The sequence below is a fragment of the Kosakonia sp. CCTCC M2018092 genome (assembly GCF_003864115.1).
GTDB classification, from domain to species: Bacteria; Pseudomonadota; Gammaproteobacteria; order Enterobacterales; family Enterobacteriaceae; genus Kosakonia; species Kosakonia cowanii.
The window spans coordinates 2,404,846-2,520,188 of the sequence record NZ_CP034225.1; the positions used below are offsets into that span (position 1 = coordinate 2,404,846).

The window sequence follows — 115,343 nt, forward strand, 5'->3', positions numbered from 1 at the left end:
GCCGCTGCTGCTGTCGGCAACGATTTCATTATCCGTATCGGTGCGGAACAGCGCCGCCGTCAGCAAACCATTGCCGATGCGAGTTTTGCTGCCGATCTCCAGCGTGTCGTTGGTGGCCGGTTTCAGCGCAAAGTTCAGCCCGCTCCGATCGCCGGAGCGGTAAGAGAGCTCGTTAATGGTCGGCGTTTCAAAACCGCGCCCGGCGGCGGTGTAGATATTCCACGCCGGGGTGACGGCATATTTCAGCGAGGCGGCCGGGAGCCACTTGTGGTAACTCGCATCACCGCTGTCATCGCCATTCTGCGCGGTGACATAGTGGTCGTTGGAGTCAAACCAGACCGAGCTATAGCGCACGCCCGCATCCAGGGAGAGTTTCTCAGTAAGCTGCCAGGCGGTTTGCAGATAGGGATCGACGTTCCACATCAGGTTGCGCTCGTTACGGCGCAGGTTGCCTTTCTGCCCGTACTCCGGCGTGGTGCCATTCATGATGAAGTTTTCGTAGCCTTTACGCTCTTCACTCATGTTTTCGTAGTTCAGCCCGGCGGTGAAGGTCATCGGCACGCCCAGCTCGCCTTTGTGCGTCCAGCGCGTATCAATGCCCTGGTAGTGACGGCTCAGATTGATTACTCCGCCAGCATGGGTCGGTTTGAGCTGCGGCGCGCGGGGAATCGACTGGTACTGCGTGGTTTCACGCTCACCGGCATACATCATCACGCTCAGATCGTCGCGCTCGGTCAGTTGACGCTCATAACGCAGGCCCGCCTGGGTCTGTTTGATGGTTTTGCGCGTGTGAAACGCATCGGCGCGCGGCGACTGGCGCGGATTGGCCCGCCACTCTTCGCGGCTCAGCCCGCCGGCATCGTCCGCTTTAATATCAACGCTGTTAAAGATGAGGTTCAGTTTGCTGGCCTCATCGATGCGCACGCCCAGTTTGGCGTTAGCCAGATTTTTGCGCGCGCCGCTGCGGTCGCGATAGCCGTGAGTTACAAAGCGGGTGGTCGAGGCGGTGTAATCCACATCGCCCGCGTGGGTGCCGTCGCCCATTGCGCCGGTGGCTTTCATGCCATAGCGCCAGCTGCCAAAGCTGCCGTAATAGCTGCTCGCTTCCACGGTGGCCGGTTCGCGCCCGGTCTGCGTCGTCACGTTCATTACGCCGCCAGAAGCATTGCCGTAGAGGGCAGAGAAGGGGCCGCGCAGCACATCAATATGCTCGACGCTGTTGAGATCGATATTCGAGGTCTGCCCCTGGCCATCCGGCATGGTGGCGGGAATACCATCGACATAGAGGCGAATACCGCGCACGCCATAGGTTGAGCGCGATCCAAACCCGCGAATGGAGAGTTGCAGATCCTGGGCGTAGTTCTGGCGGTTCTGCACCTGTAACCCCGGCACGCTGCCCATCGATTCAGAGAGATTGACGCGCGGCGCGGCCTGGCGAATATCGTCGCCCTGAACCACGCTGACGGCGGCGGGGCTATCCAGCTCCGAGACCGCCTGCGGCGCAGCGCTGACGATCATGGTTTGTTCACCAGAGGCCGCCCAGGCGGAGGTAGAGAGTGCAACAGGCAGCAGCAAAACGGGCAGCGTGATCTTTGTAACTGAAATGATTTTCATGACGGAACCGAGTTGAAAGAGGAGCAAAAAAAGAAAAATGCGGCAACATGTTAATGGATATGTAAATTTTTTGAAAATGTTGAACGCACGTTAGGTTAAGAATGAGCCTACTGGGCGACAGAAATTTTGCCACACCCGGCGATTAAGGCTCCACTTTATGAACATTAATGATTATTATTCTCACCTAAAACCATAAACGAAACCACAGTTTCGTGCACTGGACGCATGTGAAAACGTAATCATCATTTCAACAAAGGGAGTCGTTATGTCTTTAGCTCATTTTTCCCCGTCGCGCCTGCACCGCGCGCTGTTCCTCGGTTCGCTGCTGCTGGCAGGCTCATTCAGTGCCCACGCTGCCGAAGAGATGCTGCGTAAAGCGGTCGGTAAGGGTGCGTATGAGATGGCCGTCAGCCAGCAGGAGAACGCCTTATGGATTGCCACCTCGCAAAGCCGCAAAACCGACAAAGGCGGGGTGATCTATCGCCTCGATCCGGCCAACCTTGATATCACCCAGGCGATTCACAGCGATGTGAAACCTTTTGGCGCGGCAATCAATCAGAAAACGCAGACGCTCTGGTTCGGCAATACGGTGAATGGTTCAGTCACCGCCGTCGATGCAAAAACCGGTGATATTAAGGGCCACGTGGTGCTTGATGCGCGTAAACGCTCCGACACGGTGCGTCCGCTCAGCCCACGCGAACTGGTGGTAGATGACACCACCAATACCGTTTACGTTACCGGCGTGGGTAATGAGAGCGCCATCTGGGTAATTGACGGCGCGGCGATGACGCTGAAAAACACGATCGCCAACACCGGCACATACAGCACCGGTCTGGCGCTGGATGCAGCCGCGAAACGCCTTTACAGCACCAACGGCGATGGCGAATTGCTGACCATTGATACCGCGACTAACAAGATCATCGACCGCAAGAAGTTGCAGGATGACGGAAAAGAGCACTTCTACCTCAACCTGAGCCTTGATACCGCCGGACATCGCGCCTTTATTACCGACTCGAAAGCGGCGGAAGTACTGGTTGTCGATACCCGCTCCGGCAAGGTGCAGCAACGCATCGCCGCACCGGAATCGCTGGCGGTGCTGTTTAACCCGGCGCGCAACGAAGTCTATGTCACGCACCGCGAGGCGGGCAAAGTCAGCGTTATCGATGCGAAGAGCTACAAGGTCGTGAAGAGCTTCGACACGCCGATGCACCCGAACAGCCTGGCGCTGTCGCCGGACGGCAAGACACTCTACGTCAGCGTAAAACAGGCCTCGAGCCGCGAAAAAGAGGCCACCCAGCCGGACGATATCATTCGTATCGCGCTGTAACAGCCAGATGCAACAAAGCTCCCTGCGGGGAGCTTTTTTTTATCACCGATCCTCAACCGTTTCGACGCCGATAAAATGGCTGACCCGCCCCTGGGGGCCGATGTCGTGAAGCATCAGCGAAACCGGATCGGTTATAGGCGGAACGTTTTTCTCATCCAGCAGCAGCGGATTCGGCGGGCAGATGGAGCCGCAGCAGTAGGCAGCCACGCCAGCGAAGGTCGATGCCATCGCGCGGTGTACATGCCCGCAGCAAATCGCCAGCGGCGCGTGCGGCAGGCGGTGAATCAGCGCTGCCAGCGCCTTGTCACCTTCGCACATTGCACCATCCAGCGGCGCAATACCGCTCGGGAAGGGGTGCTGATGCAAAAAAAACATCGCCGGTTGCGCCGCTTCGCGCAAAGCCTGCTCCAGCCACGGCAGATGAGGCGTAATATCGCCGCCGCTCTTCCCGGCAACCGTTACATCGACGCCAATCAGCGAAACGCCTTCCAGCGTTTCATTAAAATGCAGCGGTTTATCGGCTGAATATTCCGCCAGCTGCGGCATCGTGGCGCACATCACCGCTTTATCATCGGCGTTACCCGCCAATAACAGAGCGCGGCAGGGCAACCGGCTGAGTTGTGCAGCAATATCGCGATACCCCTCAGCCCAGCCATCGTCCACAAGATCGCCGCTTACCACCACGATATCGGGCGGGAAGGCGAGAAGCCACGCAATGGCGGCACGCAGGCGGGCGAGGTTGTCATTATCCGCTGCGGCGTGAATATCGCTAAGTTGAGCAATGCGCATCGTGTCCCCGGAGGAGGTGAGTTATCAATCAGCAGTATGGCAGCGCTGCGCCATCAGGCATAATCCGGCAAATATAATATTCATTTCACGACAAGGATTATCGCTATGCATCTGCCTGCTAAATCATTTCTTGCACTGCTGCTGCTCGGCGCGTCAGCCGCCAACGCCGCCACCATTGATGCGGCAACGCTTACCGCCATAGCCCGTTTGCAGGAGGAGAAGCTGCACGCGCGCATCGGTATCGCGGTGATCGATACCGCCTCGGGTAAGAGCGTCAGCTACCGCGGTGATGAACGTTTTCCGCTGAACAGTACCCATAAAGCGCTGCTCTGCGGCGCGCTGCTCAGCAAGGTTGATCGGGGTGAGTTTGCCCTCAGCGACACCACGCAGTTCAGCAAAGAGACGCTGATGGACTATTCGCCGGTTACCAGCAAGTTTGTCGCGCCAAAAAGCATGAGCTGGCAGCAGGTGTGCAGCGCCGCGATTGAATACAGCGATAACACCGCCGCCAATCTGGTGGCACAGAAACTGGGCGGCCCGCAGAAGGTTACCGCCTGGTTTGCTGATTTAGGTGACAACGTCACGCGACTGGATCGTAAAGAGCCGGAGCTTAACAGCGCCGTGCCCGGCGATCTGCAGGACACCACTACGCCGCTCGCCGTCAGCCACACGCTTGAGAAACTGACGCTCGGCGACGCGCTCAAACCCGAAAGCCGTGCGCAGCTGGTGCAGTGGATGAAGGATGACAAAGTTGCCGATGCGTTGCTGCGCGCCTCTCTGCCGTCCGGCTGGGAAATCGGTGATAAGACCGGCGCAGGCGCCTACGGTTCGCGCTCAATTATCAGCGTGGTGTGGCCGAAAAAAGGGCAGCCAATAATTGTCTCTGTCTATATTACGCAAACAGAAGCGACGCTGGCGCAAAGTAACGATGCCATTGCACGCATCGGCAAAAGCATATTTGAGGCAACGCGCTAAATAAACGGGCAGAGATAAAACCGGCTTAAGTTAAATCTTATCTCTGCCACGTAATACCCTCACAATAACCATAAATGGATAATGGTTATTAGTGGGAATATCCTTATAATCTCCATCCCTTTTCATGTCTTAAGTTTAAGCTGGAGAAGTAATGGAGCTCAACCGGAGGCAGTTCTTTCGGATCTGCGCGGGCGGTATGGCAGGGACAACTGTCGCATCTCTCGGATTTCTATCCTCTTTTTCCGTTCATGCGGAAACCCGTCAATATAAACTGTTAAAAGCCAAAGAGACGCGCAATAACTGCACCTACTGTTCAGTGGGCTGCGGCATGTTGATGTACAGCCTCGGCGATAATGCCAAAAACGTTAATGAAGCCATTTACCATATTGAAGGCGATGCCGACCATCCGGTGAGCCGGGGATCGCTCTGTCCGAAAGGGGCAGGCGTGCTGGATTATATTCACAGCGAGAACCGTCTGCGCTATCCGCAATATCGCGCGCCCGGCTCAAATCAATGGCAGCGTATTTCCTGGGATGAAGCCATTGAGCGCATTGCGCGCTTAATGAAAAAAGATCGTGATGAAAACTTTATTGAGAAAAACGCCCAGGGCGTAACGGTCAACCGCTGGACCACCACCGGCATGCTCTGCTCGTCGGCGGCGAGTAATGAAACCGGCATTCTTGACGGCAAATTTACCCGCGCGCTTGGCATGGTGGCGATCGACTGCCAGGCGCGGCTCTGCCACGGCCCGACCGTCTCGGCACTCGCACCAACTTTCGGTCGCGGGGCGATGACCAACAACTGGGTCGACATCAAAAACGCCAACGTGGTGCTGATCATGGGCGGCAACGCCGCCGAAGCGCACCCGGTCGGCTTTAAGTGGGTGGTGGAAGCGCAAACCAAAAATGACGCCACGGTGTTAGTGGTCGACCCGCGCTTTAACCGCAGCGCCGCAGTGGCTGACTTTTATGCGCCGATCCGCGCTGGTTCTGATACCGCCTTTCTGCTCGGCATTATCCGTTACCTGATTGAGCAGGATCAGATCCAGCATGAGTATGTGCGCCACTACACCAACGCCGGAATGATTATCCGCGACGACTACGCCTTTAACGATGGCATCTTTAGCGGCTACGACAGCGAAAAACATCAATACGACAAATCGAGTTGGTTCTACCAACTGGATGCACAGGGTCACGCCGAGCGCGACGAAACCCTGAGCCACCCGCGCTGCGTCTGGAGCCTGCTGAAAGCCCACGTCGCGCGCTATACGCCAGAGATGGTGAGCCGCTTGTGCGGCACCAGCGTTAACGACTTCCTGCATATTTGCCGCGTGCTCGCCACTACCAGCGTGCCGGATCGCACCGCCACCATTCTCTATGCGCTGGGCTGGACCCATCACTCCGCCGGGGCGCAGATCATACGCGCGGCGGGCATGCTCCAGCTGCTGCTCGGCAATATCGGCATGGCGGGCGGCGGTGTGAATGCGCTGCGCGGCCACTCCAATATTCAGGGCTATACCGACTTAGGGCTGCTCTCAACCAATCTGCCCGGTTATATGCCGCTACCGTCGGAAAAACAGCCGGACTACCAGACCTATATTTCGCAGATCACGCCGCCTGAACTGGGTGTAAACGAAGTAAATTACTGGCAAAACACGCCGAAATTCTTTGTCAGCATGATGAAGAGCTTCTGGGGCGATCGCGCCACTGCGGAGAACAACTGGGGCTACGACTGGCTGCCGAAGTGGGATCGCCTCTACGACGTGATAACCCAAGCCGAGCTGATGCTGGCGGGCAAAATCAATGGCTACATAGTGCAGGGCTTTAACCCGCTGGCGGCCTTCCCGGACAAGAACAAGTCGGCAAAAGCGCTGGCGAAGCTGAAATATATGGTGGTTATCGATCCGCTGGCGACCGAGTCCTCCACCTTCTGGCAGAACCACGGCGAGATGAACGACGTCGACCCGGCGGCGATTCAGACCGAAGTGTTCCGCCTGCCATCCTCCTGCTTTGCTGAAGAGAATGGCTCAATTGCCAACTCCGGCCGCTGGTTGCAGTGGCACTGGGCGGCGGCCGAGCCGCCGGGCGAAGCGCTGCACGATGGCAAAATCCTCGGTCGGCTGTTTATGCGCCTGCGCGAGCTTTATCAGCAAGAGGGCGGTGCCAACCCGACGCCACTGCTCAATATGTCGTGGCAGTACAACGACCCGTACGATCCGCAGCCGGAGGAGATTGCCCGCGAAGCCAACGGCAAAGCGTTGCAGGATCTCTATGATGACAAAGGCCAGCTGATTGCCAAAAAAGGGCAGCAGCTGAGCAGTTTTGCCCAGTTGCGCGACGACGGCTCCACCAGCAGCTTCTGCTGGGTCTACTGCGGTAGCTGGACCGAGCGCGGCAACCAGATGGCAAACCGCGATAACAGCGACCCGCATGGCCTTGGCTGCACGCCGGGCTGGGCGTGGTCATGGCCGGCGAACCGCCGCATTCTCTACAACCGCGCCTCGGCAGATCCGGCCGGAAAAGCGTGGGATGCGAAAAGAGCACTGCTGCACTGGGATGGTCAGCGCTGGACAGGCATGGACGTGGCAGATTACAGCCAGGCCGCGCCGCAAAGCGGCGTCGGGCCATTTATCATGAACCCGGAAGGGGTGGCGCGGCTCTTCTCCCTCGACAAGATGAACGACGGCCCGTTCCCGGAACATTACGAACCCATCGAATCGCCGATTGGCACCAACCCGCTGCACCCGCAAGTGGTTTCCAGCCCGGTGGCAAGGATCTTTGCCAGTGACAGAAACAACATGGGCAATGCGGAAACATTTCCCTATGTCGCCACAACCTATTCCATCACCGAACTGTTCCGCCACTGGACCAAGCATGCGCGCCTGAACGCCATCGCCCAGCCGGATCAGTTTATTGAGATCGGCGAAGGGCTGGCGCAGCAGAAGGGGATTTTAGCGGGTGATACCGTCAAAGTGTCGTCGAAACGCGGCTATATCAAAGCCAAAGCGGTAGTTACCAAACGGTTGCAAACCCTGACCATCGATGGCCGTAAAGTCGATACCGTCGGCATCCCGTGCCACTGGGGTTTTGAAGGGGCGACGCGCAAAGGCTTTCTCGCCAATACGCTGACGCCGTCAGTGGGCGATGCCAACTCGCAAACGCCGGAGTACAAAGCGTTTTTAGTCAACATCGAGAAGGCGTAAGGAGGCGCGACGATGCAATCACAAGACATTATCAAACGCTCGGCGACCAGCGATCTGACCCCGCCGCCGCAGGCGCGGGACTTTCGCGCCGAAGTGGCGAAGCTTATCGACGTCACCACCTGCATTGGCTGCAAAGGGTGCCAGGTAGCCTGTTCCGAGTGGAACGATATTCGCGATGACGTGGGCCACTGCGCCGGGGTGTATGACAACCCGCTCGATCTGAGTGCCAAATCCTGGACGGTGATGCGCTTTAGCGAAACGACGCAAAACGCGCGGCTGGAGTGGCTGATCCGCAAAGATGGCTGCATGCACTGCACGGAGCCGGGCTGCCTGAAAGCCTGTCCCTCGGCGGGGGCTATCGTGCAGTACGCCAACGGCATTGTCGATTTCCAGTCTGAGCACTGTATCGGCTGCGGCTACTGCATTGCTGGCTGTCCATTCAACATTCCGCGCCTCAACCCGGACGACAACCGGGTCTACAAATGCACGCTCTGCGTCGATCGCGTCAGCGTCGGCCAGGAGCCAGCCTGCGTCAAAACCTGCCCGACCGGGGCGATCCAGTTCGGAACAAAAGCAGAGATGCTTGAGCATGGCGAGGCGCGCGTCGCGCAGCTAAAAAAACGCGGCTATCTGCAGGCGGGGCTCTATAACCCGGCGGGCGTTGGCGGCACGCATGTGATGTACGTTCTGCATCACGCCGACAAGCCTGAGCTGTACCACAATCTGCCCGCCGATCCGCAGGTGGCGACGCCGGTAAACCTGTGGAAAGGGATCCTTAAACCGCTCTCCGCCGCCGGGTTTATCGCCACCTTTGCCGGGCTGCTGTTCCACTACATCGGCGTCGGGCCGAACAGGGAAACGGACGATGACGAGGAGAATGGTCATGAGTAAGAGCACGACGATCCTGCGCACCAAATTTTTCGATCGCGCCTGCCACTGGACGATGGTGATCGCCTTTTTCCTCGTGGCGCTCTCGGGCATCGCGCTCTTTTTCCCGTCGCTGCAATGGCTGACGCAAACCTTCGGTACGCCGCAGATGGGGCGCATTTTGCACCCCTTTTTCGGCGTGAGCGTGTTCCTGCTGCTGATGGTGATGTTTGTGCGCTTTGTCCATCACAACATCCCGGATAAAAAAGATCTGCCGTGGCTGAAGGGCATTGTCGAGGTGTTAAAGGGCAATGAGCACAAGGTTGCCGACGTGGGCAAATACAACGCCGGGCAGAAGATGATGTTCTGGACCATCATGAGCATGATTTCGCTCTTGCTGGCAAGCGGAGTGGTTATCTGGCGGCCATGGTTCGCCCACTTTTTCCCCGTTGCGCTGGTGCGCTGGTGCCTGCTGCTTCACGCTACCTCAGCGATTATTCTGCTGCTCGCCATCCTCGTGCATATCTATATGGCCTTCTGGGTGAAAGGCTCGATCACCGGGATGATTGAGGGGAGAGTGAGCCGCCGCTGGGCTAAAAAGCACCATCCGCGCTGGTACCGCGAGGTCGAAGCGCAGGAGGACAAGCAGAGACAATAACCGCCATCGCCCGGTATACAGCGCTGTACCGGGCGACGTACACCTCCGACCTGCGCCCATCGGGTTGCCAATTATCGTCTATGATTGTTCATCGTGGCATCGTGGAGAGGTAATTGCATGGCGACCAAAACGTTTTCAAAAACATGGGGTGCAGAGCGACTGGCCGACGGCGCGGTTCGCTTCCGTTTGTGGGCCACCGGTCAGCAGAGCGTAACGCTGCGTCTTGACGGGCAGGAGAAGCCGATGACGCGCAGCGAAGAGGGGTGGTTTGAAACCACCGTCTCCCGCGTCAACGCAGGCGCGCAGTATCAATTTGTCCTCGCCGACGGTATGGCGATCCCCGATCCCGCTTCGCGCGGCCAGCTGGCTGAGGTTAACGGCCCGTCGCTGGTTGTCGATCCTGACAGCTATCAGTGGCAACACGCTGACTGGCAGGGCCGCCCGTGGGAAGAGGCGGTAGTTTACGAATTACACATCGGCACCTTTACGCCGCAGGGCACCTTTCAGGCAGCCATCGAAAAATTACCCTATCTCGCCGAGCTTGGCGTCACCATGGTTGAGGTGATGCCGGTCTCGCAATTTGGCGGCACCCGCGGCTGGGGCTATGACGGCGTGCTGCTCTATGCGCCGCACTCTGCTTACGGCACGCCGGATGATTTCAAAGCCTTTGTTGATGCTGCCCACGGCTACGGCCTGTCGGTGGTGCTTGATATCGTGCTTAACCACTTTGGGCCGGAGGGCAACTACCTGCCGCTGCTGTCGCCCGATTTCTTCCACAAAGAGCGCCAGACGCCGTGGGGCGCAGGCATCGCGTATGATGTCGACGCCGCGCGCGCCTATATTAGCGAAGCGCCGCTCTACTGGCTGCATGAGTACAATCTCGACGGCCTGCGCTTCGACGCTATCGACCAGATTGAGGACACCAACGAGCCGCATATCCTGGTCGAAATCGCCAAACGCATTCGCCAGGAGATCACCGACCGTCCGATCCATCTCACCACCGAAGACAGCCGCAATATCGTCTCGCTCCATCCGCGTGATGAGTCCGGCACCGCCACGCTCTTTACCGGCGAGTGGAACGATGATTTCCACAATGCGGTACACGTCTTCGCCACCGGCGAGACCCATGCCTATTACGAAGATTTTGCCGACAGCCCGGAAAAATGGGTGGCGCGCGTGCTGGCTGAAGGCTTTGCCTACCAGGGCGAAGTGTCGCAGCACGCGGGCGAATCGCGCGGCGTCGACAGCACCCAACAACCGCCGGTGGCGTTTGTTGACTTTATCCAGAACCATGACCAGGTGGGCAACCGCGCGCAGGGCGACCGCCTGATCTCATTAGCCGGAGCCGATCGCACCCGCGTGATGCTCGCGACGCTGCTGCTGTCGCCGCATATTCCGCTGCTGTTTATGGGCGAAGAGTATGGCGAAACCAACCCGTTCCTCTTCTTTACCGATTTCCACGGCGATCTGGCAAAAGCGGTGCGCGAAGGGCGCACGCGCGAATTTGAAGGCCATGCCGGGCATGAAGGGGAAGATGTGCCCGATCCGAACGATCCGGAAACCTTTACCCGCTCCCAGCTCGACTGGACGCGTCCGCACAGCGTGGAAGGACAGCGCTGGCTGGCGTTCAGCCGTGAACTGCTCGCCCTGCGCCAGCAGCACATCGTGCCGCTATTGCGCGGCGCAACCCGCCAGCAGGGCGAGATTATTGCCACCGCGCCCGGTTTTATCGCCGTGCGCTGGGCGCTGCCGCAGGGCACGCTCTCTATGGCGCTGAATATCGGTACGGCCAGCCAGCCGCTACCGGAACTGTCAGGCGAAACGCTTTTTGCCTGGCCTGAGGCGGGTGCCGAACTGGCGCAGAATGCCATTATTGTTCGTTTATCGCAGGGAGAAGCCGAGTGAGCACGCCAACCGCAACCTACCGCCTGCAGTTTCGTAACGGCATGACCTTTGAGCGCGCCGTGGCGCTGGTGCCCTATATCAAAAAGCTGGGCATCAGCCACCTTTATGCATCACCGATTTTTACCGCTACCTCCGGCTCCACGCACGGGTATGACGTCACCGACGCTAACGAGATCGACCCGACTCTTGGCGGTCGGGAAGGGTTCGACAAGCTGGCGCAGGCGCTGAAAGCCGCCGGGCTGGGGCTGATCATCGATATCGTGCCGAACCATATGGCCGCCTCGCTGGAGAACGCCTGGTGGCGGGATGTGATTGCTAAAGGCGAAAAGAGCCCGTGGGCGCGCCATTTTGATATCGACTGGTCACGGCGCCTGACGTTGCCATTCCTCGGCGACGATTTTGACGCCGTGGTGGAGAAGGGCGAGCTGAAAGTGGAAGCCGACCCGCAAACCGGTAAACCGGCTTTTGTCTATTACGAGAGCGTCTACCCGCTGGTGGAAGAGAGCTGGCAGGGGCGCGAACAGGAGATTATTGGCCTGACCGATGCGGCGAAAATCGCTGAACTGCACGCGCAGCAGCCCTGGCGGCTAATGAGCTGGCGCGATGCGGCAAGCGATCTCTCCTATCGCCGCTTCTTTGAGATCACCGGCCTGGTCGGGATGCGCGTAGAAGATGATCAGGTGTTTGATGACACTCACAAACTGATCCTCGAACTGGTGCACAGCGGCGCGGTGGATGGCCTGCGCGTCGATCACGTCGATGGCCTTGCCGACCCGCGTGGTTACCTGATGCGCCTGCGGCAGAAAGCGGGCGATGAGTGCCATATCACCGTTGAGAAGATCCTCGGTAAGGGCGAGCATCTGCCCGACGACTGGCCGGTTTCCGGCACCACCGGGTATGAGTTTATCGCCGCGCTCTCCGATGTGCTGGTTGATGACGAGAATCTTGATGGCCTGCGCGAGGCTTACGATCAGGTGGTCGGTAAACCAGTCGACATGAGAGCGGAGCTGCGTGCGGCGAAGCTGCTGATGGTCGATCGTAACTTTGCCGGTGAGTTCAGCGTGCTGCTGCGCCTCGCCGGTGAGATCGCCGGGCATGAAGCCTCTGCACCCGCTGAAGAGGCGTTGCGCCAGGCATTGCGCGAGCTGCTGATCGCTTTCCCGGTCTATCGCACCTACGGCACAGCGCAGGGTCTGCCGCCTGCCGACCTGTCACTGCTGCAAAAAGTAGTTTCGAAAGTGAAGGCCAGCAGCTTTGCCCCGGAGCCAACCGCGCTCGACTTTATCACCCGTATTCTGACCGGCGATCTGCCTGACAGCGCGCGTGAAGAGGCTGCCCGTTTCCGCACCCGCTTCCAGCAACTGACCGGGCCGCTGATGGCCAAATCGGTGGAAGATACGCTCTTCTTCCGCCAGAACATGGATCTCGCCCTCAATGAAGTGGGTGCCGAGCCGTTACGCCGTAACTTTTCTCTTGCCCGTTTCCATCAGGAGATGCAGACACGGCTTGAGAAGCAGCCCGACGCGCTCTCCGGTACCTCGACCCACGACACCAAGCGCGGGGAAGATGCGCGCGCCAGGCTTTACACCCTGACAGAAGCACCCGCACGCTGGGCCGAGTGCGTGACCCGCTGGCGTGAAATGAACAAAGAGAAAGTGAGCATGCTGGAGGATGGTCCTGCGCCGCGTCCGGCGGTGGCATGGATGATCTACCAGGCGCTGGCAGGCGTCTGGCCGGTAACCTTACAGCCGGACGATGCCGAAGGGCTGAAAGCGCTGGAGGGGCGTTTTGTCGAGTTTGTCGAGAAGGCGCTGCGCGAAGCGAAACAGCGTACCGACTGGGTCGACAGCAACGATGCCTATGAAAGCGCGGTGCTGGACTACGTTCGCCATCTGCTTTCACCGGACAATCAGCCATTTTTACAGGATTTCACCACATCTTTACTGCCATTTATCCGCGCCGGGCTGGTGAATAGCCTGACCCAGACGCTGATCAAACTGGCCGCGCCGGGTGTACCGGATATCTACCAGGGCAGCGAAGCGCTCAATTTCAGCCTCGTTGACCCGGACAACCGCCTGGAGCCGGACTACCCGGAACTGGAGCGTCTGCTCGATGCCCAGGAGCACGCCGACCCGCGTTTGCAGGAGGGATGGTCGAGCGGTCAGCTGAAGCAATCCTTTATCGCGCGCCTGCTGCACCTGCGTCAGGAGAAACCGGCGCTGTTCCGCCACGGTGAGTATTTGCCGCTGAACGCCGACGGCGAGCAGGCGGATAATGTCATCGCCTTCGCGCGTGTTGATGAGGATGACGCGCTGATTGTGCTGGCACCGCGCCTGCTGTTTGGCGCGCTGGATGGCAGCCTGAACGGAGCGGTGATCCCGTTACCGGAGCGGCTGGCGCATCGCCATTACCGGGATATGCTTAGCGGAGAGGATGTGTTGCTCAACGATCGCGTCAATTTGCGATCGATTGGCGGTTTTACGTTTGCAGTACTGGTCAGCGCATAAAACGACTTTATGCGTCTGGTTGGGTTAAGTCAGGTGACGCTCTAAATAAGAGAAAGAGGGATCATGTCTAACGGTAAGCCATATCACATCACGGCGGGGCACGGCCAGCAACTCGGTGCGAATTACGACGGTGAGGGCGTGAACTTTGCGCTCTTTTCAGCTCACGCTCATCGCGTGGAACTCTGCTTATACGATCCGAGCGGCAAACAGGAGATTGCCCGCCTGGAACTGCCGGAATATACCCATGAAATCTGGCACGGCTATGTGCCAGGCCTGAAACCCGGTGCCCTTTACGGCTACCGTGTGCATGGCCCGTACGACCCGGAAAACGGCCATCGCTTCAACCCCAACAAATTGTTGGTTGACCCGTACGCGCGTGAACTGGTTGGCGATATCGAGTGGAACGAAGCGCACTTCGCCTACGATCTGCTGCACGAAGATAAAGATTTAACCTTTGACGAGCGCGACAGTGCGCCGTTTACGCCGAAGTGCCGGGTTATCGATCCCAACGAGTTTGAGTGGCAGGATCAAAACCGGCCGGATATCGCCTGGCCGAGCGCTATCATTTATGAAACCCACGTTAAAGGCTTCACCCAACTCAATCAGGCTATCCCGCAGGATCTGCGCGGCACCTTTGAAGGGATGGGGCACAAGGCGACGGTCGACTATATCAAGAGTCTCGGTATCACCTCGGTAGAGCTGCTGCCGGTCCACTGGTTCCCGGACGATCAGCACCTGCTCGATAAAGGGCTGCACAACTTCTGGGGCTATAACACTCTCGGTTTCTTTGCGCCTGCCTCGCGTTACTACGGCCCGCGCGGCATTCAGGGGTTCCGCGACATGGTGCGCTCCTTCCACGATGCGGGTATCGAGGTGATCCTCGACGTGGTTTATAACCACACCGCCGAAGGCAACGAACTCGGCCCGACGCTCTCCTTTAAGGGCATCGACAACTTCTCTTACTACCGCACGCTGCCGGATCAGCATCGTTACTACATCAACGATACCGGTACCGGCAACACGGTGAACACCTCCCATCCGCGCGTGCTGCAAATGGTGACGGACTCCCTGCGCTACTGGTCGGAATCGATGCATATCGACGGTTTCCGCTTCGACCTCGGCACCATTCTTGGCCGCGAGCCGGAAGGGTTTGACCAGCGCGGCGGCTTCTTCGACGCCATCACCCAGGATCCGGTGCTCTCAAAGCTGAAACTGATTGGTGAACCGTGGGATATCGGCCCTGGCGGTTACCAGGTTGGCGGCTTCCCGCCGGGCTGGGCGGAGTGGAACGATAAATACCGCGATACGCTGCGTGAATACTGGAAGGGCGATAACGTCTCGACCGATTTCGCTGCCCGTCTGCTCGGCTCCGGCGATCTCTACGATCTGCGCGGGCGTCGTCCGTGGGCGAGCGTCAACTTCATCACCGCTCACGACGGTTTTACGCTTAACGACCTGGTGTCGTACAACGAAAAACATAACGAGGCGAACGGCGAAGATAACAACGACGGTCACAATGACAACCGCTCCTATAACTACGGCGCGGAAGGCCCGACCGACGATGAAGGCATCAACGCCGTGCGCGAGCGCCAGAAACGCAACTTCCTCGCCACGCTGCTCTTCTCCCACGGCACGCCGATGCTGCTGGCGGGCGACGAGTTTGGCCGCAGCCAGTCCGGGAATAACAACGGATACTGCCAGGATAGCGAGATCTCCTGGATTCACTGGGACACCTTAAACGGCGCGAACGAAGCGCTGCGCGAGTTTACCCGTCAGGTGATTGAACTGCGTGCCGCGCAGCCGCTGCTGCGCCGCGAAAACTGGCGCGACGGGATGGAGATCAAGTGGTACAACGCCGGCGGCGGCGAGCAGCTGCCGGAGCAGTGGGAAGAGGGAACCACGCTGGGCGTCTATATTGGCCGCGCCGATCTGCAAGAGGAAGAGGGCATCTGGCACGACGTGCTGATGCTGTTCAACCCGTTTGAAGGCAACGTCCCGTTCCGCATTCCGCAGTTTGGTGAAGGCGGCTGGGTGCTGGAACTGACCACCTCCGATACGGTGAAACGCGGGATCGTTATCACCAAAGAGAAGGATTTCGAGCTGGAAGGCCGCAGCATCGCGCTGTTCCGCCGCCCGTAATAGTTTCCTGTTACTCCGCACTTTTTCAGGCGCACTCGTTGCGCCTGTTTTTTTATTTCACTTTTTTAGCAATATTTCCCGCGCTCATTCGTCTACTTCATCACAGGCATTTATTCGCTAATCTGATGAGGAAGAAAAACAATGAGAGATTTTCATATGAATGAACGGCAGCACGGTTTTGGTCGCCATCGCGGCGCGAAGCCGCTGATCATTGGCGCAGCGCTGTTTGTGGTGCTCGGCCTGGTGGTGATGTCGCTGTGGAACGCGCTGTTGCCAGCGATCCTTGGGGTAAAGAGCATCGGCTTCTGGCAGGCGCTCGGGATCCTGGTGCTGTCGCGCATTCTCTTTGGCGGCCTCGGTTTTCGCCCCGGCATGTTCGGCATGGGCCGCGCCCACCGTCGTATGCATGAGCGCTGGATGGCGATGACGCCGGAGCAGCGCGAAGAGTTTGTCGAAAAACGCCGCGAAGGTTTTCGCCGCCACGGCCACTGCGGCTGGCACGAACGTCGCGGTGAGCCGGAGCAGCAGCGTCCGAACGCGGGTGAGCGCGATGACCCGCGTCATGACGACTGAGTCCGCACTTATCACGGCGCTGAACGCCTGCCGCTCAAAGCTGAAAGCCTTTATCCGTAGCCGCTCGCCGGTGAAAGAGGAGAGCGAAGATATCCTCCAGGAGATCAGCTGGCAGTTAATGAAGGTTGAGCAGCCGGTGGAGAATGTCGCCGCCTGGCTGTTTCGCGCCGCCCGCAATGAGATGACCGACCGGGCGCGTAAAAAGCGCGAAGTGCCATTATCGGGCCTGTTTGCTGACGGTGATGAGGAATCAGACTTCGTTGAGGATGAGGTAGCCGAAACGCTGTTTGGCATCGCCCAGACGCCGGAAGAGGAGTATCTGAAGGGGCTTTTGTGGGAGGAGTTGGGCCGGGCGCTGGCAGAGCTGCCGGAGGCGCAGCGCGAGGTGTTCGAAAAAACCGAGTTACAGGGTTACACTTGCAAAGCCCTGGCGCAGGAGTTGGGCGTCAGCGTGCAGACCCTGCTGTCGCGCAAGCATAAAGCGGTGCTCTATCTGCGCGCGCGGATGCAAACGCTCTATGACGCGCTGACCGGGGAGTAACTGACGGCCACTAATAAGGAGAAGGGCGTGACGGATGAGGAGCTAACTCGCCTCGTGCATGACAAGAGCGACTACCGCAAGCGGCTGGATCTGATTGCCCGCCTGCAACAGGAGCAGAGTGCGCGCAGCACACAAGCGCTGGTCACGCTGGCGAAAGAGGATTTTGTCTTCGCCGTGCGCCACGCGGCATGGGAAACGTTAAGCGAGCGGGGCGTAGCACTCAAGGAGCCGGTGCTACGCTCGCGCTATGCGGACTGGCTGGAGAGGGCTATCGGCAAAACAGCACGTGTAATACGCTTTCTTGGCGATTTTTACTGGAAATGGATCCCGTAATTACCGCCCCCAGCGCCCCTGTAAATAGTCCACCGCCTGGCGGGTCTGCGGCTGCGTCAGGTAACCTTCGCGGAACAGGATCGTCCCCGCAATACCCGGCAGGGTTTCATTCATCTCAATCTGCTTTCTCAGTTCCGGCACGCCGCCGTCGCGCGTCCACTCCGGCTCCATTCTGGACGGCTCACCCACTTTATAGAGCGCCACGCCAATATAGAGCTTAGTGTTTGTCGGTTTCACCACCTGCGCCCACCACTTCGCCAGCACATCGTAGCGCGCGGCATCGCGGGTAAAGGGCCAGTAGATCTGCGGCGCAATATAGTCGAGCAACCCCTGTTGCACCCAGCGGCGGGTATCGGCAAAGGATTCATCATAGGCTGCCGCTCCGCGCGTCTCTGAACCTGCCGGATCGAACGAGCGGTTACGCCAGACGCCCGCCGGGCTGACGCCAAACTGCACGTTAGGGTTAAGCTGCTTGATGGTGCGCGACACCTGCTCAATCAGCAATTGGGTGTTGTGCCGACGCCAGTCGGCTTTGGAGGCGAAACCTTGCCCGTACTGGCGGAACGTCTGGCTGTCATTCAGCGCCGAACTCGCCGTTTCGCTGTAGAAGTAGTCATCAAACTGCACGCCATCTACCGGGTAGCGCGCTACCACCTCGGCGACAATGCTGGTGATCCAGTCGCGCACCTCCGGAATACCGGGGTCGAGCACATAGCGGTCGCCCGCCGTGCGGATCCACTCCCGGTGCAGAACAAAAATCGACGCCGGGCGCAGCGAGAGGGTGCGGTTAAGCTCCGCGACCGTGGAGGGTTTGGTATTGGTCGAGACGCGGTAAGGGTTAAACCAGGCGTGCACCTTCATGCCGCGCTGGTGCGCCTCATCCAGGATAAATTGCAGCGGATCGTAACCGGGATCCTGACCAATCACCCCGGTGAGCGTATCTGACCACGGCAAAATTTTTGACGGCCACAGCGCGGTAGCGTCCGGTTTTACCTGGAAGAAGACGGTGTTAATGCCGAGGCGTTGCAGCTTATCGAGCTTTGCGATCAGCGCCGCCTTCTGCTGCTCAACGCGCAGCGCCGGGCTGAGGGTTACCGAGTTGATCGGCGGCCAGTCGAGACGGGAAACCGTCGCCAGCCAGATGCCGCGCATGGTTTGCGGCTGGCTCAGCCCGCCATCGGGCAGCGGCTGTTTGCTCACCGGCGGGTTCGGCGTCACAAGGGATTTCGGCGCTTTCGACGCGCAGCTGGCCAGCAGCAAAGCAGCCATCAGCACGGCCATCTTTTTCAGGCGGCCTGTCCGGGTAACACAACGCGGGTGTGTGGTCATAGGTTTCTGTTTTTTCAGCGAGATACGGGGCAAATACATTCTGGTCGGATTACCGGGTAAGTCAAACAATTCGGTGAGTGAATCTATCTAGCGAATGTTAAAGGTCTCGTGAACACGTTTCAGGCTGCCGTCCGGCCTCTCCTCGTAACTGGTTTCACCAAAGCTATAAACGGTTTTCTTGCCGGGATGGATGAAAATCAGCATCACCATCTCTTTATAGATGCAGTTTTCCGGCGCGCTGATATCGGTAAAGCAGTTGTAGTCATCAATACTGCCGTCGCGGGTGCCTGTCGGCAGGCGATCGTAGCGATCGAAATTCATGATCATCACCACGGCTTTACCGGGGCGCACCAGCAGCGGAAACTGCTTTTGTAGCGCCGCGCGGTTCACGCGCCACCAATTCACTTTGCCTTTCTCGCTGAACGGCAGGTTTTTCACGTAGAGCGCGCTGTCATCGGCTCGGATCGCCTGCGGCGTGCGCAGAAACAGCCACGCCAGCCAGACCACGCCGATAAGTAACAGCAGTGCCACCGTTTTCTTCACCATATCCTGACCCTCTCCCTGTGATGTGAAGTGGCATTCTCACCCGCACGCGCATGATGTCAATCGCGGCGGCACACTTCTTGCTTTAGTGAGGCTACGGTTTTCTGGAGAAGGGTGTGCGATGACGCTTTCAGCTCTCGATTTTGTGCTCGCCTCGCGGCGCAGCGAAATCACCGGCCTGCAGCAGCTGTTGCAGATGGGCAAGCTGGTCGGCGCGGTGAGCCAGCTTATTCATCTGCTGCAACGCGAGCGCGGCACGGCCAATATTTTTCTCTGCTCGCAGGGGAAAACCTGGGGCGGGCGGCTGCGCGAGCGGGCAGAGCAGGTGGAGCGCGCCGCGCAGGCGGTGCATCAGCAGCTGGCAACGCTCGATCAGGAGGGGCTGGCGCGGGGCAACGCTGCGCGGCTTTTTAGCCGCATCGCCAGCGTGCTGCACAGCCTGAGCACGCTGCCGCCGCTGCGCGAGCAGGTGCAGCAGCTTGCCATTGCCCAGCCGGAAGCGATGCAGCGCTACAACGAGGTGATCCGCTGTCATCTGGCGCTGATCGTCGAAACCGCCGACACCTCCGGCGATCCCAGCGTCTCACGCGCATTGCTGGCGCTGTTCAGCTTTATGCAGGGCAAAGAGCTGGCCGGGCAGGAGCGGGCGCTGGTGGCGGCAGGCTTTACCGTCGGATCGGTTGATGAGTCAGCAAGCCAGCAACTGGTGGAGTTGATTGATGCCCAGGAGCGCTGTTTTCACACCTTCAGCGAGTTTGCCGATGCCGCAAGCCTCGGGCTGTGGCAGCAACAGCAGCAGGAGGAGAGCCGCGAGCTGGAGCGCTTTCGCCGCCTCGCCTGTAGCCGCACGCTGCCGCCGGGCGAGCCAACGGAGGCCGCATTGCGCTGGTTTGAGATCACCACAATGCGTATCGATGCCATGAAACGCATTGAAGATGCACTTGAGAAGGTGGTGATGCAGTGCTGTCGCCAGCGTATTGCTACCGCGCAGCGCGACGCCGAGCAGCAGCGTCAGGAGATCGCCCAGTTGCCGCAGGCTGAGGATCACTTTACGGCGCTGATCCCGCCGCAACTGAGCCGCGCGGTGCTGGAGCTGGTTGAGCAGCAGTCCCGCCAGTTGCAGGCGCTGGATGCGGAACTCGCCGGGCTGCGCGCCACCCTTGCCGAGCGCAAGCTGGTGGAGCGGGCGAAAAGCCTGCTGATGCAGCACCACGCGATGAGCGAGCCGCAGGCGCACAAAACCCTGCGCGAGATGGCGATGCAGCAGAACAAAAAGCTGGCGGAGATCGCCGATGCGATGCTCTCCGTCGCCGCCGTCATGGGCAAAAAGCCCCTCTAACCCCAAAGGAGTAGCTGCACCGCAGGTGTGCATTTCACCGCCCGTTGCGGTGCAAATTGTGTGAGCCAACTCGCTAATCGCCTGTTTTTACAGGCATCAGAAACCTGGCACACATTCTGCTTACCTCATCTACGAAGGTGCTGGCTAATGGCGGCCAGCATCACTTCCCGGATAAAGGCGTCCGTTAGCGTTCAGGAGACTGAGCGCTAACCGGACGCTTTTTTTTTGCCCTTTTTAACTGACAGGATGCCGCAATGACGCAAGACGATGACAACACCGTGAGTAAACTTTCGCGCCGCCGCTTTCTGGCGGGCAGCGCGGCGCTGGGCGGCAGCCTGCTGATCCCGGGCCTGATGAACAGCGTATGGGCGGCAGGTTCGGACGCGCCGGAGAAGAAGACCCTGCGCGTTGGCTTTATCCCGCTCACCGACTGCGCCCCGGTGGTGATGGCGGCGGTGAAGAAGTTTGATGAGAAGTACGGCATCACCATTATCCCGAGTAAAGAGTCGAGCTGGGCCTCGGTGCGCGACAAGCTGCTCTCCGGCGAACTCGATGCCGCCCATGTGCTTTACGGCATGGTCTACGGCTTACAACTCGGCGTTTCTGGCCCGCAGCGCGATATGGCGGTGCTGATGACGCTTAACAACAACGGCCAGGCGATCACCTTGTCGAATCAGCTGAAAGAAGCGGGCGTTACCGATGGCGCATCGCTGAAAAAGGTGATTGCCGCTAGCCCGCAGGGGACTTACACCTTTGCGCAGACCTTCCCGAGCGGCACCCACGCCATGTGGCTCTACTACTGGCTGGCGAATGCCGGGATCGATCCTTTTTCTGATGTGCGCAATGTCGTGGTGCCGCCGCCGCAGATGGTGGTGAACATGAAGATTGGCAATATGAGCGGCTACTGCGTCGGCGAGCCGTGGAACCAGCGCGCCATTCTCGACGGCATCGGCTTTACCGCCGCCACCAGCCAGCAGATCTGGCCCGATCACCCGGAAAAAGTGCTCGGCACTACCTCGGCGTGGGTCTCGGCGAATGGCAATGCGGCGCGCGCGCTGACCGCCGCGGTGCTGGAGGCCTCGCGCTGGATCGACGCCTCCGATGAAAACCGCCGCGAAACGGCAAAAACCATCGCCGCGCGCGCCTATATCAACACCGCCGTTGAGACCATCGAAGGCCGGATGCTCGGCCACTATGAAGATGGATTAGGGAAGACGTGGCAGGACGCTCATGCGATGCGCTTCTTCAATGATGGCGCGGTGAGCTACCCGTGGCTCTCCGACGGCATCTGGTTTCTGACCCAGCAAAAACGCTGGGGCCTGCTGAAAAGCGATCCCGACTACCTCGCCGTCGCGCGCCAGATCAACCGCAGCGAACTCTACACACAGGCCGCGACGGCGGTGGGCGGCATCAGCGTGCCCACAAGCTCGATGCGCAGCAGCACCCTGATTGACGGAAAAGTGTGGGACGGCAGCGATCCTGCGGCCTACGCCAACAGTTTTGCCATCCACCGCTAAGTGAGGCCGAGAATGTCTGCGAACACCCAACCGAAAGTGATCCCGCTGGAGCCAACGCCGCAGAGCGCGGCGATTGTGCCGCTGAAAACCCCTGCGCCACAGGCCGCGCCTTTAGTGGCAAAACGCGCGCCGGTAAACCGCCTGCGCAGTATGCTGCAACGCTTTATTACCGCCGCAATTCCCGGCCTGCTCGGCGCAGTTGTGCTGATCGCCCTCTGGCAGGTGGCAGCCCTTAACAGCAAAGGCTTTCCGACACCGCTGCAAACCTGGGAAGCGGCAAAAACGATCTTCGCCGAGCCGTTTTATATCGACGGGCCAAATGATATGGGCATCGGCTGGAACGTGCTCGCCTCCCTTGAGCGCGTGGCGCTCGGCTTTGGTCTGGCGGCGCTGGTCGGCATTCCCGTTGGCTTTCTGATTGGCCGTTTCCGCTTTATCGCCCGCATGTTTGGCCCGCTGATCGCGCTGCTGCGCCCGGTCAGCCCGCTGGCCTGGCTGCCGATTGGCCTGCTGCTGTTTCAGCGCGCCGAACCGGCCTCGACGTGGACGATTTTTATCTGCTCCATCTGGCCGATGATCCTCAACACTGCCGAAGGAGTAATGCGTATTCCGCAGGATTACCTCAACGTCGCGCGCGTTTTGAAGCTCAGTGAGTTCACCGTGATGCGCAAAATCCTCTTTCCCGCCGTGCTGCCGCACATCCTTACCGGCGTGCGCTTATCGATCGGTATCGCCTGGCTGGTGATTGTCGCCGCCGAGATGCTGACCGGCGGTGTCGGCATCGGTTTCTGGATCTGGAATGAGTGGAACAACCTCAATGTGCAAAACATCATCATCGCCATTCTGCTGATTGGCGTGGTGGGGATGGCGCTGGAGCAGGGGCTGATGGCCATTGCCCGCCGTTTTAGCTACGACACTCGTCGGGAGTCATAAATGAAAAAGACGCACGCCATTATCCGGGTCGAAAACGTGACCCAAACCTTTGCCACCGCTAGCGGGCCGTTTGTCGCCCTTGATGATGTCAGCTTTACCATCGCCCAGGGGGAGACGGTCAGCCTGATTGGTCACTCCGGCTGCGGGAAATCAACGCTCTTAAACCTGATTGCCGGGCTGAGCCGCCCGACGCAGGGGGTGCTGCTGTGTGATAACCAGGAGATCGTCGGCCCCGGCCCTGAGCGCGGGGTGGTGTTTCAAAATCACTCCCTACTGCCGTGGCTGACGGCGGCGGAGAATGTCGCGCTGGCGGTACACCAGGTGTTTAAGGGCGAGATGAGCAAAAGCGAGATGCAGGCGTGGATCGCCCACAATCTCGAGCTGGTGCATATGGGGCATGCGATGAATAAACGCCCCGGCGAGATCTCCGGCGGCATGAAGCAGCGCGTTGGTATTGCCCGGGCGCTGGCGATGAAGCCGAAAGTGCTGCTGATGGATGAGCCTTTCGGCGCACTCGATGCCCTGACGCGTGCCCATTTGCAGGATGCGGTAATGGAGATCCAGACCCAGCTCAACACCACCATTGTGCTGATTACCCATGACGTCGACGAAGCGGTGCTGCTCTCAGACCGGGTAATGATGATGACCAACGGCCCGGCGGCGAAAGTGGGCGAGGTGCTGGAGGTGACGCTGCCGCGTCCGCGCTCGCGGCTGGCGCTGGCTAACGATGCGCAGTTTCATCACTACCGCCAGCAGGTGCTGCACTTCCTGCATGAAAAACATAAAGCCGTGGCCTGAGGAGTACGCCGATGGAGAAACCGCGTCTGATAGTGATTGGCAACGGCATGGCGGGCGCGCGGCTGGTGGCACAGCTCTGCGAACGCGCGCCTGACCGCTTTCACATTGTGCTGATCGATGAGGAGGCGAGAGCGGCCTATAACCGCATTCTGCTGACGCCGGTGCTGGCGGGCGAGAAAGCCTTCGATGAGATTGTGATGCATGACGAGGCCTGGTATGCCCGCCACGGCGTGACGCGGCTTGCGGGTCAGCCGGTGACGGCGATCGATCGCGCCTCCCGCACCGTGCGCGTCGGCGGGGAATCACTCGCTTACGACCAGCTGGTGATCGCCACCGGTTCACGCCCCTTTATGCCGCCGCTTCCCGGCATCACTCTGCCAGGCGTCTACGCCTTTCGCCAGCAGGCGGATGTCGAGGCGATGCTGAGCCAGCTCAGCGCCGGAGAAACGGCGGTGGTACTGGGCGGCGGGGTGCTGGGTATTGAAGCTGCGGCGGCGCTGGCGCAGCGCGGTATTCACAGCGTGATTATTCATCGCGGCCCACACCTGATGGATCAACAACTGGATGCGCACGCGGCAACGCTGCTGCAAGCGAGCCTCAACGCACGCGGCATCGACACGCTGCTGGCGGCAGAGACGCGCGCCTGCTGCGCCGATGCGCAGGGTCGGGTTTGTGCGGTGGAGTTGCAGGATGGACGGCGGACCCCGGCGCAGGCCGTGGTGGTCTGTGCCGGTGTGCGGCCCAATATCGCCCTCGCGCAGGCCGCCGGTCTGCCGTGCGATCGAGGCATCCTGGTGGATGGGCACTTGCGCACCAACGATCCAGCGATTTCAGCCCTCGGCGAGTGCTGCCAGTTTGGCGAGATCACCTTCGGGCTGGTGGCGCCCTGCTGGCGGCAGGCGGAAACCCTTGCAGCAAGGCTTCTGGGTGAAGCGCTCGCGCCGTTCACGCTTGAAGAGGTGCCGCTGCGCCTGAAAGTGAGCGGCCTCGATCTCTACTGCGCCGGGGCGCGCGAGGGCGATGCGGTCTACACCGCAACCGATCCGTTTACCGGCGATTACCGCCGCCTGGTGATGAGCAATAACCAGTTGCGCGGCGTGCTGCTGTGGGGCGATATCAGCGACGGACCGGGTTACTTCGCCCGGCTTAATACCCCCGATCAGCCGGACCTCTTTACCCCTGAAGAGGAACTTCCCCCTTTTCTGAACCAGCCGTTATCCACTGAGATAGCGAGGAGCGATGTGATGTCAAAACCCGTTTTAGTTGTCGCCGGACACGGCATGGTCGGCCACCACTTTCTGCAACAGCTGGTGGAGCGTGAACTGCATCTGCGCTACCAGGTGATTGTTTTTGCCGAGGAGTCGGTACCGGCCTATGACCGCGTGCATCTCTCCGCCTGGTTCTCCGGGCGCAGCGCCGCGTCGCTGTCGATGGTGGAAGAGGGCTTTTTCGAGGCTACCGGCATTGAGCTGCGCCTGAATCAGGGGATTACGCAGATCGACCTTCAGCGCCGTTTTGTCGTCGATAAACTGGGTCGCCAGACGGCCTGGGATCGGCTGGTGCTGGCTACCGGCTCGTCGCCGTTTGTTCCACCGATCCCCGGTAACGACGCACCAGGCTGCCTGGTCTACCGTACCCTTGACGATCTGGTGGCGATCAAAGCCTGTGCCGACGAGGGCAAAACTGGCGTGGTGGTCGGCGGCGGCCTGCTTGGGCTGGAAGCGGCGAACGCGCTGCAAAACCTCGGCCTGCAAACCCATGTGGTGGAGTTTGCGCCGCGGTTGATGGGCGTGCAGCTGGATGAAGGCGGGGCGGCGATGCTGCGGCGCAAGATTGAAGCTCTTGGCGTGCAGGTGCATACCGGCAAAGAGACGCGCGAAATCGTTGCCGGAGAGACCAGCCGCTATCGCATGAACTTTGCCGATGGCACTTTCCTGGAAACCGATCTGGTGCTCTTCTCGGCAGGCATTCGCCCGCGCGACAACCTGGCGCGCGACTGCGGGCTGGCGATTGGGCCGCGCGGCGGCATTGTAATTGATGACCAGTGCCGCACCTCCGATCCTGACGTCTTCGCCATTGGCGAGTGCGCGCTGTGGAACGGGCAAATTTTCGGCCTCGTCGCCCCCGGGTATCAGATGGCACGCACGCTGGCGGAGACGCTGGCTGACGGCGAGGCAACATTTACCGGCGCGGATATGAGCACCAAGCTCAAGCTGCTCGGCGTTGAAGTCGCCTCGATTGGCGATGCCCACGGCCGCACACCGGGCAGTGAGAGCTACAGCTGGGTTGATGGCCCGGCGGAGATCTATAAAAAAATCGTCGTCTCAGAGGATGGCAAAAAGCTGCTTGGCGCGGTGCTGATTGGCGACAGCGAGTCTTACAGCGCGCTGTTGCAGATGATGCTCAATGAGATGCCGCTGCCCGCGCGGCCCGAGACACTGATCCTGCCTGCCAGCAGCGGGGAGGCAGCGCCAACGCTCGGCGTTGCGGCATTGCCCGACAGCGCGCAGATCTGCTCCTGTCATAACGTCAGCAAGGCGGATATCTGCGGCGCGGTGAATAGCGGCTGTAGCGATATGGCGGCGATCAAATCCTGCACCAAAGCGGCAACCGGCTGCGGCGGCTGCGCGGCGCTGACCAAACAGGTGATGGAGTTTGCGCTTGAAGAGATGGGCGTCGAGGTGAAAAAAGATCTCTGCGAACACTTCCCGTACTCGCGCCAGCAGATCTACCACCTGGTGCGGGTGGGCAATATCCGCACCTTTGACGAACTGCTGGCGAAACACGGGCGCGGGCACGGGTGCGAAATCTGCAAACCGCTGGTTGGCTCGGTGCTCGCCTCCTGCTGGAATGAGTACCTGCTGAAGCCGCAGCACCTGCCGTTGCAGGATACCAACGACCGCTTTTTTGCCAACATCCAGAAAGATGGCACCTACTCCGTGGTGCCGCGCATTCCCGCAGGGGAGATCACGCCGGATGGGCTGATTGCCATCGGGCAGATTGCGCGGCGCTATAACCTCTATACCAAGATCACCGGCGGCCAGCGCGTTGACCTGTTTGGCGCGCGCCTCGAACAGTTGCCGGAGATTTGGCAGCAGCTGGTTGAAGCCGGGTTTGAGACCGGGCATGCGTATGGCAAATCCCTGCGCACGGTGAAATCCTGCGTCGGCTCCAGCTGGTGCCGCTACGGTGTGCAGGACTCCACCGCGCTGGCGCTGCAACTGGAGCACCGTTACAAAGGGCTGCGCTCGCCGCACAAAATCAAGATGGCGGTCTCCGGCTGCACCCGCGAATGCGCCGAAGCGCAGAGTAAGGATGTCGGGGTGATCGCCACCGAGAAGGGCTGGAACCTCTATGTCTGCGGCAACGGCGGCATGAAGCCGCGCCACGCCGATCTGCTGGCGCAGGATTTGAGCACCGAGGCGTTAATCCGCACCGTCGATCGCTTTTTAATGTTCTATATCCGCACCGCCGACCGCCTGCAACGCACCAGCACCTGGATGGATAATCTCGACGGCGGCATGGCTTACCTGCGCGAAGTGGTGCTGGAGGATAGCCTGAACATCGCCGCCGAACTGGAGAGCGAGATGCAGACGGTGATCGACGCTTATCAATGTGAGTGGCAAACCACGCTCGCGGATCCGGATCGGCTGGCGCTGTTCCGCCCGTTCGTCAACAGTGACCAGCCCGACGAAGGGGTAGTGATGGTGCCGGAGCGCCAGCAGATCCGCCCGGCAACTACGCAGGAGCGCGCCGCGCTGCCTTCTGTTGGACACAAACCGCTGCCGCAGGGCTGGGTCGATCTCTGCCCATTATCGGAAATCCCGCACCATGCGGGGATGGCGGCGCGGCTCGGTCATCAGCAAATCGCGCTCTTTCATCTGCCGGATCATCCGCAGCAGGTGTTTGCTCTCAGCAACCATGAACCGGATAGCGAGGCAAACGTGCTGGCACGCGGCCTGCTGGGGGATGTTAACGGTGAACCGGTGGTGATTTCGCCGCTCTATAAGCAGCGCTTTCGCCTGCGCGATGGCCGCAGCCTCGATGATGAGCAGACCGCGCTCAGCGTCTGGCCGGTAAAAGTGGAGGGCGGGCGCGTGTGGGTACTGGCGCAGCCGCAAAGCGTCGCGGCAGGGCGCGACCACCGTATCGCCACGGTGAGCCTGTGACGGGCGCGGCGGTTTCCACCACCTGCGCCTACTGCGGCGTCGGGTGCGGGGTGCGTATGCAGCCTGAAGGGCAAGGGTTTAGCGCCCAGGGCGATACGCTGCACCCGGCAAACCACGGGCGGCTCTGCGTGAAAGGCAGCGCGCTCGGCGAAACGCTGGATCTCGCCGGGCGACTGTTGCAGCCGGAGATCGACCAGCAGCCGGTAAGCTGGGAGCGCGCGCTGGATGCGGTGGCGGAAGGGTTGCAGCGGGTGATTGCGCAGTTCGGCCCGCAGGCGGTGGCCTTTTACGGCTCCGGCCAGCTGCTGACAGAGGATTACTATGTCGCCAATAAGCTGATGAAAGGCTTTATCGGCAGCGGCAATATGGATACCAACTCGCGCCTCTGTATGGCCTCGGCGGTGGTGGGCTATAAACGGGCGTTTGGTGCCGATGCGGTGCCGTGCAGCTATGAGGATCTGGAACTTGCTGAGTGCGTGATCCTCACCGGATCAAATACCGCCTGGGCGCACCCGGTGGTTTACCAGCGGCTGATGAGAGCCAAACAGGCGCGGCCAGAGATGCGCATTATCGTTATCGACCCGCGCATCACCGCCACCTGCGATCTCGCCGACCTCCACCTGCCACTGCGCCCCGGCAGCGATGCGGCGCTGTTTTGCGGCGCGCTCCATTTTATGGCGCAGCAGGGCAAACTCGACAGGGAGTTTCTCAACCATTACACCACTGGCGCAGCGGAGACGCTGGCGGCGGTCGAGGAGTGGACGCCTGAGCGCACCGCCGACTATTGCCATCTGCCGCAGGAGGCGCTGCGGGCCTTTTACCAGATGATTGCCGCCAGCGATACGCTGGTGACGCTCTACTCGATGGGCATTAATCAATCCACTTCCGGCGTTGATAAGTGCAATGCCATTATCAACCTCCACCTGGCGACGGGGAAAATCGGCCGGGCTGGCTGCGGGCCGTTTTCGATAACCGGTCAGCCAAATGCGATGGGCGGGCGGGAAGTGGGCGGGCTGGCGAATCAGCTGGCTTCACATATGGGCTTCTCGCCGCAGGAGGTCAACCGCGTCGGGCGCTTCTGGAAGAGTGACAACGTCACAAAAAATCCCGGACTGAATGCTGTCGATCTCTTTCGTGCCGTGGAAAAGGGCGAGATAAAAGCGGTGTGGATTATGGGCACTAACCCGCTGGTCTCGCTGCCGGATGCCGATCGCGTGCGCGCCGGGCTGGCGCGCTGCGAGCTGGTGATTGTCTCGGACGTGATGCGCGACACCGATACCACTCGCGCAGCGCATATCCGCCTGCCGGCGCTGGCGTGGGGCGAGAAAAATGGCACCGTCACCAATTCTGAGCGCTGCATCTCCCGCCAGCGCGCCTTTCTGCCGCCGCCGGGCGAGGCGCGCGCCGACTGGTGGATCGTAAGCCAGGTGGCGCAGCGCATGGGGTTTGCCGAGGCCTTTAGCTGGCAGCATCCGTCGGAGATCTTTTGCGAACATGCCGCACTGTCGGGGTTTGAAAATGAGGGCACGCGGGCGTTTGATATCAGCGGCCTGGCGACGCTGACCCGCCAACAGTGGGACGATCTTAAGCCCATTCAGTGGCCGGTGAATGGGCTGCATCCCCACGGCACGGCGCGCTTATTTACCGATAATCGCTTCTTTTTTGCCGACGAGAAGGCGCGCCTGATTGCCGTAACACCGCGTCTGCCCGCCAACCCGCCGACGCCGCGCTGGCCGCTGGTGATGAACACCGGGCGCATCCGCGATCAGTGGCACACCATGACGCGCAGCGCTAAATCCCCGCGGCTGATGCAGCATATCAGCGAACCGTTTTGCCAGTTTCACCCCGATGATGCGCCGCAAATCGGCACCAACGATCTTGTGCGTGTCTCATCAACTCACGGCTGGCTTCTGCTGCGCGCGCAGCCGGATGCGCTGCAACCGCGCGGACGGGTGTTTGTGCCGATGCACTGGAACAGCGCCTTCAGCCAGCAGGCGAGAGTCGATGCGCTGATTGCCGCCGAGACCGATCCCCTTTCCGGCCAGCCGGAGAGTAAGCAGATGCCGGTCAGTATTCAGCGCTGGCAGGCCGCCTGGCAGGGCGAACTCTTTTTGCGTGAAGAGACGCTTTCCGCGCCGAAAACCGCCTACTGGAGCCGTATTACTCAGCCCGGCGTGACGCACTTCGCGCTGGCCGACAGTGCGTGGCCAACATCATGGATGGCGTGGCTGCGCGAACATGTTCTGGCTGACGCCTGGCTGTGCCAGCCTGCCACTCTTGGCGACGAGGGGTTTAATCTGCTCGCCTGGGCGGATGGCGAACTGCAACTGGCCTTTTACGCGCACCGCCAGCGCCCGCAGCCGGACCGGGCAGCGGTGATCGCCGCTTTTTCCCAGCCACCACAAAGCGCCGCACAACGGCTGGCATTGCTGGCCGGGCGCTCCGCCAGCGGCAAAGCGCCTGCCGGTGCGACAATCTGTAGCTGTTTTGCTATCGGTGAGCGGGCGATCAGCGAGGCGATTCAGTCAGGGTGCAACAGCGTCTCGCGCCTTGGTGAAAAGCTTAAGTGCGGCACCAACTGCGGCTCCTGTATTCCCGAACTGAAAAGGTTGATTGCCCGCCCGCAGTGACGCGCGTCTGCTATCTTTTGAAGGCATAAACTGCTTTCAGGAGAAGCACTATGTCAGCCAGTCAACCGCTTCGTTTTGCCATCAATTTAGGCAATGCCGTGCTTGCCCGCCAGACTGTGGCGGGTGATCCTGCCGGGATCACCGTTGAACTTGCCCGGCGGATTGCCGCCGATATGGGAAAAGAGGCGCAGTTCATTACCTATCCGACCGCCGGAAAAGTGGTGGAGGATGCAGAGAACGGCGTCTGGGATATCGCTTTCCTCGCGGTCGATCCGAAACGCGAAGAGACATTACGCTTTACCCAGCCCTACATCACCATTCAGGGCACGGCGCTGGTAAAGGCGCAAAGCCCGTGGCAGAGCGTGGCGCAGATGGATAAACCCGGCGTGGTGATAAACGTCGGCCGGGGCGCGGCTTACGATCTCTACTTAACCCGCGAGCTTGATCACGCCACGCTCAATCGCCTGAGCTCGTCGCAGGCGGCGATCGAGGCCTTTCTAAGTGGTGAGGGCGATATGGTGGCCGGGATCCGCCAGCCCCTTGAACAAACGGCGGCTCAACACCCCGGCTACCGCGTGCTGGAGGATGATTTTATGCAGATCGCCCAGGCGATTTGTCTGCCGCGCCAGCAGGATGCGCTCTTTCACACGGTAGTGGAGAAGCTGACGCGCTGGCAGACAGAAGGGGTGGTTAAAGAGATAATCGACAGTGAGTTGATTGCTTCGAATAATTCAGGAACCCAATGAATGACATTACCATTGCGCCAGCCCGCACCGGGCATCTCGCCGCGCTAAGAGAGATTGAGCTTGCCGCTTTTGAAACGCTGCGGGCCGCCGGGGCGGTGAGCGGCGAACCGGCGGCCTCCAGCCTTGAAGATCTCGAACATTTATCCCATGAAGGGCTGCTGTTGGTGGCCTTTACTGCCGACCAACAGCCGGTCGGTTTTGCCGGGGCGCAGATCGTGGATAACTGGCTGCATATCGCCGAAATGGATGTCCACCCAACGTGGCAGCGCAAGGGGATTGGTCGCCAGCTGCTGTGTGCGCTGCTGAACGCAGGAGAGAGGCGTGGTTTAGCGGGCGCGTCGCTGACCACCGATCGCTATGCGCCATTCAACGCCGCGTTTTACGCTTCGCTGGGTTTTGAGGAGATCAAAGAGGAGGCGCTTTCGCCACGGCTTAAAAGAGTGATTGCCGCAGAAGCCGCAAGCGGGCTGGATGCAAGCCGACGGATTGCGATGCAGCGTGATTATTAAATCGCAGGCAAAAAAATGCCCTCACGGGAGGGCAGCAGAGTCAAAATACTATTTTTGCTTTTAGTACATCATCAGTTTTGCTCAGTCACGAGCGGGTCTTGATTAGGCAGGAGATACCGTCAAGACAAGAGTAAATATCGCATAAAAATAGTATCGATCAACAATAATTGCCTACCATAATTAATGGTTTTGCAATGATCTGAGATTTATCTGTGCCCGAAAAGCGTGTTCACTCATACTTTTTTACATTGATAAACAAGTTGTTATGTTCGCAGGCTTCACGTCACCATCTCCACCTCGGGCTGCCCGATGCCGTTATTCCAGCTAAACAGCACCAGATGCCAGAGACCCGGCGCTTTGCGCGAAGGGTCAATCAAACCCACCGCCCCCAGCGTTTCCAGCTGCTGACGCACGCGCCAGGAGGAGGGCGTACCGCCCGAAGCGACAATCTCCTGCCACGGCGCAACGGCATCAGCAAGATCGATACCGGCGGCGGATAACGCCGCATCGCTGCGTAAATCGAAAATGCGGGCGGCGTGAACGCGTAGTTGAATAATCTCTAGCTGCGCGCTGCGGTTCGTTTTATGCGCCTGCATCGCCGCGTCGACGCCCTCGGGCGAAGAACTGAGGTAGAGCGTCGGTTGATCGGCTCGCGAATATCTGCCCGCGTTTCGCGACCCCGCCAGCGCCAGATCGCGGTACGCAGGATCGATTGCCCGGTAAAAAAGGCCATCGATGGTAGTTAAGGTTGGCTGCATGGTGAACTCCGGTAAAAAAAAGCAGGCAAAGGCTGCCTGCTGTTGATGTTAATCAGTTGGAAAGGAGCTGAACCACCACAAGCCTGCCGCCTTCTTCCTGGGAGAGAACGAACTGCGCGTTGTCCGTCAGCTCGATTTTGTCGCCAATCGGGATGGGCTTTTTATCCGGGAGCGACATCAGCCCCTCAATCCCTTCATTCACCAGCCACCACTGATCGTTGTGGTAAACAAAGTAGCCAACACGCTTTTTCTGCTCTGCGGTGGTGCGCTCATTCGGCGCAATCAGCCGGTTCACATGCCAGGCGTAAAGGGACTGACCGCTCCAGACCATTAAGCGGTGATCGTCAGGCCGGAAGCTGCCTGCCTTACGGGAGGAGTAGAGATTAAGAATCGGCAATTTCCCGCTGTAGGGCGTTCCACAGTAAGGGCAGACCGGTTTGGTTTTCCCGGAGAAGACATACCACTTCTGATCACAACTGCTGTTCTGGCAGGGCTGGATCAGATCCACGGTTTTCACCAGTGCGCTTTCCCACTCATCAGCGGTCGGGCGACGGGTGGGGTTATGTAACCCCTCGATAAACGCACGATCGAACAGCGGCGTCAGGTAAGGTCCCATGATGGTATAGGGAATTTTTTCCGGGTCGGCCCAGGGCAGCGCAAACGGGGAGATCTGATTAAGCTTGACGGCATTGCTTCTGTCCGTCGGGTGTTCGATAAACAGCGCCCGCTCGCCCATCGCCAGCGTTTCGTCCCGTGTCTCATCATCGAGATCGTGGATTTTTCCGCCCCTGAGCGGGTGGCGGAAAAAGAGGTACATATAGATCAGCACCGCCAGCGCATGGCGATCCGTCGCGATGCTCGGCAGCACGCGCTTAGGATCCTCTTTCGCAAGGTGGCTGGTTTCCACCACTTCCGGCGCGATGAAATCGGGGGTGCCGACCACATCAGGCGGGTATTTTCCCGGCACCACCAGCCCATCGACGTCGATAATACAGGCGTGGCCCTGTTCGGGATCGACGAGCACGTTTTTGTAGCTCAAATCACTGTGGCAGAGGCCTGCGGCATGCATCCTTCTTACCGCACGGGTCAGCAGCAGGCAGACCTTCAGATAGGTGAGGGTGTTGCCGCGCTCGCGCGGATCGAGGAATTTGTTCTGGTTACTGGCACTGGCGAACCATTTCCCCTCTTTTTCGCGCCCTTTAATGCCGAGGAAGTCATCATTCTTCGAGCCATACTTAAAGAAGAAGTGCTGCTGATAGACGGGAACGACAATACCGATTTTGTTGTTGTGCTCCACGACATGCGTCGGCCAGCAGAAGAGATCTTTCCAGTAATCCCCGCCCGCCTGCTCAAAGATATTCTGCCGGTAACGCCCGGTGATCATATCAATCCGCTCTCTCGCCTGGGCGTTTTGCGGCTTGTGGTAGAAGGCCACCACATAGGACTTGTCCGGCGAGAAGTAGACATCTTTCATCGAACCCGATCCGATGACGTCGTCGACGTACTGCACCGTCTGCCCATCTTTTGTTGTACATGTAACGATATTTGCCATATTCAGTCACCCGTAACGCGTGTCAGTCACCATGCCAGCACAAGGGTGCGGTCATCATGGTTGCCTGGGGAGAAAAAGTTGAGCCACTCGGCGAGACGTTCCGGTGCCTGTCCGGCATCCGCAAGCAGGGGTGAAAGCTCGTTGACCAGTTGCGTCCACTTCTCGTCGCTGCGCAGGCCATTATCCGTTTCAAAGCGGGGATCGGAGACGCCATCGGTCATCAGGATAAGATGCGAGACATCCTGCCACTTGCCGACGCTGATACGCCCGGAGAAGGCGGGATCGGCAATGATGGACGCATCGAGGAAGCGCGTCTGCCCGGCATACTCGCCGCTGTCAGGATTGCCCAACACGCGCACTTTGCCCGAGGGACTGTAAGCGGCAATTGCGCCGTCGCCCAGCCAGAACGAGGCGGCAAACAGCTGCTCGCCGAGCCGCAGTGAGACGGTTGCCAGCAGCGTGGTGGAGTAGGTTTTGACCGGCTGCTCCGCGCGAATAGCCTCATTCGAGATGCTGTTAACCGCAAGAGTTGCCGCCTGCTTAAAGTGGTGCAGCATCGCGTTAATGGTGTTTTGCTGCTCCTCTGTGCCCCAGCGCGCGATCTGCTGCTTTAACTCCGCGCCTCGCGGCCCGCGTAGCTGGCTGAAGAGATACTCCCCGGCCACTTCAGCGGCAATTCGCGACCCTTCGCGGGAGTTTGCCGCGCTGCCGGCGCCATCGGCCACCAGCATCACGCTCCAGCCCGTCTCTTCGCTGTGATTGAGGTAGAAGTCATCATCGCGGAAACTGCCCGCATGCTCATGAGAGCGCCCGCGGCGGCTCGCCCCGGCGATCCTCACGCCATCACGCACAATCCCTTCATGTTCGACATGCGCTTTCGGGTAGGGGGCATCCGCTGGTGGCTCAATAATTTTCCACAGGCTGCGCGGATCGGGGTTCACCACAAACAGCAGCGGCGTTTCACCGCTTTCGTGCGAGGCGCAGGACCAGCGCACCAGCATCTCGATATCGCCGCTCTGTGTCGGTACGCCGTTCAGTACCTGCTGCGCCTTGTCGAAATGAAGCCCGCACGCGTCAGGGATCACCACATCATTAATGGTTGCCGTCTGCCCATCATCAAGGGTGATCGCCAGCGGCGCACAAAAGGCTTCGCCTGCGCGGGCATTCGGCACGCTGATGCGCGCGCAGGGCGCTGGACGCGGTCTCGGCGTTTCAGCGGATCGCGCTGGCGGCACCTGGCCTGGTTTCAACACCGGCGGCGTTGGCTCAAGGGTCGCTTTTGCCGGGGTCTCAAATTCGTAATAGGGCATTAACTTCCACAACTCCGGGCGCGGTGCGGGTTGCTCAGCGTTGGGTTCTGTTACCACGTCGTCTGCTGATTCGATCGCTTCAGCGCGCTCCTCAGCCTGCGGTGTTGTGGCCTTACCCTCGACGGCCGCGAGCTGGTTTTCCAGTTCGGTTAATAACGCGTCAAGTTTGTCCCGCAGCGCAGGCTCCCCGGATAACGCGTCTAACTCTTCGTCGCCGACCTGATGACCGCGCGAGTGCAGAATAAAGCCGATAATCTCTTTTTTAACGCTCATTAGCCTCGTCCTCTGCTGACGTCAAAATCGGAATCTCCGCCGTTATCTCTGAAGGAGAGCACTCTTTCGCACCAGGGGCAGACCACCTCATCAGGCCCATCGATGCAGAGCAGTTTGCCGCAGGCGCACATGGCAAACGCGCTGGCGTTGCCGCAGTGCGGGCAGCCCGGCACGCCGTGCAGATCGCGGGTGTTTACCTGCACGTTATAGGTCGAGGCATCAGACCAGTCGAAATACTCTTCATCGATAGGGTAGCAACCGGCAATATTGAAGTTGTTCAGGTTAAGCCGGAAATCGAGACCGGAGACGTTGACCGGCGGGCGCTCATATTTCATCAGATAGGGGCGGCGGGTTTTGCTGCAGCGCCCGGTGAGCGTCACGCAGTTCTCATCATAGGCGCGGACAACATCCTCTTTCGCCAGCCGGACGATATACTCCGTCTGGTTGAGTTCGGGCGGTTTCTCTTCGCCCACGCTGCGGCTATGGGCGGTGACGGAGGCGGTGATCCACTTAATAAAGCGGGTAAAGTCACCTTCGCGGGATTCGGTAAACAGCATCACATTTTCCGTCAGCTGCCTGAGGATATTGAGATCCGCCGAGGGGCCAAGACCGACCGCGATAAGGTTAACTTTGCGAGCATAGTGCTCTTTCCAGCGTTTGATCTCCGCGCTGGGATCATCCGTCGGGCGGCCATCGGTCAGCAGGTAGACCACCGGTTTCCAGTCCCCTTTAATCTCATGGGTGGTGACCCTCACCTGAGTGTCGATCTGCACGCTCAGCTCCCGCAGCGCGGCACCAAGGTGGGTGCCGCCGCCAATCGGCAGGCGCGGCGGATAAAACGAGGCGATCTCATGGAGCGGAACAATGGTGCGCGCAATGCCTGCAAAGGCGATGACCGAGACCCAGGCGGTCTCCAGCGCATGGGGATCCTTTCTTAAATCACTGACGATCATTTGCAGACCATCGTTCATTTTTTTCAGGTTTTCACCAATCATGGACTCTGAGCAGTCCAGGACAAAAAATACCGGAAGGCGTCTCATGTCTTATCCTCGTGAGGGCCGTGTAACGCGAACAAAAGGGGAGTGACAGAGAGGCGCAGCACGGCAGCGCGTTGCCTCTGCTGTTCCTTACAGCACCAGCTGGATCTCCGGCGGTGGCGGCGGAAGGTTATCCGAGTCGTTATTCACGCCCGCGCTGGAGCTGCCCGATGAGACGCTCGCCGAGACCCATTTAAAGAAGCCCGCGAAGGCCGTTGAGTCGAGGGTTTCGAGCGACACTACTTTATCTGTCAGCTGTTTGAGGTGCTCGTGGCCCGCTTTCGGGCCAACCGCGCAGGCGATGATCGAGCCAAATGCGCGGCTGCGAATCGCTTTCACTGCTTCGCCATAAGCGAAGGCATCAGAGGGCGTGCCGTCAGTCATCAGGAAGACCAGCGGCCGCCAGTCACCTTTCTGGTCGCCATCGGCGCGACGCACATCCCGGTCGACGCACTCAATCAGGCACTCCAGCGCCGCACCGGTAAAGGTGGCTCCCGCGCTTGGCACCACAATGTCGGCGAACTGGAAATCCTCCAGCGGCGTCAGGGGAATAAACTCACGCGCCGCATTATCGAAGGTGATGATGGAGATATGGACGCTTTCAAGGGCGTAGGGATCCTGACGAAGGGCGCTCAGCATCGCCTGGATACCGACGTTAACGGCGTGAATCGACTCGCCGCGCATCGAGCCGGAGGTGTCGATCACCAGGTAAACGGGTAAGCGGCGCATCACATATAGTTCCTCAGGTGGGCGACAAAGGAGTCTGAAGGCGACGGCTCGCCGATGGCATTCAGCTTCCAGCCGGTCGGTTCACGCACCAGCTCGGCAAAGACCATTGAGCGCTGGTGAGCAAAGTTCGGTCCGCCGGAGAGATCGAAGCGCGCCATCTCAACGTTACGGGCATCAACGGCACGGATAAACGCGTTCTGCACTTTACCGAAGTGCTGCTGCAATTTTTCCCCGTTATAGATCTGCACAATAAAGACGATTTTTTCATATCTGGCGTCCAGGGCATTCAGCTTGACGATGATCTGCTCATCGTCGCCGTCACCCGCGCCGGTGCGGTTATCGCCCGTCAGCCAGATATCGCCCGATTTGTGGCGCAGGCTGTTGAAAAAGATAATATCGCCATCGACCAGCGTCGGTTTGCCATTCTCCACTTTGCCGAGATCGGTCACCTTTCCTGCGGCGTTACAGAGGAAGGCGATCACATCGAGGTCATACTCCTCCTCTTTCTTACCAAACAGCCCGCCCAGTAAGCCTTTCTTCTCTTCGTTGATATCCCAACCCAGACCAATGGTGACGGAGGAGAGATCGTGCTCATTTTTCTTCAGGCTCACGCCCTGGCCTTTGCTCAGACTGACAGACATAACGTCCCCTTAATCGATGAGTTATAAAACGACATTCACTTCCGGCGGCGGTGGCGGCAGATCATCGAGGCCAATCACCTCTTTTTTGCTGGATTCCACTTTCTGGCTGCCTACCGAGATGCTGGCGCTGACCCATTTGAAGAACGCTTTGATGGATGAGCTATCGGCGGTATCAAGCTGCAGCACCACTTCGGTGATCTCTTTCAGCACGCTGGTGTCCGCATCATGACCCGCTGCGCAGGCCACCACGACGCCGGTGCGCGCCGATTTAAAATCCTGCAACCCTTTGCGCCAGTCGTCGGTCGGGGAACCGTCGGTCATCAGAAACACCAGCGGTCGCCAGTCACCTTTGGTATCTGCGGTGGTTTTCTGCACTTCACTGCTGATGGCGCTGGCGGCAAGCGAGAGCGCTTCACCAAGGGAGGTTGTGCCGCTGGCGGCAAGGGTCGGTAACTGGAAGCTCAGCAGATCGGTCAGCGGAACGGCCTGGCGTGCCGATGAGTCAAAGGTGATCACCGAAACATAGGCGGTTTCCAGGGCATAGGGATCTTGCTTGAGGGTAGTGAGGAGTGTCTGCACGCCGTTTTTGACGGCTTCGATCGGTTCGCCATGCATCGAACCAGAGGTATCAAGCAACAGATAAACGGGTAGTCTTCGCATTATCTAATCCTGTTAGAGGTATGAAAGGTTTGTATCCAGCAATAGCAGAGAAAGCCGGGAGAGACTGTGAATTGCAGCGAAGCGCAGGAAAAAAAAGAGAGCCTTAAATGAAATTAGCGCTTTTTCAACAACTACATAGCGTTATGCCGCGCGGCCTCTGCGAAGTTTAGTCCGCATTCAGCGTGGCGACCATGTGCAATGCGTGTCAAGACGCCAACTTTTATAGGCATCAACAGGGAAAGATAAGAAGAGGGGCAAAACGTGGCGCCCGGCCTGCTGCCGGGGCACGGGAGTTAACGCGCGAGCTTTTTGGCGTTGAACTCTTTAATCAGGTCGTCGACGGCGCGTTCGGCCAGCTTTTCCACGGCTTCACTGCGCGTCGTACCGCTGAGATTCGCCAGGCGGTCGATTTTGCGCAAGATGCGCATACGCAGCGAGAGCGAAACGGCGGTTTTTTTATCTTTATCGAGATAAACTCTGCCGCCCGATTCGCTGGTTTTCAGCTCGGCGTGCGCCGCGAGCGCTTCATTCATACGACGCAAGGTCTTCTTATCCAGATGCCCCGGATTAACAAGGTGGTAAGAGTGCGCCGCCTTGCTGTACTTGATCTCCGCGGAGTAGGACTCACGCAGCTCCTTCAGCGCCCGGGTAAGCGTCGGCTCCGAACACTCGAGGCTGGTGATAATATCGGCCGCAGCGACGGGTTTACCGGAACCCAGTAAATTGGCGAGCTTAAAAATCCGTTCCTGTCTGGTGTTTAATTGCATCGTTAGGTTTAGCCTGCCTCAAAGGTAGTGGATCAAGTGCGTTCAAACGTCTGACATTAACGTTGCGCTATTCTTCTCTCAGTTCGCTTCCCTGAACAAAATGGCCATCAATGCTAGCAGGCCGATCCTCAATATGAGCTAAATCACGCGCGCCCTTATTGATGCTGAGTCGCGGGAAGCAGCCTGATGCCATCTGCGCTTTGCTCATTCACCAGACCATACACCTGCGCGCGTTCGAGAATCCCGACGGCCCAGCGACGGTGCGTCGCCGGTTCGCACATCGACCCCTGGGATTTAAACACCGCCTGGGTCGAGTTGAGAATGCGCAGGGCGTCGGAGTGCTCGCCCTGAGTGACCATCAACGCTCGCTCAATGACTGCAATCTGCCGCGGGTGGATCGCCGTTTTACCGACCAGACCATGCGCCATATCCAGCGCCAGCTCGCGTGCCATCACATCATGATCGTCAATGTGTTCGCAAACGGGCGCGGTCAGCGCGAAATCACGCGGTGCAAATACCGACACCAGCATTTTGATCACGTACCCCATCGGGCTGTCGTAGAGCGTCAGATCGCGCGGACGACGCAGGGAGACCACGTTCATCAGATCGTTGCCACCGATGCGCAGCGCAATAATCCGGCTGTGACAGGGGTGGGCGAGCAGGGCGATAGCCAGCTCGCGCATCTGAACAACGTCAAACACCTCTTCGGTTTCGAGAGTAGGCATCATGCAGAGGTGCGTATTGCCCATGATCTCCCACCACTGCGGCAGTGCGCTGAGGGTGAATTTCGGCAGCACAAACCCGTCAACGGCAGAGAGAGCGAGGTGCTCCGTCAGCCATTTCCCCATCTCAGGGTGGCGCGGGCGAATGAACACCAGCGGCCAGTCACCATTGCCGCCAGCCTGTTTGGCAGCGTTGAGGGTGTGTAACAGCTGCGCAAGGTTGGCAAGGGCATCCGGCATATCCGCTTCGCTGACCGCGTCTTCCAGACAGATCACCAGCGAGCGCAGGCCGGGGATCTTCCCGTCGAGGATCGCCCCGGCAATATCGTTACGTGTGGCGGGCATGTAGAGCGTCGCGCCCAGATGCCAGGGGGAGAGGCGTGTAGTCATCAGAGTACCTTCTTGATTATCGTGACGGCCCGGTACTGCCCGAGCTGCTCGCCCATCTCAGTAACGGCAATGCCTTTTTCGCGCGCCAGCCCGACGAGCAGGGCAACGTCCGGATCGTCTGTTGCACGCACAAAGACGTGATCGGGTACGCGGCGCAGCACCGCGCGGGTCGCCTCCGCAATCCCGGGTTTGATACGGTTGACGCTGTCGACGTTAAACTGCTCAGCGAGATCGGCGATCACCTCGCGGCTCTTTTGCCATAACGCCTGCGCGGCATCCAGATCCCAGTGCAGGGCAGGGAGGGTCGCGGGTTGCAGCGTTTTACGAAACTGCGCAACGGTATCGACCAGCATGCGGCTGCACTCATATTCACGCAGATGATCACAGACCACACAGCCGTGTAGCCCCTCTTCAGTCCACACCGAACGGGAGATAAGACCCGATACCGGCGCGCCCATAATACCAAAGGGGATCAGCCAGTCGTCGTCGCTCGCCGCCAGCCATGAACAGCCGCAGGGATCGGCCAGCACCACCAGACGGGGCTGGGGCGGATAACCCTCGCGTCCTTTGAGGGTGCGGATCAGCTCCCCGGTGATGGCGCCTTTACCTGTCCAGCCATCGACAAACACAATGCCGCGCGTGCCGTGCTGACGCTCGATAATCTTCAGCGCTTCACTGTCGATACCACGGTCACGAATGATACTGATGCCGTAGTGAAAAGAGCTTTTGCCCATATCGCGCAGTGCCTGGTGCAGCATCACGCCGAGCGGGACGCCCGCGCGAACAAGGCTGACCAGAATAACCGGTTCGTCGGCAAAACGCGCCGCCAGTTCGCGGGCAAGCTGCGTAACCTCTCTGGCAAGCCGTTCGGCACCGCTGTCGAGCGCCCGCTTAAACAGATCGAGGTGCCACGGTGTTGGTGCCGGCTCCTGGCTGAGCATGTCGGAGTAGTGCTTTTTGCCTGACTGGATCAACGCCTCTTTTTGATCGACCGGGGTCATCTCCATCTCAACCGGCTGAAGCAGGAACTCTACGTCGCCGGGTAAGTAGGAACCGGAAAATCTCGCTTGTGGCTGCATGTTAACCCTCATTAAAAATGCGCTGCGCAATGGCGTCGGCAAACTGGCTCTGACGCGGCATCCCAAACCAGCTGCAGAGCTGCATAAAACGGTGATCGCTCAGGCTGTCGCCGAGACCCAGCACCGGGAAAATGCCGCGCTCGGCGCGCAGCTTCTCCAGCAACCAGCTCACGGCCAGCCCCTTCTCGACGGGCTGCGGAAGCCAGGCGACATTGTTACTGTTGCGGTGAATGTAGAAACCGTCGGTCGGGAACTGCTGCTCGATCTCATCGGCGATGGCATTCAGCTCGTCAAGGCGCGTGCTGTCCCGGTGTTTCATCACCATATAGATCGGCGTGCCATCATACTCATAATTGAGTCTCGCCCAGGCGTTGATGCCCTTCGCCTCCATCATTTCGGTGATAAGGCGCTGCATGGTGACGAGTCTCTCCCCATAGGCAGACAATTTATCGAGCATATGGGCTTTCCACGCCTCATCGGGCTTGCCCTCTGGTGTCAGGATCACCGCCCCATGAGTAGTAATGGCCCAGGAGCGGAAGGGGATCTGCACGCGGCTAATCTCTTCCGTTCCCCTGGCGGTAACCGGAATAAGCTCGGCCTGCTCCAGCAGCCAGTCGACTAACATCGCCTGCTCTTCGGTCATAAAACTGCGTGGCGACAGCGAGCGGTCCACGGCACCGGTGCGAAAAGGCTCCAGCGCCAGCTCATCGACCATTTTGCGGCGCGTCTGGAACAGGGTGTCATCAAGATCGCTCAATACGACTGGCTTATTCATAGGTAACAACCTCAACAACAGGGGCAACATCCGCCAGCGCCTTCAGCAACAGGGGATCGATACTTTCAGCCGCCGTCTCGGTGCAGAGCAGCACGCGGTCAAACCGCTGGTGGCCGACGTTATAGACAAAATTGGCAATGCCGAGACCATAATTGTCGGTAAAGGAGATGACCGACTCGATGGCAAAGCCGAGCGCAATGGGGGAGCGGGTCGTGGAGCTGTAAAAGGCCTGCGCGCCGGCGTTTTCAAGACGCTCGGCCAGCAGGAACGGCTCCCAGACAAACTCACCGCTGCCGAGAACCAGCACGCGCTCACCCGGCGCAACGCGAATCTCGCGCCCCAGATCGGCGGCTGGCGCGATCATCCCGAGACGGCCCCAGCTCTGTTTGCCGGTGATCTCCCACGTGCCGCGGGAGGTGACATTCACGGCGGGCATGACCGGTACAGGCGCATCGGGAAACGGTGTCCAGCTCCATTCGCCGCTGACAAGGGAGACCGCCGTGACCGGCAGCGGGCAGCGCGCCGGTAAGGCATTGTTGCTCCAGTCGGTCAGCGTGACGGCAACCACCTGCTCCAGCTGCGGCAGGTGGCCAGTTTCACGGAGCGCCGCCAGCAGGTTAATGAAGGTGTTACCGGTTGTCGCTTCGTCATCAATCATCACCAGCGTGCGCGCGTCGCTCACCCGGCGGCGCTTCTCTGCATCATCCGGCCAGTAGATCAGATGGTCGGTGGCATGGCTGTGCTCCTCTTTAAACTCGCAGAGCAGTTCACCCTCGACAGGGTGGCGGGTCGAAGTGAGATAAACCGAGTCTCTATAGGTATGGCGCAGTTCGTCAAATACGCCAGCGCCAAGACCGACGGCGGTTTCCGCCATGCCGATAAAGAGCACCGGGCCCGGCAGATCGGCCGGGAACTGGAGGGCGAGCTGCCTGTAAGCCTGGCGCATGATGGCAGGCGAGACGGGAATATGGCGGCCGAGCACTTTACTGACAAAGAGAAACGCCCGTTTAGGGTTGCGTCGCTCGGCGATTTCAAACAAGTTTTGCAGCGCGATCTCTCCCTGATTGCGCGTCACCTGGATGACGCCGCAGGAGAGCGTACGGCGATAGAGTGCATCTTCAGGCACTAAAGACATAATCCAGCCTTAGTTCAGTCGGTTAGAGAGGGTCTGCGGATAGAGCAGCACGTCTGTCACCGCTCTCACGGCGACGGGGGAAAAGGCGGATGCTGCACGCCCAATGACCTCATCTTTTGTCAGCAGGCCAAGCTTAAAGGCCGCAAACAGGCCCGGTAAGTTGACGCCGCTATGTTGGGTATAGCCGATGCCGCCGGAAGGGCGCATGTTAATCTCCAGCAACAGCGGCGTTCCCTGACGATCGTTGCGTGTCTGCACGTTAACCAGCCCGTCGGCTTTCATCACGCGGGCACACTCACAGGCCAGTTCGAAGGCGGCACCTTCATTAACCAGATACTGAATCGCGCCCTCTTTTCTGCGACCAACGGCCGCGAGGATTTCGCCGTTGTCGGCAAAAATATCGACGGAGTACTCCGGGCCTGGCAGGTAGGGCATCAATACCAGCGGCTTAAACGACCCTGCGCTGGCGAGCGCGGCAAGATAGTGCTGCGGGTTAACCGTGCGGTTTTCGGGATGGTTAAAGAGATCCATCGCCGATGCGGTGTCATCAAAGCGCCAAAAACCCATGCCATAAATGCCGGTTACCGGTTTTACGCAGACTGGGCTGTCAGAGAAGGGCGGCGAGGCGAGATAAGTTTGCAGATCGCTCACGGAATCAATCCGCCATGAGGGGACGACCGGCAGCGCGTGCTGCTGCATCAGCCCGGCAAATGCGACTTTATCTTCGGCTAATGCGAGCCAATCTGCGCCGGTGGATCCGGTAGTGAGGGTGACGCCGGTGGCCTCAATGGCGGCGCGGTGCTCTTCAAACCACAGGGTGTTGCGGCCAGCGTGGATATGGTGAATGCCGTGTGTCGCCACAATATCGGTAATAAACGCCAGGCGCTCAGAGGCCTCTTGTGGCTCGAGCAGCGCGTGGTCGGCAACGGATAAGATCTCATTGCGCTCATGGCGATGTGAGGCGTACACGGTGAGTTGAAGGTGATGAGCATCGGCGAAGGTTTTAATTCCCTGAATAATATCTTTTTGGGATGACAAACCTTCCATGAGCCAAATTTTGTTATTCATATTTTTTATTACCCGAAAAAGCATGCGCCAGGAGGTGATGGGTGAGTCTAAGAATGTCATCAGAGCATGTCAATCATAATATGATGAGTAAAAGTGGCATCAGAGTGCGCTTTGCTAAAAAAATTATCTGAAAAAATAAATATTATTTTCAGTTACTTAATCATGTAAAACAGGCCAGTTGCAGTACAGGGATTTTGCCTTTTCGCCAAAACCTACCAATATTTACCTTGTCAGAGAACTTCATCATGATATGATTTTTTTTCGTTCGCGATTAGCCTACCTTTGATTGTCATGACCATTACCAATTTAAGGAACAAAGCATGGTTTCATTAACGAAGAACCAGACGGTATCACTCAGCAAACAATCCTCGGCACTCAGTCAGCTTCAGTTTGGTCTCGGTTGGGATCCGATTAAGAAAAAGGGCCTGTTCGGCGGGCTGTTTAGCGGCAGCGACTCTATCGATCTCGATGCGGGCTGCGTATTGATGGACAGCACGGGCAATACCATCGACACCATCTGGTTTCGCAAACTGACCTCCAGCTGCGGTTCCGTCGTTCATAGCGGTGACAACCTCACCGGGGAAGGCGATGGCGATGATGAGGTCATCACCGTTAATCTCACCCGGTTACCTGCCAACGTTGAATACCTTGCCTTTACAGTAAACAGCTTCCGTGGCCAGACGTTCAATGACGTTGAAAATGCTTTCTGCCGCGTGGTCGATCAGTCTGGCAAAGAGCTTGCGCGCTACAAACTGACCGAGCAGGGCTCCCACACCGGTATTGTGATCTCCTCGCTGCGCCGTAACGGCGGTAACTGGGACTTTACGGCCCACGGTCACGCCTGCCGCGGTCGTACCATTGACGATATGCATACTGATATCGTCGCAACGGTCGTACGCTAATGAACCTGACGCCGGGGGGCAATGCCCCCGTTCCAGCACAGGAGCTTCGGGTTCGCGTCACCTCTGGCGGCGCGGTTGATGCCTCAGCGTTTCGCCTCTATGCCAGCGGTAAAGTGCAGGGCGATGCAGATATGGTCTTCTACGGCCAGCCGCGTAACGACGATGGCTCAATCAGCCTCGCCAGCGAAGGCCAGTATTCAACCTTTACTGTGGCCCTTAACCGCCTGAAGCCTGAGGTACAGAAGGTCGCTTTTACCGTGACCTGTGACGGCGGGCAGACGGTTGCCGGGCTGCGCACGCTGACTATCGATGTAGAGCAGGGCACAACCAGCCTGGTGAGCGGCGTTGTCGATGTCAACGGCCGTCAGGAAGCCGCGCTGATCCTGGGCGAATTCTATCGCCGTAACGATGAGTGGAAATTCCGCTTTGTCGCGCAGGGTTTTAACGGCGGCCTGAAACCGCTGGCGGAGCATTTCGGTGTCAACATCGCCGACGATCCTGCGCCAGCGCCAGTTTCGCCGCCACCCGCGCCGCCTGTAGCGCCTCCGCCACCGCCGAAAGAGAGCAAAATCAGCCTGAGCAAAGTGTCGCTCACCAAAGAGAAACCGGCGATCAGCCTGACCAAACGGGATAACTTTGGTGAGATCCGCATTAACCTCAACTGGCACCGTGGCAACGGAAAATCGGGCCTGGCGGGTATTTTCGGCGCGAAGGGCATCGATCTCGATCTCGGCGCGTTTGTTGAGTTGCAGGATGGCTATAAGTCGGTTATCCAGGCGCTCGGTAACGCCTTCGGGAACTATCAGGGCGAGCCGTACGTTCAGCTGCAGGGCGACGATCGTACCGGTGAAGTGTCGGATGGCGAGTGGTTACACATTAATGGTCGTGAATGGAAACAGATCCGTGAAGTCCTGATCTACGCTTTTATCTACCAGGGCGTGCCGAGCTGGGATAAGACGGATGGTGTTGTCACGATCCATATGCCGGACCAACCACCCATTGAGACGCGTCTTACCGAAGGTGAGAACCGCCGCACACTGTGCGCTATCGCCAGGCTGGTAAACGAAAACGGTGCAATCAAAGTCGAGCGAATTAACCAGTACTTCAAAGGCCAGGACGAGATGGACCGGGCATTTGGCTGGGGGTTTCGCTGGAGTGCCGGCTCTAAATAACACAGCAATAAAGGACACTACTATGAGTTTTTTTGACAAAGTAAAAGGCGCCATCAACTCCAGTCGTGATGAACTGACCCGACAGGTTGGCCGTTTCAAAAACAAAAAATTTATGCAGGGCACCGTGGCGGTCTGCGCGCGGATCGCCGTCTCCAGCGACGGCGTAAGCTCTGAAGAGAAGCAGAAGATGATGGGCTTTCTGCGCTCTTCTGAAGAACTGAAAGTCTTCGATACCAATGAGGTGATCGATTTCTTTAATAAACTGGTCTCGAGCTTTGATTTCGATATCGAAATCGGTAAAGGCGAAACCATGAAATACATCCTGGCGTTAAAAGATCAACCGGAAGCAGCGCAGCTGGCTCTGCGTGTTGGTATTGCCGTTGCGAAAAGTGACGGCAACTTTGACCAGGATGAGAAAACTGCCGTGCGCGAAATTGCTCTCGCGCTGGGCTTCGACCCGGCTGAATTTGGCCTCTGATCTGCATCCCTAAGGGTAAATTATGGTTTCAACACACATCGGTTTTCCGACTGAAACAGTTATTGTTTTTATCGCGCTCTCAGTCGGTGCCATCTTTATTGACTTGTTTATGCACCGTGACGACAAGCCAATATCCCTGAAGAGTGCCGCGCTCTGGTCGCTCTTCTGGGTTGCGGTTGCGATGGCATTTGCCGGTTTCCTCTATATTCATCACGGCGCGGAAGTCGCCAGCCTGTTTGTGACCGGTTACGCGCTGGAGAAAGTGCTCTCCGTCGATAACCTGTTCGTAATGATGGCCATCTTCTCCTGGTTCGCCGTGCCGGATCGTTATCGTCACCGCGTGCTTTACTGGGGCGTAATTGGTGCCATCGTGTTCAGGGGTATTTTCGTTGCGATTGGTACCAGCCTGCTGAGCCTTGGTCCATACGTTGAAGTGGTTTTCGCCATTATTGTGGCCTGGACTGCGGTGATGATGCTGAAAAGCGGCGACGACGATGATGAAATCGAGGACTACTCCCAGCATCTGGCGTACCGCATGGTGAAACGCTTCTTCCCAATCTGGCCAAAGCTGAAGGGTCATGCCTTCCTGCTTAATCAGAAAGAAGTGGATGCGGAACTGGCAAAACCAGAAAACAGTGATGTGACCATCGGTCGCGGTAAGAAAGCCGCCCTGTATGCGACGCCGCTGTTCCTGTGTGTGGCCGTCGTTGAACTTTCGGATGTTATGTTTGCATTCGATTCTGTCCCGGCCATTATTGCTGTTAGCCGTGAACCGCTGATTGTTTATAGCGCCATGATGTTTGCTATCCTCGGCCTGCGTACGCTCTACTTCGTTCTCGAAGCGCTGAAGCAGTACCTGGTTCATCTGGAGAAGGCGGTTATCGTTCTGCTGTTCTTTATCGCAGTGAAGCTTGGCCTCAATGCCACCGACCACATCTGGCACCATGGCTACAGCATTTCGGCGACGACCAGCCTGTATGTTGTACTGGGTGTGTTGGCGCTGGGCATTATCGCCAGCGTGATGTTCCCGGCGAAACCCGATTCAGAGGAAAAGGGGAGTTAATCCCCTCACGCATTACGCTTAATTCACAACTATTTGAGAGGTTATTTTATGAGTGTTTCTCTTTCCAAAGGTGGGAACGTATCCCTGAGTAAAGCCGCGCCGTCAATGAAAAATGTCCTGGTGGGCCTTGGCTGGGATGCGCGCTCGACTGATGGTCAGGACTTTGATCTGGATGCGTCAGCTTTTCTGCTGGCCGCTAACGGCAAAGTGCGCGGTGACGCCGATTTCATTTTTTATAACAACTTAACCTCTTCTGACGGCTCCGTAACCCATACCGGTGATAACCGCACCGGTGAGGGCGACGGTGATGATGAATCGCTGAAAATTAAACTGGATGCGGTGCCGTCTGACGTCGACAAAATCATCTTCGTGGTGACAATCCATGACGCGCAGGCGCGTCGCCAGAGTTTCGGCCAGGTTTCCGGCGCGTTCATTCGCCTGGTTAATGATGATAACCAGACTGAAGTGGCTCGCTACGATCTGACCGAAGATGCCTCAACCGAAACCGCGATGCTGTTTGGTGAACTCTATCGCCACAATGGCGAGTGGAAATTCCGCGCGGTCGGCCAGGGTTATGCTGGTGGTCTGGCATCCGTTTGTGCTCAGTACGGCATCAACGCATCTTGATCTCATACATGGGCTGACTATTCAGCCCAAACATAACTGTTAGCAGGAGCTAAAAATGGCAGTCTCTCTCGTTAAAGGCGGTAACGTATCTCTGACTAAAGAAGCACCTACCATGAATATCGCCATGGTCGGTCTGGGTTGGGATGCACGTGTAACTGACGGCCAGGGTTTCGACCTGGACGCCTCCGTATTCGCAGTTGGTGATGACGGTAAAGTGTTGTCAGACGCCCATTTCATTTTCTTCAACAACAAAACCAGCCCTGACGGCGCCATCGAGCACCAGGGTGACAACCGTACCGGCGAAGGCGACGGCGATGATGAGCAGGTCAAAATCGATCTGACCAAAGTCTCTGCTGACATCAAAAAACTGGTGTTCGCGGTAACCATCTATGAAGCCGAAGCGCGTAAGCAGAACTTCGGTATGGTGAGCAACAGCTTCATGCGCGTTTACAACAACGACAACGGCACTGAAATTGCTCGCTTCGATCTCTCTGAAGATGCGTCCACTGAAACTGCGATGATCTTCGGCGAGCTCTATCGCCACGGCGCAGAGTGGAAATTCAAAGCCGTTGGGCAGGGCTTCGCGGGCGGTCTGGCTGCGCTTGCTTCCCAACACGGCGTTAATATCTAAGCGATATAAAAATATAAAACCCCGGAGAGTAAGCCGGGGTTTTTATTTGCTTCTTATATTTAAAGCATTGCCGCATTTAAAATTTTTATGGCGATTATGGCATCCGCGCTATCACTTCCTTAACGACGCAAAAGAGATGAATCCGCTTCAGCGCTTCAGGCACACGCATGTCTGAGGGCAGGGAGCAGGGTTATTGATAAGGACAATACCTATGAGATTACAACCGGGACAAAACACGCCGCTGGCGGAGAACTTCATCACCCTGACCCTCAATTACACGGGACGGGCAGGGTTTAAGAGCGAAGTCGATACCTGTCTGTTTATGCTCAATGCCGGGGGAAAAGTGAGCGGCGATGCCGACTTTATCTTCTTCAATAATCTCGCCTCTGCGGAGGGCGCGGTCAAACTGGCGCTCGGGCAGCAGCAGTCCAGCGTAACGATCGCGCTCGATCGTGTTCCCGGAAGCGTCAGCAAGATTAGCATCACGGTCGTCATTGACGGCAGCGAAAGCATTGATGCACTGAGCCAGTTAAGCATTGATGCTCAGGGCATTGCGGATTTTCACGTTGAAACCGCAGGACGCAGCGAAAAAGCGATCATTCTGGCGGAAGTTTATCGCCACAATAGTGCCTGGAAATTACGAGCAATGGGGCAGGGGTTCAACGGCGGGCTTGAACCATTAGCCGTCAGCTATGGTGTGGATGTTGCCCAGCCTGCCGCGCAGCCTTCAACGCCAGCACCGGCGCCGACGCGCATTAGCCTTGAGAAAAAGCTGCAAGATAAATCGCCGCGGCTGGTTAGCCTGGCGAAGAAAGCCACGGTCAGCCTGACGAAAAACAAACTGGATACGCTACAGGCAAGCGTTGCGTTTGTTCTGGATGCTTCAGGCTCGATGAGCGGGCAATTTAATAAAGGTAACGTTCAGGCGGTACTCGATCGCATCGCGGTGCTGGCCGTTCAGTTTGATGATGACGGCGAGATGGATCTGTGGGCGTTCGGCAAGAAACATAAAAAATACCCGAACGTCACGCTGGATAATCTTGACGATTACGTCGAGACAATACGCAAGAACGGCAAGCGTACGATGTTTGAGATCCTGCCGGGGCTGGGCGGTGTGAATAATGAGCCGCCGGTGATGGAAGAGATCGTCGATTACTTCAAAGAGTCCAAACTGCCGGTTTACGTGGTCTTTATTACCGATGGCGGCATCAGCAAGACGCGCGAGATTAAAGAGGCGATTCGTCGCTCCGCAAACTATCCGATCTTCTGGAAGTTCGTCGGCCTTGGCGGGTCGAACTACGGCATTCTCGAAAATCTGGATGACTTTACCGATCGCCGGGTAGATAACACCGATTTCTTTGCGATGGATGATTTCGGCACCATGAGTGACGAAAAACTCTATGACAACTTGTTGGAAGAGTTCAGGCCCTGGATCGATGAGACCAGGAAGATGGGCATTCTCTGACGATACGCAAAAAAGAGCCGGGGATTCTCCCGGCTTTTTTTATGGTGGCGTTTTCCACGGCAGCGGTGAGGCGGATTTAGCAAAGAGATGCATCTTTAATTATGGAGTACGTAACCAGTCGGCTGATATGAGGTTTGCTCATTGCTGACCAGTAGGATGAGCAGAGCAGGGAATAACACGGCCGGGGCGCGAAGGCTGAGGCAACAGAGAGTCTGGATGGATAACCAAATATGTCATTTAACATAATATACATTATGCGCACCAAAGAAACTAAAAGCCCAATCCAGCATTTCCCGGCCATAATCGGCGCTTGCTCAATCGCGCTGCTCAACATGCCTCTGGCGTACCCTGATGAAACTGCATTTGCCACGCTTCTCCTGTTTTTATCCATATCGATGCGCGCAGCGTTGGCCTGGCGATCTTGCCTTGCGCATCAAAGGTAAAACTGCGATATGTCAGTAACGCACATCCTTCGCTCAACTTCGTGACTGCGAAATCCTCCGCGTGGATTTCATCTTCCGGCGCGTCGTTGATCAGCGCGTCAACAACCTGCGCTCTGTCGTAACGTCTTCCTGAGCGACCAATCTCAAAAAACGCTTCATGCAATAATCCATCGACAACCCGGTGTTGATTACGTGTCTGTAAGCAATGCAGCTGCTTTTCAAGTTCGCTGAGCTTCGCGCATAACTTTTGGTCATCGTTCATGATCTGCTCCAGTTTAAAATCGTCTGCCATTGTCCGACTTCTTTCGCTTCGCGATAATTCTTCTTTAATATTCTTACGCCTGATATTTTGATATAAAGGCATACGCAAAAATAAGCTTCTGATTGTTTTAGGTAAAAGTGCTATGTGCTTTCGAAAACGCCTCAGATCCGCAGCTCAACCGCCAACCATCTTGTACATGCATGAGTATCGTACAGTTGACCTGGGCTGCATGGTTCTCGATTGGCGATTTTGCAAGTGATGAAAGGATAACTCATGAACAAAACGGTATACGTGCCAAGCTACTTCCAGCCCATTTACAAAGAGATCACTGTCAAAGTGCCCACGGGAAACACCAGGCGTTTTCTGGGGTTCATTGATTTCGAAGAAAAAATTCGCAAAAAAGAAGTCATCCAGGAAGGATGGTCAGACTGTCAGATTGATGGTGAGAGGTTGAACAATGATGTTTCAACTGCGGTCGCACAACTTAATGCTGACGGATTTGAAGCTATTAGCATCACGCCTGTCACCTCCGGCAACTGGGGGTTCAAATATGATTCCGGCTCAATTACTAACGGAACGGGTAAAGGCGGATATGGCTACGGATACGGTTATTCTTATACGGAAGGCGTATTAATCATCGCAAAACAAAAAGGGGTTAGTTAATTATGGATTTTTTTCGTAAAACGCTGGGCGGTTTAAAAGCCAGTTATTACATTCGTCATTTTATTTTTGGTGCCTTGATCTCCGCGATATTCATCTATTTCTCCCTGCACAACCCGCATGGGTACAAAACGGGAAATATGATTGTCTTTGTTATCAATGCATTCCTCTACCCCTATTCCCGCTTTGTCTATGAGACAATCGTTGGATTCATCATGGGTCAAAATGTCTTTTTCGTTAACGCACTCCTGATGCTGATGGTGAAAATGATGACCATGCTGGTTTGCTGGTTCTTATCCATCTTTATTGCGCCGCTGGGCCTGGCTTACATCTATTTCTACCACACCAGAGCTGAAAAACAGCGCTAACAAAGCGGCTGCGGGATTGCGATCCCGCAGCGCCTTTTCGTCTTAATGAGCGGGCTTATCGCCCTTCTCTTTTGCAGCCGGGTTTTCTGGCAGATCCTCGCGCCCCAAAATCTGATACCGGATAAATTTATCACCAGTGGTACATTTCACTACCACGCCGTGTAAATCGCCGTTCTTAAGATAAAAACCACGGTACTGATTTATACCCACCGCTAAATAACGTGCTTTTTCGCCAAGCTCATCAATCGTCTGATAACGATCGCCGCAGCGAAAAGTGCTGCGCGTGTCGAATTGATAAAAGTTATTGACCAGCGCACCGCCAAGAGTACGGATATTCGCCATCATTAATCCTGGCATGACGCAGGCAAAGGCAACCACCAAAAATATCTGGCTGCTCATCGGCAGCGCGACACGCTTTTTACGTCGCCGCACGCTGGTTTCCATCACGCCTGAAATCACCATAATTAAAAAATAGGCGATGTTGAAAGCGATAAATGCCGCCATAAACAGCGTCAGGCACCAGGTGGTATAAGGCATTAGCGCGGCGGGAAGATCCCAGGACTCAAGTAAAATAGCGCTGGCAAACATTTTGGCGAAAAAGAGCACAAGTGCGAGCAGCAACGGCCAGATTTTACCGAACAGCGAGGCGGCCTGTTTTGACAATACCGATGTGCAGAGTAAGTAGAAACGCACCAGACAAGCGATACCCAGCGCGCAGCAAAATAAAATCAGAAACCAGACAACAATGGCGCTGGCATGGGCGATCGCCAGCAGAAAGCTTGCCGAGAACAATAACGTTGTGGTTCGCGCCATCGACACAAGCACTTTCACTTTGCTGTGTTGCTGGCGCGGCAAAAAGCGCTTCAGACGTTTGCTCTCCTGCGCATGAAACAGTGCGCTCCCCTTGTATTCGGTGATATACGCACAGACCCACAGCATATTGAACCAGACCGCCGCGCCGACGAGTGACGGGTGATGAGTTTTATTGGCGATGGAGAGCAGAATAAGTGTAATGAACCAGTTAATGCACCAGAAAAGAATAAGTGCGGGTATCTGACGCGACAATTTATGCAATAAAACAAACATGACCTCTCCTTTTGTCTGGGTAAATCACTATAGAAAGAAATATCTCTGCTGATAACTTAACCTTGTGGGTTTAATTATGGCGCGTCATTTCCGGTCAAAGAACATAAATAGGGCTGCCCCCCTAATTATGGGAGGCCAGGTATAATCTCAAAGCAACAGTGGCTATACTCCGCTGCTTGCCTGCAAAAAGCGTAATGGAGAAGTGAGAGGAAGAGATGCATACTTTAGGATTCTTGTGCGGGGCAGCATTAGTTGTTTTTATCGTTATGGCGATAAGCAAACGTAAGCGTTAATCGCACGCCCAGCGCCGCGTGTATGCGGCGCTTGTGCTTGATAAGCGATCCCCACCACGCGCAACCATCCGCCAGATTAATGGTTAATCTCCTTCAGCTTTCGCCATAAACTCATTTTACTGATGCCCAGCGTAAACGCGGCTTGCTCCTGATTCTGCTGATACCGGTCAAGATAAAACCGTATCACCTGGCGCTCCACATCTTTGGTGATCTCTTTCAGAGAGCCTTTTGTCAGATCGACATGCAACGATGCGTTGGGTTGCGGCACTGGCGCAGCGGAAAAAGCCGAGCCGGTAAGCGAGAGCATCTCCGGCAATGAGTAATGCGGAAAGCCGACAGAGAGCAGCGCCAGCCGCTCAATGATAAACCGCATCTCGCGCACGTTGCCCGGCCAGGAGTAAGCCGCGAAAAAATCGATAAACTGCCCGAGCAGATGTTCTGCCGCCGCGTCACACAAAAACTTGCTCGCCAGATAACGAAAATCACCTGCGCGCTCGCGCAGCGGCGGCACGGTCAAAGGTAAAACATTGAGCCGGTAAAAGAGATCGCGGCGAAAACTTCCCTCCCCGGCCATGCTGGAGAGTGCGCGATTGGTCGCACCAATAATTCTCACATCAACGGGAATAATATCTTTCCCGCCGATATGCATGATTTCATACTCCTGAAGAACGCGCAGCAGCCGGCTCTGGATCGGCAGCGGCAGCTCGCCAATCTCATCGAGAAAAAGCGTGCCCTGATGCGCCAGCTCAATCAAACCCTCCTTCCCTTCCCGCTTTGCGCCGGTGAATGAGCCGCCTTCATAACCAAACAGTTCGCTCTCCAGTAAACTCTCCGGAATGGCGGCGCAGTTGATTGCCACAAATGGGCCGCTTTTGCGGTTACTGTGGTTATGAATACTTTGGGCAAACAGCTCTTTGCCGGTGCCGGATTCGCCATAGATCATCACCGGCGAATCGGTTTGCGCATACACCTGCGCCAGCTTTTTCACCGCCTGCATTGCACTGTCGCCAGTCAGGATATGATCGAAGGTATAGCGGGCATGAAAGCCCTTCTTCTGTAATTTGCCGCGAATAATGCGCTCAACTTTCTGGATCTGCGGCGTATCGGTAAATGAGCAGACCACGCCAATGCAGTCTTTCCCCATAAACATCGGTACGCGGCTGGTTATGATCGAGGTGTTTTCCAGCTCCTGCAGTTCGCGGATCTCCGGCGACTTCGATAACAACACCTGATTAATGCGCGTGTTTTTAATAATGGCATCAATCTGTTTTCCCAGCGCCTGCGGAGCGGTTATCCCAATGATGTTTTCAGCCGCTTTATTGAATAGCTGAATGTCATTATTTTCATTGGTGACGATAATTCCCTCGGTGATAGAGGACAAAATGATCTCCAGCCGCGTCATATCCAGCATTTTGCGTTTGGTCGTCTCAACGATGGCCAGCGCCTCTCGCAGCGCGCTGTTAACTGATTCCACGCCGTTTTCAATCAAAATGCCCTGCATCTGATAGTGCCGTGCCGTTTCGGTTACCGGGCAACCGCCCGCTACAATCGTGTAATGCCTGGCATAACACTGCTCCAGTTGTGATGTCATATCCTCATGAGAAATAAAGACAAACTCATCAATAACGATATTCAGGGAGGAGGCCAGCAACACAACATCGGGTAAATAGCGCTGGTAATTAAAAAAGGCAATCGGTCGCTGACAATCCCGGACTGGAATTAATGCTTTCAGTAAATCAGAAATGGACATTTGAATAGTAACGACAGGAATATCCGTCGCGCGGGCAATATACTCTGCGGTTCCGCCCCGGCTCAGGATCACATCGTAATACTCTCTATCAAGCGTGCGTGCGATAGTCGCCGCTTTTTCCAGGCTGCCATGATAAACATGGCAATTAAATAATCCGGTGCACTGTGCAATTACGACATTCGCTAAATAAGGATAAGGGGTAATTAACGCCAGGTTGGGCAATGATTTATGTTTCATATTTCCGATCTGCTTTGTTGTTATCTTATTAACTGAATAACATATTTGAAATCGCTAACACAATTGCTATGAACTCATTACCCCATGTAGATCATTAATAATCGCAAAAAGACATAATTATCAGTTAGTTACATATTAAACTAACGCACAAAATTTCTGGCACACATCTTGATTACTCTTTAACGGGTGCAATAAATGCCCACATATTCATTGTTAACGTTAAAGGAATAATTTATGAGTCATCAGTCAGGTGTATTATCCGGCGTGCGGGTTCTCGATTTAACGCGCGTATTAGCCGGTCCCTATTGTGGTATGATGCTGGCCGATTTTGGTGCCGATGTGATTAAAGTTGAATTACCAGGCAGAGGCGATGATTCACGCGCTAATGCACCGCAAATAAACGGCGAAAGCGCCTACTTTATGAACTTAAACAGAAATAAGCGCGGCATCACACTTAATTTAAAATCAGAGGAAGGCCGTACTATTTTTCTCGAGATGGTACGTAATAGCGATATTGTGCTTGAGAATTATCGCCCCGGCGTAATGGAAAAGCTCGGTCTCGGTTACGAAGATTTGCGCAAAGTTAACCCGGCGATCATTTATGGCGCAGTCTCTGGGTTTGGTCATACAGGTCCCTACTCCAGGCGCGCGGGTTACGACATTATCGGCCAGGCAATGAGCGGCCTGATGAGCACCACCGGCTGGCAAGACACACCCCCAACCCGTACTGGCACGGCGATTGCGGATGTCGTCGGCGGCATGAGCTGCGCCATCGGCGTGCTGGCGGCCTATGCGAACCGCCTGAAAACCGGCGTCGGCGATAAAGTCGATATTGCACTGGTTGATTCCATGGTCTCTTCCCTTGAGATCATCAATATCATCTACCTGAATACCGGGCGTATTCCGACGCGTATCGGCAACCGTTATGAAGCCATCTACCCCTACGACTCCTTCGAAGCGCAAGATGGCTATGTCATCATCGCCTGCGGTAACGACAAGCTCTATGGCCTGCTAAAACAGACGCTCAATATCCCGACGCTGGAAGATGAACAATTCCGCACCAATATCGATCGCGTCACTCATCATGCAGAACTGAAACCTATTATTGAGACCTGGACGCGCACGCTGCCTATTGATCGCATCGTCGAGCGCCTGCTGGAGGCCGGTATTCCCGCCGCGCCGATCAATACCATCGATCGCGTCACGCAAGATCCGCATATTGCCAAAGCGCGCGAGATGTTCGTCGATATTGACCATCCGGTCGCCGGAAAAATCACCATGACCGGAAACCAGGTCAAATTCACCAATAAGAAAGCCTCGATTCGCTTCCCTGCCCCGACTCTCGGCCAGCACAACCACGAAGTATTAAAAGAGCTGCTGGGCTACTCCGACGAAAAAATCGCAGAGCTTATTCAGACAGGCGTTTTATAAGGAGATAACGATGCCAACAGCTATTCAGATTACCGAAGTAGGCCCACGCGATGGTTTTCAAAATATTAAATCGTTTATCGACACCGATTTAAAAACGCTGATCATCGACAAACTCGTTGACGCGGGTTTAACCCAGCTTGAAATAACGTCGCTGGTCAGCCCAAAAGCGATCCCGCAAATGGCAGATGCCGCTGACGTTATTGCGCATGTGCTGGCTAAACATCCGCAGATAACGCCCTGGGTATTAGTGCCTAACAGTAAAGGCGCGCAGTTAGCGCACGAGCATCAGATTAAGCACATCAACTATGTGATATCGGTCAGCCCGGCGCATAACCGGGCCAATATCAATCGCAGCCATCAGGAGTCGCTGGCGGATCTCTGTGCGATTCGCCACCGCTGGCCGGAGTTAACGATCACGCTGTCACTGGCGACAGCATTCGGTTGCCCCTTTATTGGCGCAACGGATAGCAACACCCTGCTGGAGATCATCGACTCCGCCCATCAGCTGGGCATTCGCCGCGTCACCCTGTGCGACACCATTGGCGTTGCCAACCCGCGCCAGACCGCGCAGGTGCTGCAAACGGTGCAGCTGCGTTTCCCGGATGTCGATTTCGCCCTGCATATGCACAACACCCACGGCATGGCGCTCGCCAATATGTTGGTGGGGTATCAGAACGGGATCATGCGCTTCGAAACGGCTGCGGGCGGGCTGGGCGGTTGTCCTTTCGCTCCCGGTGCGGCCGGGAACTGCGCCACGGAAGACGCGGTAAATATGTTTAACCGCATGGGCGTCAACACCGGTATTTCTCTCGAAGCGCTGTTAACCGTTGCCTCAGGCATACGGGAAACCATTGAGCCACAGCTATTAAGCGCCCTTTCCCGCGCGCGTCCTTACAGCGAATTTGATTTTTGCGCTGATAAAAAATAATAAACCCTACGGAATTACCTATTATGGATAACAAAACAGTCAGACCTAAAATGACGCACTACAGATGGTGGGTGATGAGCTTTATTTTTGTCATCTACACCGTCGCCAATGCTGATCGCGCCAATATTGGCTTTGCCATCCCTTTTATTCAGGAGGAATTTAACCTCTCCAACACCATGGCAGGTGTGCTTATCAGCCTGTTCTTTGCCGGTTATGCCTTCTTTCAAATTCCCGCCGGTTATTTAATTAAACGCTATGGCATGCGCAATATTTTTGCCCTCGGCATGCTGCTCACCTCAATATTCACCGGCCTGATGGGCGTGGTAAATAATGTCTGGCTGTTGAAGCTGCTGCGCTGCCTGGTGGGCATCAGCGAAGCGCCGGTGGTGATTGGCTCCACGGCTACCATCAATCAGTGGTTCCCGGCGAAAGAGAAAGGCACAGCAACCGGGCTGTTTCTCGCAGGCTCCAAGTTTGGCCCGCTGATTGTGCCCGCACTTTGCGCCTGGATAATCATGACCTGGGGCTGGCGCTATATTTTCGTCTTCTTCGCCATTCCCGGCATTCTGCTCTCGCTGTTCTGGTATCTCATGGTACGTAACAAGCCGGAAGAGAGCCGCTTCGTGAATGCGCAGGAAGTGGCCTATATTCGCGAAGAGTCGACGGCAGTCGCCCAGAGTGCGCAACAGGAGACGCTGAAATATGGCTGGCTGGATAAGCTGATTCGCACCAGGCAGGTGGATGAACTCACCACCTCAAAACAGGTGTTTCGCTGCTGGGATATCTATGGCGTGGCGCTGGGCTACTTTTCGATGGTCGGCATCGTCAGCGTGCTGATGTCCTGGCTGCCCAAATACCTGATTACCGAGCGCGGTTTCGACTTAACCAGCTCCGCCGTGCTGGCGGCGGCACCGTTCCTCGGCACGGTATTAGGCAATTTTCTCGGCGGCGTGCTGTCGGACCGGGTGTTAAATAAACGTCGCAAACCGCTGATGCTGCTGAGCGCCGGTGCCACAATCTTCACCATGTATTCGCTGGTCTATGCGCCGGAGAGCAAAATAGTCCTCTCGCTGATGCTCTTTATGCTGGGGCTGATGCTGTCGCTGGGCTACTCGGCCTACTCCGTTTACGCCATGGGCCGCGCCAGTAAAGAGATCTACCCGGTAGCCTACAGCGTTATCAATATGGGCGGGCAGCTCGGCGGGATGTGCATGCCGCTGTTGGTCGGCGTGATTCTCGATACGTGGAACTGGGACGCGGTATTTATGGCAATGACCGGCTTCTGCGCGCTCTGCTTTATTATGGTCTCGACGGTAATTGAACCCCTGTCGAAGAGCATAAAAATCATCAGATAAGCGTTATCAGGGGCGGAAACGCCCCTTTTTTCCACTTACGTCTGACGCTGCGCCAACCAGACGGAATGCCCGGTGCAGTGCGGATCGTTTAGCACCACCTCCACCACTTCAAAGCCAATCTCTCCCAGCAGCTTGCGATACGTCTGCGGCGCAAGGCTGGCATGATAGAGCGTTTCGCCCTCCATCTGACCGAGTGCTTCGCCCTCTTCCGGCCCGCTGGTAAACATCAGGACGCTGCCCGCATGGCTGTGATGTTCAAAGCGGGTGAACATCTGCTGTTGATCGTCTTGCGTCAGATGAAAAAAGCTGTCCCAGGCGATAAGCCCGTCAAAGGTTTCGCCCAGCGACAGCTGGCGCATATCCTGTAACAGCCAGCGTTGATGCGGAAAATTCTCACGGGCGCGATCGAGCATCGCGGGCGCACCATCGACACCCGTCAGTTGAAAACCCTGCGCAATCAGCCAGCCCGCGATGGGCTGACCGTTCCCGCAGCCGATATCCACTATTCGCCCCTGGGGCGGTAACCGTGCCGCGAACTTCTTCAGCCACGTTTTCTCAAACAGCGCCCGTGAGCGCTGCTCTGCAAAGGCTGCGGCATGGCGCTGATAGAGAGCAAGAATTCCCTCCGCGGCTTTGTTACTCATCATCACGCTCCTTCAGGTGACAGACCATATCAATACAGCGCAGATCCGCTCCCGCCAGCTTCGAGTGGTAAACACTCTCCCGCACTACCGTAAATCCACGTTTTTGATAGAAGCGGCAAGCATTGGGCGTTGCCGCAAGCCGAAGAGTGCTAAAGCCACGTCTAAGCGCCTCCTGTTTCAGAGCATCCATAATGCGCGTCGCCAGCCCGTGGCCTTCCCACTCCGGCAGGGTAAAAATCGCCTCGATGCTGCCGGTGGCAATATCGAGAAAGCCGGTCGCTACCGGCTGCCCCTGTTCAGATAGCGCGACATAAAAGGGGTTGTCGTTAATCATCATTACCTGCCCCTGCGGCATCGCCTCCGGCGTCCAGGCGGCAATAACCTCATCGCTATAAACCCCTTTGCAGCCGTGGCGGATCGCTTCATTGCGAACGCGCCAGATAGCCGGTGCCTCATTGGGTTGTGCCAGCCTGATCTCCATCCTCTCTCCTTACGTATTCTCCGATTCCATCCGCATGCTCTGCACGCGCGCGATGGGCTGCTACAGTTTTACGGTAGTGATTCGAAACGCGAGGCGCATCTGTCGCGATACGAACATTAATGAATAACCAGCAAGAATGTGTCACCACTCAACGATGAGGTAAGGCAATGAGTACTATCAAAACGCAAGATGGAACGCAGATCTACTACAAAGATTGGGGTTCAGGTAAACCGGTACTGTTCAGCCACGGCTGGCCGCTGGATGGTGATATGTGGGACAGCCAGCTCAACTTCCTTGCCGAGCGCGGTTACCGGGTTATCGCCTTTGACCGTCGCGGCTTTGGCCGTTCTGAGCAGCCGTGGAACGGCTATGACTACGATACTTTTGCCTCCGACATCAACGATCTGATCACCGCGCTGGATCTGCACGATGTCACGCTGGTCGGCTTCTCCATGGGTGGTGGCGATGTTGCGCGCTACATTGGCCGTTATGGCACCTCGCGCGTGGCAGGCCTGGCGCTGTTGGGCGCCGTCACCCCTATTTTTGGCAAAACTGACGACCATCCAGAAGGCGTCGACAAGAGCGTGTTTGATGAGATCAAAGCGGGTCTGCGTAAAGATCGCGCGCAGTTTATCAGTGATTTCGCTACCCCATTTTATGGGCTTAACGCCGGGCAGAAAGTGTCCGACGGCGTACTGACGCAGACCCTGAATATCGCCCTGCTGGCGTCGCTGAAAGGGACGATTGATTGCGTCACCGCGTTTTCGGAAACCGACTTCCGCGAAGATATTAAGAAAGTAGATGTGCCGACGCTGGTGATTCATGGCAGCAATGACCAGGTGGTGCCGTTCGAAGCGACCGGTAAGCTCTCAGCCGAGATGATCCCCGGCGCCGAATTGAAGGTTTACGACAATGGCCCGCACGGCTTTGCCGTTACCCACCAGGATCAGCTTAACAACGATCTGCTGGCCTTTTTGCAGAAGATTTGAGTTACACACTCCGTAGGCCTGATAAGACGAAGTCGCCATCAGGCATTGCTTGCCGGGTGGTGCTGCGCTTACCCGGCCTACAACACCGCGTAGGCCTGATAAGGCGAAGCCGCCATCAGGCATTGCTTGCCGGGTGGTGCTGCGCTTATCCGGCCTACAACACCACGTAAGCCTGATAAGGCGAAGCCGCCATCAGGCATTGCTTGCCGGGTGGCGCTGCGCTTACCCGGCCTACAACACCACGTAGGCCTGATAAGGCGAAGTCGCCATCAGGCATTGCTTGCCGGGTGGTGCTGCGCTTACCCGGCCTACAACACCACGTAAGCCTGATAAGGCGAAGCCGCCATCAGGCATTCTGACAAAAGCCCGGCGACATCATTGTCACCGGGCTTTTTCATTACTTCTTATGGAACAACTGGCTGGCGGTATCGCTAATCACCTGCACCGCGCCGCGATCCCCTTTCGCCATCGAGGCCATAAAGGCTTTCGCCTGCTTGAAGGTGATATGCGGCGGCAACGGTGCCACTTCCGGGTCCGTCTTCACCTCCAGCACCACCGGGCGGTCGGACTGCAACGCCTGCTGCCAGGCGGTTGAAAGCGCATCAGGGGTATCAACAAAAATACCGCCCAGCCCCAGCGATTGCGCAAACTCGGCATAACGCACATCCGGCAGCTGCTGGGTCGCTTCAAAGCGCGGATTGCCCTCCATCACCCGCTGCTCCCAGGTTACCTGGTTAAGATCCTGATTGTTGAAGACGCAAATCACCAGCCGCGGATTCGCCCACTGCTGCCAGTACTTCTGAATGGTGATCAGCTCTGCCATATTGTTCATCTGCATTGCCCCATCGCCCACCAGCGCGACAACCACCTTCTCCGGTGCGGCAAATTTCGCTGCAATCGCATATGGCACCGCCGCGCCCATACAGGCCAGCCCGCCGGAGAGCGACGCGCGCTGCCCCTGCTTAACGCGGTAATCGCGGGCAAACCAGTTGGCGCAGGAACCTGAATCGGAAGTGACAATCGCGTCATCCGGCAGCAGCGGCGACATCTCCCACACCACGCGCTGCGGGTTAACCGGGTTCGCCGGTGCCATCGCGCGCTGCTCCATCAGCTCCCACCAGCTCTGCACATTTTTCGCAATCGACTCCTGCCAGCTACGGTCGGTTTTCTGCTCCAGCAGCGGCAGCAAGGCGCGTAACGTCTCTGCTGAATCGCCGTGGAGATTGACTTCGCAGGGATAGCGCAGCCCCAGCATTGCCGGGTCGATATCAATCTGCACGGCGCGGGCGCTGCCCTCCGCCGGCAAAAATTCGGTCCACGGAAAACCGCTGCCAATCATCAGCAGCGTGTCGCACTCCTGCATCAGTTTCCAGGAGGGTTCGGTGCCAAGCAGACCAATCGAGCCGGTAACAAACGGCGCATCATCGGGAAGGACATCTTTACCGAGCAGCGCTTTCGCCACGCCAGCACCCAGCACATTCGCCGCCTGCACCACTTCCACCGCTGCATTGCGTGCGCCAGCACCAATCAGGATGGCCACTTTTTTACCGGCATTCAGCACATCCGCGGCACACTGCAAATCAACCTGATGAGGAATAACGCGCGGGCGCTGATAGCCCGAGCCGGAGTGGGTAAAGCCGTGGGCATGTTGCGGAGCCTGCCAGGGTTCGTCCTGCACATCTTTCGGGATAATAACCACCCCGACGCCATTCTGCGCCATTGCCACGCGCACACCGCGATCCACCAGATGGCGCACCTGCGCAGGGGTCGCGGCCTCCTGGACAAAGTTGGCGACGTCGGAGAAGACGCGATCGAGGTTCATCTCCTGCTGATAGCTCGCTCCACGCGCGGTAGTCTCTGCCTGGCCGGCAATCGCTAGCACCGGGGCGTGATCCATTTTGGCGTCGTAGAGGCCGGTCAGCATATGGGTCGCCCCCGGGCCGCCGGTCGAGAGACAGACGCCCAGCTCGCCAGTAAATTTGGCATGACCCACAGCCATAAACGCCGCCATCTCTTCATGGCGAACCTGGATAAACTCAATGCCGTCGCCGGATTTATTCGCGCGCTGAATTGCCCCGAGCACGCCGTTGATGCCATCTCCCGGGTAACCATAAATGCGTGTAACGCCCCACTCTTTCAGGCGCTGAACGAAGAAATCGCTGGTTTTCATGCTCATCGTGCTCTCTCCTTGCAGCTTCATTAGAAACATTAAGGGTAGTCGATGATGATGCAGGTATTGGATTTGGTCGTCCCAGGCCGGGTAAGCGCAGCGCCACCCGGCAAGGACTTATATCAGGAAGCGGACAGCGCCCGGTCGCGCCCGTCGATTTTCGCCTGATAGAGCGCCTTATCCGCCCCCTCTTTCAGGCGAATGGCGTCATCATAATTTTGGTCGGCAACCAGGCTATAACACCCGGCGCTGATGGTAACAATGCTCTGCTGCGCGCTGGTCTTCACGTGCGGGATCTGCGCATTGCGCACCGCGGTCACCGCCTGACGGGCAACAAACAGCGCCGCTTCAGGCCCGGTATCCGGCAGAACAATTGCGAACTCCTCGCCACCGTAACGGGCAATCAAATCATTCGGCCTGAGTTTCAGCTTTTGCAGGATCTCGCCCACCATCCGCAGGCAGTTATCCCCGGCAACATGACCGTAAAAATCGTTATAGCGCTTGAAGTAGTCGATATCGATCATGATCAGCGCCACCGGTTTTTGCGTCAGCGCAGAGGCCTTCAGGCTCTTACTTAAAAAGAGATCGAACTGGCGACGGTTCGCAAGCCCGGTCAGGCCATCGGCCAGCGCCATCAGTTGCAGCGTATGGTTGATACTGGTCAGCTCATCACGCAGCACCGCAAGCTCGGTCTGATTACGCACGTTGAGCCGCACCTGGCGAAATATAATCGACCCCATCAACAGCGTGCCGAGCAGCAGCATGCCGTTAAGCACCAGATCCGGCAGACTCTCCTGCAACCACCTTTTCCACAGCGCCGGTCTGTCGTAACCGGCAGCGACCACCAGCGGATAACGCTCAAGCCGGGCAAAGCCGTAGGTGCGTTCAACATGATCGAGCGCGGAGACCCAGGTACCGTTACCGCGATCTTTTCGCGCCAGCTCCCGCGTAAAGAGCGGGCTGGCAGAGAGATTGCGGTTGATGATCTCCTCCCCATAGGGGCGCACATAGAGCGCGGTGCCGTCAATATTCAGCAGCGCCAGCATGTCGCGGTTACCCAGCTCAAAATAGGCGTAAAAATGGCGGAAATAGTCGATTCTTACCGTTGCCAGCAGGATGCCTTCAAAGCCGCCAGCTTTGTCGCTGATGCGTAATGAAACCGGGATCACTAAATCGCCGGTTGTGCGGCTACGAATCACATGACCAATGTGCACGCTACCGTGACCATTACGGCGGTGATAGGCAAAATATTCGCGGTCGCTGTTGTTCGACATCACCGGGATTTTGCCAAACGACGTTGACTTCATATTGCCCTGAGCGTCATAGACCATCAGGCCATGCAGCTGCGGCAGGCGGGATTTCAGATCGGCGAGATAGATATCAAACTGGGGTGCGTTGATCTGGTCAACGTTCTCTACCGGCAGATTACGGCGAATGTCGCGCAGCACCAGCTCCGCCTGGAGAAAAGTATCTTCCGCTTGACGCGCCTGCGAGATCGACAGGTTGACTGCATCACGCTCGATATCCTCGACCGCGCGCTCCCAGGAGCGTGTCAGTGTCCATGTGGTTGTCGCCACACCGGCCAGCAGCAATGCCACGATAAAAAAGGTGATACTGCGCCCCAGCGAAGATTCGAGAGCCAGTTTCCGTGCGAGCTGCTTTCTAAATTTCATCCACGCTCCTTTTGTCACATCCACTGTCGATACGTTAAGCATAGAAGCACGATGATCCATAAGCCAAACCGGTTAAGCGTTTCGTGCTATGAAGGTTTCTTGTTAACAGGAATACGCTCAGGCCAGTTAATCGCCGGGACGCCATTTAACATCGGGCGGGCAAACAGGAAGCCCTGAAAACGCTCGACGCCGACGGCTTCAAGCCAGCACCACTCTTCCACCTTCTCCACCCCTTCCGCGACAACGCTAATTTGCAGCTCGGCGCAGCACTCGAGAATGGCTTTAACAATCGCCTGTTTCGGGCCATGAAGATGAATATCGGTAACGATAGTGCGGTCGATTTTCAGCTTATCGGGCTGAAACTTCGCCAGCAGCGACAGGCCGGCAAACCCCGAACCAAAGTCATCAATCGCCAGGCCAATCCCCGCTGCACGCAGCTGGCGGATCGCCCAGGTGAACTCGTCATAGCTGGAGATCACCTCATCTTCCGTCACTTCGACAATAATCTGCCCGGGGCTGAGCTTATTGCGCGCAATGTGCCCGAGGAGCATATCCACCGCGCCCGGGATCTTGACCAGCGACATCGGCAGCAGGTTAAGGGCGATTTTGTGATTGCCAATACCGATGCGTCGCGCCATTGCCAGCGCCCACGCTTTGGAGGCGAGATCCGCTTCGTGCAGTTTCTCCGGCGCAATGGTTGCAAAATAGTCCTGCGGGCTGCCGCCGTCCGGCCCGCGGATCAGCGCTTCCAGCGAGGAGATTTTGCCGCGCAGGGGTTCGATAATCGGCTGAAAGGCAAACTGACAGGGCTGCCCCTCGAGCATGGGCAGCGTCTCCTGGCTAAACGGCGAGGCTTTGCGGGTAAAGTGCCACGCGTCGGGCGAAGTATTGCGCACCCCGCCGTTGTTATTGGCAGAAGAGATAAAATTGCGGATAAATTTGTAGGCCCGATCGCTGCTTGCCTGGTTGTAGCGCACCATACCAAAGCGCAGGACGGCGCGTAACACCGCCGCAGGTTGCACCGTTCTCAGGTCGAACAGCACCATGCCGCGATCGACAAAGCGGCGGCGCGGCGCAAAGTCACGCAGCAGCTCGACGATATTACCGTGGCGAATATCGCTGTTGATGCGCTCAAAAACGCTGTTGACCGACTCCAGCGGTCCTTCCAGAACCTGCAAAAAGTACTCGCCGTCGAACAATAAGATACCCGTCACCTGCAACGTTGCGTTGCTGTGGTTCGCTCGCTCGACGATAGCAGTCAGTTGAGAGGGAATTAATGTCCGATTCAGTCGGCTACGGTATATCAAAGTCGCTAACACGCGATGCTACCCTCAAAATGCCCACAAAGAATCCGAATGGATGGTGCCATCGCGGGAGTCTAGCAAGATCCTGCCCCTGCCGTTCGTTGAACAGAGGCCAATCTGTTAGCGTGATCGCAGATTAAAGTCTGTTCACGGTGAAAATTACTTCACACACCATCCGCAGCCCGATGTTAAGACCTCCTTTTCGCCGCTGCGTTTTTTTGACCCTTTCCCGCATCGCCCGCCATCAATTTGGCTTAAGGATTTACTTAACTCTGACCTCTATTTTCCATCACGTTTTATTTTTCAAAATAATAACAATTATGATCATCACTCTTTAAGCGCCGCTTAAAAAATAATTAGCTCTACCGCTTTTCGTGTCGCATAACTTCATGGAGAATGCCGGGGTAAAAACAATAGCGACACTCCCGTAAGAAAAATGAAAATGCTATTTGCGCTGGCGACAATAACTGGCGCGATCCAGCGTGGGATTATTATGAAACTCAACACACCCGTTACACAAAAAGAATATTTGCTTAACGAAGAATCGACATTATTGTCGACGACCGATACGCAGAGCCATATCACTTATGCCAATACGGCGTTTATAGAGGCCAGCGGCTTTACGGAAGAGCAGCTGAAGGGTCAGCCACACAATATTATTCGCCATCCGGACATGCCGCCCGCCGCCTTCGGAGATATGTGGTTTACCCTGCAGCAAGGCGACAGTTGGACCGGAATCGTCAAGAACCGCCGTCAAAATGGCGATCACTACTGGGTGCGTGCCAACGTCACACCGGTCTACCAGCATGGAAAATTAACCGGCTATATTTCGGTGCGTAATATTCCGGCACGCGAGGAGATTGACGCCAGCGCGGCGCTTTATCAGCGTGTTAATGAAAATAAAATTAAAGGTTATAAATTTTATAAAGGATTGCTGGTTCGCCGGGGTGTGTTTTCATTTTTATCTTTATTTCAGCGCATCAGTGCGGCTGGGCGTATTTATTTCGGCGTCATCACCTCTGCTGCCCTGTTAGTGGTATTGCAATCCCTCTCTTTTAATGTCGTAGAAAAATCTGCAGCGGTGTTAATTATTTTTGCCCTGCTCGCGCTCTTTTTGCAGCAGCAATTCTCCCGCCCGCTGAAAATTGTGCTCGCGCAAATGCAGCGCGTGGTTTCCGGGCGCCAAGCTGATTATCAGCACTTCAATCGCGTCGATGAAATTGGGCTTCTGATGCGCCTGGTCAATCAGTCCGGGCTTAACCTTAATTCGCTGGTCGGCGATGTCTCAGCGCAAATTGCGGGTATTCGCGAAGTAAGCGAGCAGATCGCCCGCGAAGGCGACGCGTTGCACAGCCGCACGGCAGAAACCTCCGCCGATCTGCACCAGACGGCAGCGGCGGTAGAGGAGATTGCCAGCGCGGTGAAGCAGACGGCGGAAACGGCGGCGGATGCCATGAGCCGGGCGGACGAAACCAGTGCCAGTGCCGTGAAGAGCGGAGAGGCAATGAAACAGGCAATCGCGACGATGCAGGCGGTCTCGGCAGATAACAGCAAGATCGTCGACATTATCGGCGTCATCGACAGCATTGCCTTTCAGACCAATATCCTTGCCCTCAACGCTGCTGTGGAGGCCGCGCGCGCCGGTGAGGCGGGCCGCGGGTTTGCCGTGGTAGCCGCCGAGGTGCGTAACCTGGCCCAGCACTCCGCCTCAGCGGCGCGGCAGATCCAGACGCTGATTGAACACAATGTGGCAAACGTTAAAAGCGGCGTCGGTATGGTCGCCAGCACGGAGAGCCACCTGACAGCGATGATCGACAATGTGGTCACCATGTCGACGATGATTAAAGAGATCGGCACCGCCACCCATGAACAGACGCTGGCGCTGGCGCTGATTAACGACTCGGTCTCCCGCGTGGGCGGCATGACGCAAAACAACAGCGGCATGGTTGACCATGTCACCCAGGCGGCGGAAAACCTCTCTGCGCGCGCTGCCCGCCTGCACCGTGCGGTGCATGTTTTTGGCGGCAGCTGAAAAACAAACGACCATGCTATAGTCCCCCTTCCAGTAGCGGAAGGAGAACGTAGCATGGTGTTTCTGCGCGCAGGGCTCATCTTTATCCTCTTTACCGCGGCAACCCTCGCCGCCCCCCTTGTTCCGCCCGCGGGCTTTACGCAGCCTCCGGCAACACATACGCTAGCTAAAACCGTCTCCTGCCCCGACGCACCACCGCCCTTTACCGGCGCACTCGATTTTCGCAGTAAATATGAAGGCTCAGACAGCGCCCGCGCCACGATCAATCCGCAGGCGGAAGCGGCGTTCCACCAGCAAACTCGTGCCATCGCGGATATGGAAAAGTTCGTCAGCGCGCAAATCACCGCCTGGCACCGCAGCGGCGATGCGCGTGATGTCACCTGTCTGGTCACCGCGCTCAATCGCTGGGCAACGGCCGGGGCGCTGCTGGGCGAGGCGCGAAACCACACCGGCAAATCGATGCGCAAATGGGCGCTGGCAACATTTTCATCAGGCTGGATTCAGCTGCAATTTTCAGCGGGCCATCCGCTGAACGCCTGGCCCGCGCAGACGCAAAACATCACCCGCTGGCTGGGCAAAATGGGGGAGTTAACCGCCAGCGAGTGGCGGGATTTGCCGCTTAGCAAGGTGAATAACCACAGCTACTGGGCAGCCTGGGCGTTAATGGCAACCTCGGTGGCAACTGAGCGGCAGGATCTCTTTGACCAGTCACTGGCGATCTACCGCACCGCCATGCAGCAGATTGATGCCGACGGTTTCCTGCCTAATGAAATGCGTCGCCGCCAGCGGGCGCTGTCCTACCATAACTACGCCCTGCAACCGCTGGTGATGATCGCCCTTTTCGCCCGCGCCAATAGCGTTGATATGCCTCAGGAGAATAAGGCTGCGTTACAGCGGCTTGCCACGCAGGTGATTGCCGGGCTGGATAACCCGCAGCCCTTCACCGACAGAAGCGGCGCTCAGCAGGATATGGCCTTTTTGCAGCAGCCGACAAATCTCGCCTGGCTCGAGGCCTGGTGCCAGCTTTCAGCCTGCGATAACGATTTACGCACGCGGCTGGCCAGCCTGCGACCGCTGCAAAACAGGCGCCTCGGTGGTCCGCTGACGCTGTTACTCGGGCCAAAAGCGTGATGCGGCGCACAGGTCAGCGAGACTGTTCTTAAAAGTGCCCATCAGGGTTGAGATTTGCGCAGCGATAGCCGAGGATAATCTTTCGGTATGGAAACATACCTTGCAATGATGTGATTGTATTTCGCCCGGCCCTTTACCGGGCTTGTCCTTGAAACACGCAACTGGATTAAGGAGTAAGCATGAAATCGAACCGTCAGGCACGTCATCTTATGGGACTGGATTACAAAGTGTCGAACACCCGTAAGGTTGTCACCAAAGACAACAACGAGGAGACCGTTGTCTCCCACCGCTCCGGCCGTCATCGCCGCGCGGGTTAAGACCCTCTCCCACACCACCCTGCGGGGTGGTGTTTATCCCAGGTTTGCTTCGCACGACTCCCTCATCTGTTTTATGCCGCCAGCATCACATTTCAGCTCCCCATACGCCGCTTACCAGGAAAGTTGATAAAAATTCAATCAACGAATAGGTCAATCGGGAAGTATTTGCTCATTCAATGCTTTATAATTGCGCCCGCCGCTGTACCCGCGTGCGACCTCACCCCCCGTGCGCGCGTTCGTTTCTCAAGGAGCTGTTAGATGAATGCCAAACATAATAAGAATCGGTCACTGTATATCCCCTACGCAGGACCCGTGTTGCTCGAGTTTCCCCTGCTGAACAAAGGTAGCGCCTTCAGCGTTGAAGAGCGCAGCAGTTTCAACCTGCTGGGCCTGCTGCCGGAAGTGGTGGAAACCATTGAAGAGCAAGCCGAGCGCGCCTGGTTGCAGTATCAGGGCTTCAAGACCGATATCGATAAACACATTTACCTGCGTAACATTCAGGACACCAACGAAACCCTCTTCTACCGCCTCGTCGAAAATCATCTCGAAGAGATGATGCCGGTGATCTACACCCCAACGGTCGGCTGGGCGTGCGAACGCTTCTCAGATATCTACCGCCGCGCGCGCGGTGTGTTCATCTCCTGGCAAAACCGCGGCAGCATGGATGACATCCTGCAAAACGTGCCGAACCACAATATCAAAGTGATTGTGGTCACCGACGGCGAGCGCATCCTCGGCCTTGGCGACCAGGGCATTGGCGGGATGGGCATTCCTATCGGTAAGCTGTCGCTCTACACCTCCTGCGGCGGCATCAGCCCGGCTTACACCCTGCCGGTGGTGCTGGATGTCGGCACCAACAACCAGCAGTTGCTCAACGATCCGCTCTATATGGGCTCGCGCCATCCGCGCATTACCGGCGATGAGTACTACGCCTTTGTGGATGAGTTCATCCAGGCCGTGAAACAGCGCTGGCCGGACGTGCTGTTGCAGTTTGAAGATTTCGCCCAGAAAAACGCCATGCCGCTGCTGAACCGCTACCGGGATGAGATCTGCTCCTTTAACGATGATATTCAGGGCACGGCGGCGGTCACCGTCGGTACGCTGATTGCCGCCAGCCGCGCGGCGGGCAGCCAGCTCAGCGATCAGAAAATTGTCTTCCTCGGGGCCGGTTCCGCCGGCTGCGGTATCGCCGAGCAGATCATCGCTCAGACCCAGCGTGAAGGCCTTAGCGAAGAGGCCGCGCGCCAGAAAGTCTTTATGGTTGACCGTTTCGGTCTGCTGACCGATGGCATGCCAAACCTGCTGCCGTTCCAGACCGGGCTGGTGCAGAAGCGTGAGAACCTGCAAAACTGGGATATCAACGTGCAGAACGAAGCGATCTCCCTGCTTGATGTGGTGCGCAACGTGAAGCCGGATATCCTGATCGGCGTCTCCGGCCAGACTGGGTTGTTCACGGAGGAGATCATCCGTGAGATGCATAAACACTGCCCGCGCCCGATCGTGATGCCGCTCTCCAACCCGACCTCACGTGTGGAAGCGACACCGCAGGACATCATCAGCTGGACCAACGGCATGGCGCTGGTTGCCACCGGCAGCCCGTTTGCCCCGGTACAGTGGCAGGATAAAGTCTTCCCGATTGCCCAGTGCAACAACGCCTATATCTTCCCGGGCATTGGTCTTGGTGTGATCTCCTCCGGCGCGTCTCGTATCACTGACGATATGCTGATGGCGGCAAGTGAAACGCTGGCCGAGTACTCGCCGCTGCTGCTTAACGGCGAAGGGCTGGTGCTGCCGGAACTGAAAGATATTCAGGTGGTGTCGCGCGCGATTGCCTTTGCCGTTGGCAAAATGGCGCAACAGCAAGGTGTGGCGGTGAAAACCTCCCCTGAAGCGCTGAAGCAGGCCATTGATGACAACTTCTGGGAGCCGCAGTACCGCAACTATCGCCGTACCTCGATCTGACTCTCTCCGCAACCCGGAGCACGCTGCTCCGGGTTTTTTGTTGCTGGTAAATCATTCACTTCCTCGCTAAACTCCTTTTTACCCATCAACTTACTGAATATAAAAAAGGAGGCTACCTATGCTGTATTGTGAATTGTTTGACTATTCACATGCATTTGGCGATCGCGCCAGCTCAAGCGTTACCGGTATCGTGCTGCGATAACCTCTGCTTGAGCGAAGCATAACTCTCCCTTCCCTCGGGCTTACCGGGTTGTCGTCAGCGATGTTTGACGAGGCGTTTTCACGCCTGTAACTCTTGAGTAAGCAATGAGCACACTACTATCTGCACAATCAATCCGTGTTGAGACCGCCTTCGGTCCGCTGTTTTCTGACCTCTCCTTTACCCTGAAAAAGGGCGATCGCCTCGGGCTTATTGGCGACAATGGCTGCGGCAAAAGTACCCTGCTGAAGGTGCTTGATGGCACGATCTCCCCGCTTTCCGGTACGGTGACACAGGCGCATCACTGCCTGCTGGCGCGCGTGGAGCAACATCTGCCCGATGAATTGTTGTCAATGACGCTGCTTGATGCGGTGCTGGCGCAACTCTCCTCTGCTGAACGGCAAACCCAGCGCTGGCGCGCAGAAACGCTGCTCGCCGCCATGGGACTGAACGAGCAGGAGATTACCTTAACGGCGGCGACGCTGAGCGGCGGGCAACACACCCGCCTGCTGCTGGCGCGGGCGCTGATCCGCGAACCCGACCTGCTGTTACTGGATGAGCCGGGCAACCACCTCGATCTTCCTACCTTGCTGTGGCTGGAGCAGTTTCTGCAAAGCTGGTCCGGCAGCTTTGTGATGGTCTCCCACGACGCCGCGCTGCTGGATGCCGTCACCAACGGCACGTGGATCCTGCGCGACCATACGCTGCACGGCTTCGCCTTACCCTGCACTCTGGCGCGCAAAGCGCTTGAGGAGCGGGATGAGAGCGATGCCCTGCGCCACAAAGCGGAGCAGAAGGAGATTGACCGTGTGACCGCCAGCGCCAAACGGCTGGCGACATGGGGTCGCGTCTACGACAACGAAGATCTGGCGCGTAAAGCAAAACAGATGGCACGCCAGGTGGATCGCCTGAAAGCGAGCCAGACGGCGCTGACCGACGGCAGCCAGTGGCGGCTGGCGCTGCATGGCGAACCCTTAGCGGCTGACCGCTTACTGGAGATGGAGAACATGGCGGTCTCCCCCGCGCCGGGGCTGCCTGCGCTGTTCCACATCCCCCTTGCCCGCCTGAAAAGCGGCGATCGGGTGGCGGTGCTCGGGCGTAACGGCTGCGGGAAATCCTCCCTGCTGAGGCTTATCTGGCAGGTTTACCACCAGCCGGAGCATGACGCCCTGCGCCTGCATCCGCGGTTGCATGCCGGGTATTACGATCAGAGCCTGCACCAGTTGCCGGATGAGTCGACCCTGTTCGACGCGCTGGAGCCATTCGCCCCGGCTCCGGGTGACAGGAAAATGGCCTTGATCAGCGCTGGTTTTGCCTTTTCTCGTCACGGCCAGCGCGTGGCAACACTTAGCGGCGGCGAGCGCTCGCGGCTGCTCTTTGTCGGGCTGTCGCTGGCGCGCTTTAACCTGCTGATGCTCGATGAGCCGACCAACCACCTTGATATGGCGGGCAAAGAGGCGCTGGCGAAGGCGTTAACGCAATTCAGCGGCGGCGTGCTGCTGGTAAGCCACGACCGACAGTTGATAAGCCAGAGCTGTAACCGTTTCTGGCTGGTGGAAGATGGCGAACTGAGCGAGTGGCATGACGCCGACGCGGTGTTTGGGCGTCTGCGTGAACGCGCTGGCTCGCCGGTTGCGGCGGTTGACGCGCAATCCTGCGACGCTGCGGCACCAGATGATGATGACGCTCTGCTGGAGCGGCTTATCGATCTGGAAACGCGGCTGGAGGAGGATCTGGCGCGCAAAGAGAGGCATCAAAAACCGCAGTTGCAGGCGCAGTGGCGCGACGAGATTGCGCGTCTTCGCTTACTGTTGTAGCCGTTTTATCTCCTCTTCAAAGGCACCGTAAGGTGCCTTTTTTCATATTTCCCACATATTCATGACATCTGTGCAGCACGTTTTTTAACCACATTAACTGTTTGATTACTCACCATTTACCCTACCTGATATAAGGGTAATGGCGGCAAAGTATGTCATTCTGTTGCCAGGCTATTGAATCCCTTTCCTAAACCATTAACTCTTAAGGGGTATTAAGGGATGAGGCGATAGCGCTTCACCGTACTTTTGCCAGCAAGGAGATTAAAGATGAAAGCTGCCGTTGTTACTCAGGATCACCAGGTCGCTATTGCAGATAAGACGCTGCGCCCGCTGAAACATGGCGAAGCGCTGCTGAAAATGGAGTGTTGCGGCGTATGCCACACCGATCTGCATGTTAAAAATGGTGATTTTGGCGACAAGACCGGGGTGATCCTCGGTCATGAAGGGATTGGCATCGTCACCGAGATCGCCGAAGGCGTCACCTCGCTGAAACCAGGCGATCGCGCCTCTGTTGCATGGTTTTTCCAGGGCTGCGGCCACTGCGAATATTGCAACAGTGGCAATGAAACCCTGTGCCGCGAAGTGGTCAACGCTGGTTATACCGCCGATGGCGGCATGGCGCAGGAGTGCATTGTGGTAGCGGATTACGCGGTGAAAGTGCCGGACGGCCTTGGCTCTGCGGAAGCCAGCAGCATCACCTGTGCGGGTGTGACAACCTATAAAGCGGTGAAAGTGTCGCAGATTAAGCCGGGCCAGTGGATTGCGATTTATGGTCTGGGCGGCCTCGGCAACCTGGCGTTGCAGTACGCGAAAAACGTCTTTAATGCCAAAGTGATCGCCATTGATGTGAATGACGAGCAACTTAAGCTCGCCGCCAGCATGGGTGCCAATCTGACCATCAACTCGCGCAGCGAAGATGCGGCGAAAGTGGTGCAGGAGAAAACCGGCGGCGCGCATGCGGCCGTGGTTACCGCCGTGGCAAAAGCGGCCTTTAACTCGGCGGTCGACGCCGTGCGCGCCGGTGGACGCGTGGTCGCCGTTGGTCTGCCGCCGGAAGCGATGAGCCTCGATATTCCGCGTCTGGTGCTGGACGGCATTCAGGTGGTGGGTTCGCTGGTCGGCACCCGTCAGGATCTTACCGAAGCATTCCAGTTCGCCGCCGAAGGGAAAGTGGTGCCGAAAGTGGCGTTGCGCCCGCTGGAAGATATCAACGCCATCTTTAAAGAAATGGAACAGGGTCAGATCCGTGGCCGTATGGTGATCGATTTACGTCATTAATCTGCGTAGCCGGTAAACAAATGTCGGATGGCGCTACGCTTATCCGACCTACGGAACCATGCAATCTTTCATCCCCCGTAGGCAGGATAAGGCAAAGCCACCATCCGGCGTTTTATCACCGTGCCACGCCCCGAACCGGCACCCGTAGGCCGGATAAGGCAAAGCCGCCATCCGGCGTTTTATCACCGAGCCTCAACCCCTCACATCGGCATTGCGTTACACTGTCACCACTTCTGCCTGATGTCTGGTGATACGACGGTTATAAATCAGCAGCGAGGTCAGCGCGGCGAAGGTCAGCACCGCCGCCGGCAGCGCCAGGTAGTTATAGGTAAAGCCAAAAGCGATAATCAGCCCGCCAAACCATGCTCCTACCGCGTTACCGAAATTAAACGCCATTTGCCCACCTGCGGCACCCAGCATTTCGCCCCCCTTCGCATTTTGCAGCAGCATGATTTGCAGCGGCGCAGAGAGTGCAAACAGCCCGGCGCAGCAGATGAAGCCCAACGAGAGCGCCCCCGCTTTGCTATCGCCGAGGAAAAACAGCGCCACCATCGCCAGCATGATCACCAGTTCGGTCGCTGCCGCGATGCGTATCGGGCTGAATCGCGCCGACACTCTGCCGCTGAACATGTTCCCCAGCACCATCCCCAGCCCCATCAGCATCATAATCAGCGTCATGGCGTTTTGTGAAAAGCCCGAGACGCTCACCATAAAGGGCTTCACGTAGCTGAACCAGGCAAACACCCCGGCATTGCCGAACATGGTGGCGGCGAAGATGAGCCACGGCTCCGGTTTCTTCAAAAAGTGAAACTGTTCGCTCAGGCGGGTCGGCGCGGTGTCATAGAGACTCGGCACCCAGAAAATGACCGACACCAGCACCAGCACGAAAAAGAGCGAGATCAGCACAAAGGTGTAGCGCCAGCTAAAGAGATGGCCGATCCACGTGCCGAGTGGAATACCGATCAGGTTAGCAACAGTCATCCCGGCGATCATCCCGGCTACCGCCATCGTCACTTTCCCCGGCGGCGCGATTTTCGAGAGGATAATGGCGCCGACGCCAAAGATAGCGCCGTGTGGAAAGCCAGAGATCAGCCGACCAATCACCAGCATCGGGTACGCGCTGGAGAAGGTGAAAATCGTATTGCCGACAAAGCAGAGCGCCACCAGAAAGAGCAGCACATTTTTCAGCGAGAAGCGGTTGGAGAACATCGCCATGATCGGTGCGCCAATCACCACACCCGCCGCATAGGCGGAGATCATATGCCCCGCCGACGGAATGGAGATCCCGACGTTATTCGCAAGCTCGGTCAACACGCCCATAATACCGAACTCAGCCATCCCAAGACCAAAGGTCGCAAGTGCCAACGAAAAAACCGTTTTTTTCATACCACTAACCACTTGTTAAAAGTTTGCGACGGGCATTATTGACCATTCGCGTAAGGCAGACCAGTTGAAACCCGTCCGCTGACGTTTTAATCCATGAATACAGTTTTTCTGCCCCTGTTTAATCAACGGGGCTTTGCAGCCCCTGCTGCAGAAAATCGATCAACGCCCGCGTTTTGACCGGCAGATAGCGGCGGCTGGAGTAGATCGCAACCAGACGCAGCGGCGCTGCGGCCTGCGGGAAGGCGATCTCCACCAGACGCCCCTCGTTAATCGGCTGCTGGCAGGCCTGTTTTGACAGAATGGCGAACCCCACTCCCGCCAGCGCAGCTTTGAAGGCCATCTCACCACTGTTGACGCGGTAATGCCCTTTCACGTTGATCACCTCATGCTTGCCCGCGGCATCGACAAATTGCCAGGCCGCTCCGTTCAGCGCGCTGACGGTGGTAATGCAGGGTAAGTTTTCAAACTGGCGGATGGAAACCGGCAGGCCGTAGCGCTCAATTAACGCAGGCGCAGCCACAATGGTGCAGGGAAAGGTCGCCAGAGGCCGGGCAATGTAGTCGCTGTCATCCAGATCGCCGCGGGTGACGATAACGGCAACATCCACCTCTTCGCGCAGAGATTCGAAGCCGGATAAATTGGTTATGCAGCTTATCTCCAGTTCCGGGTAACGGCAGGCGAAATCCGCCAGCAGATCGCCGAGCAGCGCCGGCCCCATCTCGCTCGGAATGCAAATGCGCAGCGGCCCTTTGAGCTGCACCTGCCGCGACATCAACTCCGCCTCCGTCTGCTCCAGCGACTCAAGAAGCGGCTTAGAGCGCGTATAGAGAAGCTGCCCGGAGGGTGTCAGTTTCCGGTGCCGCGTCGTGCGCTCGATAAGTTGCACATTGAGCATCTCTTCAAGCCGGGCAACCGTCCGGCTGACATTCGATGTCGGCATGGTCAGCGCCTTCGCCGCTGCCACAAAACTCCCTTTATCTACCACCGCACAGAAAATCTTCAGCGCGGTGAAATCAAGCCCTGCCCGCATGTTTATCCCACTTTTGATAACAATGATGGTCATTTTTACCGGCTTATTCTCAAAACCGCCAGGTATTAGAGTGCCTGCTCCTCTTTTTTACAGGTTTAACTCGTTGCTTATGTCACAACAAAACGCATCTCGTACACTTGGCACCCTCGCCCTCGTTGTCTCCTTTATCCAGTTCGCTAACGCGCTGGAATATATGGCCTTCAACCCAATATTCGCCTTTATGGCCGCGGCATTTGCAGTGCCACTCGCCTTCTCCGGCTATGTCTCTGCCGCCTACACGTTCGCCGCGATGTTCTCCGGAGCGATCGCGTTCTACTTCATCGGCGCAATCAATCAGAAGCGTTTTTTACTGCGCAATATGGCGCTGCTGTGCATGCTGACTGCCATGACGACTCTTACTACCCACTTTGGCGTGCTGCTGGCGCTGCGCTTTTTTGCCGGGCTGGTCGGCGGCACAACCATGGGTGTAGCCATAAGTCTGTTGATCAATGCCGCGCCAGCACAGCTGCGCGGCAAAATGGTGTCGACGGTGATCGCCGCGTTTTCCATGATCAGCATTGTCGGCATGCCAGCGGTGCTGTTTATCTGCTCCCGCTGGGGGTGGAAAACTTCACTGCTTTCAATCAGCGCCTGCTGCCTTGTAGCACTGGTTCTGATCGTGCGCTTTATTCCCGCGCAGCAGGTAGCCTCAGCCCCACGCCAGAAGATCGCCCTTGATGCGCAGACGCTGCTCTTCGCCTCCGGCAATGCGCTGGTGCAGTTCAGCCCGATGCTGCTCATTCCGCTGCTGGTGCCGCTGTTGCAACTGCTTGGCGCAACGGTCACAGAGCTTGCCTGGCTCTTTTTTGCCGGTGGCATCGCCGGGTATCTCGCGACCCGGTTTACCGGTCTGCTCACGCAACGCTATACCACCCTGACGCTGGCACTGACCTCCAGCGCCCTGTTCGTTGCCAGCCTGCTTATTCCGGCGCTGCACTACGCTAATCCCTGGCTTTTTATGGTGCTGTTTCTTGCGGCTGCCTATAGCCGCCTCGTCTCCTCATCGGTGCTCACCCTGCAGTTCCCGGATAATGCACAACGCGCAGGATTTAGCTCCTTGCAAACGGCGCTAATGCACCTCGCCACCACCGCCGCATTTTCCCTCTCTTCTTGGCTGCTCTCCGCCCGAGCGCTGACCCTCGACGCTCTGCAACCGTTGCTGATAGTTTGCGCCCTCAGCGCCCTTCTTTTTCCTCTGCTGGTGCCGCTGTTGCAGAGGAAGCTGGCCCTACGCAGCGCAGCGTAACAAAAAGCGCCCGGCACGCTCTTCGCCGGGCGCAATCATCACCATAACGGCGCGCGTCGTCACCAGGAAAACCAAAGGGAATGGTGGATTCTGGAAGATGCCTCGCAACAATTTTCATCGTTTGCATGGCTTTGCTTTATTCAGGAAGCGACCTCGCATTTTCTGCACAAATCTGAAGAAAGGACGTTGTTTGCAGGGGGGCGGATTGCTAATTTTCGCAGCGCATAACCAGGGAGATGATGCATATGGATGGAAGAAAAAGAGGGATTAATTGCATTGATGCACGCAGCGAAGCGGGAATGAGTCGTCATAAGGTGCAGCTAAAAAAACGCTCCGGACACGATGCCGGAGCGGTAAACGCATTACTTAATGCCTTCCGTACTCTCTTTTTTAGCTTCGAGACGTTCGACGTCGCGATACCAGCGCGGATGGTGCTTCATCGCCCACCGGCGGCTCACTTTGCCTTCGATCATGCCTTTGATCGAGCCTTTCACCCAGAAAGCCATATACATATGGATCAGGATGGCGTGGATCAAAATAATCGCCGAGGTCGCGTGCAGCAGCAGGCTGTAGCGAATGACCTGTATCGGAAAGTAGTGGGCAAAGTATGGACGCCAGATCACCACACCGGTGACCAGCAGCACGGTCATCATGCTCATAATGGTCCAGAACATCATCTTCTGCCCGGCATTATATTTGCCGACCTTCGCCACTTTGTGTTCGTTGCCCTTCAGTACCTCAACGATATTTTTCACCCACGGCCAGTCCTTCTTGTCCGGGATGTTGTGATGCACAAAGCGCACGAACATAAACATCAGCGCCAGGAAGATCACCACACCGAAGAAGGGATGCAGGATGCGCCCCATCTGCGGCGTACCGAAGGTTTCCGTCAGCCACTGCAGCGTCGGAAAGAAGAAGGAGATGCCGGAGAGCGCCACCAGAAAGAAGCAGATCACCACCGTCCAGTGACAGGCGCGATCGATAAATTTAGTGCGCACAATCATTTTCGACTTACTCATGATGATCTTCCTCTTCGTCATCCACCTCTTTATTGGGGCCAATGCCAATGTAGTGGTAAATCAGCCCGGCGAACGTGGCAAGGAAGCCCGCCGCCGACAGCGGTTTCAGCACCCCTTTCCACAGCCCGACCGCCGTGTCGATATGCGGATCGTTGGGCAGCTCGTGATAAAGCTGTGGTCGATCGGCATGGTGAAGCACATACATCACATGGGTGCCGCCTACGCCCTGCGGATTATAGATACCCGCATGGCTGTAACCGCGCGCTTTCAGCTTCTCAACGCGCTGCTCGCCAAGTTCCAGCATCTCCTTTTTGGTGCCGAAATGAATAGCGCCAGTCGGGCAGGTCTTCACGCAGGCGGGCTCCTGGCCGACGCTGACGCGATCGACGCAGAGCGTACATTTATAGACCCGGTTATCCTCTTTACTGAGGCGCGGGACATTAAATGGACACCCGGCGATGCAGTAGCCGCAGCCGATGCAGTTCTCCTGCTGGAAGTCGACGATACCGTTCGCGTACTGAATGATTGCGCCAGCAGAGGGGCACGCCTTCAGGCAGCCCGGCTCCGCGCAGTGCATGCAGCCATCTTTTCGGATCAGCCATTCCAGCTTGCCGTTCTGCTCGGTTTCGCTAAAGCGCATCACCGTCCAGGATTTGGCGCTGAGATCGGCAGGGTTGTCATAGACCCCGACGCAGTGCCCCACCTCGTCGCGGATGTCGTTCCACTCCGAGCAGGCCACCTGGCAGGCTTTGCAGCCCACACAGGTGGAGACATCGATAAGTTTGGCGACCTCCGCTTTATAGTCACGCGCCCTCGGTGGCGGCGTGACGGGGTTGGTCGCAGAGCGTTTAATAATGTCCTGAGTTTCCATAGCCATAATGTCGCGCCCTTACGCCTTCTCGATATTGACCAAAAACGCTTTATATTCCGGCGTTTGCGAGTTCGCATCGCCGACGTTAGGCGTCAGGGTGTTGGCGATATACCCCTTCTGCGCTACGCCTTCAAAGCCCCAGTGCAGCGGAATGCCCACGGTCTCAACCTGCTGACCGTGTACCTGCAGGGTTTGCAGACGCCTTGTTACTACCGCTACCGCGCGAATAAAACCGCGCTGGCTGCTGACCTTAACGCGATCGCCATTGCGGATACCTTTTGCCGCGGCCAGCGTTTCGCTGATTTCAACAAACTGCTCCGGCTGGGCGATGGCGTTAAGCCGCGCGTGCTTGGTCCAGGTGTGGAAGTGCTCCGTCAGACGATAGGTGGTGCCGACATAAGGGAAGTGCTCTTTTTTCCCCATACGCTTCACATCCTCTGCGTAAATGCGTACCACCGGGCTGGAGACCACGTTCGGGTGCAGCGGGTTAGTGCCGAGCGGCGTTTCCACCGGTTCATAGTGTTCCGGGAACGGCCCTTCGGCGAGTTTATTGAGCGCAAACAGACGCCCCATCCCTTCCTGCTGCATGATAAAAGGCCCGGTGTTGCTTCCCGGCGGCGCGGTGTTGTAGTCCGGAATATCATTCCCGACCCACTTCGTACCGTTCCACTGGATCAGCATCCGTTTCGCATCCCAGGGTTTACCCAGGAAATCCGCAGACGCGCGGTTATAGAGCACCCGGCGGTTCATCGGCCACGCCCAGGCCCAGCCGAGCGTATTGCCCAGCCCCGATGGATCGGCGTTATCCCGGTTTGCCATCTGGTTGCCCTGCTCGGTCCAGCTGCCCGCATAGATCCAGCACGACGAGGCGGTGGAGCCATCATCACGCAGCAGCGCAAAGCTGTTCAGCAACTGGCCTTTCTTCGCCAGAAGTTGACCGTTGGTGTCATAGAGATCTTCCAGCGCGTAGCCGTTGTTCTCTTTTGCCACCTCTTCGGAGTGCGGGTTATGCGGCTGGCTGTAGTGCCAGGACATATTGAGCAGCGGCTCCGCGCCTTTACCGCCTTCCGTGCGGTACATTTCGCGCATCCGGTGGTAAATACCCGCCAGGATCTCACCATCGTTAAGCGCTTCGCCCGGCGCATCCTGCCCTTTCCAGTGCCACTGCAACCAGCGCCCGGAGTTGGCAATCGAACCATCCTCCTCCGCAAAACAGGTGGAGGGCAGACGGAACACTTCCGTTGCAATGGCCGACGGGTCAACGTCGTTCATCTCGCCGTGGTTCTGCCAGAAGCTGGAGGTCTCGGTGACCAGCGGATCGATCACCACCATGTACTTCAGCTTACTCAGGGTGCTGACGACCTTGTTCTTATCCGGGAACGAGGCCACCGGGTTGAAGCCCTGGCAGATGTAGCCAGTCACTTCACCTCTCGCCATCATGTTGAAATATTTGATGACGTCATAGGATTGATCCCACTTCGGCAGCCAGTCGAATCCCCAGTCGTTCTCTTGTTGCGCCGCATCGCCATAGAACGATTTCATCAGGCTGACGAAGAACTTCGGATAGTTGCTCCAGTAGTTCACCTGATCGGGCAGCATCGCTTTCGGCGTATTCGCCGCCAGGTACTGTTGCAGATCGGTCTGTTTTTCCGACGGCAGCGTCAGGTAGCCCGGCAGGCTGGTCGAGAGCAGACCCAGATCCGTGAGCCCCTGAATATTGGAGTGGCCGCGCAGGGCGTTAACCCCGCCGCCGGCCATGCCCATATTGCCGAGCAGCAGCTGGATCATCGCCATGGTACGGATGTTCTGCGCACCGACCGTATGCTGCGTCCAGCCCAGGGCATAAAGGAACGTCGTGGTTCTGTCTACGGCGCTGGTCGAGGCGAGCACCTCGCACACCTTCAGGAAGTCCGCTTTCGGCGTGCCGCAGATATTCTCCACCGTTTCCGGGGTGTAGCGGTCAACATGCTCTCTGAGCAGGTTCCAGACGCAGCGCGGATGGGTCAGCGTCTCATCGCGTTTTGCATAGCCGTTGTCATCAAACTGATAGTTCCACGTCGTTTTGTCGTACTGCCGTTTTTCAGCATCGTAGCCGCTGAACAAGCCCTCTTCGAAGGCAAAGTCATCCCGCACCAGCAGGCTGGCGTTGGTATAGTGTCTGACGTATTCCGCGTTGATCTTGTTGTTTTCAATCAGGTAGCGCAGCACGCCGGAGAGGAAAGTAATATCCGTTCCGGAGCGGATCGGCGCATAGATATCCGCCACCGACGCCGTGCGCGTAAAGCGCGGATCGACAACGATAAGCGTTGCGTCATTGTTGTTTTTGGCTTCCATCGCCCAGCGGAAACCGACCGGGTGGGCTTCAGCGGCGTTGCCGCCCATCACCATCACCACATTGGCGTTTTTGATATCAACCCAGTGGTTGGTCATCGCACCGCGACCAAATGTTGGAGCAAGACTTGCTACCGTTGGTCCGTGTCAGACGCGCGCCTGGTTATCTACCGCCAGCATGCCGAGAGAGCGCACAAATTTTTGCGTCAGCATGCCCGTTTCATTGCTTGCCGCCGAGGCGCACAGCATGCCGGTGGAGAGCCAGCGGTTAACCTTCACTCCGGCGTCGTTGGTTTCGACAAAGTGCGCATCGCGGTCCGCTTTCATCAGGCGAGCGATACGGTTAAACGCTTCATCCCAGCTGATACGCTGCCATTTATCCGAGCCAGGCGCGCGGTATTCGGGGTAACGCAGGCGGTTTTCACTGTGGACATAATCGAGCAGCCCTGCCCCTTTCGGGCAGAGCGCGCCCCGGCTGACCGGATGATCCGGATCCCCTTCGATATGGTAAATCGCTTCTCTGGCGTTCTTTGCGCCATCGCCGAGGCTATACATTAATAGCCCACAACCCACGGAACAGTATGTACAGGAGTTTCGGGTCTCTTTTGCGCGCAGTAATTTATAATTTCGCGTCTGAGCCAGTGCCATCTTCGGGGCGAACCCTAAAGCAGCGACCGTGGTTCCTGCCATCCCGCCCGCGCAGATACGAAAAAACTGTCTGCGGTTGACGTTCATTGCTTTCCTCAATAATCAATCTTCGCTTGCGGCGGGGAAACTAAACATTTCACGGGATGAATTAATTGCGGTAAATCAATAACGCCTGGCGCGTGACACCTAATAGTCGCTGCCGTTGCGTTTACGTGCCTCCTAAGAGGTAGGAGAGTTCCGGCCGCCAGGCAGATGGCAACGGTTTCGCAATCCGTGTCAGGTATCAAATACAGAAAGGTGAATCTATTGCGGGAAGTAAAAGAGATGGGCGCTCCGCCCTTCTACTGCTGGCGGAGCGCCCTGTGGTAGTAATGGGATTAGCTTTTCTCAACGCGTGCGAGGCTAAACCACATCCCTATTGCCAGAACCACTAACAGCATGCTGGCGGTGCTGAGCGCGACGCTATGCGAGTGGGTAAATGCCGTTTTTGCTGCGGCAATAATCCCCTCGGCCAGCGCCGGATCGGACTCGCGCGCCAGGCGGAACGCTTCACCGATCGATGACGACGCCTGCGCCGCCGCTTCGGCGCTCAGCTGCTGTGGCAGGTTAATGGTTGCGGAGAAGGTGCGGCTTAAGATCAGGCCGAACACCGCAATACCGAGACCCGCACCGAGCTCGTAGGACATGGTTTCAATCGCCCCTGCCGCTGCCGCTTTCTCCTTCGGCGCGGCGGCCATAATGGCCGCCGTCGAGGCCAGCAGCGCGCTGGCGGCGCTAAAACCGAGCAGCGCCATCAGCACCGCCGCCTGCACCGGCTGGGTCGAGAAATTGGTCAGCGACAGCCCAAAGAAGCTAATTGCGCTGAGCGCCATCCCGCCTGCCGCCACGCAACGTAGCCCCAGTTTTGAGACCAGCACCCCGGCAATCGGGCCACTAAAGCCGCTGGCGATCATCACCGGCAGCATAAAGACCCCGGCGGCGAAAGGCGTAAAGCCGTGTACAAATTGCAGCTCCTGCGCCATCAGCAGCTCGAAGCCCACCAGCGTCACCATGGCCATGATCGCCATCAGCGCGCCGCTGAGGATCACGCGGTGCGTAAAGAGCCGCATGTCGATCATCGGGCGGCTCGCCGCCAGCTGGATGCGCACAAAACCGGTGAGTAACAGACCACCAATCAGCAGCGTGCTGGTCACCAGCCACAGCGGCAGCGTACCTTTCATGGCGGTTTTCGCACTCCACACCAGCAGCAAGATGGCGGCAATCAGCGCCAGCGCCTGGTTGAGGTGCAGCGGCTGATCGGCCCGCCCTTGCTGGCGCGGAACATACCGGGCGGTAAGCGCCATCACGACCAGCACAATCGGCACGTTGATGAGAAATACCGAGCCCCAGTAAAAGTGCTCGAGCAGCATACCACCAATCAGCGGGCCAAATGCCGCGCCGCCGGAGCCAATCGCCGCCCAGACGCCGAGCGCGGTGTTGCGATGGTGCGCCTGAGAAAAGGTGGTGCGGATCCCGGCAAGCGTCGCGGGCACAATCATCGCCGCGCCGACGGCGAGCAGCGCACGGGTGGCAATCAGCCAGCCTGCGGTGGGGGCGAATGCCGCCAGCAGCGACGCGCCGCCGAACAAACCGCTGCCAATCAGCAGCAGGCGCTTAAAGCCGATTTTGTCGCCCAGTGCGCCCATCGGCAGCACCATCCCTGCCATCACCAGCGAATAGATATCGATGATCCAGAGCAGCTCATTCCCGCTGGCATCCAGCGCGGTGCTGAGCGTCGGCGCGGCAACATGCAGCACCGTCGCATCAATCGCCACCGGAATATAAACCAGCACAATGATGACCAACGTTAACCACTGACGAAACATAACTTCTTCCTCTTTTATCCGTTCTGGACGCCTGTCCAGAAATGCGATCCTACGGATTGTTGAACGCATGTCCAGCTTTTTGTTACACTCTGCGGCACGTTTTAAGGGGAAAATATTTCATGAGCTATTTAAATCGGGACGATCGCCGGGAAGTGATCCTGCAGGCCGCCATGCGTGTCGCGCTGGCAGAGGGCTTTTCCGCCATGACGGTGCGCCGCATCGCCAGTGAAGCCGGGGTGGCAACGGGCCAGGTACACCACCATTTCATCTCATCGAACGAACTCAAATCGCAGGCCTTTATCCGGCTGATCGATGAACTGCTGGAGGTTGAGCTGGTTCCGCAAACCGCGCCGTGGCGCGAACAGCTGTTCGCGATGCTCGGCAGTGATGAAGGCGGGCTGGAGCCCTATATTCATCTGTGGCGCGAAGCGCTGCTGCTGGCGAATAAAGATCCGGAAATCAAAGGTGCCTATCTGCTGACCATGGAGATGTGGCACGTCAAAGTCGTCAGGATTATCGAACAGGGCGTGGCGGCGGGCGAATTTACCCTGCATGATCCAGCGGCGGATATCGCCTGGCGGCTGATTGCGATGGTCTGCGGCATGGACGGAATTTGCATCCTCGGCATGCCAGATGTCGATGAAGCAGCCTTCAAACGCCATCTGACACGGATGATTGAGAAAGAACTCTGCTAGCGCTTGCCGCTGTGCAGATCAAAGCCGTCCATCACGGTTTGCAGCTGTTGCAGTGTAAAGCCCGACTGCGCATCGCTCACCCCCAGCCCGAAGCGGTGCTGTAGCGTCTCATACAGCGCGGCGACGTCGGGCAGACGCGTCTCTTCCACCACTTTGCCCTGCTGCCAGTGGGTGAAGTGGAAGTTGGTGAGGGTCATTTTGCCGCCGTCCGGCAGATGACGGCACATCAACAGATGGTGACGAAAATGGGAGGTCGGCCAGTGCGCGGAGTGGAAGTTGCCCAGCACGTAATCCGCCTGGTACTGCTCCCCCATCTCAAACTGATACATCGTCTGCCAGTGCTCATGATGACGGAACTGCAACTGCCAGTTTTCACCCGCGCGCAACAGGCGATAAAGGCCGTGCGGCGTCGCCTGCTCAATCTCCTCCTGCAGTCGGATTGGCGCGGTCAGGCTCTGACCACCGAAGCCGACATCGGCGATCCACGGCTCACCGTCAAGCTGCACCAGCAGCAGGCGGTGGGTGCGCGGCGGCATCTGATCCGGGTTAGCGAGCAGCACGCGCCCCAGCAGGCTGCGCACCTCAAACCCCATCTCGCGCAGCGCGCGCTCAAAAAGGCCATTCTGCTCAAAGCAGTAGCCGCCGCGCCTGCCGACCACCAGCTTGGCGAAAATCGCCTCATCGCTGAGCTCGATTTCACGCGGCAACACCACGTCGATGTTTTCGAACGGGATCGCGGCGTTATGGTGCAAATGCACGGCGCGTAAGGTCTCAAGGGTGGCATCCGGCGTTTGATGCCAGTCGATGCGGTCCAGATAAGCGCTTAAAAACGGGGTCATACAGGCTCCTTGCATGTGGTGTCCATTGGTTATAACCCATATTTTTCCGGCCACTGGCGTTTTCGTGCCCTCACTTTATCCCTTTGTGCTCCGCTGCATAATGGCCAGCGCCGTCAGCATCAGGCCCAGCCCGGTAATCAGCGTCAGCGTCGCCATCGCCATCCCTTGCCCCACCGAGCCCTGCTCAAACTGCCGCCAGATAAAGACCGCCACGGTTTGCGTGCCCGCAGGCGACAGCAGCAGCGAGGTGACCAGTTCGCGCGAAGCAATGGCGAAAACCATTAACATCGAGGCGAGCATCGCCGGGAAAATCAGCGGCAGCACAATAAAACGCAGCGCCTGAAACGCGCTGGCACCATGCACCCGTGCCGCCGGTTCCAGATTACCGCCCAGCTGGCGCATGGCGCTGCCGATGTAGCGCACCGGCCACGGAAGCAGCAGACAGCAATAGGAGAGCAGCAGAATTGCCCACGTGTTATAGGGCGAAACCGGCCAGAACGCGCGGTTCCACAGCAGGATCAACCCCACTCCGACCACCACCCCCGGCAGCGCGGCGGGCATAAGCGACAGCGCATCGATAAGCGCGCGCCCTTTTATCTTCTGCATCACCACCAGCCAGGCGGCGCATAACCCGAGCAGGCCGGTTATCAGCGCTGCCGCAAACGCGAGGGAAACACTGGTGCCAAGCGCAGGCAACGCATCGCCGCGCTGGGCAAAGAGTGCCGCAAAGTGAGCACTAGTCAGATTGTCCCACGCCAGCCCGCCGGAGAGCGTGGCGCTAAAACCGGTCACCGCCATCGACAGCCCCGGCAGCACCACCGCGATAAAACCGACCAGCGCCATCACCGTCACCACTGGGGCAGTAAACAGCCCCATCTTCGCGCCAACATGCGCGGCGGGTTTGCCGGAGACGCTGGTGACATCGGTGCCGCCGGTCAGTTTGCGTTGCAGCGCCCAGCCGCCGAGCGCGACCGTAATCAGCACCAGCGACAGCAGCGAAGCGCCAGGCAGATCGATCGGCCAGTCGGCGAGCTTCTCCTCAATACCGACCGTCAGCATCACCACCCCTGAACGGGTGCCCAGCGCCGCCGGCACGCCATACTCCTCAATCGCCAGCGTGAAGGCCAGCAGCATGCCCGCTGCTAATGCGGGTGACAGCAGCGGCAAAGTGATGTGGTAGAAAGCCCGCCACGGCGTGGCGCCATGCACCCGCGCGACCAGCGCCAGCCGTTGCCCGCTGGCAAGCAGGCTGCGCGAAACGGCAAAATAGACCACGGGGAAGATGTTGAGCGTCATCACCAGCACAATGCCGACCTTGCTGAAGAGCAGATTATTGAGATCCAGCCCGGTGAGCTGCATCAGGTAGCCCTGGGTTTGCAGCACCAGCATCCACGAGAGCGCAGCAATGTAGGGCGGAGTGAGAAACGGGATCAGAAACAGCAGATCCCATAGCTTCGGGTACGGCAGATCGAACAGCCCGCGCGCGACGCCCAGCGGCAGGCCAATCACCGCGCTGAGCAGCGCCACACCAAGGGCGATTTGCAGCGTGCCGCTGAACATTGCCGGCAGCTGCGGCTCGGCGAGCAGGTGCGGGATCGCCGAAAAGGGGTCGCTCAGCGAGCCTGCGCTGAAGTGGGGAAAGAGTGCCTGCAAAACAATAAAGAGTAACGGCAGCGCCACCAGTATCACCAGCAGCGCCGTGGTTATCCGGGCGATAACGGTCTGATTCACGGCAAGGGATCCTGAAAGCGGGGTTGCCCCCGCGGTGGGTTTTACTGGGCAAACAGCGTGTTGAAGCGCTTGAGGATCTCGCCGCGCTCGCTGCCGGTGTCGCTCTGGGTCGGCAGCAGTTTCAGCTCGCTTAACAGCGGGCGTTTGGCGGCAACATCGGTACGGGCAGGCATCAGCCAGGCGTCAGCGACCATTTTCTGCCCTTCCGGCGACAGCACATAGTCGATAAAGGCTTTCGCCTCCTGCTCATGCTGGGTGGATTTGAGGATCATCATCGGGCGCGGCGCAATCACCGTGCCGCTGGCCGGGAAGATCACCTTCAACGATTCGCCCTGCGCGATATTGCCATAGGTGACGTAATCCACCGCGCCGAAGACCGCCGCTTTCGCCCCCTGCATCACCGGCGTCACCGCCTGCGCGTTCGGGCCGCTCACCACCATGCCGTTCTTTTTCAGATCGTCAAACAGCTGCCAGGCCTTATCACCCATGCCATTTTGCAGCCCGATCAGCAGATCGAGCGATGCGCCGGAGAGCGCCGGGTCGGGCGTGGTGACTTTATCCTTGAACGCAGGCGCGGTCAGATCGCGCCACTCTTTCGGCTCCGGGGTGCCACTTTTGCTGTTCCAGACAATGCCGAGCGCCGAAATGCCCTGCGCCACATAGTCCGCGCTTTTCAGCGCCTCCGGCACTTTTTCGGCATTAGCGCCGGTAAACGGCAGCAGCCAGCCGCGTTTATGCAGATCTTCTGCCGTCTCCCACGAAGCGGAGATTAAAATATCCGCCTGCGGGTTGGCCTGCTCCGCCTCGAGGCGCGCCATCACTTTGCCGGTGGTGGCCTGGAAGATATTCACTTTAATCCCGCTCTGCTGCTCGAAGCCGCTGGCGAGGTTTTTCGCCAGCGAGCCCGGCCCGGCGGTGTAAACCGTCAGCGCATGCGCGCTGGAGATGATCATCGATGACAGCGCCATAGCGAGGGCGACTCCTTTTTTCACGGACAGTAAGCCTTTCATGCAGATTCCCCTGAGGTTGACGTAACGGTGCGAACGGACTCCACCTCGCCGGAGGCGAGATGAACAATGCGGTCGGCGAGCAGCTCTGCTTCACGGCGATCGTGGGTGACATAGACGGCGGTGGTGCCAAGCTGGCGCAACAGGCGCGCCATCTCATGGCATAACGCTTCGCGCAGCGCGGTATCGAGATTGGAGAGCGGCTCATCAAACAGCAGCACGCCCGGCTCGGCGACAATCGCCCGCGCCAGCGCGACGCGCTGCTGCTGGCCGCCAGAGAGCCCGGCGGGTTTGCGATCGGCGAAATCCGCCAGCCCGACGCGGGTCAGCACCTGCACCACGCGCGCCTCACGCTCAACGCGCGGGACATTGCGCATCTTCAGCGGAAAGGCGACGTTTTGCGCCACGCTCATGTGCGGCCACAGCGCGTAATCCTGGAACACCATGCCGATATCGCGCGCTTCGGGCGGTAATGACCAGCCCGCTTTCGCCACGCAGCGATCGCCAAACCAGATGTCGCCAGCGGCCGGCTGCGCCAGCCCCGCCAGCAGGCGCAGCAGCGTGCTTTTGCCGCAGCCGGAAGGGCCGAGCAGCGCGACGATGGTGCCCGACGGGATGGCTAAGTCGATACGATTGAGAACGGTGTGCGCGCCGAAAGCGTACGAAACGCCTTGCAGCCGGATGTCAGTGAATGCGCTCATCGACGCCCTCCTGTTTCAGGAAGCCGAGCGAAACCCGCGGTCTGCATCCGCAGGGCGCATCCACCTGAGCAGAAGTCAGGGGAGCAAACATCTTGTTATCCTCTTTGGGATTTGATTGCGGCTGACTATAGGCAGGGAGTGTGACGGTGAAATGACACCTTGATTTTTAAGCAATGTCTACACTGAAAAGAACGCTGTTCTTAACCTAAAAGGGATGCCCGTGCGGATCGCCACGATAACCAATTTTGCCTATATCGCCACGGTGGTGTTAACGCTCAGCTCCGGCGTCGCGCTCTTCCTGGCCTCCAGCGCCGAGCGCAATGAACGCGAGGCGGTGACGCAAAGCCGTCTTTTCGACACCCTCACCGATACGCTGGAAAAAGAGGCGTGGGCGTTAAGCGAACTGGCGCGCGAAGCGGTGATCAAAAAGCAGCCGGAAGCCATTCAGAGCTGGAAGACCCGCGCAGAGCAGGATATTGAGCTGGAGAATCATCTCGCCGCGCTGCGCGATAACGGTGCTTCCGATGAGGAGTTGATTATCCTACGCGACGGCCTTACGACCCTCGATCAGCTGGAAGATGAGCAGCGGATCGCCATCAGCGACGTTGAGGCGGGGAAACCCGATGAGGCGATGAACCTGCTCTTTAGCGCCAGCTATGAGGAGCGCCTCGCGGAAACGGAGTACCGCTTTTCCCACTTTCGCAGCCTGATCGATCAGCGAACGCAAAGCGCTATTGCGAACGCCACCGACCTCTCTCTGCGTCTGCGCACCCTCTCTGAGATCATGGTCGGCCTGACCGCCCTGCTGTTTCTGTTTGTGCTCGGTTTTATTATCAAACACCGCATCCTGCGCCCGGTAGTGACACTGAGCGACGTGGTGAACCGGCTGGCAACGCAGGATTACAACGTCGAAGCGCCGGTGCTGGCGCAGGTTGATGAGATTGGCGATATGGCGCAGGCAATCCGCATTTTTCGCGAGAACGGTTTAGCCCGACAGCGCCTTGAGCTGGAGCGCGATGCGGAATGGGCGACGCGCACCCTGCTGGCGCGCATGACCCAGCGTTTGCAGGGATGTGACTCTTTGCAGGCAATTGTGCGGGTGGTAAGCCGTTTTGCGCCGCAGATCATTCCCGATATGGGCGCGCGGCTCTATCTGCTGGACAGCAACGCTAACCGCATGAAATGTGTCGCCCGCTGGGCGCTGCCGCCCGGCGAAGATGCTCCTTTCGCGCCGGAAAGCTGCTGGGCGCTGAAGCGCGGCCAGCTGCACAGCCCCGGTAACGGTGACGTTGATATGCCCTGCGATCACATCGTGCCCGAGATCGCCGCGCGGGCGATCTGCGTGCCGCTGAATGCGCAGAACAAAAGTATCGGCCTGCTCACTTTTGATAACTACACGCCGGGCAAAGAGCCGCCCTATATCTATCTTGAACTGCTGGCGGAGACCCTCGCGCTGGCGTTAGCCAACCAGATGCTGCGCGATACGCTGACCGAAAAAGCGACCTATGACTCCCTGACCGGCCTGCGTAACCGCCACAGCCTCGAAGAGACGCTGCGCAATATGATCGATCAGGCGATGGTCGACAATACGCTGCTGAGCTGCCTGATGCTGGATGTCGACTACTTCAAAAAACTCAACGACCTGCACGGACATGACGCGGGCGATAAAGTGCTGCGCGAGCTGTCACGCATTATTACCGACACGCTTGGCGAGTACGGCGTCGCCTTCCGCTACGGCGGCGAGGAGTTTTTGCTGATCCTGCCAGGTAAGAGCGAAACCGAAGCGAAAATGCTCGCCGAGCGGCTGTTAAACACCATACTTAAACACCCGATGCGCTATGAGTCGCAGGATATCGGCCCGGTGTCGGTCTCCATCGGTCTTGCCACCTGGCCGCGCCACGCCAGGGCTGATAACCTGGTGCGCGCCGCCGATCTCGCGCTCTATATGGCGAAAGAGCAAGGCCGTGGGCAGATTGTGGTTGCCCGACACGCCGGGTAGTTGCGGAAAATTTTGCTAAAGGAGAGGTTATGAGCCATTTTCGTCCGGTGGCGTTAGAGCACGCCAGCCGCCTGTTAAACCACGGCCCGACCGTGATGATCACCAGCCGCGATGAGCAGATTGACCGCCGCAACGTGATGAGCGCCGCCTGGTCGATGCCGGTCGAGTTTTCGCCGCCGCGCATCGCCATTGTGGTGGATAAAAGTACCTGGTCGCGCGAGCTGATTGAGCGCAGCGGCATGTTCGGCATTGTCATCCCCGGCGTCGCTGCTGCCAACTGGACCTACGCCGTCGGCAGCATTACCGGGCGCGATGAGGATAAGTTCAACTGTTATGGCATTCCGGCGATTGCCGGGCCGGTGCTGGGCTTGCCGGTGGTGGAAGAGAAGTGTCTGGCGTGGATGGAGTGTCGCCTGCTGCCGCCCACCGCAGCCCAGGAGAAATATGACACGCTGTTTGGCGAAGTGGTCTCTGCCGCCGCTGATGAGCGCGCTTTTGTGCAGGGGCGCTGGCAGTTTGATGATGATCAGCTGAACACGATCCACCATCTCGGCGGCGGTACTTTTGTCGCCAGCGGCAAAACGATGGTTGCCGGGCAGTAACACCTGCCCGGCCAGCCGTCACATGCTGTAGCCGGGCTTTTTGATCAGCTTCTCCATCTGCGGCGCAATCTCTTTATCCCAGGCGTTCACCTGCCACTCTTCCGGGGCGATCTCGGTGAGCGCCACGCTGATGGAGCTCTCTTTGCTGTTGAGATGGCGAATAATCACCTCGGTGATATCTGCCGCCAGCGCACTCTTCTGCTCGTCGTTCAGATCGCGGGGAAAACATTTGATATCGATATGCGGCATGGTCTGCTCCTTTTTTAATAAAAAAATGACGATAACACAGCGGGCAACGCGCGCTAGCCGATAATCTCGTTGCGCCGCAGCACCGCCTCCAGTTTTGGCAGCGCACAGACGGCATCGGCAATGGCGTTTATCTTCGGCGTGTTGCTGGCAAACCACGCCTGACGCGGCCCCCAGCTACGCATCACGCAGAGATAGATGTCCAGCAGCGTAAGCTGTTCACCGAAGGCGTAAGGCGCGGCCTGCAGCTGGCTCTCCAGCCACAGATAGAGGGTTTTGCGATAAGCGATGCAGCTCTCTTTCAACTGCTCCGCCGCGTCCGGTGCCCAGCGCTCGGGGTAATCGGCATAGGTAAAGGTCGGGTAGACATTCGCCACCAGCCATATCAGCAGCCGCCAGAACTGCTGGCGCTCCGGCGTCCCTTCTGGCGGAGCCAAATCAGGATGACTGTCGAGGATCATCAGCGCCACGGCGGCAGATTCGGTCATCACACTGCCATCTTCCAGTTGCAGCGTCGGCACCTGGCAGAGCGGGTTGAGCGTGCGCAGCCTCTCCTGCTGCGGGCCGGGCTGGTCAAAGCCTGCGACATCGTGAAACTGATAAGGAATATCGGCCAGCGTAAGCATCGCTTCGCTGATGGCCGATCCAAAGCCGGGTACGCCATACACGGTGATCATCGGGTTACCTCGCACGTAATATGAGGCTTAAGCTTAGGTCAGAGTGGCGAGAAATTCGTCAGCCTGCTGCGGCGAGGTGAGGCGCACAAAGTGCAGGTGCTGATAGCGCGGATCGGCCATATCACGTGCGTAACGCACGCGGTTGCTGCGCCAGGTCTTGATGGTCCAGAGAATGATCGACTCGCGGCTCAGGAAGGCGCGGCGAAAGCTTTCACAGTTACCGGTGCCGGGCCACAGCTCCTGTTTGTGCCGCGCGCGTTTTATCGCCCGCAGCACCGCCTGGCGCAGGGTGCGCCAGAAGCCGTAATCGATCCAGATAATCAGATCGACGTTACGCCATTTGATGTCGCGGCTGCGGTTATAGTTGCCGTCCAGCACCCAGCCCGGCTGTTGCAGGATCTGCTCGAGTTTCGCATAGAGTTCTTCGTCCGGCGTCCCCTGCCAGTTGGGCCGCCAGTAAAGGGTGTCCATATCGATATAGGGCACGTTAAGCTGGCGCGCCAGACGCTTACCCAGCGTCGATTTGCCGCTGCCGCTGGTACCAATAATGTTGATTCTCATCTTTTTACGCCGATTCCCGCTCAGTCAGGTGAAAGCCAATATCGATAATCTGCTCGCCGTCGCTGCGCCCTTCGATGCGATTAGCCAGCAGAGTCGCCGCCCGCGCGCCAATGGCGTGACGGTCGAGAGCAATAGTGGTAATGGAGGGCACATTTGCCGCCGCAAAATCGAGATCGCCAAAGCCCATTACCGCCAAATCCTGCGGCACGCGCAGCCCGCGCGCCTGAAGCTCGCTAATCGCCCCCTGCGCGAGAGTGTCGGAGCCGCAGATAATCACATCTAACTCTATGGTTTCCAGCAGCTGCGCCACCCCCGCCCGACCATCAGCAAAGCGGGCAGGCAGTTGCGACTCAACACAAGGGGCGTCGGTGATGCCGTGACGCGCCAACCCTTCGTACAGCCCGTTTTTACGCTGCGCAGCCGTTCTCTCTGTCGTCCATACCAGCCCCGGACGCCGGTAGCCTTTGCCCAGCAGATACTCTGCCGTTGCCAGGCCCGCTTTCTCATGGGAGAAGCCAACCAGCATGTCGATGGGTGTTGGCGTGATATCCCATGTCTCTACCACCGGCACGCTGGCGTTGAAGATGATCTTTTTCAGGTCATTAGCGTGATGGATGCCGGTGAGCACAATGCCGTCCGGGCGGCGCGACATCAGGGTCGATACCAGCTCGGTTTCCGTTTGCGGCGTGTAACCGGCGCTGCACAGCAGCATCTGATAACCGCGTTGCGAGAGCGTTTCACCCATTGCCTGAAGCGTATCGGCAAACAGCGGATCGTTGATGTGCGGCACCAGCACGGCAACCAGTTTGCTGCGCCGTGAAGCCAACCCACCGGCCAGCGCGTTGGGAATATAGCCCGTCGCTTTAACCGCGGCGAGCACCCTTTTCACGGTTTCCGGCCGAACCTGATCTGGCGTGTTAAGCGCCCGACTCACGGTCATGGAGGAGAGCCCGGCGGCGCGGGCGACGTCATCCAGCGTCGGGGCGCGGGAGATAACAGCACGAGAAGGTCTTGCCATCTTCACTCACAGAGCCCGCAGAGGCGTTAGCAGTAGCTACGTTATATCTTGTAGTATAACCATAACTCCAATCAATACCTCTGTTCACTTTTAAATCAGAGCATTACCTCACCATTTTCCTTAAAAAATGTTAGCGCTAACATCAGCAAACACTCTAATCACCGCTGGGCCAACACACTCCAGACAGTCATTTTTGCAGCCGATCGCATTTTCATTTTTTGTACACGTTTGGTGCACTAAACAACATGAAAAACATTAACAGAACCATGTTAGCGCTATCATTTTTTACCAGTTCACCCCCGGCGGATTGACCTGCGAAGTCTCAACCCCTTCGCCCTGCTCACCCCAGCGCGCCAGCACCTGTTGATACTCGCCGCGCGCGATGGCGCCATTGATCGCCGCCTGCAAAGCCAGCACCAGGCCGTTGCCCTTTTTGCTGGTGGTCGCCACCCAGGTTTTCTTCGGCCCCAGGCCGACCACTTTTGTTGAGCCATTCAGTGCCGCTTTATATGCCGCGACTGACTGCGGACCAAACACCACGTCCGCGCGCCCGGACTGAATATACAAATTGCCGGAGGCGTCATCCGTCAGGTAGATCGGTTTTGCTGCCTCGCGCCCGGCGGCGCGGTTCTCCTCACTCCAGCGCAGCAAGATCCGCTCCTGATTGGTACCGGAGCCAACAATCACCCTGCGCCCGGCCAGGTCAGCTGCGCCGCTAATCGCCTTTATCGGGCTGGTGGCTTTTACCGAAAACGCGAGCGAATCGGCACGATAGGTGGCGAAGTCAAACTTCTGCTTACGCGCCTCGGTGACGGCAATATTGACCAGCGCCACATCGTAGCGCCCGGAGGTGATGCCGAGCGGCCAGTCCTCCCAGGCGGTCGGCACCAGTTTCAGCTTGAGACCAAGACTGCTCGCCAGCAGCCTGGCGATATCCGGGTCGCTGCCGATGCGCGTGCGGTTATCACTCGCCAGCAGAGCCAGCGGCGGCGAGTTAAGCGCGGAGATAGCAACCGTCAGCGTGCCCGGCTCGACAAAACGGTAATTCGTCGGGATTTTGGCGATCGCCGCTTCATCCCGTTTGGCCACAATCGGCTGCTCGTTGGCGCGCAGATCGATCTGCCCGGCCACAACCGGGCCTGCGCTGAACACTATCAGCGCCAGTAATGCCTGTTTCATACACACTCCTTACAGCACTTTGGAGAGAAACTGGCGCGTGCGGGCGTGCTGCGGCTGGTTCAGCACCGCCTCACTACTCCCCTGCTCCACAATTTTGCCGTCGACCATAAACACCACCTGGTCGGCGACCTCGCGGGCAAAACCGATCTCATGGGTCACCACCACCAGCGTCGATCCGGCCCGCGCCAGCTTTTTGATCACATCCAGCACCTCGCCCACCAGTTCGGGATCGAGCGCGGAGGTCGGTTCATCAAACAGCATCACACGCGGGCGCAGCGAGAGCGCTCGGGCGATGGCAATACGCTGCTGCTGGCCGCCGGAGAGATGACGTGACCAGGCATCGGCTTTGTTACGCAGGCCGACCACATCCAGCAGTTCAAAAGCCTGCTCGACCGCCGCTTTACGGCTCAGCTTTTTATGGGCAATCGGCGCTTCAATCAGATTCTCCAGCACCGTCAGGTGCGGAAAGAGATTGAAGTTCTGAAACACGTACCCGACGTTGACGCGCTGGCGCAGGATCTCCTTTTCTTTCAGCTCATAGAGTTTGTCCCCCTGCTGGCGGTAGCCGATGTACTCGCCGTCGATACGGATAAAGCCCTCGTCGACGCGCTCAAGGTGATTAATGGTGCGCAGCAGCGTCGATTTGCCGGAGCCGGAGGGGCCGAGGATCACCGTCACCGTGCCGGGCGGGATCTCCAGCGAGACGTTATCCAGCGCTTTATGGCGGCCAAAATATTTGCTGACGCCGCTAATCGAGATATGGCCTTCAGGAGAGATGGGCATGGGCAGGCTCCGTGGCGTGTGAAGTGTGAGTGGTCGTTGCCGCACGGTAAACGGACGGATTGATAGCCGAGCGGCGTTCACTGCGCGCCAGCCAGCGCTCAACCAGATACTGGATCGCCGACAGCACGCTGGTGATCACCAGATACCAGGCGGCGCCAACCATCAGCAGCGGGATCACCTCCTGGGTGCGGTTATAGATCATCTGGATGGTGTAAAAAAGCTCCGGCATCGCCAGCACGTAAACCATCGCCGTGCCTTTGGCGAGGCTGATTATTTCGTTGAACCCCGAGGGTAAAATGGTGCGCAGCGCCTGCGGCAAAATAATGCGCACCGTGCGCCGCCAGGCGGGAAGACCAAGCGCGGCAGCGGCTTCATACTGCCCGTGATCGACGCCAAGAAAACCGCCGCGAATGATCTCTGCGGTATAGGCGCTCTGCACCAGCGTCAGCCCGACCACCGCCGTGGCGAACTGGCCGAGCACATTAATCGTCTCGTAGCGCGCCCACTCAATGCTGGTAAAGGGAATGCCGATGGCGAGCGAGTCATAGAGGTAGGAGAAGTTATACAAAATGATTAGCACCACAATCAGCGGCAGCGAGCGGAACAGCCAGATATAGCCCCAGGCAAGGCTGCTCAACAGCCACGACGAGGAGAGCCTCGCCAGCGCCAGCAGCCCGCCGAGAATGACGCTCAACACCGTGCCGACCAGCGTCAGCAGCAGCGTTTGCCCTAACCCTTCGAGGATCACCGGGTCGAAAAACCAGCGGGCAAAGACGCCCCACTCCCAGCGCGGGTTGAACGCCACGGACTGGATCACCGCCGCCAGCACAAACAGCGCGACGATGGCACCCACGGTGCGCAGCGGGTAGCGGGCCGGCACCACTTTGATTGTTTCGGTACTTTTCATGGTCGCTCCTCAGGCGGTTTTGCTCAGACGGGCCGATGACAGCACTTTGCTGAAGCGCAGCCGACCATCAAACGGCGGCAGGCTGTACTCTTCCGCGTCACGCGTCAGGTCGAAGTGCGGCTGGTAGCCCTGGCTCAGGTAGAGCCGCACCGCTTCCGGCTGGCGAAAGCCGGTAGTCAGGTAGATCTGGCTATAACCGGCAAGCTCGGCGCGGCGCTCCAGCTCCTGCACCACGCGCGCAGCCAGCCCCTGCTGGCGCAGCGAGGCATCGGTCCAGATGCGTTTGATTTCGGCAGTTTGCTGATCAAAAGGTTTGTAAGCGCCGGTGGCGATGATCTTTCCGTCGCGCTCCAGCACGATAAACAGCCCCTGCGGCGGTAAATACCACTCAGTCAGCTCCACCTCGGCATCGCGGGAAAAGTAGTCGCCGTAGCGGGCGGCATACTCAGCAAACAGCCCGGTGAGGATCGGTTGCAGCTCGTCGGCATCGGGCGAGACATCGCGGAAACGTTCGTTCATCCTCTGCTCCTTAATCGCCAAGGCCTGGCGGGTTAATTTCTGATTGCGCGATACGCTCAACCCCTTCACCCCAGCGGTTGAGCACCTTGTCGTAATCGCCGCTCGCCATCGCACCATTCAGCGCGCTCTGCACCGCCGGTGCCAGGCCGCTGCCTTTACGCAGCGTCACGGCAATATGCGCCGCTTTTGGCCAGCCGCCGTCGACGCTGCCGACCAGCCGGGTTTTGCCGGTCAGCGCCGCTTTCCAGGCACCAATCACGTTGGGGCCGAAGAAGGCATCCGCGCGGCCCGATTGCAGCGCCAGCGTTAGGGCAGCGTCATCTTTGGTGTAGACCGGCGTAAAGGGTTTAAGCCCCTTCTTCAGGTTTTCCGCGTTCCAGGCCAGCAGGATCGCCTCCTGATTGGTGCCGGAGCCAACAATGATGCGCAGCCCGGCAATATCCGCCGCCTGCTGAATCTGTTTGATGGGGCTTGCGGTTTTGACATAAAAACCGAGGGAGTCTTTGCGGTAGGTGGCAAAATCAAACTTCGCTTTGCGCGCCTGGGTGACGGTGATATTGCTGATCGCGGCATCATATTTGCCGGAGGCCACGCCCAGCGGCCAGTCCTCCCAGGAGGTCGGCACCACATTCAGTTCAAGACCGAGGCTGTCGGCGACCAGCCGGGCGATATCCACTTCGCTGCCGAGCAGGGTTTTGTTGTCGGCGGCAAACACCGTCAGCGGCGGCGAGTTAAGCGCGGCGACCGCCACGGTGAATTTACCCGGCTGCACAAAGCGGTACCCTTGCGGCAGCTGGCTTATCGCCTGCGGGTTTTTCGCCGTATGAATCGGCTTGGCGTTGGCCTCAAGGCTTACGCCGGTGCCATTGATAGTCACATCGCTGGCCTGCGCCAGCGGCGTCAATGCAAGCGTTGCCGCCAGCAAAAGGGTGCGTCTCTGCATAGCGTTCTCTTCTTCTATTGTGTTGACCGGGGATGTGCGGGCAGCGCCAGGCCTAAACTTTCGCGCAGGGTTGTGCCGGGGTAGTCAGTGCGGAACAGCCCGCGCGCTTGCAGGATCGGCACCACTTTTTCGACGAAGCGCGGGAAGGTATCCGGCGTGCCGCCCTGGATGATGAAGCCGTCGGCGGCGCGGCTCTCAAACCACGCCTGCAAGCCGTCGGCCACCTGTTCAGCGGTGCCGGAAAAACGCGGACGCGGCGAGGCGCTCTCCAGTGCCACCTGGCGCAGCGTCAACTTGCGTTCACGGGCGTTGCGTTTGATCTCATCGGTGGTGCTGCGAAAGCTGTTCTGCCCTAAATCGCCAATTTCCGGGAAGGGTTCGTCGAGCGGGTACTGGCTAAAGTCGTGGTGCTCGAAGTAGCGCCCGAGGTAGTTGAGCGCATCATTAATGGAGACCAGCGCGGCGGTGGTTTGATACTGCTGCTCGGCATCCGCTTCGCTGTCGCCGACAATTACGCTGACGCCCTGGAAAATATGCAGCTCGTCGTGACGCCGCCCGTGCTGTTCCAGCTGCTGTTTTACGTCGCGGTAGAAGGCCTGCGCCTCCGCTAAGGTTTCATGGTGAGTAAAAATGGCATCGGCATGGCGCGCCGCCAGTTTTTTGCCATCCTCCGAGGCGCCCGCCTGGAAAATAATCGGCCTCCCCTGCGGTGTGCGACCAATATTTAACGGCCCTGCGACCTGGAAAAAGTCGCCGTGGTGGTTGAGGGTGTGCAGTTTTTGCGGGTCGAAAAATTGCCCGCTGGCTTTATCACGAATAAAGGCGTCCTCCTCCCAGGAGTCCCACAACCCTTTAACCACATCGAGATACTCATCGGCAATGCGGTAACGCAGGGCGTGATCCGGGTGCTTTTCACGGGAGAAGTTTTTCGCCGAACCCTCCAGCGGTGAGGTAACGACGTTCCAGCCTGCCCGACCATGGCTCAGGTGATCGAGGCTGGCGAACTGGCGCGCCACGGTAAAGGGTTCGCTATAGGAGGTTGAGAGCGTGCCCACAAGGCCAAGATGCCGGGTGACGCTCGCCAGCGCCGACAACACCGTCAGCGGTTCAAAGCGATTTAAGAAGTGGGGGATCGATTTTTCATTGATATATAAGCCATCAGCGACAAATAAGAAATCGAGTTTCCCCTGCTCAGCGATACGCGCCGTCTCCTGCACAAAGTCAAAATTGATGCTGGCGTCGGCGACCGCCGCAGGATGTCGCCAGGCGGACATATTTCCCGATGCGCCATGCAAGATGGTGCCAAGCCGCAATTGTCGTGCTGTAGACATACTCCCTCCGGAATTCAGGCAACAGGTGGCCCGGAGCCACCGCCCCAGGTCATTTCAGGTTTCGTTAAGCGTGCTGTAAGGCTTTTTCTGCCAGGCGGGCAAAGTAGCGCGCCGCCTCATCAATCAGCCCTTCATCAGGATTAAACGCGGGATGATGCAGGCCGTACGGGCTGTCGCTGCCGATACTGACAAACGCGCCGGGTATCTGCTGGAGATAGACGGCGAAATCCTCCCCGCCCATATGCAGATCCGCCTCTGCGGTACGGTAGCCGTGCTCGTTGGCGACCTCGCGGGCGAAGTCCGCCCACTGCGGGTGATTGACCAGCGCATCCGGGCCGTCGAACCAGGTCACCGCAATACCCGCATCGAAGGCCTGCGCCAGCCCGGCGGCGATCCCCTCAACGCGTTTTTTGACCTGCGCACGGATGGCCGCATCGTGGGTGCGCAGGGTTCCCTCCAGCTCGACATGCTCCGGCAGCACGTTCCAGGTATTGCCGCCCTGAATACGCGTCACGCTTAACACCACCGATTCGAGGGTGTTGACGTTGCGGCTGGCGATACTTTGCAGCGCCACAACCAGCTGGCTGGCGAGCAGAATGGCGTCGTTGCCCTCATGCGGCCGCGCCGCGTGCGCCCCTTTACCGCTCACCTTCAGACTGAAGCGATCGACATTGGCGTAAAACGCGCCGCCGCGGGTGGCAAATGCGCCGACCGGCAGGCCGGGTTCGTTGTGCATGCCGAAAATCGCGCGCACATTCTCCAGCGCACCGGCCTTAATCAGCCGCTTCGCGCCGCCAAAACTCTCTTCTGCTGGCTGAAACAGGATGCGCACCCTGCCCGCCAGCTCCGCTTCCCGCTCTTTTAACAGCAGCGCCGCGCCGAGCATGACGCTGGTATGAATATCGTGTCCGCAGGCGTGCATCACGCCGGGGTTGCGCGAGGTAAACGGCGAGTCAACCGCCTCCTCGATCGGTAACGCGTCGATATCGGCGCGCAGCGCGATCACCTTCTCGCCGCTTCCCACTTCCGCGACCACCCCGGTCGGCAGTTCGAGCGGCAACAGGCGCAGCCCGGCATGCTCCAGCCAGTGTCGAATGCGCCGCGTGGTTTCAAACTCCTGGAGCGAAAGTTCCGGGTGCTGATGCAGCTCACGCCGCCACGCAATTAACTGTTCGGTAAAACTCATCCCGCCACCTCCTGTAGGGTTTGCGTCTGCACGACTGCCTGCGCCAGCAGGAGGAGTGAAGTTAAGCGCGCGCGTCCTTCCGCCACCGGCGTGTCGATAATAAATTCGTCAATGCCAAACTGCTGATGCAGCGCATCCAGCCCGGCCCGCACCTTTTCTGGCGTACCGGCGATGATGGCGCTTTCGCGCCGCGCAATGCGTACCGCCGGGCTGCCCGCCTGGCGGGCAAAGGCCTGCCCATGCGCTTCGCTCGCCACGCTCACTTTCTGCCCGTTCGCCAGCTCAACGCCCCACACTTCAACCTGCTGCGCCAGCGAGTCAGCCTGCGCCTGGGTTTCTGCCACAATCACCTGCACGGCGACCAGCGTGTCGCGGCGGCTTTGCTGCTGCCATTGCGTGACAACGTCACGCAGAAGGGTTTTGTCGCCATTGAGATGCGCGGCGTAGACAAAATTCCAGTCGAGGGATGCCGCAAGCGTTGCGCTCTCAAGGCTGGCACCGAGCAAGAACCGCTCTGCCTGCACTGGCGCAAGCGGCGTCGCCAGGAGAGATTCCTGGGCATTTTCATCCGGGGCCAGCGACAGCCAGTTGTCCAGCTGCGCCAGCTGATCGGCAAAACGTCCCTTCTCTTCGGGGTTGACGCCCTGCTGCAACGCGCGAGTGGAGAGCGGTAATCCGCCGGGCGCTTTGCCCACGCCCAGGTCGACGCGTCCCGGGGCGAGGTTTGCCAGCAGGTTAAAATTCTCTGCCACTTTATAGGGGCTGTAGTGTTGCAGCATCACGCCGCCGGAGCCGACGCGGATGCGCCGCGTCTGGCCAAGTATCCAGGCGATCAGCAGCTCTGGCGACGGGCTCGCAAGTTGTGAGGTGTTGTGGTGTTCAGCTATCCAGAAGCGGTGATAGCCCCAGTTTTCCGCCTGCTGCGCCAGTTGCAGCGTGCGCAGGAGCGCGTCCTGCGCGGTTTCATGCTCCGCGATGGGGCTTTTGTCCAGCAAACTCAGTCGGTAAGACATGGCACGCTCTCGTGTCAGAGAAGATGGGCCAATACTGGAGCGTGCTGAATCTGCTGTGAAACAATTAATTTACATTTGGTAAGCAAAAAATTCGCAAAGTCAGCGTTGCCAGGCGCTCACGCTATTTGTTCTGCAAATGGATGATGCCGAAGGCCGGTGCGGACCGGGTAAAACACCGTTTTATGGTTGTGGTTTTTTCTGTTGCATTTTTCACCATCCTGAATCATTTCCTCTGCTTGATGGAGTTGACTTCACAATTTCGACTAATAGTGTGCTGTTTACGGCTGGGTATGTTTTGCGTCAGTAAACGATTGCGGTTACGATGCTGCGCCATGTTTTCCCTTATCCATACACAGAAACAATGGAAAGAGAGAACGTGTAGCCGACGGTGCAAATCGTGTGGTTTTTGTGCTGCGGCTTGAGACATTCCGCAAGGTCAGACAGGTCAACAGGGTAATGCAATGAAAACAGAGAACAACAACACCACGGAGCATCACGCGGCGAAACGTCGCTGGCTGAACTCTCATGAAGAGGGCTACAGCCAGGCGATGGGTAACCGCCATGTACAAATGATCGCCATCGGCGGCGCAATCGGTACCGGTCTTTTCCTCGGTGCCGGCGCGCGTCTGCAAATGGCCGGGCCATCGCTGGCTATCGTCTATCTCGTTTGCGGTATCTTCTCGTTCTTTATTCTGCGTGCGCTGGGCGAACTGGTTTTACACCGCCCTTCCAGCGGCAGCTTCGTCTCTTACGCCCGTGAGTTCCTCGGCGAAAAAGCCGCCTATGTCGCCGGCTGGATGTACTTCATCAACTGGGCGATGACCGGCATTGTCGATATCACCGCCGTCGCGCTTTATATGCACTACTGGGGTGCCTTTGGCGACGTGCCGCAGTGGGTCTTCGCCCTCGGCGCGCTGGCGATTGTCGGCACCATGAACATGATCGGCGTGAAGTGGTTCGCCGAGATGGAGTTCTGGTTTGCGCTGCTGAAAGTGCTGGCGATTGTGCTGTTTCTGGTGGTCGGGACGGTTTTCCTCGGCACCGGCAAACCGCTCGACGGCAACAGCACCGGCTTCCATTTGATTACCGATAACGGCGGTTTCTTCCCCCACGGCATGATGGCCGCACTGGTGCTGGTGCAGGGCGTGGTATTCGCCTTCGCCTCTATTGAGCTGGTCGGTACCGCCGCAGGCGAATGTAAAGAGCCGAAGACCATGGTACCGAAAGCGATCAACAGCGTGATCTGGCGTATTGGCCTGTTCTACGTTGGCTCGGTGGTGCTGCTGGTGCTGCTGCTGCCGTGGAACGCTTACCAGGCGGGACAAAGCCCGTTCGTCACCTTCTTCTCGAAGCTTGGCGTGCCGTACATTGGCGACGTGATGAATATCGTGGTGTTGACCGCCGCGCTCTCCAGCCTGAACTCCGGCCTCTACAGCACCGGGCGTATTCTGCGCTCAATGTCGATGGGCGGTTCCGCACCGAAGTTTATGTCGAAGATGAGCCGCCAGCAGGTGCCGTATGCCGGTATTCTGGCGACAATCTGCGTCTACATCGTCGGCGTGTTCCTGAACTACCTGGTGCCGTCGCAGGTGTTTGAGATTGTGCTTAACGTTGCGTCGCTGGGGATTATCGCCTCCTGGGGCTTTATCGTGGTGTGCCAGATGCGCCTGCGTAAAGCGATCCGCGAAGGCAAAGCAGAAGATGTCAGCTTCAAGATGCCCGGTGCGCCGGTGACCTCCTGGCTGACGCTGCTGTTCCTGCTCAGCGTGCTGGTGCTGATGGCGTTCGACTATCCGAACGGTACCTTCACTATCGGCTCCATTCCGCTGATCGCCGTTCTGCTGGTTGCCGGCTGGTTTGGCGTGCGTAAGCGCGTGAACGAAGTGCATGCCACTGCGCCGGCTGAACAGACGCCGCGTACTTAATCCCGCGCCTTTGGCGCTGCGCCATGCCGGACAGCGATTTTGGCTGTCACGCAGGCGCAGCGCCTGTTTTATCCCCTGCCTCGCTTACGCTTTTCTGCATAATTGTCGTTTTTTACAGCGCCATGCTGCTACTTTGAGCGGTTACGCTTAAGAATATCCTCATTACCTGTACACTTACCGCTTTGCTGGCCTATATTTTTAGCGCTAAAGGTCACTTTTTTAGTATCAGGCGCACGCTTCGGCTATTCAGGGTGTGTTATAAGCTTATATATTTGTAATACTTATACAAAAGTACATGGTGTACGGGGTGGTGAATGTTTTCTTTTGTGGCCAGACAGGCGATCTTTGATAACCAACTGAACACCGTCGGTTACGAACTGCTGTTCCGCAATAGCATGGATAACCGCTTTCCAGAGATCTCTGCCGAGCAAGCCACGACCCAACTGATCGAAGAGCAGTTTCTCAGTGCGCCTGTCGGACGTAAGAACGATCTGACGACGGTATATGTCAATTTTCCCTACCAGTTATTGATTGACGGCCTTGCCGAAACGTTGCCGAAAAACCGCGTGGTGATCGAAGTCCTTGAAGATGCGCAGCCGGACAAGCAACTGCTGGAGACGGTAAAACGTCTGCAGAACCTTGGCTTTCGCGTCGCTCTCGACGATTTCGCACCTGGCAACCAGTGGGACGCTTTCCTGCCCTATATCGATGTGATTAAGTTCGATATCAGGCGAAGCTCACTGGAAGAGATTGATGCCTGGGTTAACGCCAACCGCGATGCGCTGCGCCACGCGGTGCTGCTGGCGGAAAAAGTGGAAACCTATGATGAGTTCGAAGCCTATAAGAAACTGGGTTTTCGCCTCTTCCAGGGCTATTTCTTCAGCAAACCGGTGGTCTCTAAGCGCAACAAGCTGGTGCAGAACCGCGCTTTTGCGCTGCGGTTGATGCAGGAAGTGAACGTCGAGTCGCCGAACTTAAACCGCATTGAAGAGCTGTTGAAACGCGATGTCTCCCTCTCATTTAAGATCATGCGCTACGCGCAGAACATCTTATATAACACGCGCGGGATTAGCGGCTTTCGTAACCAGTCCTTACGCGACATTGTGGTTTACCTTGGCATCAACGAGATGCGCCGTTTTGTACTGGTGGCCTGTCTTACTTCGTTTGAGCACGTGACCAATACCGAGATCTACTATCTGAGCCTGATCCGCGCCAAGTTTTGCGAACTGGTGGCGGCGCGCACTTCCAGCAATAATGTCGCCAATGACGCTTTCCTGGTGGGGCTCTTCTCCCTGCTGGATGTGATCCTCGGCCTGCCGCTTGAAGAGCTGATGGAGCAGATCTCCGTCTCGCCGGATGTGGCAACAGCGCTGGAGAAAGAGAGCGGCGAACTCTACCCCTATGTTCACCTCGCCCGCGTCTATGAACAGCGTTTATGGGATGAGACCAGCGCGATTGCAAACAAGATTGGCCTGCCTTACTCCGCAGTATCAGAATTAATGACACAAGCTACCAAGTGGGCAGATGAACTGCCGCTGAGTCTTAAAGGTTAATTTTTCGCGCACGCTCTGCGTGCGCGAAAATAGTCATCTCTTTAAGTGAAATATTATTTCAATTATTTAACACACCTTCCCGATCTTATTTAACACCCTTGCCTGCCTTAAATAAAACTGATGCCACTCGTAAGATATTTGCCTAAATATCAGTGCGATATGTGATCAAGATCGAACTTCAACCTCAATCTTTCTACGGTTTATGCCGTTATTACCATTACCACTCTTTTTTATAACTTCAGGATCATGAAAAAATTTGCGCACGCGACCGTATTAACGAAACTGCTGTTTGGTTTCTCTACTCTTATTGTGATGATGTTAATTGTTGGCATCGTCTCGATTTATCAGCTTAACGCCAGCAAACAACAAATCGATAAATTCCGCCAGGAGCGTATGCCGGGCATTCGCTACACCCTCGAGATGCGCGGCGTATTAGCGGAAATGCGCTTACAGCAGGTGCAGTACATCTCCTCAACAACCCCTGCCTCCCTCGATCAGCATCGTAATGAACTGCTGCAAAATCAGGAAACGTTCCTCAACGCCCAGCGGCAGTACACAAAACTCTCTGCCGATGCGCCGCCGGAGATGCACGCGCTGTTTGTGACGGTGGTCGATAACTTCAAAAACTTCATCGACGTCAACGCAAAAGTGATTGAGGCGATGAACCACGGCGACGCGGCAGAGGCGGCGAAGATCAGCGGCGTAGTGTCGGCGAAATACCGCACACAGCTGATGAAAGACTTGGCGACGCTGGTGGATATGGAAGTAGCCATTGGCGAGCGCATGGGCGAAACGACGCAGGCAAATTACAACCACGCGCTCTATGTGCTGATCGGCTTACTGCTGCTGGCGCTGATCGCCACAGGCGTGAGCGCGCTCTTTATCTCGCGCAGCCTGGCGCGCCAACTCGGCGGCGAGCCGGATTATGCGATGTCGATTATGCAGGCGGTGGCCTCCGGCAAGCTGGAGACGGCGGTCGATCTGCGTGAAGGTGACAGCAATAGCCTGCTGGCGACGATTAAATATATGAACAGCCAGCTGGCGGAGATTATCCGCGGCATTATTGATGGCAGCGAATCAATCTCCCATGCCGCAGGCGAAATTGCTGAAGGTAACAATGACTTGTCGCAGCGCACCGAGGAGCAGGCCGCGTCGCTGGTGCAGACCTCTTCGAACATGCAGCAGATCACGGAAAACGTGAAGAGTAATGCGGAGAACGCCCGCAAAGCGAGCGAGCTGGCGCGCCAGACCTCAGACACCGCGCTCAAGGGCGGTAAAGAGGTTAACGACATGCTGACGCGCATGCATGAGATCTCCGCCAGTTCGCAGAAGATTGTCGATATTATTTCGGTGATTGAGGGGATCGCTTTCCAGACCAATATTCTTGCGCTCAACGCCGCTGTAGAAGCCGCGCGCGCCGGTGAACAGGGCAAAGGGTTTGCGGTGGTCGCTGGCGAAGTGCGTAACCTGGCGCAGAAAAGCGCCGATGCGGCAAAAGAGATTAAGCAGTTGATTGAGGGGACGGTGGAAAAAATCACCGACGGTTCGCGTTTTGCCGATACCGCCAGCCGTGCGATGGAGGAGATTGTCTCGTCAGTGAATAAGGTGACGGATATTGTCGCTGATATCTCCGCCGCCTCAACCGAGCAGCATCAGGGGATTAAAGAGATCAGCGTCGCTATCGATCAAATGGATCAGGTGACCCAGCAGAACGCCACGCTGGTGGAACAGGCCGCGGTGGCCGCGCAGTCGATGACCGAGCAGAGCGAGGCGCTGCGTAACTCGGTGCGTTTCTTCCAGCTGGCGCATTAATAGTTTTTTGACGTCGGAAAGCGATGTCCCTGCCCGGTTCAGCCATGAGCCGGGCTGTATTGCCGGATGGCGCTGACGCTTATCCGGCCTACGAAACCGCACGGCTATTCGAGATTCGCGCGATCGAGGCCGTAGGCTTTATCGAGCGCGCCTGGGGCGGTTTGCGACACAATCATCAAGCGGTTCCAGGTGTTGATAATTGAGATAGCAAACGCCAGCTCTGATAACGCCACTTCATCAAAATGTTCACGCGCTGCGTCATAAATGGCATCGCTCACCCCTTCAGCAGCGGGCCGGGTCAGGGCTTCGGTCAATGCCAGCGCCGCCTTCTCTTTCGCGGTGAATAACGGCGATTCGCGCCAGATGGCGACATGATGCAACCTTAACTCCCGCTCACCCAGAATCCGCGCCTGTTTAATGTGCATATCCAGACAGAAAGCGCAGCTGTTTAGCTGTGAGGCACGAATATCAACCAGATTTTTGAGTGTGCTATCCAGACCGCTGTTGTGCGCCGCCTGGCTGGCTTCGGAAAGGGCTTTGATCAGATCGGGAACGCGCTGGAAGAGATTGATGCGGGTGCTCATATTATTTGCCTCGTTTATTGTTTCAACGGGGGCTATATTACGCGTCAATGTCGCAGGTAAAAGATGCAAAACAGCAAGAAAAAGGTAGGACATGAAGCCGGGTTACAGAGCTATTTATTCGCAATATCGCGAGAGCATCACGCAGGGTTTGCTTAAGCCGGGAGATAAAGTCCCTTCGGTGCGCGTGCTGGCCAGCGAACTGGGCGTGGCGCGAAAAACGGTGGAAACCGCGTGGTCGATTCTGATCGGTGAAGGGTTTCTGGTCAGCGATGGCGCGCGCGGCACACGCGTCAATCCTGAACTGGTGCTGTCGCCGGTCAAGCGTAAAGCTCGCGATGAGCCCCTTTCTACCCCAGCGCCAGCATTTGGCGACGCCGAACGTAAACAGAGCGGTTTCTTGCGCCTCGGCATTCCGGCGCTTGATGCCTTCCCGAGTAAAAAATGGCTGCTGCTCAGCGCTAAAGCCGTGCGTGCACTGCACCCGAGCGAAATGCTCACACCGCCATTGATGGGCTATGCTCCTCTGCGCCATGCCATCGCTCACTATCTGAATGTTTCGCGCGGGCTTGCCTGCAGCCCGGAACAGGTGGTGATCACCGGCGGGTATCAGCACAATTTGCGGCTGATCCTCACTCTGCTTGCAGGCCCTCAGCAGAAAGTGGTGTTTGAAGAGCCGGGCTACTTTTTAGGCCAGCGCATATTGCAACATTCAGTCCAGAACCTGCATAGCGTAGCGGTCGATAACGACGGTCTGGATATCAATTATCTTCTGCGCCATCACAACGACGCCCATCTGCTATTTGTGACACCGTCACACCAAAGCCCGCTGGCGGTCACCCTCTCCCTGCCCCGCAGACAGCAGCTGCTGGCGTGGGCAGCGCAGCGCAATAGCTGGATTGTTGAGGATGATTATGATGGCGAGTTTCACTACACGCGCAAAGTGGTACCTGCGCTGAAGAGCCTTGATAGTGATGACCGGGTTATCTATATGGGCACCTTCAGCAAAACCATGTTGCCCTCCTTACGCACCAGTTATCTGGTGCTGCCGCGCGCGCTGCTTGCGCAGTTCAGGCAAACGGCCGAACTCACCGAGAGCGGCCAACCGCTATTAACACAAAAAATTCTCGCCGCCTTTCTCAGCGAAGGCCACTTTTATAAGCATCTGAAGAAGATGCGCAATCTTTACTCTGCCCGGCGCGGGTTCGTGCTGGCGGCGCTGGCGCAGATCTATCCGCAGATATTTGATGTGGAGGTACGCGATGGCGGCATGCATATCATCGCCTTTTTGCGGGAAAGCACGCAGGATGTGGCGCTGGCACAGCTCTGGCAACAACACCAGTTGCAGGTGAGCCCGCTTTCAGAATGGTACAGAGGTGATGCACCACGCTACGGTTTGATTATCGGTTACACCAATGTCACGTCAGCTGAAGAGGCGATTGCACTGTTGCAGCGCCCGGTGCAGAAGACACAGGCGCTGCTGGCAGATGGCTCACGGCAGGCTGCTAAAGAGTGAGATATCCCATGCCGTGGCGAGCAGTGACAGGCCAACGATAAACGTCAGCGCGAACGAGAAGGTTTTATCGGACTTTTCCATCGCATGTCCCTCTTGTTAGATGACCTGAGCCAGGAGAGTGAAAAAATCTTACGGCTTACGCCCCTGTAAGTTTAGGTCAATTGGTAATTTTTGTCCGGTGTCAGTTTGACCGGCAGATCGTCGGCGTCCTCCATTTGCAGCAGATCGATTTCAATCGCATTACAGTAGGCATCCAGCGGCAGGTCGTTATCCTCTTCGCCAAACGGATCTTCCAGCTCTTCCGCCAGCGTATCGAGCGAGATAAAGGTGTAGGAGATAAGCACTGAGATAAAGGGCGTCATAAAGTGCAGATCCACCACCAGCGCAAACGGCAGCATGATGCAGAAGAGATAGACCGTGCGGTGCAAAATCAGTGAATAGGCGAAAGGCAGCGGCGTATTAAAGATACGCTCGCAGCCAGCCTGCACGGCGGACATATCGTGTAAGCGCTGAGTAATGCTGTGGAACATAATATCCGACAGCGCCCCTTGCGCCCTGCGCTCGCCCAGCCACTGGCCCATCATCAGCAGAATACGGTTTGCTGGCGAATGGGCATTTAAGACCTGCCGTAATTCATCAGCAGTGAGGTATTTTGACAGCACGTCGCCCTGCGGTTTGCGTCGCAGCGTCATGCGCAGCGCGTGGGCAAAGGCGAACTGTAGCTGCATAAAATGGCGCACGTCGCTCTCGTCAGGCAGCGTAGTTTTCACTTCCCGCAGCAGCGAGCGCGAGGCGATCATCAGTTGCCCCCATAACAGACGCGCTTCTGAGTAGCGGGCGAAACAGGCGTTGTTGCGAAAACCGAGGAAGATAGCAATGGCTACCCCGAGAATGCTGAACGGTGCGACCGTTAGCTTGATGCCCAGCGACGTGTACCACGGCAGCATCCAGATGACGGCGACCGAAAGCAGGAAGTTCATGGTCAGGCGTGAGGCGATTTTCGGCAGTACGGAACCATGCCAGACGAAGAGACGAGCAAGCCAGTGTTTTTCAGGACGGACAATCATAATTATTCAGGGGGAAAAGGAGCGCAGCGGCTATTAAACGTGATCGATGTCACAGTTGCAAGTTTGCTAATGGATTGTGACGCAATTTCGCCCTGCCAGACGATGTATTGGCGCAGAGGTTACTGAAACCTGTTATACAACTCTGTTAAAGTATGTTGTAACTATAATGCTTGCTTTCAGCTATTGCTGCTTTGCCGGATGGCGGCTATGCCTTATCCGGCCTACGGGATCGAATGGAGTGCGGGAATGCCGGATGGCGGCTACGCCTTATCCGGCCTACGGGATCGAGGAGATTGTGGAAGTGGGAAATGTAGGCCGGATAAGCGCCAGCGCCATCCGGCATTTTACAGGCAGCTATCAGCAGAGCGGTTTTACCGCTTCGCGCATGCCGCGCAGCAGAATGGCGTCCAGATCGAGCGTCACCTGCTCCACCAGGCCCGGCACCTTGCTCAGATCCTGCTCCCAATGATCGCTCACCGACAGCACCGCCCTCACCAGCTCACTGGTGCTGATTTGACGATCGCCATGCTGGCTCCAAAGCTGTTGGTAACGCTCAATCCAGTGCGCATCATCCTGCACCGGGTAACTTTTCCCGTCACGCTCGCCGCGATAGAACGCAATCAACGCCGCCAGCGCAAAAGTGAGGCGCGCCGGTAATTTACCGCGTGCTTTCTGCCCTGCCAGCAATTGAGGAAGAATGCGGGTGCGGTATTTAGTCATGCCGTTCAGGGCGATGGAGAGCAACTGATGTTTGATATAGGGGTTACGGAAACGTCCGGTCACCGCGCTGGCGAAAGACTCCAGCTCATCGCGCGGCAGATTCAGCACCGGAATGATCTCTTCGTAAATCGCCTTCTCGACAAACGCACAGATCTCCGTGTCACTCATCGCTTCGCCGACCGTATCGATACCCGCCTGGAACGCGACCGGCACCAGCGCCGTATGCGCCCCGTTGAGGATCGCCACTTTACGCTCTTTGTATGGCTTGATGTCATCAACAATCAGCACGTTTAGCGGGTATTTATCCAGACGCAGCTCAGCGGCCAGCGATTTTGGCCCCTGAATCACAAACAGATAGAAGTGCTCGGCGGTATCAAGGAAGGCATCCTGATAACCCAGCTCCGCTTCCAGTTTTGCCACTTCATCACGCGGATAACCGGTAACAATGCGGTCAACCAGGGTTGAGCAGAAGCTGTTTGCGGTTTCAAGCCACTGTGTAAATTCCGCGCCCAGCGCCCACTCGTTGGCATAACGCAGCACCAGTTCACGCAGCGCGTCGCCGTTATAATCGATTAATTCACAAGGGATAATGATCCAGCCCTTATCCTGCGCGCCGGCAAAATGGCTGAAGCGCTCAAACAGCAGGCGGGTCAGTTTTGCCGGGTAACTTACCGCTGGCGCGTCGTCGAATTTATCCCCGGCGTGGTAGCTGATACCGGCTTCAGTGGTATTGGAGAAAACGAAACGGATATCCGGATTGTGGGCCAGCTTAAGAAACTCGTCATACTGCGTGTAAACACTGATTTCACGGTTAACGGAGCGGATAAGACGCGCATCGCTCACCGCTTCGCCCTGCTCGTTGAGACCGCGAATAATGGTGGTGTAGAGGCCATCTTGCGTGCTCAGAGAAGGCGGGAAATCACTCGCGATTGGGCGAACCACCACCACACCGGCGTTGAGGTCGGTGTGCTCGTTCAGCAGATCGATTTGCCAGTCGACAAAAGCGCGCAAAAAATTCCCTTCGCCAAACTGAATAATACGTTCTGGATAGTCAGCCCCGGGAAAATTGCGACGGTTTAATGTGTTCACAGTGGGTTCCTTTTTTAGATTAGTCATACAACCTTGGAAGATTGGTGTAATAACTTATCAGACTTTACGACCATGAAACCCTGTTTTGATCAAAGTGGCGTGGCTTATTGACCCCAGTTATATGAACTTATAAAAAAGTGTCGTCGCCGTCACATTTCCATCCGGCATCAGCGCATAACGCGGAATTTCACCCACCCGCTGCCAGCCGCAGGTGATGTAGAAGTTCTCCGCCCCGCTGCCGGTCGCCGTATCCAGCACCAGCACGCTTTTGCCGTGCGCCTGCGCCTCATGCTCGAGGGCTGTCATCAGGCGACGCGCCAGCCCCTGACGTCGCGCGTTATCATGCACCAGTAATTTCGAGACATCGGCGCGGTGCGGCTGGTTTTCCGGCTGTTCGAGCACCACCTGCACGGTGCCGACAACCTCACCCGCCTCATCCTGCGCGACCAGCACAATGCGTTCACCGCGCGTTACGCTTGCGGCAACGCCGGACCAAAATTGATGTGATTTTTCCCGCGAGAGCGGATGCATAAAGCTGACGGAGGCACCGCCGGCGACGCAGTTTTCCAGCACGTCGCACAGGCTGTCGATATGGAAGAGGATCGCCTCACCAGAGAGGCGATTGATATGATAAGCGGTCATTTAGCTTCCTTGTAAAATGACCACTATTCAACGCGGGGCGGGCTAACTCAAGCGCCGCACCCATACAATTTTGTTATGG

At 57.5% G+C, this 115,343-nt stretch carries 95 protein-coding genes and 1 pseudogene (1 of these 96 running past the window's edge); 46 read left to right on the forward strand and 50 right to left on the reverse strand.

All coding sequences use genetic code 11. The features are described from left to right. Positions 1 to 1,614 carry the 5' portion of a TonB-dependent receptor PqqU gene (gene pqqU / locus EH164_RS11505; protein ID WP_124968312.1) on the reverse strand. It extends 501 nt beyond the left edge of the window, so 1,614 of the gene's 2,115 nt are visible here — the first part of the coding sequence; it begins with the start codon at positions 1,612 to 1,614; its stop codon lies off the left edge, out of view. Positions 1,615 to 1,879: 265 nt separating this feature from the next. Between pqqU and EH164_RS11510 the strand changes: the two genes are divergently transcribed. Then, positions 1,880 to 2,941 (forward strand): YncE family protein, encoded by a 1,062-nt coding sequence (locus EH164_RS11510; protein WP_124968313.1) that lies wholly within the window; start codon positions 1,880 to 1,882, stop codon positions 2,939 to 2,941. A gap of 42 nt (positions 2,942 to 2,983) precedes the next feature. Here the strand turns inward: EH164_RS11510 and EH164_RS11515 are convergent, their stop codons facing one another. Further along, positions 2,984 to 3,730 (reverse strand): metallophosphoesterase, encoded by a 747-nt coding sequence (locus tag EH164_RS11515; RefSeq protein WP_124968314.1) that lies wholly within the window; start codon positions 3,728 to 3,730, stop codon positions 2,984 to 2,986. Between the two features lie 105 nt (positions 3,731 to 3,835). Between EH164_RS11515 and bla the strand changes: the two genes are divergently transcribed. The 10 genes from bla to EH164_RS11565 all read left to right on the forward strand — a co-directional run bounded on the left by bla (position 3,836) and on the right by EH164_RS11565 (position 17,430). Continuing rightward, positions 3,836 to 4,705, forward strand: a complete 870-nt coding sequence (gene bla, locus EH164_RS11520) for a class A beta-lactamase (protein ID WP_124968315.1) — start codon at positions 3,836 to 3,838, stop codon at positions 4,703 to 4,705. 151 nt (positions 4,706 to 4,856) lie between these two features. Then, positions 4,857 to 7,907, forward strand: a complete 3,051-nt coding sequence (gene fdnG, locus EH164_RS11525) for a formate dehydrogenase-N subunit alpha (protein WP_124968316.1) — start codon at positions 4,857 to 4,859, stop codon at positions 7,905 to 7,907. Between the two features lie 12 nt (positions 7,908 to 7,919). Continuing rightward, positions 7,920 to 8,798: a formate dehydrogenase subunit beta gene (gene fdxH, locus EH164_RS11530; protein ID WP_094419908.1), complete on the forward strand. Its 879-nt coding sequence runs from the start codon at positions 7,920 to 7,922 to the stop codon at positions 8,796 to 8,798. Next, complete coding sequence (gene fdnI, locus EH164_RS11535) at positions 8,791 to 9,432, forward strand: formate dehydrogenase-N subunit gamma (RefSeq protein WP_124968317.1); 642 nt, start codon at positions 8,791 to 8,793, stop codon at positions 9,430 to 9,432. Before fdxH (EH164_RS11530) ends, fdnI (EH164_RS11535) begins: the two co-directional genes overlap by 8 nt. 117 nt (positions 9,433 to 9,549) lie before the next feature. Further along, positions 9,550 to 11,337, forward strand: coding sequence for a malto-oligosyltrehalose trehalohydrolase (gene treZ, locus EH164_RS11540; protein ID WP_124968318.1), 1,788 nt, complete (start codon positions 9,550 to 9,552; stop codon positions 11,335 to 11,337). A gap of 41 nt (positions 11,338 to 11,378) precedes the next feature. Beyond that, on the forward strand, positions 11,379 to 13,844 hold the full coding sequence (gene treY, locus EH164_RS11545; RefSeq protein WP_241175048.1) for a malto-oligosyltrehalose synthase: 2,466 nt from the start codon (positions 11,379 to 11,381) through the stop codon (positions 13,842 to 13,844). A 63-nt stretch (positions 13,845 to 13,907) separates the two neighbouring features. After that, positions 13,908 to 15,983: a glycogen debranching protein GlgX gene (gene glgX / locus EH164_RS11550; protein ID WP_124968320.1), complete on the forward strand. Its 2,076-nt coding sequence runs from the start codon at positions 13,908 to 13,910 to the stop codon at positions 15,981 to 15,983. 141 nt (positions 15,984 to 16,124) lie between these two features. After that, entirely contained in the window at positions 16,125 to 16,556 is a 432-nt protein-coding gene (locus EH164_RS11555) for a hypothetical protein (RefSeq protein WP_124968321.1), read from the forward strand. Continuing rightward, on the forward strand, positions 16,546 to 17,097 hold the full coding sequence (locus EH164_RS11560) for an RNA polymerase sigma factor (protein ID WP_232044982.1): 552 nt from the start codon (positions 16,546 to 16,548) through the stop codon (positions 17,095 to 17,097). Before EH164_RS11555 ends, EH164_RS11560 begins: the two co-directional genes overlap by 11 nt. Positions 17,098 to 17,124: 27 nt before the next feature. Beyond that, positions 17,125 to 17,430 (forward strand): hypothetical protein, encoded by a 306-nt coding sequence (locus EH164_RS11565; protein ID WP_124968323.1) that lies wholly within the window; start codon positions 17,125 to 17,127, stop codon positions 17,428 to 17,430. On the opposite strand, the gene EH164_RS11570 is transcribed toward EH164_RS11565, so the two are convergent. Next, a complete protein-coding gene (locus tag EH164_RS11570) occupies positions 17,431 to 18,759 on the reverse strand; it encodes a glycoside hydrolase family 10 protein (protein WP_124968324.1) in 1,329 nt (442 codons plus the stop codon). A gap of 87 nt (positions 18,760 to 18,846) precedes the next feature. Beyond that, positions 18,847 to 19,305: a DUF943 family protein gene (locus tag EH164_RS11575; RefSeq protein ID WP_124968325.1), complete on the reverse strand. Its 459-nt coding sequence runs from the start codon at positions 19,303 to 19,305 to the stop codon at positions 18,847 to 18,849. A gap of 118 nt (positions 19,306 to 19,423) precedes the next feature. Here EH164_RS11575 and EH164_RS11580 point away from each other — a divergent pair, with 118 nt between their 5' ends. The 8 genes from EH164_RS11580 to EH164_RS11615 all read left to right on the forward strand — a co-directional run bounded on the left by EH164_RS11580 (position 19,424) and on the right by EH164_RS11615 (position 31,943). Beyond that, positions 19,424 to 20,641, forward strand: a complete 1,218-nt coding sequence (locus EH164_RS11580) for a nitrate regulatory protein (protein ID WP_124968326.1) — start codon at positions 19,424 to 19,426, stop codon at positions 20,639 to 20,641. A gap of 254 nt (positions 20,642 to 20,895) precedes the next feature. Next, complete coding sequence (locus EH164_RS11585; RefSeq protein ID WP_124968327.1) at positions 20,896 to 22,158, forward strand: CmpA/NrtA family ABC transporter substrate-binding protein; 1,263 nt, start codon at positions 20,896 to 20,898, stop codon at positions 22,156 to 22,158. 12 nt (positions 22,159 to 22,170) lie between these two features. Further along, positions 22,171 to 23,091: a nitrate ABC transporter permease gene (gene ntrB, locus EH164_RS11590; RefSeq protein WP_124968328.1), complete on the forward strand. Its 921-nt coding sequence runs from the start codon at positions 22,171 to 22,173 to the stop codon at positions 23,089 to 23,091. Then, positions 23,092 to 23,889, forward strand: a complete 798-nt coding sequence (locus EH164_RS11595) for an ABC transporter ATP-binding protein (protein WP_023478858.1) — start codon at positions 23,092 to 23,094, stop codon at positions 23,887 to 23,889. An 11-nt stretch (positions 23,890 to 23,900) separates the two neighbouring features. Beyond that, entirely contained in the window at positions 23,901 to 28,058 is a 4,158-nt protein-coding gene (gene nirB / locus EH164_RS11600) for a nitrite reductase large subunit NirB (protein ID WP_124968329.1), read from the forward strand. 56 nt (positions 28,059 to 28,114) lie between these two features. Then, positions 28,115 to 30,688, forward strand: coding sequence for a nitrate reductase (locus tag EH164_RS11605; protein ID WP_241175049.1), 2,574 nt, complete (start codon positions 28,115 to 28,117; stop codon positions 30,686 to 30,688). A gap of 50 nt (positions 30,689 to 30,738) precedes the next feature. Then, positions 30,739 to 31,434 (forward strand): transporter substrate-binding domain-containing protein, encoded by a 696-nt coding sequence (locus tag EH164_RS11610; protein ID WP_124968331.1) that lies wholly within the window; start codon positions 30,739 to 30,741, stop codon positions 31,432 to 31,434. Further along, entirely contained in the window at positions 31,431 to 31,943 is a 513-nt protein-coding gene (locus EH164_RS11615) for a GNAT family N-acetyltransferase (protein WP_124968332.1), read from the forward strand. The genes EH164_RS11610 and EH164_RS11615 overlap by 4 nt, the downstream gene beginning before the upstream one ends. Positions 31,944 to 32,221: 278 nt before the next feature. Here EH164_RS11615 and EH164_RS11620 read toward each other — a convergent pair whose 3' ends face one another. The 13 genes from EH164_RS11620 to EH164_RS11680 all read right to left on the reverse strand — a co-directional run bounded on the left by EH164_RS11620 (position 32,222) and on the right by EH164_RS11680 (position 44,839). Further along, positions 32,222 to 32,701 carry an RES family NAD+ phosphorylase gene (locus tag EH164_RS11620; protein ID WP_124968333.1) on the reverse strand — a complete coding sequence of 160 codons (480 nt, stop codon included), beginning with the start codon at positions 32,699 to 32,701 and terminating at the stop codon, positions 32,222 to 32,224. A gap of 52 nt (positions 32,702 to 32,753) precedes the next feature. After that, positions 32,754 to 34,253: a helix-hairpin-helix domain-containing protein gene (locus tag EH164_RS11625; protein ID WP_124968334.1), complete on the reverse strand. Its 1,500-nt coding sequence runs from the start codon at positions 34,251 to 34,253 to the stop codon at positions 32,754 to 32,756. Positions 34,254 to 34,279: 26 nt separating this feature from the next. Next, positions 34,280 to 35,836 carry a PP2C family serine/threonine-protein phosphatase gene (locus tag EH164_RS11630; RefSeq protein WP_124968335.1) on the reverse strand — a complete coding sequence of 519 codons (1,557 nt, stop codon included), beginning with the start codon at positions 35,834 to 35,836 and terminating at the stop codon, positions 34,280 to 34,282. After that, a complete protein-coding gene (locus EH164_RS11635) occupies positions 35,836 to 36,876 on the reverse strand; it encodes a TerY-C metal binding domain-containing protein (protein ID WP_164483617.1) in 1,041 nt (346 codons plus the stop codon). Before EH164_RS11635 ends, EH164_RS11630 begins: the two co-directional genes overlap by 1 nt. Positions 36,877 to 36,963: 87 nt before the next feature. Next, positions 36,964 to 37,602, reverse strand: a complete 639-nt coding sequence (locus EH164_RS11640; RefSeq protein WP_042716801.1) for a VWA domain-containing protein — start codon at positions 37,600 to 37,602, stop codon at positions 36,964 to 36,966. Beyond that, positions 37,602 to 38,243, reverse strand: coding sequence for a TerD family protein (locus EH164_RS11645; protein WP_124968336.1), 642 nt, complete (start codon positions 38,241 to 38,243; stop codon positions 37,602 to 37,604). Before EH164_RS11645 ends, EH164_RS11640 begins: the two co-directional genes overlap by 1 nt. Positions 38,244 to 38,264: 21 nt before the next feature. After that, positions 38,265 to 38,903, reverse strand: a complete 639-nt coding sequence (locus EH164_RS11650; protein ID WP_023478652.1) for a VWA domain-containing protein — start codon at positions 38,901 to 38,903, stop codon at positions 38,265 to 38,267. Positions 38,904 to 39,196: 293 nt separating this feature from the next. Beyond that, positions 39,197 to 39,670 carry a hypothetical protein gene (locus EH164_RS11655; protein WP_042716798.1) on the reverse strand — a complete coding sequence of 158 codons (474 nt, stop codon included), beginning with the start codon at positions 39,668 to 39,670 and terminating at the stop codon, positions 39,197 to 39,199. Positions 39,671 to 39,825: 155 nt separating this feature from the next. Then, a complete protein-coding gene (locus EH164_RS11660; RefSeq protein ID WP_076769845.1) occupies positions 39,826 to 40,782 on the reverse strand; it encodes an HpcH/HpaI aldolase/citrate lyase family protein in 957 nt (318 codons plus the stop codon). Continuing rightward, positions 40,782 to 41,861, reverse strand: coding sequence for a cysteine protease StiP family protein (locus EH164_RS11665; RefSeq protein ID WP_124968337.1), 1,080 nt, complete (start codon positions 41,859 to 41,861; stop codon positions 40,782 to 40,784). The genes EH164_RS11660 and EH164_RS11665 overlap by 1 nt, the downstream gene beginning before the upstream one ends. A 1-nt stretch (position 41,862) precedes the next feature. After that, on the reverse strand, positions 41,863 to 42,636 hold the full coding sequence (locus tag EH164_RS11670; protein ID WP_054804158.1) for a hypothetical protein: 774 nt from the start codon (positions 42,634 to 42,636) through the stop codon (positions 41,863 to 41,865). After that, positions 42,629 to 43,771, reverse strand: coding sequence for a phosphoribosyltransferase domain-containing protein (locus tag EH164_RS11675; protein WP_124968338.1), 1,143 nt, complete (start codon positions 43,769 to 43,771; stop codon positions 42,629 to 42,631). The genes EH164_RS11670 and EH164_RS11675 overlap by 8 nt, the downstream gene beginning before the upstream one ends. A gap of 9 nt (positions 43,772 to 43,780) precedes the next feature. Then, positions 43,781 to 44,839, reverse strand: coding sequence for an ATP-grasp domain-containing protein (locus tag EH164_RS11680; RefSeq protein WP_124968339.1), 1,059 nt, complete (start codon positions 44,837 to 44,839; stop codon positions 43,781 to 43,783). A 320-nt stretch (positions 44,840 to 45,159) separates the two neighbouring features. Here EH164_RS11680 and EH164_RS11685 point away from each other — a divergent pair, with 320 nt between their 5' ends. The 7 genes from EH164_RS11685 (at position 45,160) to EH164_RS11715 (ending at position 51,177) form a co-directional block, all read left to right on the forward strand. Further along, positions 45,160 to 45,741 (forward strand): TerD family protein, encoded by a 582-nt coding sequence (locus EH164_RS11685; protein ID WP_124968340.1) that lies wholly within the window; start codon positions 45,160 to 45,162, stop codon positions 45,739 to 45,741. After that, positions 45,741 to 46,913 (forward strand): TerD family protein, encoded by a 1,173-nt coding sequence (locus tag EH164_RS11690; RefSeq protein ID WP_124968341.1) that lies wholly within the window; start codon positions 45,741 to 45,743, stop codon positions 46,911 to 46,913. Before EH164_RS11685 ends, EH164_RS11690 begins: the two co-directional genes overlap by 1 nt. A 22-nt stretch (positions 46,914 to 46,935) precedes the next feature. Beyond that, positions 46,936 to 47,391, forward strand: a complete 456-nt coding sequence (locus EH164_RS11695; protein WP_124968342.1) for a tellurite resistance TerB family protein — start codon at positions 46,936 to 46,938, stop codon at positions 47,389 to 47,391. 22 nt (positions 47,392 to 47,413) lie between these two features. Next, positions 47,414 to 48,454, forward strand: a complete 1,041-nt coding sequence (terC, locus tag EH164_RS11700; protein WP_124968343.1) for a tellurium resistance membrane protein TerC — start codon at positions 47,414 to 47,416, stop codon at positions 48,452 to 48,454. A gap of 48 nt (positions 48,455 to 48,502) precedes the next feature. Beyond that, positions 48,503 to 49,081, forward strand: a complete 579-nt coding sequence (gene terD / locus EH164_RS11705; protein WP_000116676.1) for a tellurium resistance membrane protein TerD — start codon at positions 48,503 to 48,505, stop codon at positions 49,079 to 49,081. A 55-nt stretch (positions 49,082 to 49,136) separates the two neighbouring features. Continuing rightward, on the forward strand, positions 49,137 to 49,712 hold the full coding sequence (locus EH164_RS11710; protein WP_023478842.1) for a TerD family protein: 576 nt from the start codon (positions 49,137 to 49,139) through the stop codon (positions 49,710 to 49,712). A 211-nt stretch (positions 49,713 to 49,923) separates the two neighbouring features. Further along, positions 49,924 to 51,177, forward strand: coding sequence for a VWA domain-containing protein (locus tag EH164_RS11715; RefSeq protein ID WP_124968344.1), 1,254 nt, complete (start codon positions 49,924 to 49,926; stop codon positions 51,175 to 51,177). Positions 51,178 to 51,504: 327 nt separating this feature from the next. On the opposite strand, the gene EH164_RS11720 is transcribed toward EH164_RS11715, so the two are convergent. Further along, complete coding sequence (locus EH164_RS11720; RefSeq protein WP_241174957.1) at positions 51,505 to 51,912, reverse strand: DUF4440 domain-containing protein; 408 nt, start codon at positions 51,910 to 51,912, stop codon at positions 51,505 to 51,507. 243 nt (positions 51,913 to 52,155) lie between these two features. Between EH164_RS11720 and EH164_RS11725 the strand changes: the two genes are divergently transcribed. Both EH164_RS11725 and EH164_RS11730 read left to right on the forward strand, forming a co-directional pair. Then, complete coding sequence (locus EH164_RS11725) at positions 52,156 to 52,545, forward strand: hypothetical protein (protein WP_124968345.1); 390 nt, start codon at positions 52,156 to 52,158, stop codon at positions 52,543 to 52,545. A 2-nt stretch (positions 52,546 to 52,547) separates the two neighbouring features. Then, positions 52,548 to 52,910 (forward strand): hypothetical protein, encoded by a 363-nt coding sequence (locus tag EH164_RS11730; RefSeq protein ID WP_023478808.1) that lies wholly within the window; start codon positions 52,548 to 52,550, stop codon positions 52,908 to 52,910. Between the two features lie 42 nt (positions 52,911 to 52,952). On the opposite strand, the gene EH164_RS11735 is transcribed toward EH164_RS11730, so the two are convergent. Beyond that, positions 52,953 to 53,996 carry a hypothetical protein gene (locus tag EH164_RS11735; protein WP_124968346.1) on the reverse strand — a complete coding sequence of 348 codons (1,044 nt, stop codon included), beginning with the start codon at positions 53,994 to 53,996 and terminating at the stop codon, positions 52,953 to 52,955. A gap of 369 nt (positions 53,997 to 54,365) precedes the next feature. Beyond that, positions 54,366 to 56,276, reverse strand: coding sequence for a sigma-54-dependent Fis family transcriptional regulator (locus tag EH164_RS11740; RefSeq protein ID WP_124968347.1), 1,911 nt, complete (start codon positions 56,274 to 56,276; stop codon positions 54,366 to 54,368). Positions 56,277 to 56,510: 234 nt separating this feature from the next. Between EH164_RS11740 and EH164_RS11745 the strand changes: the two genes are divergently transcribed. From EH164_RS11745 to EH164_RS11755, 3 genes are read left to right on the forward strand one after another with little or no spacing between them, the layout of a single operon-like run. After that, a complete protein-coding gene (locus EH164_RS11745; RefSeq protein ID WP_124968348.1) occupies positions 56,511 to 57,707 on the forward strand; it encodes a CaiB/BaiF CoA-transferase family protein in 1,197 nt (398 codons plus the stop codon). A 10-nt stretch (positions 57,708 to 57,717) separates the two neighbouring features. Further along, positions 57,718 to 58,635, forward strand: a complete 918-nt coding sequence (locus tag EH164_RS11750) for a hydroxymethylglutaryl-CoA lyase (protein ID WP_124968349.1) — start codon at positions 57,718 to 57,720, stop codon at positions 58,633 to 58,635. Between the two features lie 23 nt (positions 58,636 to 58,658). Further along, the gene (locus EH164_RS11755) at positions 58,659 to 59,990 is read left to right on the forward strand and encodes an MFS transporter (RefSeq protein WP_241174958.1); all 1,332 of its coding nucleotides are present in this window, start codon (positions 58,659 to 58,661) and stop codon (positions 59,988 to 59,990) included. 35 nt (positions 59,991 to 60,025) lie between these two features. Here the strand turns inward: EH164_RS11755 and EH164_RS11760 are convergent, their stop codons facing one another. Both EH164_RS11760 and EH164_RS11765 read right to left on the reverse strand, forming a co-directional pair. Continuing rightward, positions 60,026 to 60,634: a class I SAM-dependent methyltransferase gene (locus tag EH164_RS11760; RefSeq protein WP_124971418.1), complete on the reverse strand. Its 609-nt coding sequence runs from the start codon at positions 60,632 to 60,634 to the stop codon at positions 60,026 to 60,028. Continuing rightward, positions 60,627 to 61,115, reverse strand: a complete 489-nt coding sequence (locus EH164_RS11765; RefSeq protein WP_124968350.1) for a GNAT family N-acetyltransferase — start codon at positions 61,113 to 61,115, stop codon at positions 60,627 to 60,629. Before EH164_RS11765 ends, EH164_RS11760 begins: the two co-directional genes overlap by 8 nt. Positions 61,116 to 61,282: 167 nt before the next feature. On the opposite strand from EH164_RS11765, the gene EH164_RS11770 reads away from it, so the two are divergent. Next, positions 61,283 to 62,104: an alpha/beta fold hydrolase gene (locus tag EH164_RS11770; RefSeq protein ID WP_023478895.1), complete on the forward strand. Its 822-nt coding sequence runs from the start codon at positions 61,283 to 61,285 to the stop codon at positions 62,102 to 62,104. Positions 62,105 to 62,501: 397 nt separating this feature from the next. On the opposite strand, the gene EH164_RS11775 is transcribed toward EH164_RS11770, so the two are convergent. The 3 genes from EH164_RS11775 to EH164_RS11785 all read right to left on the reverse strand — a co-directional run bounded on the left by EH164_RS11775 (position 62,502) and on the right by EH164_RS11785 (position 67,266). Then, positions 62,502 to 64,280, reverse strand: a complete 1,779-nt coding sequence (locus EH164_RS11775) for a thiamine pyrophosphate-requiring protein (protein ID WP_124968351.1) — start codon at positions 64,278 to 64,280, stop codon at positions 62,502 to 62,504. Positions 64,281 to 64,396: 116 nt separating this feature from the next. Then, positions 64,397 to 65,947, reverse strand: coding sequence for a sensor domain-containing diguanylate cyclase (locus tag EH164_RS11780; RefSeq protein WP_124968352.1), 1,551 nt, complete (start codon positions 65,945 to 65,947; stop codon positions 64,397 to 64,399). 86 nt (positions 65,948 to 66,033) lie between these two features. Beyond that, positions 66,034 to 67,266: a diguanylate phosphodiesterase gene (locus EH164_RS11785; RefSeq protein ID WP_124968353.1), complete on the reverse strand. Its 1,233-nt coding sequence runs from the start codon at positions 67,264 to 67,266 to the stop codon at positions 66,034 to 66,036. 478 nt (positions 67,267 to 67,744) lie between these two features. Between EH164_RS11785 and EH164_RS11790 the strand changes: the two genes are divergently transcribed. The 6 genes from EH164_RS11790 to adhP all read left to right on the forward strand — a co-directional run bounded on the left by EH164_RS11790 (position 67,745) and on the right by adhP (position 75,987). Beyond that, the gene (locus EH164_RS11790; protein ID WP_124971421.1) at positions 67,745 to 69,283 is read left to right on the forward strand and encodes a PAS domain-containing methyl-accepting chemotaxis protein; all 1,539 of its coding nucleotides are present in this window, start codon (positions 67,745 to 67,747) and stop codon (positions 69,281 to 69,283) included. Positions 69,284 to 69,337: 54 nt separating this feature from the next. Continuing rightward, positions 69,338 to 70,414: a mannuronate-specific alginate lyase gene (locus tag EH164_RS11795; protein WP_124968354.1), complete on the forward strand. Its 1,077-nt coding sequence runs from the start codon at positions 69,338 to 69,340 to the stop codon at positions 70,412 to 70,414. Between the two features lie 179 nt (positions 70,415 to 70,593). Continuing rightward, on the forward strand, positions 70,594 to 70,731 hold the full coding sequence (sra, locus tag EH164_RS11800) for a stationary-phase-induced ribosome-associated protein (RefSeq protein ID WP_023478646.1): 138 nt from the start codon (positions 70,594 to 70,596) through the stop codon (positions 70,729 to 70,731). Positions 70,732 to 70,989: 258 nt separating this feature from the next. Then, positions 70,990 to 72,693, forward strand: coding sequence for an NAD-dependent malic enzyme (locus EH164_RS11805; protein WP_023478914.1), 1,704 nt, complete (start codon positions 70,990 to 70,992; stop codon positions 72,691 to 72,693). A gap of 306 nt (positions 72,694 to 72,999) precedes the next feature. Next, positions 73,000 to 74,709 (forward strand): ABC-F family ATP-binding cassette domain-containing protein, encoded by a 1,710-nt coding sequence (locus EH164_RS11810; protein ID WP_124968355.1) that lies wholly within the window; start codon positions 73,000 to 73,002, stop codon positions 74,707 to 74,709. Positions 74,710 to 74,976: 267 nt separating this feature from the next. Continuing rightward, positions 74,977 to 75,987 (forward strand): alcohol dehydrogenase AdhP, encoded by a 1,011-nt coding sequence (gene adhP / locus EH164_RS11815; protein ID WP_124968356.1) that lies wholly within the window; start codon positions 74,977 to 74,979, stop codon positions 75,985 to 75,987. A gap of 216 nt (positions 75,988 to 76,203) precedes the next feature. Here adhP and araJ read toward each other — a convergent pair whose 3' ends face one another. Further along, positions 76,204 to 77,373, reverse strand: coding sequence for an MFS transporter AraJ (araJ, locus tag EH164_RS11820; protein WP_124968357.1), 1,170 nt, complete (start codon positions 77,371 to 77,373; stop codon positions 76,204 to 76,206). Between the two features lie 118 nt (positions 77,374 to 77,491). Beyond that, positions 77,492 to 78,403: a LysR family transcriptional regulator gene (locus tag EH164_RS11825; RefSeq protein ID WP_124968358.1), complete on the reverse strand. Its 912-nt coding sequence runs from the start codon at positions 78,401 to 78,403 to the stop codon at positions 77,492 to 77,494. 109 nt (positions 78,404 to 78,512) lie between these two features. Between EH164_RS11825 and EH164_RS11830 the strand changes: the two genes are divergently transcribed. Further along, positions 78,513 to 79,688 (forward strand): MFS transporter, encoded by a 1,176-nt coding sequence (locus EH164_RS11830; RefSeq protein ID WP_124968359.1) that lies wholly within the window; start codon positions 78,513 to 78,515, stop codon positions 79,686 to 79,688. A 362-nt stretch (positions 79,689 to 80,050) separates the two neighbouring features. Here EH164_RS11830 and fdnI (EH164_RS11835) read toward each other — a convergent pair whose 3' ends face one another. The 4 genes from fdnI (EH164_RS11835) to EH164_RS11850 all read right to left on the reverse strand — a co-directional run bounded on the left by fdnI (EH164_RS11835) (position 80,051) and on the right by EH164_RS11850 (position 86,422). Next, positions 80,051 to 80,707 carry a formate dehydrogenase-N subunit gamma gene (fdnI, locus tag EH164_RS11835; RefSeq protein WP_094419853.1) on the reverse strand — a complete coding sequence of 219 codons (657 nt, stop codon included), beginning with the start codon at positions 80,705 to 80,707 and terminating at the stop codon, positions 80,051 to 80,053. Beyond that, on the reverse strand, positions 80,700 to 81,584 hold the full coding sequence (fdxH, locus tag EH164_RS11840) for a formate dehydrogenase subunit beta (RefSeq protein WP_023478817.1): 885 nt from the start codon (positions 81,582 to 81,584) through the stop codon (positions 80,700 to 80,702). Before fdxH (EH164_RS11840) ends, fdnI (EH164_RS11835) begins: the two co-directional genes overlap by 8 nt. 12 nt (positions 81,585 to 81,596) lie before the next feature. Beyond that, the gene (fdnG, locus tag EH164_RS11845) at positions 81,597 to 84,644 is read right to left on the reverse strand and encodes a formate dehydrogenase-N subunit alpha (protein WP_124968360.1); all 3,048 of its coding nucleotides are present in this window, start codon (positions 84,642 to 84,644) and stop codon (positions 81,597 to 81,599) included. 290 nt (positions 84,645 to 84,934) lie between these two features. After that, positions 84,935 to 86,422 carry a SmvA family efflux MFS transporter gene (locus EH164_RS11850; RefSeq protein ID WP_023478627.1) on the reverse strand — a complete coding sequence of 496 codons (1,488 nt, stop codon included), beginning with the start codon at positions 86,420 to 86,422 and terminating at the stop codon, positions 84,935 to 84,937. A 119-nt stretch (positions 86,423 to 86,541) separates the two neighbouring features. On the opposite strand from EH164_RS11850, the gene EH164_RS11855 reads away from it, so the two are divergent. Beyond that, entirely contained in the window at positions 86,542 to 87,117 is a 576-nt protein-coding gene (locus tag EH164_RS11855; protein WP_124968361.1) for a TetR family transcriptional regulator, read from the forward strand. Here the strand turns inward: EH164_RS11855 and EH164_RS11860 are convergent. The 4 genes from EH164_RS11860 to EH164_RS11875 all read right to left on the reverse strand — a co-directional run bounded on the left by EH164_RS11860 (position 87,114) and on the right by EH164_RS11875 (position 91,395). Beyond that, positions 87,114 to 87,956, reverse strand: coding sequence for an arylamine N-acetyltransferase (locus EH164_RS11860; protein ID WP_124968362.1), 843 nt, complete (start codon positions 87,954 to 87,956; stop codon positions 87,114 to 87,116). The genes EH164_RS11855 and EH164_RS11860 overlap by 4 nt on opposite strands. 75 nt (positions 87,957 to 88,031) lie before the next feature. Next, complete coding sequence (locus tag EH164_RS11865) at positions 88,032 to 89,687, reverse strand: iron ABC transporter permease (protein WP_124968363.1); 1,656 nt, start codon at positions 89,685 to 89,687, stop codon at positions 88,032 to 88,034. A gap of 41 nt (positions 89,688 to 89,728) precedes the next feature. Next, complete coding sequence (locus EH164_RS11870) at positions 89,729 to 90,697, reverse strand: ABC transporter substrate-binding protein (RefSeq protein WP_124968364.1); 969 nt, start codon at positions 90,695 to 90,697, stop codon at positions 89,729 to 89,731. After that, a complete protein-coding gene (locus EH164_RS11875) occupies positions 90,694 to 91,395 on the reverse strand; it encodes an ABC transporter ATP-binding protein (protein WP_124968365.1) in 702 nt (233 codons plus the stop codon). The genes EH164_RS11870 and EH164_RS11875 overlap by 4 nt, the downstream gene beginning before the upstream one ends. A 220-nt stretch (positions 91,396 to 91,615) precedes the next feature. Between EH164_RS11875 and EH164_RS11880 the strand changes: the two genes are divergently transcribed. Further along, a complete protein-coding gene (locus EH164_RS11880; protein WP_124968366.1) occupies positions 91,616 to 93,394 on the forward strand; it encodes a sensor domain-containing diguanylate cyclase in 1,779 nt (592 codons plus the stop codon). A gap of 29 nt (positions 93,395 to 93,423) precedes the next feature. Next, on the forward strand, positions 93,424 to 93,996 hold the full coding sequence (locus EH164_RS11885; protein ID WP_023478886.1) for a flavin reductase family protein: 573 nt from the start codon (positions 93,424 to 93,426) through the stop codon (positions 93,994 to 93,996). An 18-nt stretch (positions 93,997 to 94,014) separates the two neighbouring features. On the opposite strand, the gene pptA is transcribed toward EH164_RS11885, so the two are convergent. From pptA to EH164_RS11945, 11 genes and pseudogenes are all read right to left on the reverse strand, one after another. Beyond that, entirely contained in the window at positions 94,015 to 94,245 is a 231-nt protein-coding gene (gene pptA / locus EH164_RS11890; protein WP_023478779.1) for a tautomerase PptA, read from the reverse strand. Between the two features lie 53 nt (positions 94,246 to 94,298). Further along, complete coding sequence (locus tag EH164_RS11895) at positions 94,299 to 94,919, reverse strand: glutathione S-transferase family protein (protein WP_124968367.1); 621 nt, start codon at positions 94,917 to 94,919, stop codon at positions 94,299 to 94,301. Between the two features lie 33 nt (positions 94,920 to 94,952). Then, the gene (locus tag EH164_RS11900; RefSeq protein ID WP_124968368.1) at positions 94,953 to 95,480 is read right to left on the reverse strand and encodes a shikimate kinase; all 528 of its coding nucleotides are present in this window, start codon (positions 95,478 to 95,480) and stop codon (positions 94,953 to 94,955) included. Between the two features lie 4 nt (positions 95,481 to 95,484). Further along, a complete protein-coding gene (locus tag EH164_RS11905; protein ID WP_124968369.1) occupies positions 95,485 to 96,498 on the reverse strand; it encodes a LacI family DNA-binding transcriptional regulator in 1,014 nt (337 codons plus the stop codon). 285 nt (positions 96,499 to 96,783) lie between these two features. Further along, complete coding sequence (locus EH164_RS11910) at positions 96,784 to 97,677, reverse strand: transporter substrate-binding domain-containing protein (RefSeq protein ID WP_124968370.1); 894 nt, start codon at positions 97,675 to 97,677, stop codon at positions 96,784 to 96,786. A gap of 9 nt (positions 97,678 to 97,686) precedes the next feature. Beyond that, positions 97,687 to 98,460, reverse strand: a complete 774-nt coding sequence (locus EH164_RS11915; protein ID WP_023478647.1) for an amino acid ABC transporter ATP-binding protein — start codon at positions 98,458 to 98,460, stop codon at positions 97,687 to 97,689. Further along, entirely contained in the window at positions 98,444 to 99,367 is a 924-nt protein-coding gene (locus EH164_RS11920) for an amino acid ABC transporter permease (protein ID WP_124968371.1), read from the reverse strand. The genes EH164_RS11915 and EH164_RS11920 overlap by 17 nt, the downstream gene beginning before the upstream one ends. A gap of 9 nt (positions 99,368 to 99,376) precedes the next feature. Continuing rightward, positions 99,377 to 99,886, reverse strand: a complete 510-nt coding sequence (locus tag EH164_RS11925) for a GNAT family N-acetyltransferase (protein ID WP_124968372.1) — start codon at positions 99,884 to 99,886, stop codon at positions 99,377 to 99,379. Between the two features lie 10 nt (positions 99,887 to 99,896). Continuing rightward, positions 99,897 to 102,160, reverse strand: a pseudogene (locus EH164_RS22770) (NtaA/DmoA family FMN-dependent monooxygenase). A 64-nt stretch (positions 102,161 to 102,224) separates the two neighbouring features. Beyond that, positions 102,225 to 103,346, reverse strand: a complete 1,122-nt coding sequence (locus tag EH164_RS11940; protein WP_124968375.1) for an amidohydrolase — start codon at positions 103,344 to 103,346, stop codon at positions 102,225 to 102,227. Further along, positions 103,343 to 104,359 (reverse strand): LLM class flavin-dependent oxidoreductase, encoded by a 1,017-nt coding sequence (locus tag EH164_RS11945; protein WP_124968376.1) that lies wholly within the window; start codon positions 104,357 to 104,359, stop codon positions 103,343 to 103,345. The genes EH164_RS11940 and EH164_RS11945 overlap by 4 nt, the downstream gene beginning before the upstream one ends. 461 nt (positions 104,360 to 104,820) lie before the next feature. On the opposite strand from EH164_RS11945, the gene ansP reads away from it, so the two are divergent. The 3 genes from ansP to EH164_RS11960 all read left to right on the forward strand — a co-directional run bounded on the left by ansP (position 104,821) and on the right by EH164_RS11960 (position 109,649). Beyond that, a complete protein-coding gene (gene ansP / locus EH164_RS11950) occupies positions 104,821 to 106,284 on the forward strand; it encodes an L-asparagine permease (protein ID WP_124968377.1) in 1,464 nt (487 codons plus the stop codon). Between the two features lie 314 nt (positions 106,285 to 106,598). Beyond that, positions 106,599 to 107,837, forward strand: coding sequence for an EAL and HDOD domain-containing protein (locus tag EH164_RS11955; protein WP_042715587.1), 1,239 nt, complete (start codon positions 106,599 to 106,601; stop codon positions 107,835 to 107,837). Between the two features lie 246 nt (positions 107,838 to 108,083). Beyond that, on the forward strand, positions 108,084 to 109,649 hold the full coding sequence (locus tag EH164_RS11960) for a methyl-accepting chemotaxis protein (protein ID WP_124968378.1): 1,566 nt from the start codon (positions 108,084 to 108,086) through the stop codon (positions 109,647 to 109,649). A 104-nt stretch (positions 109,650 to 109,753) separates the two neighbouring features. Here EH164_RS11960 and EH164_RS11965 read toward each other — a convergent pair whose 3' ends face one another. Next, positions 109,754 to 110,233 carry a carboxymuconolactone decarboxylase family protein gene (locus tag EH164_RS11965; RefSeq protein ID WP_124968379.1) on the reverse strand — a complete coding sequence of 160 codons (480 nt, stop codon included), beginning with the start codon at positions 110,231 to 110,233 and terminating at the stop codon, positions 109,754 to 109,756. Positions 110,234 to 110,324: 91 nt separating this feature from the next. On the opposite strand from EH164_RS11965, the gene EH164_RS11970 reads away from it, so the two are divergent. Further along, complete coding sequence (locus EH164_RS11970; protein WP_124968380.1) at positions 110,325 to 111,746, forward strand: PLP-dependent aminotransferase family protein; 1,422 nt, start codon at positions 110,325 to 110,327, stop codon at positions 111,744 to 111,746. Between the two features lie 152 nt (positions 111,747 to 111,898). Here EH164_RS11970 and EH164_RS11975 read toward each other — a convergent pair whose 3' ends face one another. The 3 genes from EH164_RS11975 to EH164_RS11985 form a co-directional block, all read right to left on the reverse strand. Then, complete coding sequence (locus tag EH164_RS11975) at positions 111,899 to 112,813, reverse strand: bestrophin family protein (protein ID WP_124968381.1); 915 nt, start codon at positions 112,811 to 112,813, stop codon at positions 111,899 to 111,901. Positions 112,814 to 113,170: 357 nt separating this feature from the next. Next, positions 113,171 to 114,622 carry a tagaturonate reductase gene (locus EH164_RS11980; RefSeq protein WP_124968382.1) on the reverse strand — a complete coding sequence of 484 codons (1,452 nt, stop codon included), beginning with the start codon at positions 114,620 to 114,622 and terminating at the stop codon, positions 113,171 to 113,173. Positions 114,623 to 114,739: 117 nt separating this feature from the next. Then, positions 114,740 to 115,264 (reverse strand): GNAT family N-acetyltransferase, encoded by a 525-nt coding sequence (locus tag EH164_RS11985; protein WP_124968383.1) that lies wholly within the window; start codon positions 115,262 to 115,264, stop codon positions 114,740 to 114,742. Positions 115,265 to 115,343: the final 79 nt, after the last annotated feature.

What these genes read in the sequence shown, in the direction of transcription:
- EH164_RS11750 (WP_124968349.1), top strand. Translation starts at nt 57,718, where the DNA reads ATGCCAACAGCTATTCAGATTACCGAAGTAGGCCCACGCGATGGTTTT.
- EH164_RS11580 (WP_124968326.1), top strand. Translation starts at nt 19,424, where the DNA reads ATGACGCTTTCAGCTCTCGATTTTGTGCTCGCCTCGCGGCGCAGCGAA.
- EH164_RS11690 (WP_124968341.1), top strand. Translation starts at nt 45,741, where the DNA reads ATGAACCTGACGCCGGGGGGCAATGCCCCCGTTCCAGCACAGGAGCTT.
- EH164_RS11770 (WP_023478895.1), top strand. Translation starts at nt 61,283, where the DNA reads ATGAGTACTATCAAAACGCAAGATGGAACGCAGATCTACTACAAAGAT.
- EH164_RS11735 (WP_124968346.1), bottom strand. Translation starts at nt 53,996, where the DNA reads ATGTTTGTTTTATTGCATAAATTGTCGCGTCAGATACCCGCACTTATT.
- fdxH (WP_023478817.1), bottom strand. Translation starts at nt 81,584, where the DNA reads ATGGCTATGGAAACTCAGGACATTATTAAACGCTCTGCGACCAACCCC.
- treY (WP_241175048.1), top strand. Translation starts at nt 11,379, where the DNA reads ATGACCTTTGAGCGCGCCGTGGCGCTGGTGCCCTATATCAAAAAGCTG.
- EH164_RS11725 (WP_124968345.1), top strand. Translation starts at nt 52,156, where the DNA reads ATGAACAAAACGGTATACGTGCCAAGCTACTTCCAGCCCATTTACAAA.
- EH164_RS11610 (WP_124968331.1), top strand. Translation starts at nt 30,739, where the DNA reads ATGTCAGCCAGTCAACCGCTTCGTTTTGCCATCAATTTAGGCAATGCC.
- EH164_RS11585 (WP_124968327.1), top strand. Translation starts at nt 20,896, where the DNA reads ATGACGCAAGACGATGACAACACCGTGAGTAAACTTTCGCGCCGCCGC.
- EH164_RS11740 (WP_124968347.1), bottom strand. Translation starts at nt 56,276, where the DNA reads ATGAAACATAAATCATTGCCCAACCTGGCGTTAATTACCCCTTATCCT.
- adhP (WP_124968356.1), top strand. Translation starts at nt 74,977, where the DNA reads ATGAAAGCTGCCGTTGTTACTCAGGATCACCAGGTCGCTATTGCAGAT.
- fdnI (WP_124968317.1), top strand. Translation starts at nt 8,791, where the DNA reads ATGAGTAAGAGCACGACGATCCTGCGCACCAAATTTTTCGATCGCGCC.
- EH164_RS11515 (WP_124968314.1), bottom strand. Translation starts at nt 3,730, where the DNA reads ATGCGCATTGCTCAACTTAGCGATATTCACGCCGCAGCGGATAATGAC.
- terC (WP_124968343.1), top strand. Translation starts at nt 47,414, where the DNA reads ATGGTTTCAACACACATCGGTTTTCCGACTGAAACAGTTATTGTTTTT.
- EH164_RS11985 (WP_124968383.1), bottom strand. Translation starts at nt 115,264, where the DNA reads ATGACCGCTTATCATATCAATCGCCTCTCTGGTGAGGCGATCCTCTTC.
- EH164_RS11825 (WP_124968358.1), bottom strand. Translation starts at nt 78,403, where the DNA reads ATGCGGGCAGGGCTTGATTTCACCGCGCTGAAGATTTTCTGTGCGGTG.
- EH164_RS11555 (WP_124968321.1), top strand. Translation starts at nt 16,125, where the DNA reads ATGAGAGATTTTCATATGAATGAACGGCAGCACGGTTTTGGTCGCCAT.
- EH164_RS11955 (WP_042715587.1), top strand. Translation starts at nt 106,599, where the DNA reads ATGTTTTCTTTTGTGGCCAGACAGGCGATCTTTGATAACCAACTGAAC.
- EH164_RS11790 (WP_124971421.1), top strand. Translation starts at nt 67,745, where the DNA reads ATGAAACTCAACACACCCGTTACACAAAAAGAATATTTGCTTAACGAA.
- EH164_RS11685 (WP_124968340.1), top strand. Translation starts at nt 45,160, where the DNA reads ATGGTTTCATTAACGAAGAACCAGACGGTATCACTCAGCAAACAATCC.
- EH164_RS11970 (WP_124968380.1), top strand. Translation starts at nt 110,325, where the DNA reads ATGAAGCCGGGTTACAGAGCTATTTATTCGCAATATCGCGAGAGCATC.
- EH164_RS11885 (WP_023478886.1), top strand. Translation starts at nt 93,424, where the DNA reads ATGAGCCATTTTCGTCCGGTGGCGTTAGAGCACGCCAGCCGCCTGTTA.
- EH164_RS11780 (WP_124968352.1), bottom strand. Translation starts at nt 65,947, where the DNA reads ATGAAATTTAGAAAGCAGCTCGCACGGAAACTGGCTCTCGAATCTTCG.
- EH164_RS11665 (WP_124968337.1), bottom strand. Translation starts at nt 41,861, where the DNA reads ATGCAGCCACAAGCGAGATTTTCCGGTTCCTACTTACCCGGCGACGTA.
- EH164_RS11805 (WP_023478914.1), top strand. Translation starts at nt 70,990, where the DNA reads ATGAATGCCAAACATAATAAGAATCGGTCACTGTATATCCCCTACGCA.
- fdnG (WP_124968316.1), top strand. Translation starts at nt 4,857, where the DNA reads ATGGAGCTCAACCGGAGGCAGTTCTTTCGGATCTGCGCGGGCGGTATG.
- fdnI (WP_094419853.1), bottom strand. Translation starts at nt 80,707, where the DNA reads ATGAGTAAGTCGAAAATGATTGTGCGCACTAAATTTATCGATCGCGCC.
- EH164_RS11920 (WP_124968371.1), bottom strand. Translation starts at nt 99,367, where the DNA reads ATGAAAAGTACCGAAACAATCAAAGTGGTGCCGGCCCGCTACCCGCTG.
- EH164_RS11510 (WP_124968313.1), top strand. Translation starts at nt 1,880, where the DNA reads ATGTCTTTAGCTCATTTTTCCCCGTCGCGCCTGCACCGCGCGCTGTTC.
- EH164_RS11860 (WP_124968362.1), bottom strand. Translation starts at nt 87,956, where the DNA reads ATGACCCCGTTTTTAAGCGCTTATCTGGACCGCATCGACTGGCATCAA.
- EH164_RS11630 (WP_124968335.1), bottom strand. Translation starts at nt 35,836, where the DNA reads ATGAGCGTTAAAAAAGAGATTATCGGCTTTATTCTGCACTCGCGCGGT.
- EH164_RS11640 (WP_042716801.1), bottom strand. Translation starts at nt 37,602, where the DNA reads ATGCGCCGCTTACCCGTTTACCTGGTGATCGACACCTCCGGCTCGATG.
- ansP (WP_124968377.1), top strand. Translation starts at nt 104,821, where the DNA reads ATGAAAACAGAGAACAACAACACCACGGAGCATCACGCGGCGAAACGT.
- EH164_RS11645 (WP_124968336.1), bottom strand. Translation starts at nt 38,243, where the DNA reads ATGTCTGTCAGTCTGAGCAAAGGCCAGGGCGTGAGCCTGAAGAAAAAT.
- EH164_RS11715 (WP_124968344.1), top strand. Translation starts at nt 49,924, where the DNA reads ATGAGATTACAACCGGGACAAAACACGCCGCTGGCGGAGAACTTCATC.
- sra (WP_023478646.1), top strand. Translation starts at nt 70,594, where the DNA reads ATGAAATCGAACCGTCAGGCACGTCATCTTATGGGACTGGATTACAAA.
- EH164_RS11595 (WP_023478858.1), top strand. Translation starts at nt 23,092, where the DNA reads ATGAAAAAGACGCACGCCATTATCCGGGTCGAAAACGTGACCCAAACC.
- EH164_RS11560 (WP_232044982.1), top strand. Translation starts at nt 16,546, where the DNA reads ATGACGACTGAGTCCGCACTTATCACGGCGCTGAACGCCTGCCGCTCA.
- EH164_RS11710 (WP_023478842.1), top strand. Translation starts at nt 49,137, where the DNA reads ATGGCAGTCTCTCTCGTTAAAGGCGGTAACGTATCTCTGACTAAAGAA.
- EH164_RS11575 (WP_124968325.1), bottom strand. Translation starts at nt 19,305, where the DNA reads ATGGTGAAGAAAACGGTGGCACTGCTGTTACTTATCGGCGTGGTCTGG.
- EH164_RS11730 (WP_023478808.1), top strand. Translation starts at nt 52,548, where the DNA reads ATGGATTTTTTTCGTAAAACGCTGGGCGGTTTAAAAGCCAGTTATTAC.
- EH164_RS11615 (WP_124968332.1), top strand. Translation starts at nt 31,431, where the DNA reads ATGAATGACATTACCATTGCGCCAGCCCGCACCGGGCATCTCGCCGCG.
- terD (WP_000116676.1), top strand. Translation starts at nt 48,503, where the DNA reads ATGAGTGTTTCTCTTTCCAAAGGTGGGAACGTATCCCTGAGTAAAGCC.
- EH164_RS11875 (WP_124968365.1), bottom strand. Translation starts at nt 91,395, where the DNA reads ATGAGCGCATTCACTGACATCCGGCTGCAAGGCGTTTCGTACGCTTTC.
- EH164_RS11760 (WP_124971418.1), bottom strand. Translation starts at nt 60,634, where the DNA reads ATGAGTAACAAAGCCGCGGAGGGAATTCTTGCTCTCTATCAGCGCCAT.
- EH164_RS11915 (WP_023478647.1), bottom strand. Translation starts at nt 98,460, where the DNA reads ATGCCCATCTCTCCTGAAGGCCATATCTCGATTAGCGGCGTCAGCAAA.
- nirB (WP_124968329.1), top strand. Translation starts at nt 23,901, where the DNA reads ATGGAGAAACCGCGTCTGATAGTGATTGGCAACGGCATGGCGGGCGCG.
- EH164_RS11695 (WP_124968342.1), top strand. Translation starts at nt 46,936, where the DNA reads ATGAGTTTTTTTGACAAAGTAAAAGGCGCCATCAACTCCAGTCGTGAT.
- EH164_RS11680 (WP_124968339.1), bottom strand. Translation starts at nt 44,839, where the DNA reads ATGAATAACAAAATTTGGCTCATGGAAGGTTTGTCATCCCAAAAAGAT.
- glgX (WP_124968320.1), top strand. Translation starts at nt 13,908, where the DNA reads ATGTCTAACGGTAAGCCATATCACATCACGGCGGGGCACGGCCAGCAA.
- EH164_RS11720 (WP_241174957.1), bottom strand. Translation starts at nt 51,912, where the DNA reads ATGGCAGACGATTTTAAACTGGAGCAGATCATGAACGATGACCAAAAG.
- EH164_RS11925 (WP_124968372.1), bottom strand. Translation starts at nt 99,886, where the DNA reads ATGAACGAACGTTTCCGCGATGTCTCGCCCGATGCCGACGAGCTGCAA.
- EH164_RS11660 (WP_076769845.1), bottom strand. Translation starts at nt 40,782, where the DNA reads ATGACTACACGCCTCTCCCCCTGGCATCTGGGCGCGACGCTCTACATG.
- EH164_RS11570 (WP_124968324.1), bottom strand. Translation starts at nt 18,759, where the DNA reads ATGACCACACACCCGCGTTGTGTTACCCGGACAGGCCGCCTGAAAAAG.
- araJ (WP_124968357.1), bottom strand. Translation starts at nt 77,373, where the DNA reads ATGAAAAAAACGGTTTTTTCGTTGGCACTTGCGACCTTTGGTCTTGGG.
- EH164_RS11850 (WP_023478627.1), bottom strand. Translation starts at nt 86,422, where the DNA reads ATGTTTCGTCAGTGGTTAACGTTGGTCATCATTGTGCTGGTTTATATT.
- EH164_RS11810 (WP_124968355.1), top strand. Translation starts at nt 73,000, where the DNA reads ATGAGCACACTACTATCTGCACAATCAATCCGTGTTGAGACCGCCTTC.
- EH164_RS11775 (WP_124968351.1), bottom strand. Translation starts at nt 64,280, where the DNA reads ATGAGCATGAAAACCAGCGATTTCTTCGTTCAGCGCCTGAAAGAGTGG.
- EH164_RS11795 (WP_124968354.1), top strand. Translation starts at nt 69,338, where the DNA reads ATGGTGTTTCTGCGCGCAGGGCTCATCTTTATCCTCTTTACCGCGGCA.
- EH164_RS11675 (WP_124968338.1), bottom strand. Translation starts at nt 43,771, where the DNA reads ATGTCTTTAGTGCCTGAAGATGCACTCTATCGCCGTACGCTCTCCTGC.
- EH164_RS11620 (WP_124968333.1), bottom strand. Translation starts at nt 32,701, where the DNA reads ATGCAGCCAACCTTAACTACCATCGATGGCCTTTTTTACCGGGCAATC.
- EH164_RS11975 (WP_124968381.1), bottom strand. Translation starts at nt 112,813, where the DNA reads ATGATTGTCCGTCCTGAAAAACACTGGCTTGCTCGTCTCTTCGTCTGG.
- EH164_RS11745 (WP_124968348.1), top strand. Translation starts at nt 56,511, where the DNA reads ATGAGTCATCAGTCAGGTGTATTATCCGGCGTGCGGGTTCTCGATTTA.
- EH164_RS11895 (WP_124968367.1), bottom strand. Translation starts at nt 94,919, where the DNA reads ATGATCACCGTGTATGGCGTACCCGGCTTTGGATCGGCCATCAGCGAA.
- EH164_RS11655 (WP_042716798.1), bottom strand. Translation starts at nt 39,670, where the DNA reads ATGCAATTAAACACCAGACAGGAACGGATTTTTAAGCTCGCCAATTTA.
- EH164_RS11650 (WP_023478652.1), bottom strand. Translation starts at nt 38,903, where the DNA reads ATGCGAAGACTACCCGTTTATCTGTTGCTTGATACCTCTGGTTCGATG.
- ntrB (WP_124968328.1), top strand. Translation starts at nt 22,171, where the DNA reads ATGTCTGCGAACACCCAACCGAAAGTGATCCCGCTGGAGCCAACGCCG.
- EH164_RS11945 (WP_124968376.1), bottom strand. Translation starts at nt 104,359, where the DNA reads ATGTCTTACCGACTGAGTTTGCTGGACAAAAGCCCCATCGCGGAGCAT.
- EH164_RS11625 (WP_124968334.1), bottom strand. Translation starts at nt 34,253, where the DNA reads ATGGCAAATATCGTTACATGTACAACAAAAGATGGGCAGACGGTGCAG.
- bla (WP_124968315.1), top strand. Translation starts at nt 3,836, where the DNA reads ATGCATCTGCCTGCTAAATCATTTCTTGCACTGCTGCTGCTCGGCGCG.
- fdxH (WP_094419908.1), top strand. Translation starts at nt 7,920, where the DNA reads ATGCAATCACAAGACATTATCAAACGCTCGGCGACCAGCGATCTGACC.
- EH164_RS11900 (WP_124968368.1), bottom strand. Translation starts at nt 95,480, where the DNA reads ATGAGAATCAACATTATTGGTACCAGCGGCAGCGGCAAATCGACGCTG.
- EH164_RS11910 (WP_124968370.1), bottom strand. Translation starts at nt 97,677, where the DNA reads ATGAAACAGGCATTACTGGCGCTGATAGTGTTCAGCGCAGGCCCGGTT.
- EH164_RS11635 (WP_164483617.1), bottom strand. Translation starts at nt 36,876, where the DNA reads ATGAGACGCCTTCCGGTATTTTTTGTCCTGGACTGCTCAGAGTCCATG.
- EH164_RS11670 (WP_054804158.1), bottom strand. Translation starts at nt 42,636, where the DNA reads ATGAATAAGCCAGTCGTATTGAGCGATCTTGATGACACCCTGTTCCAG.
- EH164_RS11870 (WP_124968364.1), bottom strand. Translation starts at nt 90,697, where the DNA reads ATGAAAGGCTTACTGTCCGTGAAAAAAGGAGTCGCCCTCGCTATGGCG.
- EH164_RS11755 (WP_241174958.1), top strand. Translation starts at nt 58,659, where the DNA reads ATGGATAACAAAACAGTCAGACCTAAAATGACGCACTACAGATGGTGG.
- EH164_RS11830 (WP_124968359.1), top strand. Translation starts at nt 78,513, where the DNA reads ATGTCACAACAAAACGCATCTCGTACACTTGGCACCCTCGCCCTCGTT.
- EH164_RS11940 (WP_124968375.1), bottom strand. Translation starts at nt 103,346, where the DNA reads ATGAGTTTTACCGAACAGTTAATTGCGTGGCGGCGTGAGCTGCATCAG.
- EH164_RS11965 (WP_124968379.1), bottom strand. Translation starts at nt 110,233, where the DNA reads ATGAGCACCCGCATCAATCTCTTCCAGCGCGTTCCCGATCTGATCAAA.
- EH164_RS11905 (WP_124968369.1), bottom strand. Translation starts at nt 96,498, where the DNA reads ATGGCAAGACCTTCTCGTGCTGTTATCTCCCGCGCCCCGACGCTGGAT.
- EH164_RS11605 (WP_241175049.1), top strand. Translation starts at nt 28,115, where the DNA reads ATGCAGCCTGAAGGGCAAGGGTTTAGCGCCCAGGGCGATACGCTGCAC.
- pptA (WP_023478779.1), bottom strand. Translation starts at nt 94,245, where the DNA reads ATGCCGCATATCGATATCAAATGTTTTCCCCGCGATCTGAACGACGAG.
- treZ (WP_124968318.1), top strand. Translation starts at nt 9,550, where the DNA reads ATGGCGACCAAAACGTTTTCAAAAACATGGGGTGCAGAGCGACTGGCC.
- EH164_RS11855 (WP_124968361.1), top strand. Translation starts at nt 86,542, where the DNA reads ATGAGCTATTTAAATCGGGACGATCGCCGGGAAGTGATCCTGCAGGCC.
- EH164_RS11765 (WP_124968350.1), bottom strand. Translation starts at nt 61,115, where the DNA reads ATGGAGATCAGGCTGGCACAACCCAATGAGGCACCGGCTATCTGGCGC.
- EH164_RS11960 (WP_124968378.1), top strand. Translation starts at nt 108,084, where the DNA reads ATGAAAAAATTTGCGCACGCGACCGTATTAACGAAACTGCTGTTTGGT.